The 110484-nt window shown below is 71.5% G+C and carries 118 protein-coding genes and 1 pseudogene (2 of these 119 only partly in view); 67 read left to right on the top strand and 52 right to left on the bottom strand.

Going from position 1 to position 110484, the window contains the following annotated elements:
• Together ACWF7A_RS01410 and ACWF7A_RS01405 are read right to left on the bottom strand one after the other, a co-directional pair.
• Positions 1–248, bottom strand: partial view of a SpoIIE family protein phosphatase gene (locus tag ACWF7A_RS01410; protein ID WP_452248404.1) — the start only. Its footprint begins 2392 nt before the window's first position; the window shows 248 of its 2640 coding nt (coding positions 1–248); the start codon lies at positions 246–248; the stop codon falls past the left edge of the window.
• A 72-nt stretch (positions 249–320) separates the two neighbouring features.
• A complete protein-coding gene (locus ACWF7A_RS01405; RefSeq protein ID WP_452248403.1) occupies positions 321–1250 on the bottom strand; it encodes a hypothetical protein in 930 nt (309 codons plus the stop codon).
• A 384-nt stretch (positions 1251–1634) separates the two neighbouring features.
• On the opposite strand from ACWF7A_RS01405, the gene ACWF7A_RS01400 reads away from it, so the two are divergent.
• Positions 1635–2225, top strand: a complete 591-nt coding sequence (locus tag ACWF7A_RS01400; protein ID WP_452248402.1) for a transglycosylase family protein — start codon at positions 1635–1637, stop codon at positions 2223–2225.
• Between the two features lie 38 nt (positions 2226–2263).
• Here the strand turns inward: ACWF7A_RS01400 and ACWF7A_RS01395 are convergent, their stop codons facing one another.
• The 4 genes from ACWF7A_RS01395 to ACWF7A_RS01380 are packed head-to-tail and all read right to left on the bottom strand — an operon-like array spanning position 2264 to position 5564.
• Positions 2264–3655, bottom strand: coding sequence for a sodium:proton exchanger (locus ACWF7A_RS01395; protein WP_452248401.1), 1392 nt, complete (start codon positions 3653–3655; stop codon positions 2264–2266).
• Between the two features lie 25 nt (positions 3656–3680).
• Positions 3681–3932, bottom strand: coding sequence for a DUF2795 domain-containing protein (locus ACWF7A_RS01390; protein WP_452248400.1), 252 nt, complete (start codon positions 3930–3932; stop codon positions 3681–3683).
• The gene (locus ACWF7A_RS01385; RefSeq protein WP_452248399.1) at positions 3914–4600 is read right to left on the bottom strand and encodes an ankyrin repeat domain-containing protein; all 687 of its coding nucleotides are present in this window, start codon (positions 4598–4600) and stop codon (positions 3914–3916) included. Before ACWF7A_RS01385 ends, ACWF7A_RS01390 begins: the two co-directional genes overlap by 19 nt.
• Before the next feature lie 4 nt (positions 4601–4604).
• Positions 4605–5564, bottom strand: coding sequence for a threonine ammonia-lyase (locus tag ACWF7A_RS01380; protein ID WP_452248398.1), 960 nt, complete (start codon positions 5562–5564; stop codon positions 4605–4607).
• 257 nt (positions 5565–5821) lie between these two features.
• Between ACWF7A_RS01380 and ACWF7A_RS01375 the strand changes: the two genes are divergently transcribed.
• The 8 genes from ACWF7A_RS01375 (at position 5822) to ACWF7A_RS01340 (ending at position 13085) form a co-directional block, all read left to right on the top strand.
• The gene (locus ACWF7A_RS01375) at positions 5822–5953 is read left to right on the top strand and encodes a hypothetical protein (protein ID WP_452248397.1); all 132 of its coding nucleotides are present in this window, start codon (positions 5822–5824) and stop codon (positions 5951–5953) included.
• Entirely contained in the window at positions 5953–7041 is a 1089-nt protein-coding gene (locus tag ACWF7A_RS01370; protein WP_452248396.1) for a YeiH family protein, read from the top strand. The genes ACWF7A_RS01375 and ACWF7A_RS01370 overlap by 1 nt, the downstream gene beginning before the upstream one ends.
• Before the next feature lie 76 nt (positions 7042–7117).
• The gene (locus ACWF7A_RS01365) at positions 7118–7747 is read left to right on the top strand and encodes a hypothetical protein (protein WP_452248395.1); all 630 of its coding nucleotides are present in this window, start codon (positions 7118–7120) and stop codon (positions 7745–7747) included.
• Positions 7744–8910 (top strand): PrsW family intramembrane metalloprotease, encoded by a 1167-nt coding sequence (locus ACWF7A_RS01360; protein ID WP_452248394.1) that lies wholly within the window; start codon positions 7744–7746, stop codon positions 8908–8910. Before ACWF7A_RS01365 ends, ACWF7A_RS01360 begins: the two co-directional genes overlap by 4 nt.
• A 16-nt stretch (positions 8911–8926) precedes the next feature.
• Positions 8927–9703: an HD domain-containing protein gene (locus ACWF7A_RS01355; protein WP_452248393.1), complete on the top strand. Its 777-nt coding sequence runs from the start codon at positions 8927–8929 to the stop codon at positions 9701–9703.
• A gap of 22 nt (positions 9704–9725) precedes the next feature.
• Positions 9726–11024 (top strand): phenylacetate--CoA ligase PaaK, encoded by a 1299-nt coding sequence (gene paaK, locus ACWF7A_RS01350; protein ID WP_452248392.1) that lies wholly within the window; start codon positions 9726–9728, stop codon positions 11022–11024.
• Between the two features lie 104 nt (positions 11025–11128).
• The gene (locus tag ACWF7A_RS01345) at positions 11129–12151 is read left to right on the top strand and encodes an LLM class flavin-dependent oxidoreductase (protein WP_452248391.1); all 1023 of its coding nucleotides are present in this window, start codon (positions 11129–11131) and stop codon (positions 12149–12151) included.
• 25 nt (positions 12152–12176) lie between these two features.
• Complete coding sequence (locus ACWF7A_RS01340; protein ID WP_452248390.1) at positions 12177–13085, top strand: hypothetical protein; 909 nt, start codon at positions 12177–12179, stop codon at positions 13083–13085.
• Between the two features lie 34 nt (positions 13086–13119).
• On the opposite strand, the gene ACWF7A_RS01335 is transcribed toward ACWF7A_RS01340, so the two are convergent.
• Positions 13120–13881, bottom strand: a complete 762-nt coding sequence (locus tag ACWF7A_RS01335; RefSeq protein ID WP_452248389.1) for an NYN domain-containing protein — start codon at positions 13879–13881, stop codon at positions 13120–13122.
• A 13-nt stretch (positions 13882–13894) separates the two neighbouring features.
• On the bottom strand, positions 13895–14449 hold the full coding sequence (locus tag ACWF7A_RS01330; RefSeq protein WP_452248388.1) for a TetR/AcrR family transcriptional regulator: 555 nt from the start codon (positions 14447–14449) through the stop codon (positions 13895–13897).
• A 97-nt stretch (positions 14450–14546) separates the two neighbouring features.
• Between ACWF7A_RS01330 and ACWF7A_RS01325 the strand changes: the two genes are divergently transcribed.
• From ACWF7A_RS01325 to ACWF7A_RS01290, 8 genes are all read left to right on the top strand, one after another.
• Positions 14547–15431 carry a DMT family transporter gene (locus ACWF7A_RS01325; RefSeq protein ID WP_452248387.1) on the top strand — a complete coding sequence of 295 codons (885 nt, stop codon included), beginning with the start codon at positions 14547–14549 and terminating at the stop codon, positions 15429–15431.
• Positions 15432–15523: 92 nt separating this feature from the next.
• On the top strand, positions 15524–15916 hold the full coding sequence (locus ACWF7A_RS01320; RefSeq protein ID WP_452248386.1) for a hypothetical protein: 393 nt from the start codon (positions 15524–15526) through the stop codon (positions 15914–15916).
• Positions 15917–15920: 4 nt separating this feature from the next.
• Positions 15921–16775 (top strand): hypothetical protein, encoded by an 855-nt coding sequence (locus ACWF7A_RS01315; RefSeq protein WP_452248385.1) that lies wholly within the window; start codon positions 15921–15923, stop codon positions 16773–16775.
• Positions 16776–16835: 60 nt separating this feature from the next.
• Positions 16836–18218, top strand: coding sequence for a flavin monoamine oxidase family protein (locus tag ACWF7A_RS01310; protein ID WP_452248384.1), 1383 nt, complete (start codon positions 16836–16838; stop codon positions 18216–18218).
• 28 nt (positions 18219–18246) lie between these two features.
• Positions 18247–18381: a hypothetical protein gene (locus ACWF7A_RS01305; RefSeq protein ID WP_452248383.1), complete on the top strand. Its 135-nt coding sequence runs from the start codon at positions 18247–18249 to the stop codon at positions 18379–18381.
• A 36-nt stretch (positions 18382–18417) separates the two neighbouring features.
• A complete protein-coding gene (locus tag ACWF7A_RS01300; RefSeq protein ID WP_452248382.1) occupies positions 18418–18624 on the top strand; it encodes a TetR family transcriptional regulator C-terminal domain-containing protein in 207 nt (68 codons plus the stop codon).
• A gap of 264 nt (positions 18625–18888) precedes the next feature.
• Positions 18889–21216 (top strand): cellulose binding domain-containing protein, encoded by a 2328-nt coding sequence (locus tag ACWF7A_RS01295; RefSeq protein ID WP_452248381.1) that lies wholly within the window; start codon positions 18889–18891, stop codon positions 21214–21216.
• Positions 21216–22886 carry a cellulose binding domain-containing protein gene (locus ACWF7A_RS01290; protein ID WP_452248380.1) on the top strand — a complete coding sequence of 557 codons (1671 nt, stop codon included), beginning with the start codon at positions 21216–21218 and terminating at the stop codon, positions 22884–22886. Before ACWF7A_RS01295 ends, ACWF7A_RS01290 begins: the two co-directional genes overlap by 1 nt.
• Before the next feature lie 40 nt (positions 22887–22926).
• On the opposite strand, the gene ACWF7A_RS01285 is transcribed toward ACWF7A_RS01290, so the two are convergent.
• From ACWF7A_RS01285 to ACWF7A_RS01270, 4 genes are all read right to left on the bottom strand, one after another.
• Positions 22927–23385: a DNA topology modulation protein FlaR gene (locus ACWF7A_RS01285; RefSeq protein ID WP_452248379.1), complete on the bottom strand. Its 459-nt coding sequence runs from the start codon at positions 23383–23385 to the stop codon at positions 22927–22929.
• A gap of 57 nt (positions 23386–23442) precedes the next feature.
• The gene (locus tag ACWF7A_RS01280) at positions 23443–24609 is read right to left on the bottom strand and encodes a hypothetical protein (RefSeq protein ID WP_452248378.1); all 1167 of its coding nucleotides are present in this window, start codon (positions 24607–24609) and stop codon (positions 23443–23445) included.
• 150 nt (positions 24610–24759) lie between these two features.
• Positions 24760–26169, bottom strand: coding sequence for a sensor histidine kinase (locus ACWF7A_RS01275; RefSeq protein ID WP_452248377.1), 1410 nt, complete (start codon positions 26167–26169; stop codon positions 24760–24762).
• Positions 26166–26837 (bottom strand): response regulator, encoded by a 672-nt coding sequence (locus ACWF7A_RS01270; RefSeq protein WP_452248376.1) that lies wholly within the window; start codon positions 26835–26837, stop codon positions 26166–26168. The genes ACWF7A_RS01275 and ACWF7A_RS01270 overlap by 4 nt, the downstream gene beginning before the upstream one ends.
• Positions 26838–27115: 278 nt before the next feature.
• On the opposite strand from ACWF7A_RS01270, the gene ACWF7A_RS01265 reads away from it, so the two are divergent.
• From ACWF7A_RS01265 to ACWF7A_RS01250, 4 genes are all read left to right on the top strand, one after another.
• Positions 27116–28024, top strand: a complete 909-nt coding sequence (locus tag ACWF7A_RS01265; protein WP_452248375.1) for a DUF4082 domain-containing protein — start codon at positions 27116–27118, stop codon at positions 28022–28024.
• An 87-nt stretch (positions 28025–28111) separates the two neighbouring features.
• Complete coding sequence (locus ACWF7A_RS01260) at positions 28112–28666, top strand: RICIN domain-containing protein (RefSeq protein WP_452248374.1); 555 nt, start codon at positions 28112–28114, stop codon at positions 28664–28666.
• 222 nt (positions 28667–28888) lie between these two features.
• Positions 28889–29215, top strand: a complete 327-nt coding sequence (locus tag ACWF7A_RS01255) for a hypothetical protein (RefSeq protein WP_452248373.1) — start codon at positions 28889–28891, stop codon at positions 29213–29215.
• Positions 29212–29571 (top strand): hypothetical protein, encoded by a 360-nt coding sequence (locus ACWF7A_RS01250; protein ID WP_452248372.1) that lies wholly within the window; start codon positions 29212–29214, stop codon positions 29569–29571. The genes ACWF7A_RS01255 and ACWF7A_RS01250 overlap by 4 nt, the downstream gene beginning before the upstream one ends.
• 4 nt (positions 29572–29575) lie before the next feature.
• On the opposite strand, the gene ACWF7A_RS01245 is transcribed toward ACWF7A_RS01250, so the two are convergent.
• A complete protein-coding gene (locus ACWF7A_RS01245; RefSeq protein WP_452248371.1) occupies positions 29576–30364 on the bottom strand; it encodes a DUF1353 domain-containing protein in 789 nt (262 codons plus the stop codon).
• Between the two features lie 90 nt (positions 30365–30454).
• On the bottom strand, positions 30455–31411 hold the full coding sequence (locus ACWF7A_RS01240) for an EamA family transporter (protein ID WP_452248370.1): 957 nt from the start codon (positions 31409–31411) through the stop codon (positions 30455–30457).
• A gap of 54 nt (positions 31412–31465) precedes the next feature.
• Between ACWF7A_RS01240 and ACWF7A_RS01235 the strand changes: the two genes are divergently transcribed.
• The 4 genes from ACWF7A_RS01235 to ACWF7A_RS01220 all read left to right on the top strand — a co-directional run bounded on the left by ACWF7A_RS01235 (position 31466) and on the right by ACWF7A_RS01220 (position 35022).
• Complete coding sequence (locus ACWF7A_RS01235) at positions 31466–32020, top strand: CGNR zinc finger domain-containing protein (RefSeq protein ID WP_452248369.1); 555 nt, start codon at positions 31466–31468, stop codon at positions 32018–32020.
• Between the two features lie 122 nt (positions 32021–32142).
• Positions 32143–33054, top strand: a complete 912-nt coding sequence (locus ACWF7A_RS01230) for a TauD/TfdA dioxygenase family protein (protein WP_452248368.1) — start codon at positions 32143–32145, stop codon at positions 33052–33054.
• A gap of 37 nt (positions 33055–33091) precedes the next feature.
• Entirely contained in the window at positions 33092–34024 is a 933-nt protein-coding gene (locus ACWF7A_RS01225) for a LysR family transcriptional regulator (RefSeq protein ID WP_452248367.1), read from the top strand.
• A 47-nt stretch (positions 34025–34071) separates the two neighbouring features.
• On the top strand, positions 34072–35022 hold the full coding sequence (locus tag ACWF7A_RS01220) for a TIGR03564 family F420-dependent LLM class oxidoreductase (RefSeq protein ID WP_452248366.1): 951 nt from the start codon (positions 34072–34074) through the stop codon (positions 35020–35022).
• On the opposite strand, the gene ACWF7A_RS01215 is transcribed toward ACWF7A_RS01220, so the two are convergent.
• Together ACWF7A_RS01215 and ACWF7A_RS01210 are read right to left on the bottom strand one after the other, a co-directional pair.
• On the bottom strand, positions 35006–35698 hold the full coding sequence (locus tag ACWF7A_RS01215) for a hypothetical protein (protein WP_452248365.1): 693 nt from the start codon (positions 35696–35698) through the stop codon (positions 35006–35008). The two genes, ACWF7A_RS01220 and ACWF7A_RS01215, sit on opposite strands and share 17 nt — an antisense overlap.
• A gap of 45 nt (positions 35699–35743) precedes the next feature.
• On the bottom strand, positions 35744–37162 hold the full coding sequence (locus ACWF7A_RS01210) for an aldehyde dehydrogenase family protein (protein WP_452248364.1): 1419 nt from the start codon (positions 37160–37162) through the stop codon (positions 35744–35746).
• 85 nt (positions 37163–37247) lie between these two features.
• On the opposite strand from ACWF7A_RS01210, the gene ACWF7A_RS01205 reads away from it, so the two are divergent.
• The gene (locus ACWF7A_RS01205) at positions 37248–38255 is read left to right on the top strand and encodes a hypothetical protein (RefSeq protein WP_452248363.1); all 1008 of its coding nucleotides are present in this window, start codon (positions 37248–37250) and stop codon (positions 38253–38255) included.
• Here the strand turns inward: ACWF7A_RS01205 and ACWF7A_RS01200 are convergent.
• From ACWF7A_RS01200 to ACWF7A_RS01180, 5 genes are read right to left on the bottom strand one after another with little or no spacing between them, the layout of a single operon-like run.
• Positions 38252–38413, bottom strand: a complete 162-nt coding sequence (locus ACWF7A_RS01200) for a hypothetical protein (protein WP_452248362.1) — start codon at positions 38411–38413, stop codon at positions 38252–38254. The two genes, ACWF7A_RS01205 and ACWF7A_RS01200, sit on opposite strands and share 4 nt — an antisense overlap.
• A gap of 31 nt (positions 38414–38444) precedes the next feature.
• The gene (locus ACWF7A_RS01195) at positions 38445–39080 is read right to left on the bottom strand and encodes a CoA transferase subunit B (RefSeq protein ID WP_452248361.1); all 636 of its coding nucleotides are present in this window, start codon (positions 39078–39080) and stop codon (positions 38445–38447) included.
• 1 nt (position 39081) lies between these two features.
• Positions 39082–39858, bottom strand: a complete 777-nt coding sequence (locus tag ACWF7A_RS01190; protein WP_452248360.1) for a CoA transferase subunit A — start codon at positions 39856–39858, stop codon at positions 39082–39084.
• The gene (gene pcaD, locus ACWF7A_RS01185; RefSeq protein ID WP_452248359.1) at positions 39855–40619 is read right to left on the bottom strand and encodes a 3-oxoadipate enol-lactonase; all 765 of its coding nucleotides are present in this window, start codon (positions 40617–40619) and stop codon (positions 39855–39857) included. Before pcaD ends, ACWF7A_RS01190 begins: the two co-directional genes overlap by 4 nt.
• Positions 40616–41833 (bottom strand): acetyl-CoA C-acetyltransferase, encoded by a 1218-nt coding sequence (locus ACWF7A_RS01180; protein ID WP_452248358.1) that lies wholly within the window; start codon positions 41831–41833, stop codon positions 40616–40618. The genes pcaD and ACWF7A_RS01180 overlap by 4 nt, the downstream gene beginning before the upstream one ends.
• Before the next feature lie 78 nt (positions 41834–41911).
• On the opposite strand from ACWF7A_RS01180, the gene ACWF7A_RS01175 reads away from it, so the two are divergent.
• The 3 genes from ACWF7A_RS01175 (at position 41912) to ACWF7A_RS01165 (ending at position 44242) form a co-directional block, all read left to right on the top strand.
• Entirely contained in the window at positions 41912–42790 is an 879-nt protein-coding gene (locus tag ACWF7A_RS01175; protein ID WP_452248357.1) for a LysR substrate-binding domain-containing protein, read from the top strand.
• 127 nt (positions 42791–42917) lie between these two features.
• A complete protein-coding gene (locus ACWF7A_RS01170; protein ID WP_452248356.1) occupies positions 42918–43163 on the top strand; it encodes a DUF4342 domain-containing protein in 246 nt (81 codons plus the stop codon).
• A 56-nt stretch (positions 43164–43219) separates the two neighbouring features.
• A complete protein-coding gene (locus ACWF7A_RS01165; RefSeq protein WP_452248355.1) occupies positions 43220–44242 on the top strand; it encodes a hypothetical protein in 1023 nt (340 codons plus the stop codon).
• Between the two features lie 7 nt (positions 44243–44249).
• Here the strand turns inward: ACWF7A_RS01165 and ACWF7A_RS01160 are convergent, their stop codons facing one another.
• Positions 44250–45194, bottom strand: coding sequence for an acyltransferase domain-containing protein (locus ACWF7A_RS01160; protein ID WP_452248354.1), 945 nt, complete (start codon positions 45192–45194; stop codon positions 44250–44252).
• Between the two features lie 31 nt (positions 45195–45225).
• Here ACWF7A_RS01160 and ACWF7A_RS01155 point away from each other — a divergent pair, with 31 nt between their 5' ends.
• Together ACWF7A_RS01155 and ACWF7A_RS01150 are read left to right on the top strand one after the other, a co-directional pair.
• Complete coding sequence (locus ACWF7A_RS01155) at positions 45226–45390, top strand: hypothetical protein (protein ID WP_452248353.1); 165 nt, start codon at positions 45226–45228, stop codon at positions 45388–45390.
• Between the two features lie 10 nt (positions 45391–45400).
• Entirely contained in the window at positions 45401–46297 is an 897-nt protein-coding gene (locus ACWF7A_RS01150; protein WP_452248352.1) for an oxidoreductase, read from the top strand.
• Positions 46298–46505: 208 nt separating this feature from the next.
• Here the strand turns inward: ACWF7A_RS01150 and ACWF7A_RS01145 are convergent, their stop codons facing one another.
• Positions 46506–46967: a hypothetical protein gene (locus ACWF7A_RS01145; protein WP_452248351.1), complete on the bottom strand. Its 462-nt coding sequence runs from the start codon at positions 46965–46967 to the stop codon at positions 46506–46508.
• A gap of 306 nt (positions 46968–47273) precedes the next feature.
• On the opposite strand from ACWF7A_RS01145, the pseudogene ACWF7A_RS01140 reads away from it, so the two are divergent.
• The 7 genes and pseudogenes from ACWF7A_RS01140 to ACWF7A_RS01110 form a co-directional block, all read left to right on the top strand.
• A pseudogene (locus tag ACWF7A_RS01140) lies at positions 47274–47624 on the top strand (ATP-binding cassette domain-containing protein); the annotation flags it as partial.
• 71 nt (positions 47625–47695) lie between these two features.
• Entirely contained in the window at positions 47696–47893 is a 198-nt protein-coding gene (locus ACWF7A_RS01135) for a hypothetical protein (RefSeq protein ID WP_452248350.1), read from the top strand.
• Between the two features lie 72 nt (positions 47894–47965).
• Complete coding sequence (locus ACWF7A_RS01130) at positions 47966–48802, top strand: alpha/beta fold hydrolase (protein WP_452248349.1); 837 nt, start codon at positions 47966–47968, stop codon at positions 48800–48802.
• A 263-nt stretch (positions 48803–49065) separates the two neighbouring features.
• Complete coding sequence (locus ACWF7A_RS01125) at positions 49066–49644, top strand: TetR/AcrR family transcriptional regulator (RefSeq protein WP_452248348.1); 579 nt, start codon at positions 49066–49068, stop codon at positions 49642–49644.
• A gap of 61 nt (positions 49645–49705) precedes the next feature.
• The gene (locus ACWF7A_RS01120) at positions 49706–50521 is read left to right on the top strand and encodes a carotenoid biosynthesis protein (protein WP_452248897.1); all 816 of its coding nucleotides are present in this window, start codon (positions 49706–49708) and stop codon (positions 50519–50521) included.
• Positions 50518–51636, top strand: a complete 1119-nt coding sequence (locus ACWF7A_RS01115; protein WP_452248347.1) for a glycosyltransferase — start codon at positions 50518–50520, stop codon at positions 51634–51636. Before ACWF7A_RS01120 ends, ACWF7A_RS01115 begins: the two co-directional genes overlap by 4 nt.
• A gap of 1 nt (position 51637) precedes the next feature.
• Complete coding sequence (locus ACWF7A_RS01110) at positions 51638–53110, top strand: phytoene desaturase family protein (RefSeq protein ID WP_452248346.1); 1473 nt, start codon at positions 51638–51640, stop codon at positions 53108–53110.
• Here ACWF7A_RS01110 and ACWF7A_RS01105 read toward each other — a convergent pair.
• Positions 53038–53790, bottom strand: a complete 753-nt coding sequence (locus ACWF7A_RS01105; RefSeq protein ID WP_452248345.1) for a CDP-alcohol phosphatidyltransferase family protein — start codon at positions 53788–53790, stop codon at positions 53038–53040. The genes ACWF7A_RS01110 and ACWF7A_RS01105 overlap by 73 nt on opposite strands.
• Before the next feature lie 72 nt (positions 53791–53862).
• On the opposite strand from ACWF7A_RS01105, the gene ACWF7A_RS01100 reads away from it, so the two are divergent.
• The 3 genes from ACWF7A_RS01100 (at position 53863) to ACWF7A_RS01090 (ending at position 56994) form a co-directional block, all read left to right on the top strand.
• The gene (locus ACWF7A_RS01100) at positions 53863–54657 is read left to right on the top strand and encodes a YhjD/YihY/BrkB family envelope integrity protein (protein ID WP_452248344.1); all 795 of its coding nucleotides are present in this window, start codon (positions 53863–53865) and stop codon (positions 54655–54657) included.
• 109 nt (positions 54658–54766) lie between these two features.
• Positions 54767–55459, top strand: coding sequence for a class I SAM-dependent methyltransferase (locus tag ACWF7A_RS01095; protein ID WP_452248343.1), 693 nt, complete (start codon positions 54767–54769; stop codon positions 55457–55459).
• On the top strand, positions 55456–56994 hold the full coding sequence (locus tag ACWF7A_RS01090; RefSeq protein ID WP_452248342.1) for an FAD-dependent oxidoreductase: 1539 nt from the start codon (positions 55456–55458) through the stop codon (positions 56992–56994). The genes ACWF7A_RS01095 and ACWF7A_RS01090 overlap by 4 nt, the downstream gene beginning before the upstream one ends.
• Positions 56995–57000: 6 nt before the next feature.
• Here the strand turns inward: ACWF7A_RS01090 and ACWF7A_RS01085 are convergent, their stop codons facing one another.
• A complete protein-coding gene (locus ACWF7A_RS01085; protein WP_452248341.1) occupies positions 57001–57963 on the bottom strand; it encodes a DUF5914 domain-containing protein in 963 nt (320 codons plus the stop codon).
• Positions 57964–57976: 13 nt separating this feature from the next.
• Positions 57977–58903 carry a phytoene/squalene synthase family protein gene (locus ACWF7A_RS01080; RefSeq protein ID WP_452248340.1) on the bottom strand — a complete coding sequence of 309 codons (927 nt, stop codon included), beginning with the start codon at positions 58901–58903 and terminating at the stop codon, positions 57977–57979.
• A 143-nt stretch (positions 58904–59046) separates the two neighbouring features.
• On the opposite strand from ACWF7A_RS01080, the gene ACWF7A_RS01075 reads away from it, so the two are divergent.
• Both ACWF7A_RS01075 and crtI read left to right on the top strand, forming a co-directional pair.
• Complete coding sequence (locus ACWF7A_RS01075; protein ID WP_452248339.1) at positions 59047–60123, top strand: polyprenyl synthetase family protein; 1077 nt, start codon at positions 59047–59049, stop codon at positions 60121–60123.
• The gene (gene crtI, locus ACWF7A_RS01070) at positions 60123–61586 is read left to right on the top strand and encodes a phytoene desaturase family protein (RefSeq protein WP_452248338.1); all 1464 of its coding nucleotides are present in this window, start codon (positions 60123–60125) and stop codon (positions 61584–61586) included. Before ACWF7A_RS01075 ends, crtI begins: the two co-directional genes overlap by 1 nt.
• Before the next feature lie 6 nt (positions 61587–61592).
• Here crtI and ACWF7A_RS01065 read toward each other — a convergent pair whose 3' ends face one another.
• Complete coding sequence (locus ACWF7A_RS01065) at positions 61593–62756, bottom strand: FAD-dependent monooxygenase (RefSeq protein ID WP_452248337.1); 1164 nt, start codon at positions 62754–62756, stop codon at positions 61593–61595.
• Between the two features lie 58 nt (positions 62757–62814).
• On the opposite strand from ACWF7A_RS01065, the gene ACWF7A_RS01060 reads away from it, so the two are divergent.
• From ACWF7A_RS01060 to ACWF7A_RS01045, 4 genes are all read left to right on the top strand, one after another.
• Positions 62815–63387 (top strand): MarR family winged helix-turn-helix transcriptional regulator, encoded by a 573-nt coding sequence (locus ACWF7A_RS01060; protein ID WP_452248336.1) that lies wholly within the window; start codon positions 62815–62817, stop codon positions 63385–63387.
• Between the two features lie 11 nt (positions 63388–63398).
• Complete coding sequence (locus ACWF7A_RS01055; protein WP_452248335.1) at positions 63399–63569, top strand: CsbD family protein; 171 nt, start codon at positions 63399–63401, stop codon at positions 63567–63569.
• 334 nt (positions 63570–63903) lie between these two features.
• Entirely contained in the window at positions 63904–65442 is a 1539-nt protein-coding gene (locus ACWF7A_RS01050) for an HD domain-containing phosphohydrolase (RefSeq protein WP_452248334.1), read from the top strand.
• A gap of 72 nt (positions 65443–65514) precedes the next feature.
• The gene (locus ACWF7A_RS01045) at positions 65515–65880 is read left to right on the top strand and encodes a peroxiredoxin (protein WP_452248333.1); all 366 of its coding nucleotides are present in this window, start codon (positions 65515–65517) and stop codon (positions 65878–65880) included.
• Position 65881: 1 nt separating this feature from the next.
• Here the strand turns inward: ACWF7A_RS01045 and ACWF7A_RS01040 are convergent, their stop codons facing one another.
• A complete protein-coding gene (locus ACWF7A_RS01040) occupies positions 65882–67138 on the bottom strand; it encodes an acyltransferase family protein (RefSeq protein WP_452248332.1) in 1257 nt (418 codons plus the stop codon).
• Between the two features lie 143 nt (positions 67139–67281).
• On the bottom strand, positions 67282–67647 hold the full coding sequence (locus ACWF7A_RS01035) for a hypothetical protein (protein WP_452248331.1): 366 nt from the start codon (positions 67645–67647) through the stop codon (positions 67282–67284).
• A gap of 309 nt (positions 67648–67956) precedes the next feature.
• On the opposite strand from ACWF7A_RS01035, the gene ACWF7A_RS01030 reads away from it, so the two are divergent.
• Both ACWF7A_RS01030 and ACWF7A_RS01025 read left to right on the top strand, forming a co-directional pair.
• The gene (locus tag ACWF7A_RS01030) at positions 67957–69885 is read left to right on the top strand and encodes a DUF1996 domain-containing protein (RefSeq protein WP_452248330.1); all 1929 of its coding nucleotides are present in this window, start codon (positions 67957–67959) and stop codon (positions 69883–69885) included.
• A gap of 174 nt (positions 69886–70059) precedes the next feature.
• Positions 70060–70842, top strand: a complete 783-nt coding sequence (locus ACWF7A_RS01025) for a glycoside hydrolase family 16 protein (RefSeq protein ID WP_452248329.1) — start codon at positions 70060–70062, stop codon at positions 70840–70842.
• A 6-nt stretch (positions 70843–70848) separates the two neighbouring features.
• On the opposite strand, the gene ACWF7A_RS01020 is transcribed toward ACWF7A_RS01025, so the two are convergent.
• Complete coding sequence (locus ACWF7A_RS01020) at positions 70849–71682, bottom strand: alpha/beta fold hydrolase (RefSeq protein ID WP_452248328.1); 834 nt, start codon at positions 71680–71682, stop codon at positions 70849–70851.
• A gap of 84 nt (positions 71683–71766) precedes the next feature.
• Entirely contained in the window at positions 71767–72966 is a 1200-nt protein-coding gene (locus tag ACWF7A_RS01015; protein ID WP_452248327.1) for a PucR family transcriptional regulator, read from the bottom strand.
• A 91-nt stretch (positions 72967–73057) separates the two neighbouring features.
• On the opposite strand from ACWF7A_RS01015, the gene ACWF7A_RS01010 reads away from it, so the two are divergent.
• On the top strand, positions 73058–73834 hold the full coding sequence (locus ACWF7A_RS01010; protein WP_452248326.1) for an SDR family NAD(P)-dependent oxidoreductase: 777 nt from the start codon (positions 73058–73060) through the stop codon (positions 73832–73834).
• Between the two features lie 4 nt (positions 73835–73838).
• Here ACWF7A_RS01010 and ACWF7A_RS01005 read toward each other — a convergent pair whose 3' ends face one another.
• The 4 genes from ACWF7A_RS01005 to ACWF7A_RS00990 form a co-directional block, all read right to left on the bottom strand.
• The gene (locus tag ACWF7A_RS01005; protein WP_452248325.1) at positions 73839–74768 is read right to left on the bottom strand and encodes a PDR/VanB family oxidoreductase; all 930 of its coding nucleotides are present in this window, start codon (positions 74766–74768) and stop codon (positions 73839–73841) included.
• Positions 74765–74923, bottom strand: a complete 159-nt coding sequence (locus ACWF7A_RS01000) for a hypothetical protein (protein WP_452248324.1) — start codon at positions 74921–74923, stop codon at positions 74765–74767. Before ACWF7A_RS01000 ends, ACWF7A_RS01005 begins: the two co-directional genes overlap by 4 nt.
• Positions 74911–75942 carry a Rieske 2Fe-2S domain-containing protein gene (locus ACWF7A_RS00995; protein WP_452248323.1) on the bottom strand — a complete coding sequence of 344 codons (1032 nt, stop codon included), beginning with the start codon at positions 75940–75942 and terminating at the stop codon, positions 74911–74913. Before ACWF7A_RS00995 ends, ACWF7A_RS01000 begins: the two co-directional genes overlap by 13 nt.
• A gap of 91 nt (positions 75943–76033) precedes the next feature.
• The gene (locus ACWF7A_RS00990; protein ID WP_452248322.1) at positions 76034–76801 is read right to left on the bottom strand and encodes an IclR family transcriptional regulator; all 768 of its coding nucleotides are present in this window, start codon (positions 76799–76801) and stop codon (positions 76034–76036) included.
• A gap of 124 nt (positions 76802–76925) precedes the next feature.
• Here ACWF7A_RS00990 and ACWF7A_RS00985 point away from each other — a divergent pair, with 124 nt between their 5' ends.
• Positions 76926–78047: a GH12 family glycosyl hydrolase domain-containing protein gene (locus tag ACWF7A_RS00985; RefSeq protein WP_452248321.1), complete on the top strand. Its 1122-nt coding sequence runs from the start codon at positions 76926–76928 to the stop codon at positions 78045–78047.
• A 5-nt stretch (positions 78048–78052) separates the two neighbouring features.
• On the opposite strand, the gene ACWF7A_RS00980 is transcribed toward ACWF7A_RS00985, so the two are convergent.
• Positions 78053–80365, bottom strand: a complete 2313-nt coding sequence (locus tag ACWF7A_RS00980; RefSeq protein ID WP_452248320.1) for a beta-L-arabinofuranosidase domain-containing protein — start codon at positions 80363–80365, stop codon at positions 78053–78055.
• Positions 80366–80695: 330 nt separating this feature from the next.
• Between ACWF7A_RS00980 and ACWF7A_RS00975 the strand changes: the two genes are divergently transcribed.
• Entirely contained in the window at positions 80696–81175 is a 480-nt protein-coding gene (locus ACWF7A_RS00975) for a hypothetical protein (RefSeq protein ID WP_452248319.1), read from the top strand.
• A 7-nt stretch (positions 81176–81182) separates the two neighbouring features.
• On the opposite strand, the gene ACWF7A_RS00970 is transcribed toward ACWF7A_RS00975, so the two are convergent.
• The 5 genes from ACWF7A_RS00970 to ACWF7A_RS00950 all read right to left on the bottom strand — a co-directional run bounded on the left by ACWF7A_RS00970 (position 81183) and on the right by ACWF7A_RS00950 (position 86800).
• The gene (locus tag ACWF7A_RS00970) at positions 81183–81674 is read right to left on the bottom strand and encodes an SRPBCC family protein (protein ID WP_452248318.1); all 492 of its coding nucleotides are present in this window, start codon (positions 81672–81674) and stop codon (positions 81183–81185) included.
• A 56-nt stretch (positions 81675–81730) separates the two neighbouring features.
• A complete protein-coding gene (locus tag ACWF7A_RS00965; RefSeq protein ID WP_452248317.1) occupies positions 81731–84367 on the bottom strand; it encodes an ATP-binding protein in 2637 nt (878 codons plus the stop codon).
• A 16-nt stretch (positions 84368–84383) separates the two neighbouring features.
• Positions 84384–85073 (bottom strand): DUF2306 domain-containing protein, encoded by a 690-nt coding sequence (locus tag ACWF7A_RS00960; protein WP_452248316.1) that lies wholly within the window; start codon positions 85071–85073, stop codon positions 84384–84386.
• Positions 85074–85170: 97 nt separating this feature from the next.
• Positions 85171–85890: an ABC transporter permease gene (locus ACWF7A_RS00955; RefSeq protein WP_452248315.1), complete on the bottom strand. Its 720-nt coding sequence runs from the start codon at positions 85888–85890 to the stop codon at positions 85171–85173.
• Between the two features lie 25 nt (positions 85891–85915).
• A complete protein-coding gene (locus tag ACWF7A_RS00950) occupies positions 85916–86800 on the bottom strand; it encodes an ABC transporter ATP-binding protein (protein ID WP_452248314.1) in 885 nt (294 codons plus the stop codon).
• 181 nt (positions 86801–86981) lie between these two features.
• Between ACWF7A_RS00950 and ACWF7A_RS00945 the strand changes: the two genes are divergently transcribed.
• From ACWF7A_RS00945 to ACWF7A_RS00935, 3 genes are read left to right on the top strand one after another with little or no spacing between them, the layout of a single operon-like run.
• Entirely contained in the window at positions 86982–88061 is a 1080-nt protein-coding gene (locus ACWF7A_RS00945) for a sensor histidine kinase (RefSeq protein WP_452248896.1), read from the top strand.
• Positions 88058–88660, top strand: coding sequence for a response regulator transcription factor (locus ACWF7A_RS00940; RefSeq protein WP_452248313.1), 603 nt, complete (start codon positions 88058–88060; stop codon positions 88658–88660). The genes ACWF7A_RS00945 and ACWF7A_RS00940 overlap by 4 nt, the downstream gene beginning before the upstream one ends.
• A gap of 11 nt (positions 88661–88671) precedes the next feature.
• Positions 88672–89325, top strand: coding sequence for a GOLPH3/VPS74 family protein (locus ACWF7A_RS00935; RefSeq protein WP_452248312.1), 654 nt, complete (start codon positions 88672–88674; stop codon positions 89323–89325).
• Positions 89326–89331: 6 nt separating this feature from the next.
• Here the strand turns inward: ACWF7A_RS00935 and ACWF7A_RS00930 are convergent, their stop codons facing one another.
• Together ACWF7A_RS00930 and ACWF7A_RS00925 are read right to left on the bottom strand one after the other, a co-directional pair.
• A complete protein-coding gene (locus tag ACWF7A_RS00930) occupies positions 89332–89541 on the bottom strand; it encodes a DUF2795 domain-containing protein (protein WP_452248311.1) in 210 nt (69 codons plus the stop codon).
• A gap of 58 nt (positions 89542–89599) precedes the next feature.
• Positions 89600–90511, bottom strand: coding sequence for a LysR family transcriptional regulator (locus ACWF7A_RS00925; RefSeq protein WP_452248310.1), 912 nt, complete (start codon positions 90509–90511; stop codon positions 89600–89602).
• 81 nt (positions 90512–90592) lie between these two features.
• On the opposite strand from ACWF7A_RS00925, the gene ACWF7A_RS00920 reads away from it, so the two are divergent.
• Entirely contained in the window at positions 90593–91408 is an 816-nt protein-coding gene (locus ACWF7A_RS00920) for an SDR family NAD(P)-dependent oxidoreductase (protein ID WP_452248309.1), read from the top strand.
• A gap of 111 nt (positions 91409–91519) precedes the next feature.
• On the opposite strand, the gene ACWF7A_RS00915 is transcribed toward ACWF7A_RS00920, so the two are convergent.
• A complete protein-coding gene (locus ACWF7A_RS00915) occupies positions 91520–92455 on the bottom strand; it encodes an alpha/beta fold hydrolase (RefSeq protein WP_452248308.1) in 936 nt (311 codons plus the stop codon).
• Between the two features lie 62 nt (positions 92456–92517).
• Between ACWF7A_RS00915 and ACWF7A_RS00910 the strand changes: the two genes are divergently transcribed.
• Positions 92518–93465 (top strand): helix-turn-helix transcriptional regulator, encoded by a 948-nt coding sequence (locus tag ACWF7A_RS00910; RefSeq protein WP_452248307.1) that lies wholly within the window; start codon positions 92518–92520, stop codon positions 93463–93465.
• Here the strand turns inward: ACWF7A_RS00910 and ACWF7A_RS00905 are convergent.
• The 3 genes from ACWF7A_RS00905 to ACWF7A_RS00895 all read right to left on the bottom strand — a co-directional run bounded on the left by ACWF7A_RS00905 (position 93456) and on the right by ACWF7A_RS00895 (position 97029).
• Complete coding sequence (locus tag ACWF7A_RS00905) at positions 93456–94271, bottom strand: SDR family oxidoreductase (protein WP_452248306.1); 816 nt, start codon at positions 94269–94271, stop codon at positions 93456–93458. The two genes, ACWF7A_RS00910 and ACWF7A_RS00905, sit on opposite strands and share 10 nt — an antisense overlap.
• Before the next feature lie 44 nt (positions 94272–94315).
• Complete coding sequence (locus ACWF7A_RS00900) at positions 94316–96571, bottom strand: rhamnogalacturonan lyase (RefSeq protein WP_452248895.1); 2256 nt, start codon at positions 96569–96571, stop codon at positions 94316–94318.
• 254 nt (positions 96572–96825) lie between these two features.
• Positions 96826–97029, bottom strand: a complete 204-nt coding sequence (locus ACWF7A_RS00895) for a cold-shock protein (RefSeq protein ID WP_189154936.1) — start codon at positions 97027–97029, stop codon at positions 96826–96828.
• Between the two features lie 346 nt (positions 97030–97375).
• On the opposite strand from ACWF7A_RS00895, the gene ACWF7A_RS00890 reads away from it, so the two are divergent.
• The gene (locus ACWF7A_RS00890) at positions 97376–99391 is read left to right on the top strand and encodes an MGH1-like glycoside hydrolase domain-containing protein (RefSeq protein WP_452248305.1); all 2016 of its coding nucleotides are present in this window, start codon (positions 97376–97378) and stop codon (positions 99389–99391) included.
• Here ACWF7A_RS00890 and ACWF7A_RS00885 read toward each other — a convergent pair.
• The 3 genes from ACWF7A_RS00885 to ACWF7A_RS00875 are packed head-to-tail and all read right to left on the bottom strand — an operon-like array spanning position 99378 to position 101962.
• Entirely contained in the window at positions 99378–100538 is a 1161-nt protein-coding gene (locus ACWF7A_RS00885) for an NAD(P)/FAD-dependent oxidoreductase (RefSeq protein ID WP_452248304.1), read from the bottom strand. The genes ACWF7A_RS00890 and ACWF7A_RS00885 overlap by 14 nt on opposite strands.
• Positions 100539–100733, bottom strand: a complete 195-nt coding sequence (locus ACWF7A_RS00880) for a ferredoxin (RefSeq protein ID WP_452248303.1) — start codon at positions 100731–100733, stop codon at positions 100539–100541. It abuts the gene before it with no gap.
• Positions 100730–101962: a cytochrome P450 gene (locus ACWF7A_RS00875; protein WP_452248302.1), complete on the bottom strand. Its 1233-nt coding sequence runs from the start codon at positions 101960–101962 to the stop codon at positions 100730–100732. The genes ACWF7A_RS00880 and ACWF7A_RS00875 overlap by 4 nt, the downstream gene beginning before the upstream one ends.
• Before the next feature lie 157 nt (positions 101963–102119).
• On the opposite strand from ACWF7A_RS00875, the gene ACWF7A_RS00870 reads away from it, so the two are divergent.
• Entirely contained in the window at positions 102120–102731 is a 612-nt protein-coding gene (locus tag ACWF7A_RS00870; protein WP_452248301.1) for a TetR/AcrR family transcriptional regulator, read from the top strand.
• 12 nt (positions 102732–102743) lie between these two features.
• Here ACWF7A_RS00870 and ACWF7A_RS00865 read toward each other — a convergent pair whose 3' ends face one another.
• Positions 102744–103055, bottom strand: a complete 312-nt coding sequence (locus ACWF7A_RS00865) for a hypothetical protein (RefSeq protein ID WP_452248300.1) — start codon at positions 103053–103055, stop codon at positions 102744–102746.
• Between the two features lie 166 nt (positions 103056–103221).
• On the opposite strand from ACWF7A_RS00865, the gene ACWF7A_RS00860 reads away from it, so the two are divergent.
• From ACWF7A_RS00860 to ACWF7A_RS00845, 4 genes are all read left to right on the top strand, one after another.
• Positions 103222–104529: a globin domain-containing protein gene (locus ACWF7A_RS00860; protein WP_452248299.1), complete on the top strand. Its 1308-nt coding sequence runs from the start codon at positions 103222–103224 to the stop codon at positions 104527–104529.
• 87 nt (positions 104530–104616) lie between these two features.
• Positions 104617–105093: an RrF2 family transcriptional regulator gene (locus ACWF7A_RS00855; RefSeq protein WP_452248894.1), complete on the top strand. Its 477-nt coding sequence runs from the start codon at positions 104617–104619 to the stop codon at positions 105091–105093.
• Between the two features lie 124 nt (positions 105094–105217).
• Positions 105218–105892, top strand: coding sequence for a DJ-1/PfpI family protein (locus ACWF7A_RS00850; RefSeq protein WP_452248298.1), 675 nt, complete (start codon positions 105218–105220; stop codon positions 105890–105892).
• A 119-nt stretch (positions 105893–106011) separates the two neighbouring features.
• Positions 106012–106284, top strand: coding sequence for a HEAT repeat domain-containing protein (locus tag ACWF7A_RS00845; protein ID WP_452248297.1), 273 nt, complete (start codon positions 106012–106014; stop codon positions 106282–106284).
• A gap of 132 nt (positions 106285–106416) precedes the next feature.
• On the opposite strand, the gene ACWF7A_RS00840 is transcribed toward ACWF7A_RS00845, so the two are convergent.
• The gene (locus tag ACWF7A_RS00840) at positions 106417–106902 is read right to left on the bottom strand and encodes a molybdopterin-binding protein (protein ID WP_452248296.1); all 486 of its coding nucleotides are present in this window, start codon (positions 106900–106902) and stop codon (positions 106417–106419) included.
• Positions 106903–107160: 258 nt separating this feature from the next.
• On the opposite strand from ACWF7A_RS00840, the gene modA reads away from it, so the two are divergent.
• From modA to ACWF7A_RS00820, 4 genes are all read left to right on the top strand, one after another.
• Positions 107161–107952: a molybdate ABC transporter substrate-binding protein gene (gene modA / locus ACWF7A_RS00835; RefSeq protein ID WP_452248295.1), complete on the top strand. Its 792-nt coding sequence runs from the start codon at positions 107161–107163 to the stop codon at positions 107950–107952.
• Complete coding sequence (gene modB, locus ACWF7A_RS00830) at positions 107949–108749, top strand: molybdate ABC transporter permease subunit (protein WP_452248294.1); 801 nt, start codon at positions 107949–107951, stop codon at positions 108747–108749. Before modA ends, modB begins: the two co-directional genes overlap by 4 nt.
• Positions 108746–109792 (top strand): ABC transporter ATP-binding protein, encoded by a 1047-nt coding sequence (locus ACWF7A_RS00825; RefSeq protein WP_452248293.1) that lies wholly within the window; start codon positions 108746–108748, stop codon positions 109790–109792. Before modB ends, ACWF7A_RS00825 begins: the two co-directional genes overlap by 4 nt.
• A gap of 109 nt (positions 109793–109901) precedes the next feature.
• Positions 109902–110484: the 5' portion of an NAD-dependent formate dehydrogenase gene (locus ACWF7A_RS00820; RefSeq protein WP_452248292.1), read on the top strand. It continues 578 nt past the right edge of the window; the window shows 583 of its 1161 coding nt (coding positions 1–583); its start codon is at positions 109902–109904; the stop codon falls past the right edge of the window.

Below are 110484 nucleotides of genomic sequence, written 5' to 3'. Positions count from 1 at the left end.
GTGCGGACCCGGTAGACGGTCTCGTAGTCCGACTCCGAGCCCCAGCGCAGCCGCTCGCTCTCGTCGCGGTCGTCGGGGTGGGTGATGTCGCGCCAGAAACCGGGATCGTCGAGCCAGCGCCGGGCGGGGTGGCCGAGCACCTTCTCGACCGCGCCCGACAGGAACGTGACGGCGCCCGACTCGCCACGCCAGACCACCAGCGGCAGGGCGTCGACGAGCGCGGCGAGCCCGGGGCCGGGGTCACCCATCGCGCTCAGCCATACCGCGGTTCTCCTTCGCGGGGCGAGGTGGAGTCCACGGCGCCGGCTGCTTGACGCACGTCAGCCGCATCTTACGTCGCTCGATCGTCCGTCATCGGGATCCGTCGGGATCGAGGTGAGGTGCAGGCGTGCACGCGCACGCGGCTGTTCCCCGCCGATCACCGCGATCGCCGCCGCCCGCACCGGTTCGAGCACGGGGGTGGCCTGCGCCCACGACCGCAGCAGGCGCCGGCCGAGCCGTGCCTCCAGCACGATCGCGGCGGCCGCGCCGTGCAGGAGTTCCTGGGTCCGGCCGGGGTTCTCGGCGAGGTGCGCGCGGCACGCGTCGAGCGACCGTTCCCAGCTCTGCCCCGGGATCTCCGGTGCGGGCCGGAGCCCCGCCCGCCGCAGGCCCCTGTTCAGCCTGTCGCCGGACAGCCAGGACCTCGCGGCGGAGGCGGCCCGGTGACCGAGGGCGGCGGCGGGTGCCGTGTGATCCAGCACTCGGGCCGCGTTGTGCGCCGCGATCGCCACCGCGGGCACCCGGTCGAGGAGGGTGTGGCGGTCGGGCGCGGGGTCGGACAGCGACCTCGTGGCGAGCAGCTCGCGCAGCTGCGCGGCGGTCGCCCTGTTCTCGGCGAACGAGTGCAGGCCGGTGTGGCCGCCCCTGATCAGGCTGATCAGGTGGTCGCCGATCAGCGAGGGCGACGCCGTGTCGCCGCCGGCCTCGCGCACGACGGGTGCCGTCATCTCCCGCAGGGCCCCGGCCCACCGCTCGCTCAGCCACGTGCGCCAGGCGGCGACGTCCGGGTGCTCGGCGCGTTCGGGCGCGATGCCCTCGAAGCCACCGCCGAGCGTCTCGAGAGCGATCCACAGCGCCAGCTGGAAGTCGGCGTTCCCGGCGAGCTCCTCCGGATCGTGCGTCGTCGTGGGCGGCCGGACCGAACCGGCCGCGAGCAGAACGGTGACGACACCGGCGCTCAACGGTCCGCGGGCGGTGGGCAACAACATCAGTGCCTCCGTCAGGAGTGATCCACAATCCGGAGATCACTTACCCGCTCCGGACCTCGCCAAACGCGTCCGCGGCGCGCCGTTCGGGTGAACACCTGACGCCGGAACGGTGTTGTGGCCGGACCGGTCGCACGACCACGTCCCTAGGGGCTCCGGCACGACCGATTCCAAGATCGTGACCTATCGGGTGATCTTGCCCGCCTCCGGTCGTGCGGAACCGGCCGGGCGTTCTTACGGTCCTGCCCAGCGGTCGCGAGACCGCCGCACCACCAGGGCCCGCCGTGCGCTCACCTGTCCAGCGGCGAGCCCTGTCCATGTCGTGGACGAAGCCCTCGTCGGACAGGCGCCCTCACGGGCGAGAGCGGGACGAGGTGCCAAAGGGACATGCGTCATCTTCGTGGCAACTTCACCGGTCGTGCCGTGCTCGTCGCCTTCTCCGCGACGGCCCTGGTCACTCTCGGCGGCACGGCCGCCTCGGCCTCCGCGCCGGTCGACTGGGACCGGATCGCGCAGTGCGAGAGCGGGGGCAACTGGTCCACCAACACCGGTAACGGCTACCAGGGCGGGTTGCAGTTCAGCCCGTCGACCTGGCAGGCCAACGGAGGCTCGGGCCAGGCCCACCAGGCGTCCCGCGAGGAGCAGATCCGCGTCGCGGAGAGCGTTCTGCGGACCCAGGGGATCGGAGCGTGGGGCGCGTGCGGGCGACGGGCGGCCGCCGGCGGCCAGCACCCCGTCCGGCACGGGAACCCTCCGGCCGGGCGCAAGGCCGCGTCCCGCGTGGCGCCGGTCGTCGCCGCCGCACCGTCGACGAGCAACCCGGACGGTGACTACACCGTGAAGACCGGGGACACGCTCAGCAGCATCGCGACGGAGCTGCGCGTCGAGGGCGGCTGGCAGGCGCTGGTGGCGAAGAACGTCCGCCACCTGACCAACCCGGACCTCATCCGGCCCGGGGACAAGATCGTCACGAAGTGACACCGGGCGCGGGACCTGTGCTCACAGGTCCCGCGCCGTCACCGGGACTTCTCGGCGAGCCGGGGAAGCGGCGTCAGCACGCCGTCGCGCGCGGTGCGGACACCGATCCGCCCGCGCCGCACCAGTTGTCCGGCCGCCAGCACGACGTAGAGCCCGGACAGCACGAGGATCACGACGCGGTTCGCCGCGTCGGGAAGCGTGACGCTCGCGGTGAACTGGGCCGCGAACAGCACGAACAGGGTCGTCGCGCCCAGGGTCGTCAGCCCGAGGTCCGCGAGGATGCTCACCGCGAACAACGACTGGGCGGCCGTGACGAGCAGCTCCAGGCGCTGGTGGTCGTCGAGCGGCAGGCCGTGGGTGCCGCCGCTGGAGATCGCGAACATGATCGGGATGGTGCCGACCAGCAGCGTCCACTGGTTCACCTTGCTGGACAACAACGTGCCCAGCGAGTGCGAGGCCATCAGCCGGGCCGCGTAGAGGCACGCGACGATGAGCTCGGGCGACTCGCTCGCCAGCGGCGCCACCCACTGCACGAGCACGAACTCGTCCACGCCGAGGCTCGACCCGGTGTCGACGAGGTTCTGCGCGAAGTGTTCCGCCGTGGCGAGGATGACGATCCCGGCGAACGCGAACAGGCCGATCACCCACCGGCGCCGCGGCCGGCGTTCCTGACGGCCGATCCACTCGGACACCCCGAGCAGGTTCGGTTCCTCGACGGGCGCCTTGGACAACCGCCACGCGTACCCGGCGAAGATCGCGAGGAAGACCGCGGCGTCGACCATCGTGAGCGACGTGCGCAGCGGCAGGCTCAGCGAGTACAGGGTCGCGATGCCGAGGAACACGACCTCGACCGACATGACGGGCGCGAGCACGACCCGTCCCTCGTGAGTCGACTTGCTCTCCCGGTGCGCGCGCCGCACCGCGATGGCGCCCACGAGGACGACCAGGGGCCAGCCGAACCCGACGAGCACCCGGTTGGCTCCGGTCATGTTCGCGAGCGCGAGCGAACACGGGTCCGCCTCACCGGGAGGCGGCACGCAGGTGCCTTCCCGCGCGAACTCCTGGCCCGCCTCGAACGTGAACACCAGGTCCACCGCGTACTCGGGCAGCACGGCCACGAGCGCGAGAACCGCGATGGCCAGCCCGGCGCTGACGTCCACCTGCGCGGCCTCGGCGGCCCACGCGAGCACGAACGCCGCTCCCACGATGGCGATGCCGAACACGAGGGCCGCCCACGGCGCCGCGACGTCGGGATGCGGCCAGCCGAGGTAGTCCGCGGCACCGAGGTAGGTGCCGGGGAGCGTGGTGAGCGCGGCCAGGGGGAGTCGTGCGGGGAAACGACGCCGGTCGTCGGACACGAAGCGCACCTCCAGGTCGCGGCGAGCGTCGCCACGTCCGGCCCGCCGGTTACCCGTCCCGGCCGCTCCCATGCCGCCTCGTCGCCCGCCGGGCGGTTCACGGCAGCGCGTCGACCACGTCCGAGGCGGAGGCGTACCGGCGGTCGGGGAGGCGGTGCAGCCGACGGCGGACGTCGACGTCCAGGGCGTGCACCTCGGTGCAGCTCACGATGCGCACCTTGTCGGCCGGATAGGACAGTTCGTCCAGCACCAGCAGGAGTTCGGTCTCCTCGTCCTTCGCGGTGATCTCCATGGTCGCCAGGTACCCAACGGTGAGCAGCGGAAACCGTCTCAGCGACCGCGCAGCCACGCCGCGACGTCCTCGAAACCGTTGCGCACGGCGGCTTCCAGCGGCGTGACCGGTTCCCAGGGCGGCAGCCAGTCCACATCGGCACCCAGCGCCAGCAGCGTCTCCGCACACTCCCGCTGCCCGCCGTGGCACGCGCCCCAGAACGCGGCGTTCACGTCCTCCGGTGTGGCATCGGCGAGAAGAGCGTCGAGCCGGTCGGTCAGCCCGAGGGTCGCGGCGTCGGTCAGCGTGACCGCCGCGCCGCGTTCCACGAGTCGGTGGGCCGCCCGCCACTGCGCGAAGGCCCGTGCGTCGGCCAGGGGAGTACCGCCACCGACGACCGCTCCGTCGGCGTCGATGTCCGCGCCCGCGTCCAGTAGCGCGTCGATCGCCTCGACGTCGTCGGCGCTCGCTGCCCAGTGCAGTGGTGTCTCGCCGTGCGAACCCTGGAACCGTGCGTTGACGTCGGCGCCTGCTTCGACCAGCACCGCCACGGACTGTGCGCTTCCGGGACAGCGGGCAGGCCAGTCGGTCAGCACGTGCAGCAGGGTTCGCCCATTGCCGTGCTCGTCGACGAGCCGTGCGCCGGCCAGTCCGGCGTTCTCGGTCAGCAGGCGCCGCAACGTGGTGACGTCGCCGTCGTGGAGTGCGGCGGTCACCGCCAGCGCGAGCGGTTCGTCGTGCCTCATCGCTCTAGCTCCCCTCGGACCAGCGGGCGACGTCGGCGAACGTGACGTTGCCGCCGCACAGCACGAGGCCCAGCCGAGCGTCCGGCCCGACCCGCTCCAGCACCGTCCGCGCCGCCGGGACCAGGCACCCGGCGGCGGGTTCGGCCCACACCTTCTGCGTCTCGGCCAGGGTGACCACGCCCCGCACGGCGTCCGCGTCGGACACCACCAGCACGTCCTCGACGAGCGCGACGGTGTGGTCGTACGTCAGCTGCGACACGTGCGGCGCCGACAACGTCGAGACGATCGACGTGGGCGCTATCTCCACCGGGCCACCGGCGTCGAGCGCGCGACGCATGGCGTCGGCCCCCTCCGTCTCGACTCCCCACACCCGCACACCGGGCACGAGCGCGCGGAACGCCGTCGCCACACCCGAGATGAACCCTCCGCCGCCGACGCTCACCAGCACGTCGGTGACGTCCGGCGCGTCGGTCGCGAACTCCAGGCCCACCGTGCCCTGCGCGGCGACGACGGTCGGGTCGTCATAGGGGTGCACGAGCGTCGCGCCCGCCTCGACCAGCTCGTGCAGCAGCGCGAACGCCGCCGCCAGCCCGTCGGTGAGCCGCACGTCCGCACCGGAGGCCCGCGCGAGCTCGACCGACCGGGCCGGTGCCGTCGAGGGCATGACGACGGTCGCGGCCACGCCGAGCTCGTGCGCGGCGGCGGCCAGCGCGATGCCGTGGTTGCCGCCGCTGACGCCGACCACACCCGCCGCCCGAGCCTCGCCGGACAACGAGAGGATCTTCGCGACCGCGCCGCGCGTCTTGAACGAACCGCTGCGCTGCAACAGTTCCAGCTTCACCGTCGTCGGAACGCCCAGCAGCGTGGACAGTCCCGGCGACGGCACCGTCGGCGTGCGCAGCACCCGTCCGTCGAGCACCTCGGCCGCGGCCCGGACGTCGTCGATGCTCAGCAGCTCCGCCATGCCGGACAGCCTATGCCGCGTGCCGCGGTCGCAGGCGCTGCGCATAGGGGCGCCGCACCGCCGGTTCGAACCACTCGCCCTGCAACACGACGGGGTCTGCCAACGGCACGGGGAACTCGGGCAGGACCGGCGTCGCCGTGCAGCGTCGCGCTCACACTAGTGGGGCGGTCACAGGCCGTTCCACATCGCGGGAGCCCTTGCCGTTGCTCACCTCCCGCTCCGACCATGACCGCCACCGGACGAACGGAGGGGTGGCGATGAGCGCGGAGGAAGGTGTCGGCCGCGAGCGCAGGCTCGCGCTGAACGAGGACTGGGCGGCGACGGTCGCGGGACTGGTGCTGCTGGTCCTGGTGCTGGCGGGGCTCCTGCCCGGCTGGCTGGTGCCGTGATGGCGGAAGTCGAGACACAGCAACGGTCCCAGGTCCTCTGGGCGGTCGGAGGTGTCGCGGTCGTCGTGGTGCTGGGCGCGCTGACGCGGTACCTGGAGCAGTACGTGCCGGTGTTCACCAAGGGCACCTGGCTCGGCGGCATCGCGAAGAGCGTCGAGTACCCGGTCTACGCGATCCTGTTGGGGCTGCTGGGAAACGCGGTGCTGACCGGGGTCGGGTTCCGCGACCGGCTCGCCGCGGGGTTCCGCACGGAGTTCTTCATCAAGACCGGTCTGGTGCTGCTGGGCGCGTCGATCAACTTCGCGGTCATCGTCAAGGCGGCCGGGCCGGCGATCGCGCAGGCGTTCCTGCTGATCACACTGGTGTTCGGCTTCACGTGGTGGCTGGGTGGCAAGCTCGGCATCGACCAGAAGCTGCGGGCGCTGCTGTCGTCCGCGGTGTCGATCTGCGGGGTGAGCGCGGCGATCGCGGCGGCCGGTGCCGTGCAGGCGAGGCGGGAACAGCTGGCGTACACGGCGAGCCTCGTCATCATCTTCGCGCTGCCCTCCATCTTCCTGCTGCCACTGGCCGTGGACGCGCTGGGACTGTCGCCGACGGTGGCGGGCGCGTGGATCGGCGGCAACATCGACACGACCGCGGCGGTGAGCGCGGCCGGTGCCCTGGTCGGTGAGGAGGCGCTGCAGATCGCCACCATCGTGAAGACGACGCAGAACGCGTTGCTCGGCGTCGTCGCGGTCGCGCTGACGGCCTACTTCGCTTTCAAGGTGGAGCGGACCGGCGAGGCGAAGGTCAGCGGACGCGCGTTGTGGGAGCGCTTCCCCAAGTTCGTGCTCGGGTTCCTGGCGGCGTCGATCGTGGCGACGGTGTTCCTGGAGTCCGGCGGCGACAAGTCCGCGATCACGACCGTCAACGACCTGCGCACGCTGTTCCTGATCCTGGCGTTCGTCTCGATCGGACTGGAGTTCCGGGTCGCGCCGCTGCGGGAGGCGGGGTGGAAGCCGATCGGGGTGTTCGCCAGTGCCACGGTGTTCAACCTCCTGGTGGGCCTCGGGCTGGCGAGCGTGCTGTTCGCGAACTTCAACGGGTAGGCCCTGTCCCGGCTCGCCCTGCCGGATCCCGCCGATCGTGGTCAAGTGGTGCGGGCCGCTCGAGGAGGGACGACGGATGACGGACACCGCACCACCGGGATGGGTGCCGGTCGAGCACCGGTTCCTCGGACTCGACCGGCGCACCTTCGCGCCCGCTCTCGGCGTCCTCGCCGTCGCGCTGCTGCTCCTCGCCGGGCTGCCCGCGGTGAACGCGCTCGTCCCGTGGCACAACGAGATCCCCGCCGGTGCCGTCCTCGACCTCGGGGACGGCGCGACCGCCGTGCCGCCCGCGGGCTGGCAGCTGGAGGCCGGCATGCTGACCGGCACCGGACCGGTGTCGCCGGCGAGCCTGCAGGCCCAGCTCACGACCGGCGGCGCGGCGATCTCCCTGCGCGGCACGGCGTTCACCGGCACCGCGGACGCGTTCCTCGACCAGGTGCGCCGCTCCGAGGGCGACGCGCCGGGCGTCGACGGGTCGCGCGGCACGGTGACGACCGAGGCCGGCCTGGTCGGCGTCGCGCAGGCCAGCACCTCGCCGAACGGGGACGGGCTCGACGTCGCGTTCAAGATGGCGAGCACGTCCGCGGACGCCGCGAGCGCACCGGCGTTGCTGGTCAGGGTCCGCACGGCGCCGGGACAGTTCGAACGGCTGAAGGACACCGTCGGGACCTTCCTGCGCAGCATCACCCCGGGAGCGGCCCGATGACGACCGACGCGAAGACCATGCAGCTCGCGGCGATCGAGCAGTCGGGCTGGGGCCGGCCGTTCCGCCTGGTGCAGCCCCGCAACCTGGCGTTCTGGGTGTACCTGCTGGGCGTGGGCGGCGGCGTGCTGGCCGTCCTGCGCTACTTCGGACCCGGTGTCCACTTCTACGGCCCGGCGCTGACCGGCGGCGTGCTGCTGTTCGCCCTCTACCTGGTGCCGTGGCTGCTGCTCCTGCGCCACCAGAACCGCTACACCGCGCAGCCCGGCACCCTCCTCGCGGCCGCGTTCGCCTGGGGCGGCCTCGCCGCGCCGTTCTGGATCGCCCTGCCCGCCAACACCGCGCTGCTGGAGATCTGGACGAAGGTGGGCGGCACGGCGTTCGCCGCCGACTGGGCCGCCGGGCTCACCGCGCCGGTCACCGAGGAGTTCTCCAAGGCGCTCGGCCTGGTCCTGCTGATCGGCCTCGCCCCGAGGGTGGTGCGCAGCGCCTACGACGGGTTCATCATCGGTGCGTTCCTCGGCCTGGGCTTCCAGGTCTTCGAGGACGTGCTGTACGTCTACAACGGCGCGGCGCAGACCTTCGGAACGGACCAGCTGACGACGTCGTTCCAGGTCTTCCTGGCCCGCGGTGCCGCGGGCATCGTGTCGCACGCGTTGTTCAGCGCGATCTTCTGCGCCGGCCTGATGTGGGTCCTCGGCCGCACGCCCGGCGAGCGCGACGTGCCGCGGGGCGTCCTGACCATGCTGGCCGCCATGGTGTTCCACTTCGCGTGGGACGACATGGGCGGCCTGAGCGGCGGCATCGGCGCTCTCGCCGTCCTGCTGCCGTTCGTGATCGCGGTGGTCGAGCTGGTCACGTTGTTCTACGTCCTGCGGCACGCGGCCAGGCAAGAGCGGATCTGGATCCGTCAGCTGCTGCAGCCGGAGGCGGACGCGGGTGTGGTCGATCCCGCGCTGCTCGATGCCGTCAGCGGCCTGCGCAAGGACCGCAAGGCGTTCCGGAAGCTCGTGCGCGGCCGGAGCAGAGCGCGGCACCTGCTGGACGCGGCGAGCGACCTGGCGCGCGAGCTCGCGCTGGCCCGGGGGAGCGACACGGGCGAGGTCGCTCACGCCCGAGCCGAACTGCTTCGCCTGCGAGGCGTGGTGGCCGAGCCCGTTCGCTAGCGCTTACGGTGGTCGGGTGACGACCACGGCGGAGGTTGTGAGCCGGGCCGACGAGAAGATCCGTCGCCTGGAGTCCCAGCTGGTGCGGGAGTACGGCGACGTGCCGCCGAGCCTCGTGCACGAGTGGATCGAACGCGCGCGGGCGCGGTTCGGGACAGCGCGACTGCAGGACTACGTGCCGCTGTTCGTGGCCCGCGAGGTGCGGGCGTCGGCGCGAGCGTTCCCCGTCGAGCCGACCGAGGGCACGTTCCTGTCGAGCTGGGCGCGCAACACCGCCCGTCGTCTGCTGGCAGCCGAGCTCCCACGCCGTTGGGCGCACACGGCCGGTGTCGCGCGTCGCGCTGAACGCGTCGCACGGGTCCTGCCCGAAGAAGAACGCGAGCTGCTCGTGGCCGCCGCCTGGGTGCACGACATCGGCTACGCCACCGAGCTCGAGGACACCGGTCTGCACTCGCTCGACGGCGCGCGTTACCTGCGCCGGGCGGGCGTCGCGGACCGGATCTGCGGTCTGGTCGCCCACCACTCGGGAGCCGCCGCGGTCGCCGGCCTGGTCGGGCTCGCCGAGGGCCTGGAGGAGTTCACCGACCAGCGCGGACGCCTGCGGGACGCCCTCTGGTACTGCGACATGAGCACCGGCCCGGACGGCCAGCCCACGACGGTGCAGGGCAGGCTCGCCGAGATCCGGCAGCGCCGCGGCCCCGACGACCCGGTGGTCCGCGCGCTCGCGATCAACGGCGACGAACGCCTCGCCGCGGTCCGTCGCACGCACCGGCTGCTCCGCCGCGCCGCCTGATCCGGTCGTCTACCGTGGCGGAATGCTGGACCTGAGCCCGCGGCCGGGCGACCTGGAGCCCGTCGAGACCGTCTCGACCGACGAACTGCGGGCGTTGCAGCTCGATCGGCTGCGCTGGTCGGTCCGCCACGCGTACGAGAACGTGCCGCACTACCGCGCGTCCCTCGACGCGCACGGCGTGCACCCCGACGACGTGAGGTCGCTGGAGGACCTGGCGAAGCTGCCCTTCACGTCCAAAGCGGACCTGCGGGACAACTACCCGTTCGGCATGTTCGCCGTGCCGCGCGAGGAGGTCTCCCGCGTGCACGCCTCGTCGGGCACGACCGGCAAGCCGACCGTCGTCGGCTACACGAAGGCCGACCTGGACACATGGGCGACCGTCGTGGCCCGCAGCATCCGCGCGGCCGGCGGGCGCCGTGGCCACGTCCTGCACAACGCGTACGGCTACGGCCTGTTCACCGGCGGGCTGGGCGCCCACGCGGGCGCGGAGCTGCTGGGCTGCACGGTGGTCCCGGTGTCCGGCGGCATGACCGAACGCCAGGTGCAGCTGATCCGCGACTTCGAGCCGGACGTCATCATGGTCACGCCGTCCTACATGCTCTCGATCATCGACGAGATGGAACGGCAGGGCGTCGACCCGCGCTCGACGTCGTTGAAGGTCGGCATCTTCGGCGCCGAGCCGTGGACGAACGACATGCGCGCCGAGATGGAGCGCCGCCTGGACATGCACGCGGTGGACATCTACGGCCTGTCCGAGGTGATCGGGCCCGGCGTCGCGAGCGAGTGCGTGGAGACCAAGGACGGCCTGCACGTCTGGGAGGACCACTTCTACCCGGAGATCATCGACCCGGTCACCGGCGAGGTGCTGCCCGACGGCGAGGAGGGCGAGCTCGTCTTCACCTCGCTCACCAAGCAGGCGATGCCGGTCCTGCGCTACCGCACCCGCGACCTGACCCGCCTGCTGCCGGGCACCGCGCGGTCGATGCGGCGGATCGAGAAGATCACCGGCCGCACCGACGACATGATCATCCTGCGTGGCGTGAACCTGTTCCCGACCCAGATCGAGGAGCTGATCCTCAAGGTTCCCGCGCTGTCTCCGCACTTCCAGTGCGTGCTGAACCGCACGGGCAACCTCGACGACCTGACCGTGCTGGTGGAGCACCGCGAGGACGCCTCGGCCGGCGAGGCGGGGGAGGACCTCAAACGGCTGGTGAAGAACTCGATCGGCGTCACGGTGGCGGTGGACGTCGTCGCGCCCGGCGGGATCGAGCGGTCCGTCGGCAAGATGAAGCGGATCGTGGACCGCCGGCCGAAGCGCTGACCCAGGAGCCACCTCGGGCGCGACTCGTCGAAGCAGACTTCGTCACAGGCCCAGGACGCACGAGTCACGAGCATTTACTTGAAACTTGAACTATCTTGGACGGCATGAAGAAGATCGGTTTTCTGTCGTTCGGGCACTGGACGGACAGCCCGCACTCGCAGACGAGGTCGGCGGCCGACACGTTGCTGCAGTCGATCGACCTCGCCGTGGCGGCCGAGGAGCTGGGAGCGGACGGCGCGTACTTCCGCGTGCACCACTTCGCCCGGCAGCTCGCGTCGCCGTTCCCGCTGCTCTCGGCGATCGGCGCGAAGACCGACCGCATCGAGATCGGCACCGGCGTGATCGACATGCGCTACGAGAACCCGATGTACATGGCCGAGGACGCGGGCGCCGCCGACCTCATCGCCGGCGGCAGGCTGCAGCTCGGCATCTCCCGGGGATCGCCCGAGCAGGTCATCGACGGCTGGCGGCACTTCGGCTACGGCCCCTCCGAGGGGCAGACCGAGGCCGACATGGCCCGGATGCACTCGGAGCTGTTCCTCAAGGTCATCGAGGGCGGTGGCTTCGCGGAGCCGCACCCGCGCCCGATGTTCCCGAACCCGCCCGGCCTGCTGCGCATCGAGCCGCACTCGCCCGGTCTGCGCGACCGGATCTGGTGGGGCGCGGCCACCAACGGCACCGCCGAGTGGGCGGCGAAGCTGGGCATGAACCTGATGAGCTCGACGCTGAAGTTCGACGAGGGCGGCGCGCCGTTCCACGTCCAGCAGGCCGACCAGATCAGGGCGTTCCGCAAGGCCTGGACCGAGGCCGGCTGGAAGCACGAGCCGCGGGTCTCGGTGTCGCGCAGCATCTTCGCGCTCACCACCGACCTCGACCGCATGTACTTCGGCGGCGACGGCACCAGCAAGGACTCGATCGGGTTCATCGACGGACCGAAGCAGGCGATCTTCGGCCGGTCCTACGCGGCCGAGCCCGACGTGCTGGTCGAGCAGCTCGCGGAGGACGAGGCGATCGCGGAGGCGGACACGGTGCTGCTGACGGTGCCGAACCAGCTCGGCGTCGACTTCAACGTGCACGTCCTGGAGAACATCCTGACGCACGTGGCACCGGGACTCGGCTGGCGCTGACGCACCGGGAACTACTGTCGTCGCCATGGACGTCTACTCGCGGCAGGCACAACGGTTGTGGCGGTGGGTGGACGCGCCGCAGGACGTGGAGGTCGCCGGTTTCGTCGCCCTCCAGTCCGTTCTGGACGGCGACGAGCGGGCGCGGCTGCGGGCGGACCTGAGCGACTCCGACCAGCACACCCTGATCACCTTCGCCCGCCGGATCGCGCTGGCGACGCTGCGCACCGGTGACCCGGCGGCGCTGGTCGCGGCGGTGGAGTCCCTCGCGGCGATCGACGGGGAACGGGTGGACGAGCGCGATCTCGCGGAGGCGGCCGCGCTCGTGGTCCACGCCGCGCAACGGGCCGGTGCGGAGCTGTCCGCCGCGGGCGCCGACCCCGCGGTCGCCGAGATCCTGCTCGACCTGGCCGCCGGGGAGGTCGACCTCCCCGGCGACTGGGGGTTGCGCGAGGTCACCACGCCCGACGGGGTCGTGCTGCTCCAGGACGACGGCGAGGACTACCCGCCGGAGTCCGACCTGGCGGGGCGGGCGCTGCGCGCCGCCGCGCTGCTGGAGGCCGAGGGGTATCCGCACGCCGAGGTCACCGTCGGAACCGAGCTGCCCGCGGTGTGGCTCGGCGAGGAGCACGAGGAGCTGCTCCGGTCGCTGGGGCCGGTCGCGAGCGTGCAGGCCGAACCGGAACCCGCTGCGGACGGCCGGACTGTCCACTTCGCCCTGGTGTTCCTGGCCGAGGCCGCCACCGCCGGGGACGCGGCGGCGATCGCGTCGGCGGCGGGCGAGGTGACCGGCGGGAGCACCGCCCGGCTCGGCGTCGCCGCCGGCCACCGGTGCGCGGTGCTCGTCGCCCGCCCTTCGCTCGAGGGCGCCACGCCGGTGGAGACCGCGGCCTCGCTGGAGCGGTTCCGGCCGGGGCTCACCGACCTGCTGCGCTAGTTGCCTCTATTGCTTCAGTGTTGACCGAAAGAAATCAGCGGCGGCGGTCCCGGACGTAGATCGACGACTGCTTGCCCTCGCCCGGAGTGCGGCGGTCGACCTCGAACAACGTCGTCGCGGTGATCAGGTCGCTGAGCTTCGAGTAGCCGTACGTGCGGGAGTCGAACTCGGGACGCTGCTTGGTGATGATGCTGCCGACGGCGGCGAGGGTGGCCCAGCCGTCGTCGTCCGAGGCCGCCTCGACTGCGTTGCGCAGCAGGTTGACGAGGGCGGTGTCGCCCTTGAGCTGGGCGACCGAGGTCGTCCGCTTGCGCGCCAGAGGGGTTTCGGCCGGGGCTTCGCTCTCCGGGTCGACGAGGTTCTCGACGTAGATGAACTTGTCGCAGGCCGCGACGAACGGCTTGGGCGTCTTGCGCTCGCCGAAGCCGTAGACGGTGAGGCCGGACTCGCGCAGCCGGGCGGCGAGGCGGGTGAAGTCGGAGTCGCTCGAGACGATGCAGAAGCCGTCGAAGCGGTCGGAGTAGAGCAGGTCCATCGCGTCGATGACCATCGCCGCATCGGTCGCGTTCTTGCCCGTCGTGTACGCGAACTGCTGGATCGGCTGGATCGACTGGGCCAGCAGGTGGTCCTTCCAGCCCTTGAGGTTGGTGCCGGTCCAGTCGCCGTAGGCGCGCTTGACGTGGGCGGTGCCGTACTTCGCGATCTCGGCCAGCAGCGCCTCGGTGATCGAGGGCTGGGCGTTGTCCGCGTCGATCAGCACCGCGAGTTTGACGGCACTTTCGTTGCCAGTGGCCAAGGTCGGTCGCCTTTCAGGTGTGCAGCAGCCGGCTGAGCCACGTCAGCGAGGCCGTGATCTGGTGCGGGGACAGGCCGCGCCGCCGTTGTTCCTGGTAGATCTCGGGGGCCAGCGGTGCGAGCAGGACCTCGGCCAGTCCGTCCGGGTCCGGTACCGCCGCGGCGCGCAGCAGCGTCAGCACGTGGGCCCGCCAGAAACCGTAGGCGCCCGTGGCGAACCGGGCATCGCCGGTCTCCGCTCCGAGCACCAGGTGCAGGTGTCGTTCGAGCAGGCCCGCCATGGCCGTGTAGAAGGCCGCGAGCCGTTCGGCCGGGGGAGCCCCTGGTCCGAGAGGTGGGGGACCGCCCATCAGCTGCTGTTGCAGGACGCGTTCGTGCTCGTCGAGCAGGGCCGCGGCGACGGAGGACGGGTCGGGGTAGCGGCGGTAGAGGGTGGCGCGGCCGACGCCGGCGGCACGGGCGATCTCGTCCATCGTGACCTGGCGGGCGTCCTTGGCCGCGAACAGCTCCTCGGCGGCGGCCAGGACTCGCGCCCGGTTGCGCGCGGCGTCGGCGCGTTCCTTCGCCATGGGCGGATCGTACTCGATCACCAAACAAGTGGACAGTGCGTCCAGTTCGTGTCTAGCCTGATTTAGCGGACACAGTGTCCACTTATTGGGGGTTGTCGTGCACTTCGTGCTTCTGGGGTCGGCGCTGCTGGCCGGGTGCCTGCTCGCCGTGCAGGCGTCGGCCAACCTGCAGCTGACCAGGGCGGTCGGCACGCCGTACAGGGCGTCCACGCTGCAACTCGGGCTCGCGGCCGCGGTGCTGGCACTGCTCGCGGTGGCGACCGGCACGATCGGGGCGGTCGCGCGGATACCGGACGTCGAGCCGTGGCACCTCGCCGGCGGCCTGGCCAGTCCGCTCTACATCACCAGCGGCATCCTGCTGTTCCCGAGGCTCGGCGCCCTCGCCGCCGTCGGGCTCTTCGTGACCGGCCAGATGTTCGCGTCACTCGCGCTGGACCTGTTCGGGTTGCTCGGCGTGCCGCAGAAGCCGCTCACGGCGGGGATCGTGGCCGGGGCGGTGGCGGTGCTAGCGGGCATGACGGTGCTCTCCCGGCCGGTGCGGGCGAGCGGCTGGATCGTGCTCGGCCTCGTGGCGGGAGCGGCGCTGCCGGTGCAGGGGGCGATCAACGCGAAGCTCCGCGCCGGCCTGCACGCGCCGCTCGCCGTCGCGCTGGTCAGCTTCGTCGTGGCGACCCTGGCGATCTCGGTGGTGCTGGCGTTCCAGCGCACGCCCGCACCCGAACCGATCGCGCTGAAGGGCATGCCGTGGTGGGGCTGGCTCGGCGCCGGGTGTGCGGCCGCCTACGTGACCGCGACGTTCCTGCTGATCCCGAAGATCGGCGCGGCGGCGACGGTCGCGCTCACCGTCACCGGGCAGCAGGTCGCGTCGGCCGTGATCGACCACTGTGGACTGTTCCGGATGGCGCGCAGGCCGCTCACGCCCGTCCGGGCCACCGGGCTCGCGCTGCTGGTGGTGGGGTCGCTGCTCGTCCAGTTCGCTTAGCGGACCTCCGACACATCCGCCAAAGCAACACGAACGCCCTGTTCCCGCATTACGGTGGTGAAAGAACAGGCGTGAGAGAGGCGGAACCGGGCGTGACGTCCTGGGTTGAAGTGATCAACTATGTCCGGCTGCGGTACGAGGTGCTGGAGGAGACGGACGACTGGCTGCGCTTCAGGCTCGACACTGAGGGCGAGCGGACGCAACAGGTCTCCGTGCACCACCTGCCGGACCTCGGCGGTGCCGCGTGGGTGGAGATCTCCTCCCCGGTCGGCCGTGCCGCGGACGTCGACCTGCGCCGTTTCCTCGAGCTCGCGGGCGAGTCCCAGGTGGGCGGGGCGGCCGTCGTGGACGGTCTCGCGCTGCTCAAGCACGTGGTGCCGCTGGAGGACCTGAGCGTGCGGGAGGAGTTCGAACGCCCGCTGCTGTTGCTGGTCGGCCGCGCGGACGTGATGGAGCACGCGCTGACGAGCGGCGACGCCTTCTAGCCCGGTGGCGGACGCCGCGGCCTGGGCCGAGCAGCAGGTGGCGGCGGTGCGCGACGACCCCGCCGGGCGCCTCGCGTTGATGGAACGCTGCTACCTCGGCCCGTTCGGCCAGGCGCCCCGGCACCTGCCGTTCCGGCGGGCGGCGAGGTCGTTCATGCGCTGGCAGCTGCGGCGGGGCGTGCTGAGGCCGGCGGCCGGCGCGCGTCCCGGCAGTCCGTGGTGGCGGGCGGTGAACGAGCGCATCCTCCGCGACGGCTGCGAGGCGGTGCGCCTGAGCGGAGGGCTCGGCGGGTCGCCGTCGTCGCACACGGCCGCGGCCTGGCTCGCGTTCGCGCGCGATCCCACGGCCCAGGCCTGGTACCGCGCCCACAACGGGAGCGTGGTCGCCGCCTACCTGGAGCACCGCGAGCAGGCGGGCTCCGAGAACGAGCCCGAGCGGTTCTTCATGAACGTCATCCTGTGCCGGGTGCTCTACACGCACGCGCTGGTTGCCGCGCCTCGCCTCTCGTTGAGCTGGTTGCGCGTGCTCGCGCCGTTGCTCGGCGACCCGAGGCTCGGCATGACCGGGATCTTCCTGCAGCTCTCCCGCGTGCTGCCGGACGAGTACCCGTTGCGCGACGACGTTCCGCACTACCTGGCGCAGGAGCACGGGTTCGCGCGGCTCGTGGACTTCGGGATGATCGTGCCGCGGTTGCGGCGGCTCTACGAGTGGTCGGCGGCCGAGCTGTCGGCGCCCGGCCTGCTCGACTGCGTCCGCGACGGCGCGCTGACGTACGCGTGGCGTTTCGAGGACCGGCACGTCTGGGACCCGCCGCGGTCGGTGCTGATCCCGATGATCCACCGGGTGCTGCCCGGATAGCGGATCGCACTTCCTCCGGGCGTCTTGACTGGTGAGTCGGCGTTGCCCATCGTGTGTGCCGTGACTGGACTGGAGCAGCGTTCCACCGACGTCGTGATCGTCGGTGCCGGCTACGCGGGACTGGCCGCCGCGTCCCGCCTGACGGCCGCCGGGCTCGGTGTCGAGGTCCTGGAGGCCGCGGACCGCGTGGGCGGCCGGGTGGTCAGCGAGGTGCTGCCGTCCGGGGTGCGCGTGGACCACGGTGGACAGTGGATCGGCCCGTCGCAGAAGCGGTTCCACGAGCTCGCGGCGCGGTTCGGCTGCGCGACGTTCCCGGTGCGGGGGACCGGCGCGCACGTCGAGGTCTGGCACGACGGCACCCGCGCCGACTACTCCGGTGACCTGCCGGGGTCCGGTCCCGGCGTCGCCGAGTTCGGGCGCGTCACCGCGCTGCTCGACGAGCTCGCGTCGTCCGTCGACCGGGAACAGCCGTGGCGCACACCGAACTTCGAGGTGCTCGACGAGATGTCCGCCGAGGAGTTCTTCCTCGCGCAGACCGGGGACGAGGACGCGCAGCGCAGGCTGGCGTTCTTCGTGCAGGGCGTGTGGTGCTGCGAGCCGCGGGAGATCTCGTTCTTCCACGTGCTGTTCACCCTCGCCTCGGCGGGCGGGTACGCCCCGCTGGTGGAGATCTCCGGGGGTGCGCGGGACTCCCGGTTCGCCGACGGAGGGGACGCGCCGGCGCTCGCGATGGCCGCGTCGCTGACCGTGCGGCTCGGCGACCCGGTGCGGACGGTCCGGCACGGCGAGGACGGCGTCGAGGTGGTGACCGGGGATGCGGTGGTGCGGGCGCGCCGGGTGATCGTCACCGTGCCCCCGGCGGCGCTGGGACGGATCGCGTTCGAGCCCGCGTTGCCACCCGCGCGGCGCGGCTGGGCCGGGCACACGCCGATGGGGCGGATCGCGAAGGTCCACGCGGTGTACGAGGAACCGTTCTGGCGCAGGAAGGACCGCTCCGGCATCGCCACCTTCCACGGCCGCGGCCCGGTGGGCGTGGTGTTCGACAACTCGCCGCAGGACGCGTCCCGGGGCGTGCTCGTCGCGTTCGTGCACGCCGACCGCGTCGACCGCTGGGCCGCCGCGCCCGACGACGTCCGCAGGGCCGACGTCCTCGCCGCGCTGGCCGAGGTGGCCGGCCCGCGGGCGCGCATGCCGATCGACTACGCCGAGACGGCCTGGTCCGAGGACGGCTGGACCATCGGCGGGCAGGCGTGCTTCGTGTACCCCGGCGGCTGGACGCAGTACGGCGAGCACGGCTGGCGGGCCGCGACCGGTGGGCTGCACTGGGCGGGTGCCGAGACCGCGTCCGTCTGGAACGGTCACATCGACGGCGCCATCACCTCGGGGGAGCGCGCCGCCGACGAGGTGATGGCCGCGCTGGAGATCGCCGGACCACCGGCGTGACACCGTCGCCGTTGCGACACTGGTCGCGATGACCGGTGCGGACGGGGCGGCCACGCGCGTGCGGACGGCGTTGCGGGCGGCCGCGCTGTCCCAGCGCGAGCCCCAGACGTTCCGCGTGCGGGCGGAACGCGCGTTCGGCGAGGCCACCTCGGCGCGGGACTAGCTCCGCAGACTGATCGACGTCCAGTTCCCGCTGACCGTGGACGAGTGGTCGGCCCTGCTGCACGAGTGTCGCGCGGAAGGCCTGTGCGCCGGTGCCGACGTCGAGGAACTCGCCGACCGCTTCACCGCGATCACCGACGGGCCGGCCGTCCAGATGCTCACGTCGTCGACCGGTATGAGGCCGAACCGCATGCGTTCGTTGCTGCCGCGGGCGTTCGAGCCCGAGCTCGTCCTCACCGTCTGAAGCGCCGTCTCCTCTCGCGTGAATTCCCATTTCAGGCGCTTTTAAAGGCGTGCAATGGGGTTTTGCAAACGTTGCCTGTTTCCTAATTCACGTACCTGATGTTCACATGCTCGAACATTGTTGCGGAATTCGAGATAATTGTTGACGGGGACTTGGCGGGTTATTCACAATTCGACTCCGCGGTGTGAGCCGCCCCACAACCCGCGGCCCGAACAGTTCCTGGAGGCATGCGTGTCCCGAAGTCAAGGCCTACGCCGAGCAGCAGTGCTCGGCATCGTGGGCGCAGTCGCCGCGGCGGGCATCGCCGTGCTAGTGAACGCGGCCGAACCGGCCGGTGCGGCCCCTGGCGCGGGCGCGCTCACCGGCTTGGACACCTCGGCGGGAAATCGCCGGGCACCGGTCAGCGGGTTGTACGACTGGAGCAGGGCCGGTTATCGCGGGGGCCAGAACCTGCCCGGCGCTAGCGACATCAACCCCGCTGGGGCGTGCCAGATCACCGCGGCCGAACTGGCGAGCCAGTTCACCGTGAAGCCGGACGACGGGCAGGACGACTCGGCGGGCCTGCAGGCCGCCATCGACTCGATCAGGACGACGTGTTCGCCGTCGGCGAGCTACACCAGGCTCAGCCTGATCACGTTGCCCGCCGGTGAGCTCGCGGTGTCGAGGGAGCTGCACGTCGACGCGGACTACCTGATCGTCCGCGGGGCCGGCCGGGACGCCACGAAGATCACCTTCCGGCCGGACGCGAACACCCTCTACGACGCCCTGACGCCGGACGGTTCGGACTGGGACGAGGACGGGATGACGTCCGGGCAGGGCAAGGGCGGCTGGCTGTGGCCCGGCCGCGGCCTGTTCCGCGTGCAGTCGCGCGGCGTCGACCCGGCCTACGCGAGCGACCACGCGGCGGCGCCGGAGAACCGCAAGGACATCTTCGAGGGCACGGTGAACGTGCACTGGAAGGTCGGCGCGAAGCTGCGCGCCAAGCCGGGTGACGCGGTGAACTCCGCCAAGCAGGGCGACCGCGTGGTCCACCTCGCGACCAACGCGACCATGGCGAACATGACCGTCGGGTCGTTCATCAACATCCGCGCGGCGAACTCGGTGAAGTTCTACGAGCAGCAGAAGGCCACCGACACCGAGTTCCCGATGCTGAACATGCACATGCGGGCGCAGATCTTCACGATCGCGGCCGTCGACACGGCGAACAGGACCGTGACGCTCGACAAGCCGCTGGAGTACGACGTGCCGGTGACGTCCACTTCGGACGGTTCCGCGCCGATCGCGGGCGCCGCCTACGACTCCAAGGCGTCCCCGCTGGTGGACCCGGTCGTCGGCGTCGGGTTCGAGGACTTCGGCTTCACGCAGGCGATGCCGGGCCTCAGTCAGGCCGACTCGGTCAACAACTACGGCAACATGGCTCCGGCCGCCGAGATGCACGGCATCGTGTTCAAGTGGGCGGCGAACTCGTGGGTGAAGGGCGTCCGCGCGGAGATGACCGGGTCGCACCCGATCGTCACCGAGGAGGCCAAGAACCTGCAGATCGTGAACAACGAGCTGGACGGGTCGTGGAACAAGGGCAAGGGCGGCAACGGTTACTTCCGCGGTTCGCGGGTGTGGGACTCGCTCTACGCCGGCAACACCTCGCGCAACCTGCGGCACTTCACGTTCCAGTGGTCGGCCTCCGGCAACGTGTTGGTGGGCAACGACTTCGACTCCGACCTGAACCTGCACGGCGGCTGGGAGCGCAACAACCTCTTCGAGCTCAACACCGTCCGGGTGCCCTACGCGCACCGCTCGGCCAACTGCCGCGCGAACTGCGGTGAGGAGGGCGGCGGCGGTCCGGACGACTCGAACTGGTTCCCGATCTGGTGGGGCGCGGGCAAGAAGGCCGTCAAGTGGTCCGGCGCGTCCGGTCCCCGGAACGTCTTCTTCAACAACACCATGACGAAGCAGACCGCGACCGGCGGCCCGTTCACCGACTACTACGCCGACCGCTCGCGGATCTACCAGTTCGGCTGGAGCGGCACCGCCTACCAGCACCTCGACATCGGCGGCACGCCGATCACCGACTGGGCGCGGAACGAGCAGCGCGACTTCACCGGCGGCCACGGCGTGGACGCGACCAGGACCGACTCCGCGGCGTCGCTGTTCCTCCAGTCCGTCAACGGAACCCCGCCGACCAGCAGCACCACGACCACCACGACCACGACCACCACGACCACGACCACCACGAGCACGACGACCACCACCACCACCACGACCACCACGCCGCCCTCGGGCTCCTGCCTCACCGCCAAGGTCACCCAGACCTCGGTGTGGAGCGGCGGCTACGGCGCCGACGTGACCCTGACCAACGGCTGTGCGACCGCGACGACGTCCTGGACGGTCGAGTTCGACCTGCCGTCCGGCACCAGGGTCAGCAGCTCGTGGAGCTCGGTGCGCACCAACACCGGTCAGCACTACAAGTTCACGAACGCGGGCTTCAACGGCGCGATCAAACCCGGCGCCACCACGAAGTTCGGCTTCAACGCCGCGGGCGCGGGCCTCCCGGCCGGCTGCACCGTGAACGGCAACCCCTGCGGAGGCAACTGATGGGCACCCGAGCACTGGCGCTCGCCGGCGTCGCCGCGACCGTCGCGGCCCTGCTGAACGGCACGTCCGCACAGGCCGCCGCACCCGTGCTGAAGGCGGCCGTGACGCAGACATCCGTGTGGAACGGCGGCTACGGCGCGGACGTGACGATCACCAACTCCGGTGACGCCGCGAGCACGTCGTGGACGGTCGAGTTCGACCTGCCGTCCGGCACCACGATCACCAGCTCGTGGAGCTCGGTCCGCACCTCGACCGGCCAGCACCACAAGTTCACCAACGCGGGCTTCAACGGCGCGATCAAACCGGGCGCGTCCACGAAGTTCGGCTTCAACGCCTCGGGCGGCAGCCTGCCGGTGAACTGCACGATCAACGGCGTCTCGTGCGGTGGCGGCACCACCCCGCCCACCGACACACAGGCCCCCACCGTGCCGGCAGGCCTGCGCTCCACGGGCGTGACGTCGAGCTCGGTGTCGCTGGCGTGGACCGCGTCAACCGACAACGTCGGCGTCACGGGCTACGAAGTGTTGCTGGGCAACACGGTCAGCACCACCACGACCGGTACCTCGGCCACCGTCAGTGGCCTGTCCCCGGCCACCGCGTACGCGTTCTCCGTGCGCGCCAAGGACGCGGCGGGCAACACGTCGGCGGCCTCGGCCGCCGTGAGCGCGACCACGAGCCCGGACAGCGGCGGCGGCAGCACCGTCGAGGTCGCCACCACGGCACAGCTCCAGTCCGCACTGGCCGCGGCCACCCCGGGCCAGACGATCAAGATGGCAGCAGGAACCTACCGAGGCTCGTTCGTCGCCAACGGCCGCGCCGGCACCGCGTCCCAGCGCATCACCCTGAGCGGCCCGCGCGACGCCGTGATCATCAACGACGGCCCCAGCGGCGAGGCCCCGTCCTGCCCCGCGCCCACCGCGGGCTGGGACTCCGGCTACGGCCTGTGGCTCTTCGGTTCCCCGTACTGGAACCTCACCGGCTTCACCGTGCAGGAGTCGAAGAAGGGAATCGTCCTCGACAACTCCCACCACACCACCATCGACGCGGTCTCGGTGCACCACCTCGACGAAGAAGCGGTCCACTTCCGCCGCTCCTCGGCCGACGGCATCATCCGCAACTCCACCATCACCGACACCGGCCTCGTCCAGCCCGGCTACGGCGAAGGCGTCTACCTCGGTTCCGCCAACTCCAACTGGGCCTGCCACGGCAACACCGGCGGCATCGACCGCAGCGACCGCGTCCAGGTCCTGGGCAACAAGATCGGCCCGAACGTCGCCGCCGAGGCCATCGACGTCAAGGAGGGCACCTACGACGGCGTCATCCGCGGCAACACGTTCGACGGCCAGGGCATCACGGGCCAGAACTCGGCCGACTCGTGGGTCGACGTCAAGGGCATCGGCTACGTGATCGAGGACAACACCGGCACGTTCCGCAGCCCCGGCACCTTCGCCAACGGCTACGAGACGCACAACACCAGCACCACCCCCGCGTTGCCCAACGGCTGCGGCAACACCTGGCGCAACAACCGTTCGGACCTCGGCGGCGTCGGCCAGTACGCCATCAACGTCAGCTCGGTGTCGAAGTGCGCGGCGATGCCGAACGTCGTCCACGCCTCGAACACCGTGACAGGGGCGGTGAAGGGCCTGACCAACGCACCCGTCACCCCGTGACACCCACGTGCCCGGCGTCCTCTGTGGACGCCGGGCACGTTCAGGCCCGAGCCAGGAACCGTTTCGTGGCCCGCGGCCCCCGGAACACGTGCAGGCTCGCGTCCCCGGCGTGCGCCGCGACCGCGTCGAGCAGGCCAGGCCGCGACTTCCGCCGCCACGACCACACCCAGCGCCAGAACTCCGCCTTCTCCCGCGACCGCAGCAACGCCCGCCAGGCGCAGCGCGGGAAGGAGTAGTCGAGCAGCAGCACCGTGTCGGCCCGGGCGAGCCGGACCTCGAGCACGTCGTGGGGCCCCAGGTCACCGTCCATGATCCACCGGTCGCCGGTGGCGAGCTCACCCTGGACGATGGCCCAGAGGTCGTGAGGGGTCGGCTCCAGGTCCGGGCTCCAGAAGTGCTGGTCGAGCTCGATGACCGGGAGTCCGGTCGCGGTGCCGAGGGCGGTCGCGAGGGTGGACTTCCCTGCGCCGCCACGGCCGAGGATGACGACGCGTTTCATGACCGTGATCGTGCCAGAGGGGCTTCCGGGGCTTCGATCGCCCACTGGCTGTCGACATCACGCCATGTCGATCGCCTCGTGCTTGGTCTGATGAGCGATGGCGAGATCGAGAACGTCGAGCACCGTCGCGATCGTCGAGTCCGACTCACCCAGCGCCGCGAGTTCGATCGCGGGATATTTCTGCACGACAACGTCATCGTCGTACAAGAGAGCGGCATCCAGCGTTGGCTGCGTGCGCAGTTTGGCGACCATGAGGTGTGCCAGATGCGGGTCTTTGGACCAGATGGAGTTGAGGTTCACCGTGATCACGGGACGTTCCGCCGTCACGTACAGGGACCACAGCGACCGGCGTTTGCCCTGCAACCAGTAGTACAGACCTGCCGCAGGTTCGGTACTGACACCGCCTTTGAAAAGCGCGTTGTTGGCATCGGCGTGACCGAGCAACTTCTCGGCCGCGACACGAGCCGGGGTGGAGCTGGTCGCCTCGATGGCGTCGTTCACGTCCTGCCTGCTCCACCTCGCCTTCGTTTTCTGCTTCGCTTCCTCGTTCGCGGCGGTGGGTGCCGTGAAGGACGGAGGCGGGCCGATGACCGCGAAGATCGCCCCGGCCATCGTTTCCAGCCAGTCGATGGTGTCGGTCACCTCCTTGTCCGCGATCGGTGTCCGGACGCCGCCGGCCTCGTGGTCTCGATCTGTCTCGTGCGCGATTCGGTTGCGCCGCTTGACGATGGCGTTCAACTGGTCCTGGACGGACTTGGGTGTGTGGCCTGGGCCGAGCTGCGCCGCCACACCGGGCCACAGGGACACGTCGCTGACGAACGAAAAGGCGTACTTGATCTTGTCGGGATTCTGGAACGAGAGATACCCGTACTGCGCTCGCAGATGGGTTCGGAAGACGTCCTCCATCACCGCGGTGCCGTGCAGCACTGCCTCGAGCAGGCTCATCGGCACTTCGATCCGCAAGAACTTCGCCGGCCGATTCGCTGAGAAAGACGACGCGAACGCCGATGCCCGGTCGTAGAGCTCGCGGTGCACCCAGTGATCCAGTGCGGACACCGCCTGAACCCAGGCCGCTCGATAGAGGTCTGCCACGTCGAACGCTCCGACCTGGAGGCGCTCGAGGTGGCGTCCACCGCGGACCAGGTCACGCGCGTAGTCGAGGTTCCGTCGCAGTTCGGCGAACGCTGCAGTCGTCTCGGTCTCGGCTTCCGGTTGCTCAGGCACGGCCCTGGAGTATGCCCCGCTGGCTGATGCTTTCGGTATGCCGTACGCCCGTCTGGCCTATGGCAGCTACTGATCGCTGCGCAGCGAAGAGCGGTGTCGGAAGTACGGTGGCACAAAACGACTTCGCGTTCTCTGCGTTGTACTTCCGGGCTACGCGTGCACCGGCTGGTGCTCGCCGAAGATCACCCCCCAGTCCAGCTCCTGCTCCACCACCGGCCGGGGCTCGGGAATGTGCCCGTGCGCGGGCACGATCGAGCCGTTCAGGAACTGCCACACCTCGTCACCCACGCGCTGCTGCGCCACCGCGGTGGCCTGCCGGGGCTGCGGGATCCCGGTCGGGATCGTCGCCACGAACCGGATGCCGCGGAACCCCTCCGCGTCCGTCGCCTCCAACGTGCCCTGGTGCCGGGTCGCGATCCGGCGGGCGATCGCCAGGCCGAGGCCGGCGCCTCCCGCGGCGCGGGTGCGCGCCTCGTCGAGGCGGGTGAACCGGTCGAAGACGCGCTCGCGGTCCGCCTCGGGGATGCCGGGGCCGTCGTCGATGACCTCCAGGGTCGCGCTGGTGCCTCCTCGCAGGCGCACGATCACCTCGGTGCCCGCGTGCCGTTCGGCGTTGTCGAGGAGGTTGCCGAGCAGTCGGGAGAGTTGGGCGCGGCGGCCTGGGACGAGCACCTCGTCGTCGGCTTCCAGGGTGACCATGGCGCGGCGGGCGACCTCGCGCCGGACCACCGCGGTGAGGTCGATGGTGTCCTGTTTGTCCAGTGCGTCGGCGTCGAGTCTGGCCAGCAGCAACAGGTCCGTGGTGAGTTCCTGCAGGCGTTCGGCGTCTTCCAGTGCCGCCTTGACGACGGTGGGCCAGTCCGCCATGCCGGGATGGGACAGGGCGATCTCCAGCTCGGCGCGAAGTGCCGCCAGCGGGCTGCGCAGCTCGTGCGACGCGTCCGCGACGAACCTGCGGGTGTCCTCGACGCTGCGGTGCACGCGGTCGAGCGTCTCGTTCAGCGTGGCGCCCAGGCGGGCGATCTCGTTGTCGGACGACGGGACCGGGACCCGGCGGGTGAGGTTGTGCTCGTTGATCTCGGCGAGCTCGGTGCGCATCGCCTCCACCGGCCGCAGCACCCGGCTGGTCGCGGCCAGCACCGTGACCGACACCAGCGCGGTGATCGAGACGAGCACGCCCAGCAACGACAGCGAGGCGCGGTTCAGCTGCCGTTGTGCCTCGGAGGCGATCGAGCGCGCCGCGTCGTCGAGGCGCTGGGGCCCGTCGCCGGACTGCTCGAAACGGGTCCGGGTGACGTCGGCGAACGGCCACAGCGACAGGACGGGCCGCACCTCGTTGCTCGCGTACCGGACCGACATGGCCGGCGTGCCCATCGGCGCGTGGCGGAGCAGCTCGACGCAGCTCTGGGTGGAGCACATGTAGTGCACGCGCGAGTTGTCCGCGGTCTGGAGGGCGATCTCCTGCCGCTGTGACACCAGCATCAGCATCCCGGCGAGGCCGATCAGCACGCCGGAGAACACCGTGGCCAGCGCGGTCACCCTGAACTGGAGGGACTTCACCGGTCCGCCAGCCGGTAGCCGACGCCGCGCACGGTCGTGATGCTGCGCCGGTCGAACGGGGTGTCGATCTTGCGGCGCAGCGCGCTGATGTAGACCTCGACGAGGTTCGGGTCGGGGTCCTGGGCCGCGTCCCACACGCCGTCGATGATCTCCGTCTTGGTGACGACCTCGCCCACGTGCCGCAGCAGGAAGTTCAGCACTGAGAACTCCTTCGCCTTCAGGTCGATCCGCGTGGTGCCGCGGTGGCACTCGCGGCTGACCGGGTCGAGCACCAGGTCGCCCGCCCGCAGCAGCACCGGCTGGGCGGTGCGCGACCGCCGGCCCAGCGCCCGGAGCCGGGCCACCAGCACCACGTAGGAGAACGGCTTGGTCAGGTAGTCGTCCGCGCCGGTGTCGAGGCCCTCCGCCTCGTCGAACTCGCCGTCCTTCGCGGTGAGCATGAGGATCGGCGTCCACACGCCCGCGTCGCGGAGCTCCTGGCAGACGCGGTAGCCGTTGAGGCCCGGCAGCATGATGTCGAGGACGATCACGTCGTACGGGTGCTCGCGCGCCCGCCACAGCCCGTCCGTGCCGGTGCGCTCCACGTCGACCGCGAACCCCTCGGCGGTGAGGCCGCGGGTGAGCAGGTCGGCGAGGCGGGGGTCGTCTTCCACCACGAGCACGCGCATGGGAGCAGCCTGCCGCATCGATCATGATCCCGTCCTGAAATCCGGTTCAGGTTCGTTCAGCGTCCTTTCAGGTTCACCCTGGCAGTCTCTGCGTCGTGGACGAGGGGATCCACGACAGGGGGAGAAGGTGGCGGCGCCGCTGGGGGCGGTGCTGCCACCTTCTGGTCCGTCCGCACGCCGCCGCTGCGCCGGTCGCCGCGCCGTGTAGCGGGCCGATCACTTCGCGCGATCCAGCTCAGGGAACCGTCCCCGCGCACGCGAATCGCGAGGAGAAACGCATGTCCTGGCAGGTCGTGATCGTTCCACCCCCACCGGCCCGCGTCAGACCGGTGCGGCGCAAGGTTCTGGCCGTCGCCGCGGCGGCCCTGCTGGTGTTCTCCGGCACGGCCCACGCGGCGGTCCCGCTCCCGCAGTCACACCTCTACACGCCCTCCACCAACGGTCACGTCGAGGTCGGCGAGTCCGTGCTGATCTCGGGTGGCGGCTACGAGCAGACGGGGCCGGACGCGCTGCAGGAGTACCAGGTGTCGGTGGACGGCGGAGCCACCTGGAGCAACGGGTACCGCACGGGCACCATCCCGCTCGGCGGGGAGACCGGGATCTCGCAGGCGTTGTGGGAGTACGTGTTCACGCCGCAGGAGGCCGGCGTCTACACGATCGTCGGCCGCGTCAACACCGACACCGCGTACGGCCAGGTCTCCGCACCGCGCACGCTGTACGTCGGCGTGCCCGGACCGACTCCGGCCGGCTGCTACCAGTGCGGCTTCTACACGTACAACCCGATCAAGGACGAGGCCGAGGGAGTGGTCCTGGAACTGGGGCTGCGGTTCCGCGTGGACCGGCCGGGCACCATCACCAGGGTCATCACCTCGTGGAACTCCAACGAGGCCAGCAGGGTCCGTCTGTGGCGCGGTGACGGGACGTTGCTGGCCGACCGGCAGGTGTCCACGCCGTACGCGGAGCCGTTCGCCACGCCCGTGCCGGTGGTGCCGGGGGAGGAGTACGTCGCGTCGTTCACGTCGTGGCGCGGGAAGTACCGGACGAGCGAGAACACGTTCCCGGCGACGGTGATCCAGTCGCCGTTCGTCCTTCCCGCGCACGCCGGGGTCTACAGCTACGACGGCGGGTTCCCGACCCAGACCTGGAACGACAGCCACTACTGGGTCAGCCCGGAGTTCCACTCCTGACCAGCGAACTCAAGCGCTGCCAACGAACTGCTCCCTCACCGGCCGCGAGGCTGGGCGCGTCACACAGCCTCGCGTCTTGGAGGACGGATGAGCATCGGGTTGCGGAAGGTGCTGGCGCTCGCGATGACCGCGGCGGCGGCGCTGTTCCTGACACCGGCGGCGGCTGTCGCGGTGGAGCGACAGCAACCGGCGGCACAGGGCATCACCCCGGGCACCTACCAGAATCTGATCAACAACTACCACCGCAAGTGCCTGGCGGTGAACTCGGCGGACAACCGCAACGGCAAGCCGCTGATCCACTACGACTGCTACACCTCGTACACCGACCAGTACTGGCGCTTCGAGCCGATCGCGGAGGCACCGGGGTACTACCGGCTCCGCAACCAGCGCACCGACCGGTGCCTGGCGGCGGCGAACCCCAACAACGGCGCGAAAGTCGTGCAGTACGACTGCGTCGACGGCTACTACGACCAGTGGTGGCTCCCGGAGCTCATGCCGGACAACGTGCACCACCGGCTGCGCAACTACAAGAGCGGCCGCTGCCTCGCCGTTCCGTCCGACCAGGGGCAGAACGGCGCGAACGCGGTGAGCTACAACTGCATCCTCGGCTACAACGACCAGTGGTGGCAGATCTGGCCATGACATGACTTCCTCCCCGCGTCCCCGGTGCGTGCCGGGGACGCGGGGAGGGCACGTCGGCTGCCGACATTCCCCGTCGCCGGAAATTCTTTCTTCGGTATTTCTCAGGAACGTCACCACCGGCTTCTATTTGGCGCCCCTATCGTTGGGTAACTCTTTCGGATGAACTGATCGTGACGTGCTCTGTGGCATAGTCGATCAGGGATTCAGGAGGGGAAGAGAACGATGTCCGGGGTCTTGTTCGCTGAGTTCTTCGTCGCTTTTCTCATCGCCGCGTGCTGGGCCTTGATGATTGCCGCCAGCGTCAAACTCCACCGCTTCCGCAGGGCGACCGGCGAGCGCGAGGGCTGGTACTGGGAGCGGCCGGCCGTGGTCTGGGCAAGGGTCGGCAACATCTCTTTCGGTGCGGCGGCGGTGTTGATTTCGCCGTTGCCGATCATCGGCGCGGTGTCCACGGCGATAGTGGCGTTGGCCGGCTGTCTCGTGCTGATGTTCGTCTTCACGCAGGTCGCCGGCAGGGCGGCCGGCGAGTCCGAAGGAGCGGGTCCATGACTGCTTCTTCGGCGGCGTTCACCGCGGCCTTCGCCCTGGGGGCGCCTCTGCAGTGCGTGGCGATCGTGAAGCTGTTCGCACTTCGTGCTCGGTGGGCGCATCTGCCGAACCTCGAACGTCGCCCGCCCGTGCGCCGTTGGGCGTCGGTGTGCCGCGCGGTGATGTGGGCGACGGTGTTGCTGTCCGTACCGGCCATGGTCACCGCCGAGGACAAGGACGACGCCCTGATCGTCGTCACGATCAGCGTGTTCACGGTGGTCCTGCTGCTGATCGTCGCCTCCACCATCGCGTCGAACGACACCGGCGGCGGTGACGGCGACTCCGGCGGCTGTGGCGGTGGTGGCGGTGACGGCTGATCTCCTAGCTCGTGACCGCCGCCCTGGTCTTGTCCCTGCGTGCCAACGCCTTCCAGATCCGCCGGATCGTCGCGGGAGCCTTCTCGGCCCCGTCCGTGATGAAGATGATCGACGTCACGACGTAGGTGACGACGATGAGCGAGACCAGGAGCGGCCCGATGAGGATCGCGGTGAAGGGAAGGCTCCAGTCCCGCCACCACGCGGCCGAGGCGAGCAGGGAGAGCGCCAGCACGAGGGCGAAGTCGCGTCGCTCCAGGCCCAGCCAGCCGTGTCCGGCCAGCGAGAGCACGAGCCCGACCTGCGCGGCGATGCCGATGCCGACGTGCGGCGCGAGCAGCAGAAGACCCCGGAGCCGGCCGTAGGCGAGGTACTTCCCGAACGCCACGCCCGCCCAGAACACCCGCCGCCGCACGCGACCGACGCCGGACTCGGCGAGTGCCTTGCGGAACTCGTAGTCCGCCTTGCCCCGCAGCAGGAACAGGTCGCCCTCGCCGGCCTCCTTCGCGAGCCGGACGTCCTCGCAGCGCTGGTCGTGCAGCAGGGCCGGCATCAGGTGCGGGCCGTAGCTGGCGAGCACTCCCCACAGGAACGAGGGCACCGAGGCGAGGTCGGTCGTCGCCTTGCCCTGGTGGGCGCGCACCTCGATCAACGGGCTGTCGGGGAGGTACTTCTTCGTGAAGCCGGCGGGGATCCGGTACCAGAACGCCGACGTGATCTGGAACGTCTTGTCGCCGACGGCCTTCAGGACGACCTGGGCGGGCTCGGTGCACTGCCTGCTGCTGAAGAAGGGCATGGTGAAGTCCCCTTTCGGGTTCAGCCCCACCGTGCGGCGGCACGGGGTAGTCCGTAGTCGCGACCGGCCCCGCCCGCGTTACTCCGAGTGCTACGCGAGCGCGACGACCGGTTCCACCTTCTGCTTCTCCGCCCGCACCGACGCGATGCCGCCGACGATCAGCAGTCCGCCCAGCAGCTGCAACGGCGAGAGCCCCTCTCCAAGCAGCAGCCACGCGAACAGTGAGGCCGACACGACCTCCAGCAGCGCGATGAACGACGCGACCCGCGAGCCGAGGATGCCCGAGGCCGTGATGCCGCTCGCGTACGCCAGGGCCGTGCCGATCACCGCGACCACGAGCAGCGGCACCCACCACGCCGTGGGCGTGCCGAACAGCGGCACGTCGCCGAACGTCGCGGTGAACGGCAGCAGGCCGGTGGCGCCGACCAGGGCCAGCACGGGGGCGGCGAGCAGCAGGCCCGCGCCCGCCAGCGCGACCGGCGGCAGGCCGTTGTTGGGGCGGGCGGCGATCACGAAGTACACGGAGCAGCCGATGGCGGCACCGAAGGCCGCCGCCAGGCCGATGGGGTCCACGGCCTGGATGGCGCCGGGGCCGATCACCAGGACGAGACCGCCCACCGCCAGCACCGAGCCGACCAGGACCACGGGCGCGGGTGTCTTCCTGCTGACCGCCCAGGTGAAGCCGACGAGCAGGAGCGGCGCCAGGAACTCGATGAGCAGCGCCGTCGCCACCGGGATCCGCGCGATGGCCGCGAAGTAGAGGACCTGGGTGACCGCGACGCCGACGAGGCCCATGCCCAGCACCGGCCAGCGGGCCTGCCGCAGCAGCGTCCAGCGGCCGCGCATCAGGACGACGACGAACGGGAGCAGCACGAGGCCCGCGGTGAGGGCTCTGGCCGTGACGGCCGCCGCGGGGGACCAGCCTGCCTCGAGCAGCGGTTTGACGAACGCGCCCGAGGTGCCGAACGAGATGAACGAGATCGTCGCGGCGATCAAGCCCGTGGACTTCGACATGGTCGCGTGCCTCCCGGTTCCGGACTGCGTCATGGCCTAACCTGGCTGACGCCCCTGACGCTAGGCCGGTCTCGGTAAGGAGTCAATTTGCGTTTTGCCCCTGACACGGAGGAGTCGCTGGCGTTCGTCGTGGCGCTGTGCAACACGGACCCGTCGGCGTCGCGCGGCGGTGACGACGAGCTGGCCACCGTCGGGCAGCTCGCGAGCCTGCTCGGCCGGTACCACTACACCGGGCGCATCGACGGCGACGAGGCCGAGCTGCGGGACGTCCACCGCACGCGGGCGCTGCTGCGGCGCGTGTGGTCGCTCGGCCGCGACGACGCCGTCGAGGCCGTGAACAAGATGCTGCGCGACGCGAAGGCCCTGCCGCACCTCGTCCGCCACGACGACCTCGACTGGCACATGCACGCCACCGAGCCCACCTCGCCGCTGGCCGAACGGATGCGCGTCGAGGCGGCGCTCGCCCTCATCGACGTGATCCGGATGAACGAGACGGACCGGCTGCGGGTCTGCGCGGCCGACGACTGCGAAGGACTCCTGCTCGACCTGTCCCGCAACGGGTTGAAGCGGTTCTGCACGGTGCGGTGCGGCAACCGGATGAACATGATCGCGTTCCGCGAGCGCCGCGCGGACGGCAAGTGACGGGTCCGCAATCCCTTCCAGCAGTTGAGAAGACTTAATTTCGTCGCGCGCAAACTTGTCCGCGCCACCGGGGCATCAGCATCGTGGAGAGCGGAAACGCTTTCTGCGAAAGGAAGTGCGCGATGACCGCACAGCTCTCCGTCACCGTCCGCAAGCTGGGTGCGGGCATCGGCGCGCGGATCGACGGCGTCCGGCTCGGCGGCGACCTGCCCGAGGAGGTCGTGGCCGAGGTCCGGGCGGCCTTGCTGGCGAACAAGGTGGTGTTCTTCTCCGGCCAGGAGCACCTCGACGACGCGGGACAGCTCGCGTTCGCCCGGTTGCTGGGCGAACCGACGCTCGCACACCCCACGGTGAAGGGCGAGGAGCACGCGAACGTCCTGGCGATCGACTCCGAGCACGGCAAGGCGAACAGCTGGCACACCGACGTCACGTTCGTCGACCGCGTGCCCGCGATCAGCATCCTGCGTGCGATCGAGCTCCCTCCCTACGGCGGCAGCACGGTGTGGGCGAACACGGCACGGGCGTACACCGAGCTGCCCGAGGCGTTGAAGGCGCTCGTGGACCGGCTGTGGGCGGTGCACACCAACGTCTACGACTACGCGGGCTACATCGACTCCACGCGCATCGGGGGAGTGGACGTGAAGGAGGAGGCCTACCGCGAGGAGTTCGTGTCGCAGCGGTACGAGACCGAACACCCGCTCGTGCGCGTGCACCCCGAGACCGGCGAACGCGCGTTGTTGCTGGGGCACTTCGTGAAGCGGATCGTCGGGGTGAGCCCGGCGGAGTCGAAGGCGATCTTCGACCTGCTGCAGAACCGGGTGACGCGGCTGGAGAACACCGTGCGGTGGCAGTGGTCCGACGGCGACGTGGCGGTGTGGGACAACAGGGCGACGCAGCACTACGGCGTCGCCGACTACGACGACCTGCGGCGCCGGCTGCACCGGATCACGATCGCCGGTGACGTACCGGTCAGCGTCGAGGGCGTGGCCAGCACGACGATCGTCGGCGACGCCGCGCACTTCTCCGCGCTCTGATGCCCGCCGGGCATCGGAGGGTGGTTGGCTGTCCGGTGTGGAACTGAGGCAACTCCGGTACGTGGTGTCGGTGGCCGAGCACGGCAACTTCCGCCGTGCGGCCCAGGCGCTCGGCATGACCCAGCCCTCCCTGTCGCGGCAGGTCGGGGCGGTCGAGCAGGAGCTGGGCACCCGGCTGTTCGAACGGACCGCGCGCGGGGTCGTGGCGACGGCGGCGGGCGCGGTCTACGTCGGGCACGCCCGGCGGGTCCTGGAGCAGGTCGAGGCCGGGGCGACCGAGGCACGGCGGGCGGCTCGCGGGCAGGCGGGCTCGCTGCGGCTGGGCTTCGTCGGGGAGGCGCTGATCGAGCTGCTGCCGTCGTTGCTGGCGCGGTTCCGGTCGGCGCACCCCGGCGTGGTCCTGGAGTGCCGTGAGCTGTCGACCGCCCAGAGCGGCGCCGCTCTGCTCGCGGGTGACATCGACCTCGCCGTCAGCCGGGGCGCACCGGCGGGGGAGGGCGCCGAACACCTGACCGCGGTGCCGGTCGCCGCCGACCACCTCATCGCCGTGTGCCATCGAGGGCATCCCTTCGCGGGCCAGCCGGCGATCACGCCCGGCCAGCTGCGCGGTCAGCCGCTGATCGCCGCGCCCGCCGCCGACGAACCGGCCGCGACGCGCGCGCTGGCGCCGGTGATCGAGTCCGCGAGCGGCGTCACGCACGCCCGCGACGTGCACACCGTCATCGGCCTGGCGGCCTGCGGCATGGGCGTCGGGCTGGTGCCGTCGAGCGTGCGGCGGCTGGCGCGGGCGGAGACCGTCATGGTGGAGGTCGACCCGCCGCTGCGCCTGCCCGATCTCACTATGTCCTTCCGCACCAACGACATCTCACCACCGCTGGGCGCCTTCCTGGACGTCACGAGGGCGCACTGCCCCGGCACCGGACAGCGCCTGGCCCGGCTGATGCCCCGCAAGCATCAGAAGCGGGGTTGACGGGCATCACGGACACGCGCGCGCCCGGCAGCGGGTGACATGGGGGCATGTCGATCACTTCGCGAGCCGTGCGGTACGGCGTCACCCTGGCCGGCACGGCGGGGGACAACCTGGTCGAGGCCGTCGTGGAGGAGGCCGCCGAGGCCGCCGCCCACGGCGTCGCCTCGGTGTGGACGGGACAGCGGCTGGACTACGACGCGATCGGACTGGCCGGGCTCGTCGGGTCACGGGTCCCCGGCATCGAGGTGGGTGTGTCGGCGGTCCCGATCTTCGCCCGGCACCCGCTGCTGGTCGCGAGCCAGGCCCAGACCACGCAGGCGGCCCTCGGAGGCCGGTTCCACATCGCCGTTGCACTGGGCGCGCCCCCGATCGTGGAGAAGGCGTTCGGGCTGCCCTGGGAACGGCCGGTGGCCCGCCTGCGCGAGTTCCTCACCGTGCTGGGGCCGCTGCTGCGGGGCGAGCCCGTCGAGCACGAGGGCGAGCTCCTGACCGCGCGGTCGATGCTGCCGACCCACGTGCCCGGAGCCTCGAACACCCCCTTGCTCGTCGCGGCCATGGCCCCGAAGGCACTGCGCGTCGCCGGAGAGCTCGCCGACGGCACCGTTCCGTACCTGGCCGGTCCGCGGGTGCTCGAGGAGCACATCGTCCCCGCCATCACGGCCGCCGCGGCGGGACGGCCCGCTCCCCGGATCGTCGCGCTCGTGCCGGCGGCGGTCACGACGGACCCGGACGCCCGTCGCACGATGGCCGACGGCCTCGCCTTCTACACCCGGTTCGAGTCCTACCGGCGCGTCCTCGCGCTCAACGGCACGGAGAACCCAGGAGACCTCGCGCTGGTCGGTGACGAGGACACCGTCGCCGCCGGGCTGCGGGCCTACGCCGACGCCGGTGCCACGGAGATCGTCCTGACCGCCCACCACGACCTCGACGCGGCCACCCAGAGCAGGACGCGCCGGCTGGCCGGCGCGCTCGCGAGGCAGGTCAGCTCTCGAACGTGAACCCGGTGCGGACGCGCATCTCCGTCGTGGCGCAGCCGCCGCCCGCCTGCTGCGCGACGAAGGTGTACTCGCCGTCGCTCGTCATGGGGAACTCGACGTTCACCAGGACGTCGCGCGACACGGCCTCGGCGACCTTCCGGCCGTCGACGGTGACGTGCCACCGCACCTCGGACTCGCAGCCGGGCAGCTCGACCGACAGCCCGCCCCGGCCCTTTCCCGGCGGCGATCGGTCGACGCCCCCGAACCGCGTCTCGACCTTCGTCCCGGCTGCCAGCTCGTAGACGTGCACCGGGGCGCAGACGACGGTGTCCGGGGTGCTGGCGCACTCCCGCACGGTCCGGGGAGCGTCCCCGCCCACGACCTCGGTGCTCACGTGGTCCGGCAGGGTGGAGATCATGAAGGCGGCGAGAGCGATGGCGCCCAAGGAGAGGACCGTCGTCGACACCGAGACCACCACGGCACGCACCCGGCGCCGCACGGCCTCGGCCCGCGCGCGTGTCTCCAGTTCGAGCTTCTCGAGCAGTTCCGGCTTCTCCAGCGCCGCCGCGACGAGCATCGTGAGCTCGCGGGTCGCGAGCTTGGCCGAGCGGGCCGCCATCAGCGACGTGATCAGCGCGATCAGGACGCTGACGATCCCCGCGACCCACGACACCCGTTCGAGCCAGTTCCAGAACACCGCGCAATCCAAGCAGACCAGCGAAGTCCGGTCTGCCGAGTTCCGCTAACCGCGTCGCGTCAGGCGTTGCGCGAGCCGCGTCCCCAGCCCGCCGAACGGGGGCTGGGCCAGGCGCAGCGTGTCGAGCGCGAGCGGCTTGCGCAGCACGGGCTTGAGGTGGGAGAAGGCACTCCACGAGAACGGGCCGTGGTAGGCGCCGATCCCGCTGGCGCCGACACCGCCGAACGGCAGCCCGCTCGCCGCGACGTGGATCAGCCCCGCGTCGTGGACCACGGCGCCGGACGACGTCCGCTGCTCGAAAAGCCTGCGGGTGCGGGAGCTCGATGTGAACACGTACAGCGCGAGAGGCTTGTCCCAGGCGTTGACCACGTCCACTGCCTGCTCCGCCGAGTCGACCGCGACGACGGGCAGGACCGGGCCGAAGATCTCCTCCCGCAGCACCGGATGCGACGCGTCCGGGCCGACGGACGACCGGTCGCCGCTCAGCGTCACGACCGTGGGCGCCAGGTACCGCTCCGCCCGGTCGTGCTCACCGCCGACCACCACGTTCGTGCCGTCCAGCAGCGACACGAGCCGGTCGAACTGCCGCTCGTTCACGATGCGGCCGTAGTCCGCGCTCGCCCGCGGGTCGGCGCCCCACAGGTCCGCGATCGCCTTCCCGAGCGCCTGCACGAGGGCGGGAACGCGGTCCGGGGTGGTCATCACGTAGTCGGGGGCGACGCACGTCTGGCCCGCGTTGGTGAACTTCGCCCACACCAGGCGCCGTGCGGCCTGCTCCAGGTGGGCGTCGTCGTCGAACCAGGCGGGGGACTTGCCGCCGAGCTCCAGCGTCACCGGCGTGAGGTGCTCGGCCGCGGCCCTCATCACGACCCGGCCGACCGCGCCGCCGCCGGTGAACACGATGTGGTCGAACCGCTGGGCCAGCAGCTCGGTGGTCTCCGGGACACCACCCTCGACCACGCGCACCGTGCCGTCGGGGAAGTAGGCGGGCACGAGCCTCGCGATCAGCGCGGACGTCGCGGGCGCGAGCTCGCTCGGCTTGAGCACGGCGGTGTTCCCCGCGGCCAGCACACCCACCAGCGGGTCGAGGAGCAGCTGCATCGGGTAGTTCCAGGGCGCGATCACCAGCACCACGCCGAGCGGTTCGGGCACCAGGCGGGCACGTGCCGGCCACAACGCCATCGGCACCGGCGCGCGCCTCGGCCGCGACCACCGCCGCAGGTGGCGCAGCGTGTGGGCGATCTCCGCCAGCACCACGCCGATCTCGGTCAGCTGCGCCTCGCCCGCGCTCTTGCGCAGGTCGCTCCACAGTGCCGCCTCGAACGCCGCCTCGTTCTCCGTGAGCATCGCGCGCAACGCCCGCAGGCCGGCGGCACGGGCGGCCACGGGACGGGTGGCGCCGGCGTCGAACACCTGGCGCGCACCGGACACGGCCGCGGGGATGTCAGCTGTCGTCGTGGGCATGGTCCTCACCCTACCGCAATGCGAAACAGATCCTTTTCGTTTCTTCGGTCGAGGTTCGCCTGGACGAGCGTGGGAGAGTGAGGAGGTGGACACGACCGAGTTCCTGGGGGCGGTGGCGCATCCGGGCGGCCTGCTCGTGCGCCGGCCGGAGCTGACCGTCGGTGTGGTGCGCGCGGTGTCCCGGCCCTCGGGCCTGGAGATCGAGCTCCTGGCCCGCCGTCCGCTGGACCGCCGCAGCGCGACCGAACGGCAGCGGGACATCCGTGAAGGGCTCGCCCCGCCGCCCGTCGCGCCCCGCCGGTTGCTGCCGGCCTGGGACGAGGGCGAGGACCTGAGGGTCGGCCGCGTCGGCCCGGACGGCCGTGCGCACTGGGAGTTCGCCGTGTCCGGCTCGGCCAGCGGTGGTGACTACTTCCTCGGCGAGGACGGTCCCTCCTCCCGCGCCGCGTTCCGGTTCCCGGCGACCTTCGACGAGATGTCCCTCGTGCTCGCCTGGCCGGAGATCGGCTTCCCGGAGACCGTCGTCACCCTGCCGCTGCCCGGCCGCGCCACCGTCGAGCAGGCCACCACCTCGATCTGGCAGGCACCGCTGGACGTCGGGACCGTGCCGGACGACCTCACCCACCACGCCGACCCCGGCCGGCACTCTCTCGCTCTCGAAGCGGCGACGAGCGTCGCGCCACCGCGGGTGCTGCACCGCCTCGACGACCGTGTGGCCGTCGTGCTCACGCGGCTGAGCGTCACGGACTCGGTGCTGTCCATGGAGTTGTTCAGCGTCGCCAGGGGCGAGCGGGCGGACGTGATCAACGTCCGCGCCTTCTCCCCGTCGAGGCGGGAACCGCCCGTCTGGGACGACCCCGCCCAGATCCGGGCGGCGGGACCCGGTCCCTCCCTGGCGGTCATCCGGGGACACGAGGCCTTCTGGCTCCGGTCGGGTGAGGGCGCCTCCTCCGGAGGCGACCAGTCCTTCTCCTGCCACCGGGAGTTCACGCTCACCCGCCCGCAGGCCGACGTGCTCGACCTCGTCGTCGCCTGGCCTCTCGCCGGGCTCCAGGACGTGCGGGTGCGCGTGCCCCTCGGTCCGGCCCGCTAGCCGACCTCGTCGACGTAGAAGACTCCCGCGGCGGCGTGCGGGCCGAAGCGCTCCCGTTCCCCGCACAGCCGCAGGTGACCCTCCATTGTGTACTCCAGCGTGTTCACCGTGTGCCCGCAGACGACGTCACCGTTCGTCAGCATCACCGCGTATCCCATGTGGAGGGTGCTCGTCCCGGCGATCTGACCGTCAGCGCGCGGCCAGGACCGGTGCTCCCGTCCTGGCCGTGACGTCCTCGACGGTGCTGCCGGGCGCGAGCTCGACCAGCCGGAAACCGCCGTCCTCGACGTCGAGCACGGCGAGGTCGGTGATCACGCGGGAGACGACCCCGCGGCCGGTGAGCGGCAACGTGCAGGTGTCGACGAGCTTGGCGTCGCCGTTGCGGGCGTTGTGCTCCATCAGGACGATCACGCGCCGGGCACCGCTGACGAGGTCCATCGCGCCGCCCATGCCCTTGACCATCGCGCCGGGCACCATCCAGTTCGCGAGGTCTCCGCGCGCGGAGACCTGCATGCCGCCGAGGACCGCCGTGTCGATGTGCCCGCCGCGGATCATGGCGAAGCTGGTGGGGGAGTCGAAGAACGACGCCCCCGGCAGGACGCTGACGGTCTGCTTGCCCGCGTTGATCAGGTCGGGGTCGACCTCGTCGTCGTAGGGGAACGGGCCGACGCCGAGGATGCCGTTCTCCGCGTGCAGCGTGACCGTGGAGTCCGCGGGCAGGTGGTCGGGGATCAGCGTGGGCAGGCCGATGCCGAGGTTGACGTACTCGCCGTCGCGCAGCTCGAGCGCGGCGCGGGCGGCCATCTCGTCGCGGGTCCAGGCCATGTCAGTTCGCCTCCTGGCGGGCGCGGGTGGTGCGCTTCTCGATGTCCTTGCGGGCGGCCTGGTCGGGGGTGAGAGCGACGACGCTCTGCACGAACACACCGGGCAGGTGCACGTGGTCGGGGTGGATCTCGCCGACGTCGACGACCCGTTCCGCCTCGACGACGGTGTACCGGCCGGACATCGCGGCGGCCGGGTTGAAGTTGCGGGCGGCGGCGTGGAAGACGCAGTTGCCCGCCCGGTCGGCGATCGCGGCGCGGATGAGGGCGACGTCGGTGACGATCGACTCCTCCAGCACCATCTCCTTGCCGTGGAAGGTGCGCACCTCCTTGGGCGGGGACGCGAGGGCGACGGTGCCGTCCGCGTTGTACCGCCACGGGAGGCCGCCCTCGGAGACGAGCGTGCCGACGCCGGTGGGGGTGTAGAAGGCGCCCACGCCCGACCCGCCGGCCCGCAGCCGTTCCGCGAGCGTCCCTTGTGGAGTGAGCTCGACCGTCAGCTCACCCGCCAGGTACTGCCGGGCGAACTCCTTGTTCTCGCCGACGTACGACGCGACGACCCTGCTGATGCGGCGGGCTTCGAGCAGCAGGCCGAGGCCCGCGCCGTCGACACCGCAGTTGTTGGACACGATCGTCAGGTCGTCCGCGCCCTGTTCCAGCAACGCCTCGATGAGGAACCACGGGATGCCCGCGAGCCCGAACCCGCCGACCGCGACGCTCGCGCCCGGACGGATGCCCGCCACGGCCTCGGCCGCTCCGCCGACCACCTTGTCGAGGCTCATGAGTGGCTCTCCTTCGTGAGGTGGTCGACGAGCGCCGGCGTGACGACGTCCGGCCGTTCGGCGTTGGCGAGGTGGGCGGCGCCGGGCACGACGAGGAGCCGGCCGTCGCGGACGGACGTGGCGATGTGCTCGAGGTGCGGCGGCGGGGTGGCCGGGTCGTCGGCACCCGCGATCGCGAGGGTGGGCGCGGTGATCCGGTGCAGGTCGGCGCGCTGGTCCATGGCCGCGATGGCCTCGCAGCAGGCCGCGTAGCCCTCCGCGGGAGTCGCGGCCACCATGGCCTCCCAGCGTTCTCGATCGCGGTAGGCCGGGGTGAACCAGCGCTGGACCACTGCTTCGGCGACCGCGACCGTCCCTCGCGCACGGACGAGGGCCGCGCGGCCCGTCCAGTTCGATGCCGGTCCGAGGTGCGCGCTCGTGCACAGCACGGCGAGCCGGTCGACGCGGCCGGGGTCGCGGGCGGCGACGCGCAACGCCGTCATGCCACCGAGCGACAGACCGACCAGGTGGGCCTTCTCCACTCCCAGGCGGTCGAGCAGCGCGACGAGGTCGTCGGCGAGGGCGTCAAGGGTGGCCGGGCCGGGCAGGACGGGGGAACGGCCGTGGCCGCGGGTGTCGTAGCGGACGACGCGGAAGTGCTCCTCGAGCGCGGGGACGGTGGCGTCCCACATCTCCAGCGTCGAGCCGAGCGAGTTGGACAGCACGACGACCGGCCCGTCCGGCCTGCCGCCGACGACGTGGTGGACCTCGGCGACGCTCATCGGCGCACCGCCTCGAACACCGCGGCGAGACCCTGCCCGCCGCCGATGCACATCGTCTCCAGGCCGTACCGGCTGTCGCGGCGGCGCATCTCGTGCGCGAGCGTCGTGAGGATCCGGGCGCCGGTCGCGCCCACCGGGTGCCCGAGCGAGATGCCCGAACCGTTGGGGTTGAGCCGTTCGTCGGCGGGGTCGAGCTTCCACTCGCTCAGGCAGGCGAGGACCTGGGCCGCGAACGCCTCGTTGAGCTCGATCACGTCCATGTCGTCGAGGGTGAGCCCGGCGCGGGCCAGCGCGGCCGCCGAGGCGGACACGGGCCCGATGCCCATCACCTCCGGCCCGACACCGGTGACCGCCCACGACCTGAGCGCGAGCACGGGCCGCAGCCCTCGTTTCGCGGCCTCGTCCCGGGTGGTGACGACGCACAGCGCCGCGCCGTCGTTCTGGCCGCTGGCGTTGCCCGCCGTGACCGTGGACTCGGCGTCGAGCTTCAACCTCACCGGCCGCAGCGCGGCCAGGTCGTCGAGGGTCGTGTCCGGGCGAGGGTGCTCGTCGCGGCCGACGACGACGTCGGGCTTGCCGCGCCGTCCGGGCACGGTGACCGGCACGAGCTCGTCGGCGAACCGTCCTGCCTGGTCGGCGGCGCCCCAGCGCTGCTGGGACCGCACCGCCAGCTCGTCCTGGTCGGCGCGGGAGATGCCGTACTCGCGGCGCAGGTTCTCGGCCGTCTCCAGCATGCCGCCGGGCACCGGGTGGAACCGGCCGCCCGCCGTCTCCCTGGCCCGGTCGAGGCGGTCGAGCAGCTGCACGCCACCGCTGCGGACTCCCGTGCGCAGCCCGAGTGCGTAGTGCTCGACCTGCGACATCGACTCCGCGCCACCGGCGACGACGACGCTCGCCGCGCCGGTCGCGACCTGCCCCGCCGCGTAGAGCACGGCCTGCAGCCCGGAGCCGCAGCGCCGGTCGATCTGGAGACCGGGAACCCCGGTGCCGAGGCCCGCGTCGAGCGCCGCGACCCGGCCGATCGCCGGTGACTCGCCGTTCGGGTAGCTCTGGCCGAGCACGACGTCGTCGACATCGCCCTCCCGCAACCCCGTGCGGCGCACCAGCTCCGTGAGCACGGCGGTGGCGAGGTCGGCGGCGCTCAGCGAGGAGAGGGCCCCGCCGAACCGCCCGACCGGTGTCCGGAGGGGCTCGCAGATCACGACGTCGGTCATGTCCTCGACCCTAGGGCCGATCGGTCATATGCAGAAATACACATTTCGCGGTCAATGAGACTCTGCGAGTATCAATCGGTGGAGCTCCGTCATCTGCGCTACTTCGTCGCGGTCGCCGAGGAACGGCACTTCGGCCGCGCCGCCGAACGCCTGCACATGGCACAACCGCCCCTGTCGCAGCAGATCCAGCAGCTGGAGGCGGAGCTCGGCGTGATGTTGCTGCGCCGCACGACCCGCAAGGTCGAGCTCACCGACGCCGGAGCGGCCTACCTCGACCGCGCGCGAGCCGTGCTGGCCGCCGTGGACGACGCCGGTGCCGAGGCGAGGCGCGTGGCCGACGGACTGCAGGGCCGCCTGGTCGTCGGCTGCGTCGGCTCGGCCACCTACAGCCTGCTGCCCGCGTTCGCGCGGGCCCTGCGCGACGAACTGCCGGCCGTCGACTTCGTGTTCCGCGGCGAGATGCTGGCACCGGACCAGCTGGAGTCGCTGCTCGCCCGCCGCATCGACCTCGCGTTGTTGCGCCCACCGGTCGAGCACCCGGCGGTGCAGGTGCGGACGGTGCGCCACGACCGGTTCATCGTGGCCCTGCCCGAGGACCACCGGCTGGCACGACGACGCCGGTTGAAGATCGGCGACCTGCGCGACGAAGACCTGATCGTGCACGCCGCACGAGGCCGTTCCGTCATGCACGGCATCGTCACGGACCTGTGCCGCTCGGCCGGGTTCGAGCCCCGCATCCGTCACGAGGTCGAGGAGACCTCCACGCTCGTCACGTTCGTCGCATCCGGACTCGGCGTGGCCGTGGTGCCGCAACCGGTGGCGGAGCTGGGTGTGCCGGGCACGGTCTACCGGCCGCTGGCGGGAGAGCAGGGCGTCGACCTCATGGCCGCGGTGCGCGCGGACGACGAGTCGGCGGTTCTGGCCAGGGCACTCGGGCTGCTGGCGCGGGTGCGGTGAGCCGTCCGCGTCCCTGACCGCCCCAGGGGGCGAATCAGGCGGAGGTCAGGGGAGAACCCTGATGGAACCGGGTGCGATCGCGGGCAATCTGGATCTCGTCAGGGAAATCCGCAGATCGAGGAGAGACATGAGCGAATCCGGGCCCGAGTCCACCCGCACTGCCACCGATTCGGTGGTCGACGCCGTTCGCGGACTGGTCAGCGAGGGCTTCCGCCGTCACGTGGTCGTGCGTGACAGCAAGGACGAGGTGGTGCTGGAGGTGCCGATGGCTCTCGGGGTGGTCGCGGCGCTGGCCGCTCCGGTGGTCACCACGATCGGTGCCGGCGTCGCGCTGGCGGGCAGGTACGAGATCAAGCTGGAGGACCGCGGGTAAGCGGTACGGGGGAAATGCGGCGGCGCCCGGCGCCGCCGCCGTGATCGAATGCGCCGGTGAACGAGGACTGGGAGCAGCGGAACGAGGCACGGCGTGCCGAGGTGCTGGCACTGCCGGCCGTCGAGACCCGGCAGCACGCGCGGCTCCTGCCGCCGCTGCCCGGCGACGTGCTGGTGTCGGCGTCAGTGGGCCCGGCGGACGACGTCGTGGCGTTGTGGGCGTCGCCCGCGGACGTGGAGTCGCTGACGTCGGTGACGACGCAGCGGGGTGGGGCCACGTTCCCCGATCCCCAGGCGGCTCGGCCGGTTGCGGCGCGGGTGACGGTGCACATCGCGGACAGCGTCGTCACCACCCACCTCTCCGGCCTGCCGGTGGCTTTCCCCTCCGTGCAGTCGTTGCCCGAGGGCCGGGTCCTGGTCGTGGGCGCGCGTTGCCGGTGGCGGCCGAAGGGGCCGGACCGCAACGCGATCGTGTTCGACCACGAGGGCGTGGTCCTGGGCGAGCACACCTTCGGCGACGGCATCGAGCACGTCCAGGCGACCCGCCGCGGTGAGGTCTGGGTGGGGTACTTCGACGAGGGCGTCTACGGCAACTACGGCTGGGGCGAGGCCGGCAGCCCGTCTCCGCTGGGGGAGTCCGGGCTGACGCGGTTCTCCACCGCGTTCTCCCCGGACTGGAACTTCCCGGGCCTCGACGGGACGTGGGACGCGATCAGCGACTGCTACGCGCTCAACGTCGCCGACGACGAGACGACGTGGGCCTGCTACTACACCGACTTCCCGCTGGTGCGGATCCACAACGGCACCGTCACCGGTTGGCACAACGACGTCCAGGGAGCCAAGGCGATCGCCGCCGACGGTTCCCGTGTCGCGCTGTTCGGCGGCTACGGGCCCGATCGCGACCGGCTGGTCGTGGGGGAGCTGGGCGACGACCGGGTCCACGTGACCGGCGAGTACCGGCTCGTCGGGCCGGACGGGCAGCCGCTGCCGCGGTCGGCGCAGGTGGTCGGCCGCGGCGCCGACCTGCACGTGCTGGTGGACGGCGGCTGGTCGCGGATCGCCCTGGAGGACATGGCCTGAGCGGTGCTCAGAGCGGGAAGCGACCGGTGCGCCAGTGCCAGTGGCGGCCCGCTCGCAGGTGGTCGACGACCGCGCGCTGCAGCGCCGTGCGCCGCGGCAGCCGGTCGAGCGGCGTGGTGAGGGTGCGGAAGACGAACCGCAGCACCTCCACGTCGCCGTCGGGCACGTCCTGCTCCACGTGGGGCTCGAGCTCGAACCGCTGCTGGAACCGGGCGATGTTGGAGTCCGCGGGCAGGTGCTCCAGCAGTTGCGGGTCGAGCAGCCACGAGCCGCAGGAGAACGCCGTGTACCGCTCGCCGGGGAAGTGCCGCGGGAAGAACGCGCGGGCCTCGTCGAGCGACACGTCGACGGCCGCCGGTGCCAGCGGCCCCGCGTCGGCGACGTGCAGGGCGATGGTGCCCTCACCGCGCTGGTGCTGCAGGCGGCCGAGCTCGTAGACACCTCCCCGCGCGTGCAACGTCAGCCAGCTCTGCATGACCGGCCAGCCCTCCCCGCGCATCCGCCGGTCGACCGCGAGGTTGCGGCCCAGGTCCGCGAGGGTCGCCCGCGACACGGCCTCGGAGATGCCGTGCTCACCGTGGTACCTCGTGACCACCCCGACCAACGCCAGGTACGCGTACACGTAGAGATGCCGCCAGGCGGGACCCCGTTCGCGTGGCAGCTCGGGACCGGGCGAGAGCCACTCGAAGCCACCGAGGTCCGCGGCCACCAGGGCGATCGAGCGGTCCAGCAACCACCGCAGCTCCGGAGTCCACAGCGCGGAACCGGCGTCGGGCCAGCCCGCCATGATCTCGGCGGCGTCGTCCGGCGGCACCGCGAGCCGGTCGAGCAGCGCTGGTGCGTCCGTCCTGGCGGGCAGGGGAGCGGACGGCAGGGCACCGGCGAGCCGGTGCACGCGTTCGATCTCCTCGGCGGGAACTCCGAGCCGGGCCGCGGTGTCCTCCAGGTCCACGCACACGACCCTACAGCGGCAGGTGCCGGAAGTGACCAGGGCGATCGGCCGGTTCTCGACCACTCCATCCACTGTGGACGGACGCGGGAACCGCCGGTCGGCCGCGCGGTGGCAGACCGTGCCGGTGGACTCGCCGTGGACGACGATCGGCGGTCGTCCAGCGGCTGCGACGTGCGCCGCGGACACGGGCGCCTAAGCTGGCGATCATGACTGAGCACCGGTGGGGCGCCGACGACCTTCCTGACCTGACCGGTCGTACCGTCGTGGTCACCGGTGCGGCGAGCGGGGTGGGCCGGGGAACGGCGACCGCCTTCGCCGCCGCCGGGGCGCGCACGGTGCTCGCGGTGCGCGACGTCGCCGCCGGTGAGCGGGCCGCGGCCGCCATGCCCGGCCAGACCGAGGTCCGCGAGCTGGACCTGGCGAACCTGGCGTCGGTGCGCGCGTTCGCCGAGGCCTGGCAGGGCGGGATCGACGTCCTCGTCAACAACGCCGGGGTGGCGATGACCCCGCACGGCCACACGGCGGACGGGTTCGAGCTGCAGTTCGGCACCAACCACCTCGGCCATTTCGCGCTGACCAACCTGCTGCTGCCGTCGATCACCGACCGCGTGGTGACGGTCGCGTCCGGCGCGCACAAGGCGGGTGTGCTCGATCTCGACGACCTCGACTTCGCCCGTTCCGGCTACACCGCGGTGAAGGCCTACGGCCGGTCGAAGCTCGCGAACCTGTTGTTCACCCTCGAACTGGAGCGGCGCTGCCGCGAGGCCGGGTCGCCGGTGCGGGCGCTGTCGTCGCACCCCGGCTACACGGCGTCGAACCTGGGGACCAAGGGACGCAACAAGCATCTGGTCAAGCTCGTGCACGTGGCAGGGCGCTATCTCGCGCAGACCGAACTGCAGGGCGCGCTGCCGTCGTTGTACGCGGCGACCCAGGACCTGCCGGGCGCCAGCTACGTCGGTCCGGACGGGCGGTTCGAGCTGCACGGCCACCCGGCGCTGGTCGGCCGGTCGGCGGCGGCCAGCGACCCGGTGATGGCGCGGCGGTTGTGGGAGGCGTCGGAGCGGCTGACCGGGGTGAGCTTCCCTCTGGCCGCCCAGCCCTGATCCCGCGCGGTCACGGAGTCCACTTTGGACTTGAACCTCGGTGAGCGTGTCGTCCCACGACGTGCCGCGCGAGAGCCGTTCTGGCCGAATACCCCGATGCGGAACGCCGGAGCCGGACCTCTCGGAGGCCAGGCTCTCGCACGCCGGATGTCGTCGCGTGGTCGTCGAAGCGGTGCGGCGACTGGTCGCACCCTGATCCGGGTGCCCGTCACCTGCGGTGGCGGATCCCGGCGTAGGCGAGCGTGAGACCACCGAACGCGAGGGAGAGGCCGGCCCACCCGCGCTGGTTGACGGCCACCACCGAGTCGTACTGCTCCCGCGTGAGCTCGCGGACGACGCCGTTCCTCGTCTCCTGGTACTTGCCGTCCCGCTCCTCGAAGTCGCCCGCGGTGCTGTTGGTCACCAGCGGGTAGGCGAAGAGGAAGACGCCACCGAAGAACGCGATCACCGCCACCGCGATCGACCACGCCGGCAGTGTCGGTTTCTCGAAGTTGAACCCGCCCCTCATCAGCGCCAGCACCGCGAACATCAGGGCCACGGAGATCACCGTCAGCACGAGGTTCGCCGATCTGGGCAACAGCGCGCTGCCGGTGACGAGTCCGGAGAGGATGACGATGGTATCGAGGGCGATCACGACGAGTGAGGCCCACTGCAGCGGTACCAGTCTCATGCACGAGGACAGTAGGGCCGGCAGAACGGTTCGAGGGGCGGTCGCGGCGATCTTGGTGCGAATGCCCGTGATGTTGCTCTGAGCGCGCCGCTCGCCGGGGCACGACGGGATTCCCTTGGCAGTCCGCGAAATGCGTTCTGGCAAATCGCCGATTTACCAGTGTGCAACGGTTTCACGCGTTCCAAACGTGATCTTCGTGCCTATACCGCGGCCGGGGAATGCAGAAGCCTGCGCGAGTAGGACGATCCTCGGGGCCTGAGTGGCGAATCTGTGGGGGACACAGGCGATCCACTTCGGGAGAGAGCGATGATCGAGGTCGTGGACCTCACCAAGCGGCACGGTCCGAAGGTTGCGGTGGAAGCGCTCTCCTTCAGCATCGCACCGGGCACCGTCACCGGGTTCCTCGGTCCGAACGGCGCGGGCAAGACCACGACCACGCGGATGCTCGTCGGTCTCGCCTCGCCGACGTCGGGCCTCACGAGGGTCAACGGCAAGCCCTACCGCGCCCCGCTGCGGGAGATCGGGGTGCTGCTCGAAGCCTGTGCGGTCCACCCCGTCCGCTCCGCCCGTGACCACCTGCTCGCCCTCGGCGCCACGCACGGCATTTCCGCCAGGCGGGTCGGCGAGGTGCTGGAGGTCGTGGGACTCGCGGAGGTGGTCTGCCTGGTCACCGCGTCCTGCTCGGCCTGGCGACGAAGTGGGGACTCTTCCACTACCGGTGGGTCGCCGTGAAGCTGGTCCTCAACGTCGTGGCGTGCGCGTTGCTGCTGGCGTTCCTCGGCCCGATCCGCGAGCTGTCCTCGGGTGAACAACCGTTGCAGGACATGTGGTTCGTCGCGTTCCTCGCCATCAGCGCCCTGGTGCTGCTGAGCTTCGCGATGGTGCTCTCGGTCTTCAAGCCGTGGGGTCGCGTCCGCGGGCAGTGAGGCGGCGTTGACAGGCTTGGCTAATCCGGTTAGCTTTTAGCTAATCGGATTAGCTTTGCTTCGGAGGACGGCATGACGGAGTACCTGACGATCGCCGGGAACACCCTGGCCTACGACGTGACCGGCGAAGGTCCCCTCGTCGTGCTGGCCCACGGCATCGGTGACAGCCGCCACTCGTACCGCTTCCTCGCCCCGGCGCTGGCGGCGCAGGGCTACCGGGTGGCGAACGTCGACATCCGCGGCTGCGGTGACTCCAGCACCGGCTGGGACGGCTACAGCCGCACGGACATCGCCGGGGACCTGGTGGCCGTGATCCGCCACCTCGGCGGCCCGGCCGTGATCATCGGACAGTCGATCAGCGGTGGCGCGGCGACCATCGCGGCCGCCACCGCGCCCGACGTGGTCGCGGGCGTCATCGAGCTCGCGCCGTTCACCCGCGCGCAGTCGTTCGACATCGGCGGGCTGATGCGCGTGGCCCGGTTCCGCGCCGGCTACACCCAGCTCGCGAAGGTGATGATCGGGGGAAGCCTGCCGAGCTGGAAGAAGTACCTCGACATCGCGATGCCGACGAAGCCCGCGGACTGGGACGCGGAGCTCGCGCGCATCGAGTCGAAGCTGACCGAGCCCGGCCGGATGAAGGTCCTGCAGGCCATGTGCAAGACCAGCCCCGCCGACGCCGGCGCGCACCTGCCCGACGTCACCTGCCCGGTCCTGGTCGTCGTCGGCACCGCCGACCCCGACTGGGCCGACCCGCGTGCCGAGGGGGAGAGGGTCCTCGCCGACCTGCCTCCGGGACGCGGTGAGCTCGCGGTCGTCGAAGGTGCCGGGCACTACCCGCACACGCAGACCCCCGACGAGGTCCTCGCACTCGCGCTGCCGTTCCTGGCCAGGACCCTGACGCGTGCCTAGTGGTGTGACTCGGAACGTCGGCGAGGTGATCCACGCTCAGCAGGGCACCTCGCGGCACCACCCCCACGCCCCCGTACAACCAGCACGAAGACGTGGGGCCGACACCACGATGCACCCGTCTGACCGCGAATTCCCCCGGCAACGTTCCGAGCCACACCACTGGCGAGCGGCGGCCAGGAGGCCTGAGATGATCGAACCCGCACGTCCCCCGGTACCCGGCGAAGTGGTGTTCCTGATGCTGACCTCCCGCAACGGCGGCCACCGTGCCTAGGGCGGGTCTCGTTCCGGCCACCGTCATCGCGGCCGGCGCGGAGCTCGCCGACGAGGTCGGCTTCGCGGCGCTGACCATGGGCCTGCTCGCCGAGCGGCTCGACGTGCGGCCCCCGTCGCTCTACCGGCACGTCGAGTCCCTGGACGCGCTGCGCCGGGGCATCGCCCTGCAGGCCAAGCGCGAACTGGGCGGCACGGCGGCCCGGGCGGCCGTCGGCAAGGCGGGCGCGGCCGCGATCCACGCGTTCGCCGACGCGTACCGCCGCTGGGTCCTCGACCACCCCGGCCGCTACGTGGCGTCCCTGCGCGCACCTGCGCCCGACGACGAGGAGGACCGACGAGTCAGCGACGAGTCGTTGCGCGCCCTTCTCGACATCCTCGCCGGTCTCGGGTTCCACGACGACGAAGCGATCGACGCGGCTCGTGCGCTGCGCTCGGCGGTGCACGGTTTCGCGAGCCTCGAGAGCGCGGGCGGGTTCGGCCTGCCCCGCGACGTCGACCGCAGCTACCGCGTGCTCGTCGAGTCCGTCATCGCGGGCCTGCTGCACACCCGGTCGAACGCCGCGACCTGACCTGGGGCGTTCGCGCTGTCGTGCAGCGGCCTCCGGCGCCGGTTAGCGTGATCCGGTGCCCATGACGTCGGCTTCGCGGTCAGCGGTTCGCAGGCCGATCAAGGTCTTACCCGGTTTCGCCTGGGCCTGCGGCCTCGTCGTCGTGGTCGCCCAGATCGTCTACTCGATGACCGACCCGGACGCGCGGCTGCCGACGACGCTGCTGTCCGTGGCCGCCTTCGCGGTGGCGTCGGTGTGCGACGCGGCGGTCCGGTTCGGCGGGGCGGCCGCGGGCGCGCTCGTCGTGGTCGCCGGGGGAGGCGGGCTGCTCGCCGAGACGGTCGGCGTCCACACGGGGTTCCCGTTCGGCCAGTACGACTACGCGGGCACGCTGGGGCCCTCGCTGTGGACCGTGCCGCTGGTGGTGCCCCTGGCCTGGGTGATGATGTGCTGGCCCGCGCTGCTCGTCGGCCGCGCCCTCACCCGGCGGTGGCGCGACGGCGGCCCGGCCTGGCTCGTCGTCGGGTTCGGCGCGTGGGCCCTGGTGAGCTGGGACGTGTTCCTGGACCCGCAGATGGTCGACGCCGGTCACTGGGTGTGGGCGCATCCCGAGCCCGCGTTGCCCGGCGTTCCCGGCGTGCCGCTGACCAACTTCGCCGGGTGGATCCTCGTCGCCACGCTGATGGTGGCCGCACTGCACCGGCTGGTGGGACGTTCGGAGCGTGAGCTGGACCTGCGCCTGGGACCCGCTCCGGTGCTCTACCTGTGGACCTTCGGCTCGTCGGTGTGGGCGCACGCCGCGTTCTTCGGACGCCCGTCCGGCGCGCTCGTCGGCGGTCTGCTGATGGGAGTCGTCGCCGTGCCGTTCGCGGTCGAGGTCTGGCGGGCTCATCGGTGAAGCCGTGGGTCACGGCCGCCGTGCGCGGTGCCGCAGTCGGTTCCGTCGTCTCGATGCTGCACGTGCTGGTCAACGCGCGGTTGATGAGAGTCCCGCCGGCTGATCCGCCGGAGTGCGGCGAACCGGTGTCGGTGCTGGTCCCCGCACGGGACGAGGCGCACCGCATCGCCCCGACCATCCGGTCCCTGCTCGACCAGCGGGGAGTGCCCGGCCTGGAGATCATCGTCCTCGACGACGGGTCGACGGACGGCACCGCCGACGAGGTCCTCTCGGTCGCCGCTGGGGACGTCCGGCTCCGCGTCGTCACCGGAGAACCGCCACCACCGGACCTTCCCGGCAAGCCGCACGCGTGCGCACAGCTGGCCTCCTTGGCTCGGGGCCGGGTTCTCGTGTTCGTCGACGCCGACGTGGTGCTCGAACCTCATGCCGTGGCCGCCGCGATCGCCCTGCTGCGCGACACCCGGCTCGACGCCGTGTCGCCGTTTCCCCGCCAGCTCGCGGACGACGCGGCAACCCGCCTGGTCCAGCCGTTGCTGCAGTGGTCGTGGCTCACCTTCCTGCCGCTGCGCCTCGCCGAGCGTTCGCCGCGACCGTCGTTGTCCGCGGCCAACGGCCAGTTCCTCGTCGTGGACACCGACGCCTACCATCGGTGCGGAGGCTTCGAGGGGGTGGCCACGGCGGTGCTCGACGACCTCGCGCTGATGCGGGCGATCAAGCGCGGCGGCGGTCGCGGTGTCGTGGCCGACGGCAGCTCGGTCGCGGCCTGCCGGATGTACGACGGGTGGGCGGAGCTGCGGGACGGCTACGAGAAGTCCTTGTGGTCCGCGACGGGCGGTCCCGTTCCGGCGGTCGCGTTGGCGGGCGTGCTCGGCTGGCTGTTCGTGCTGCCACCTCTGGCGGCACTGGCGGGCTCGCGGGCAGGAGCCGTCGGTTACCTCGCCGGTGTCCTCGGTCGTGCGGTGGCAGCGCGGCGCACGGGTGGCCGGGTGTGGCCGGACGCGCTGGCCCATCCGATCTCGGTGGTGGCCCTGGTGACCCTGATCGCGCGGTCGTGGTGGTCGCGGTGGAAGGGCCGTCTGCACTGGAAGGGACGATCGTTGCGGGGAAGCAGCTGACGTGGCACGAGTGGCAGTGATCGGTGCGGGCATGGGCGGGCTGGCCGTCACCGCGCGGCTGGCGGCGGCCGGGCACACCGTGACCGTGTACGAACAGGCCGCGCAGCACGGCGGCAAGCTCGGCGTGCTGCGGCGGGACGGGTTCACCTTCGACACGGGCCCGTCGTTGCTGACGCTGCCGCAGGTCTACCGCGACCTCTTCGCCGAGACCGGCGCGCCGCTCGACGACGTCGTGGACGTCGTGCCGGTCGACCCCGTGTGCCGGTACCGGTTTCCCGACGGTTCGGCGCTCGACCTGCCGCACGCCGAACGCGACGTCGACGCCGCCATCGCCGCGGCGATGGGGCCGGGGGCCGCGCGTGACTGGCGTGCCGTCATGACCGACGCGGAACGGTTGTGGGACCTCGTCGGCGAATCCGTGCTGCAGAACCCGCTGGGTGGCGTGCGCGATCTGGTGCGCCGTTCGGCGAGCGTCCGCGACCTGATGGCGATCGCGCCGTGGCGCACCCTGCGCGCGGTCGGCGAACGTCGTTTGACGGACCCGCGTCTGCGCATGCTGCTCGACCGCTACGCCACCTACAGCGGCTCGGACCCCCGCCGCACCCCGGCGTTGATGACGGTGGTCCCGTTCATCGAGCAGCGGTTCGGCGGCTGGTACGTGCGGGGCGGGCTGCGCATGCTGGGCGAGGCGTTGTTCGAACGGTGTGTGCTGCTGGGAGCCGGGTTCCGGTTCGACACGAGGGTCGATGCGATCGAGACCCGCGCCGGTGGGGCGTCCGGCCTGGTGCTGCGGGACGGCGAACGGGTGGAGGCGGACGTCGTCGTGTCGGACGCCGACGCGGCCCAGCTCTACGGTGCGCTGCTGCCCGATCGCCGGGCGGGGCGGGCACGCAGGGCGTTGCGCAAGGTCGAGCCCTCGCTGTCCGGCTTCGTCCTGCTGCTGGCGTTGCGCGGCAGGACTCCGGACCCGGCGCACCACCGGGTGCTGTTCCCGGACGACTACGACGCCGAGTTCGACTCGATCTTCGGCGCGGACCCGCGCCCGGTGCCCGACCCCACCGTCTACGTCTGCCACCCCGCCGACCCCTCGGTGGCACCGGACGGCTCCGAGGCCTGGTTCGTGCTGGTGAACGCCCCGAGGCAGGGCCAGGTGGACTGGACGGCCCCCGGGCTCGCCGCGCGGTACGCCGACCAGGTCCTCGAAGTGATGGCGAAACGGGGCCTCGACGTGCGGGACCGCGTGCTGTGGCGGGAGATCCGCACACCGGCGGACTGGGAGCGCGACACCGGGTCCGTCGGGGGCGCGATCTACGGCACCTCGTCCAACGGGCCGCGCGCGGCACTCCTGCGGCCCGCCAACCGGTCACCCGTCCCCGGCCTCTTCCTGGTCGGGGGATCGGCTCATCCCGGTGGGGGACTGCCGCTGGTGGGGATGTCGGCGGCGATCGTCTCCCGGCTCGTCGGACCGGCCTGATCCCCGCCCGGCAGCGCCTGGCCGTGGAGTTCGTGCCGGATCCCCAGCACGAGCTGGCCGAACCCGGCCACCGCGCACACCGCCCACACGAGCGCGGAGACCGTGCCCCAGTCCCACCCGGTCCCCGGAGTGCCGCCGGGCGCCAGTCCCGCACCGGCGCAGGCGACGGCGGCGGCGATCATCCTGGTCGGACGTTCCGCGACGGTGATCGCGCCGGCCGACGTCATGCCCACGCTTTGCGCCTTGGCCCTGGCGTACTCGTGGAGCAGCAGCGCCACGCCGAGACCGGCGCACCACCACGCGGGGGCGTGCAGCGCGAACAGCACCAGCACGAGACACAGGTCGGAGAGCCGGTCGGCGACGGCGTCGATCACGGCACCCAGCGGCCGGGCCCGGCCCGTGCGCAGGGCGACCGCGCCGTCCAGCCCGTCGAGCACCCCGCAGCCGACGACCAGCACGAGTGCCAGCAACGGCCACCGTCCACCCGCGAACGCCGCGGCCACGGCGCCACCGGCGGCGACCACTCCGGCAACGGACAGCAGATCGGGGTGCACGCGGTCGAAGGGCCGCGCGATCGAGTGGATGAACCGCAACCAGCCGACGACCATCGGGCTGCCGGAGACGTCCGCGCCGTGCAGGCGCGACCAAGAGGCAACGGGGTCCACCTCGTCACCTGTCACGTCACCACCGTATGCGGATGGGTGGCATCACGCAGATCTGGGTAACTGGTGATCATGGGTGTGCTCCGAGCCGTGAGAGCGGACGTGGGAAGTTCGTTGCACGGCCGGGACCTCGTGCTGTGGGCCGCCGGGCTGACGTTCTACGCGGGACTCGGCCTGGTGCCGATGCTGCTGCTCGCGCTGCGCGGGGCGGCACTGCTGTTCGGACCGGAGTTCGTGCTCGACAGCGCCCGGCTCCTCGGCGGGTCGATGCCCGCGGCGCACGATCCCACCGCGGCGCTGGTGCGGCTGGCCGAGGCCGCGGTGCACTCCTCCTGGCTGGTGCTCGCCGCCGCGCTGATCCCCGCGACCCTGTACGGCGAGGGGCTGCGGCGCGGACTCGGCCAGGTGGCCGGCCGGCCCGTGTCGAAGTGGACGGGGCAGGCCGGACGCGTCGGGTTCCTGCCCGTGCTGGTCGTGTCACCGCTGCTGCTCGCGCTGCCGCTGCGGTTCACCACGGAGGTGGCGCCGCTGTACGAGGCCGGGGGCTGGTCCGCCGTGCTGGGGGTCGTGCTGTCGTTCCACCTCGACCTGGTCCCGGTGTGCGTTGCCATCGCCCTCGTGTTCGCGTTCGCGGGCCCGGTCGCGTTGTCGTTCAAGGCCGCGGTGCTGTCGGGGTTCGCCGTCGGCGCCGTGCTCACGGGCTTCCTGCACGGTTTCCTGCTGTTCCTCGCCATCCCGCTGGACTGGTCCGTCCCCTTCGGAGGCCTGCCGGCGGTCGGCACGGTCGCCGCGCTCGGGTTGTGGCTGTTCGGCCTGCACATCGTCCTGCTGCTCGGCTACCGCACGACGCTGAGCGTGTGTGACGTTCTAGCCGCCTCCGCATGAGAAACGCCTGCCGTTGTGCAGGCTCGCCGCGTCCCACCTACGGTCGGTTCAGGAAGTCCGCGACGGCCACCACGGTGTTGTCGCTGTGGGGATCAGGAGGGGCTGGCACGTGGACAAACTCCAGGTACCGGGGAAGTTCGACCGGGCCGCGCACGGGTACGACCTGCTCGTCGGTCTCAACCCCGGATACCACCAGGCGTTGCGCCGTTCCGCGCGGGCGCTCGGACTGCGGCCCGGCATGCGGGTGCTCGACCTCGGCTGCGGCACGGGTGCGTCCACCGCGGCGCTGGTCGTGGCCGCGCCGGGCGTCGAGATCGTCGCCGTGGACGCCTCGGCCGGGATGCTCGACCGCGCCCGGAGCAAGCGCTGGCCGGACCGGGTGCGGTTCGTGCACAGCCGCGCCGAGGACGTCGACGAGGGCCGGTTCGACGCCGTGTTCGCGGCCTACCTCGTGCGCAACGTGCCGGAACCGGATCCGTTGCTGCGCAAGCTGACGGACATGCTCACGCCGGGCGGACGGCTGGTGCTGCACGAGTACTCGGTCCGCGATTCGATGATCAGTACCGCGGTGTGGACGGCGTTGTGCGGAGTGATCGTGCCCGCCGGATGGCTCGCCACCGGCGACCGCTCGCTCTTCACCTACCTCTGGCGCAGCGTGCTGCGCTTCGACGGGGCCTCCGCGTTGCGCGACCGGTTGCGCCGCAACGGGTTCGTCGGCGTCAGCAGCTCACCGGCCCGCGGCCTGCAGCTCGGGGTCGTGCACACCTTCCTCGGCCACGCACCGGAACAGGAGCAACGGTGAAGGATCGCAAGGCGGTGCGGATCGCCGCGCCGGCAGGACGTGAGCGCTTCGGCGCCGACACCCCGCAGGTCGTCGTCGTGGGGGGCGGGATCGCCGGTCTGGCCGCGGCGACGCTGCTGTCCGAACGCGGCGCGCGGGTGGTGCTCTGCGAACGGGAGAACTACCTCGGCGGACGCGTGGGCGGCTGGCCGACGCGGCTCGCCGACGGCAGCGAGGTCACGATGACCCGCGGCTTCCACGCGTTCTTCCGCCAGTACTACAACCTGCGGTCGTTGCTGCGCCGGGTCGATCCGGGCGGACGCGCGCTGACCGGGCTGCCGGACTACCCGTTGCAGCAGGCGTCCGGTCACCGCGACTCGTTCGCGGGACTGCCGACGACGGCACCGTGGAACGCGCTCGCGTTCCTGCGCAACAGCCCGACGTTCCGGTGGCGTGACCTCCCGCAGGTCGACGGCCGCACGGCCATGTCGTTGTTCGACGTGTCCGTGCCGCGCGTCTACGAGGCCCTCGACGGCATCGACGCGGCGTCCTACCTGGAGCGCATCCGCTTTCCGCAGGCGGCGCACGCCCTCGCGTTCGAGGTGTTCTCCCGCAGCTTCTTCGCGCACCCCAGCGAGATGTCGGCCGCGGAGCTCGCGGTGATGTTCCACATCTACTTCCTCGGGTCCAACGAAGGCCTGCTGTTCGACGTGGCCGCGGACCCGTTCCCGCACGGTCTGTGGGGACCGCTCGGGCAGCACCTCGCCTCCCTGGGCGCGACGGTCTGCACGGGCACCTCGGTCGGATCCATCCGAGCCGGACAGGAGAAGCGCTTCTCGGTGGAGCTCGGCGGAGGCGCGATCGAGGCCGACGCGGTGGTGCTCGCCGCCGACGTCCGCGGTCTGCGCTCGCTCGTCGACGCTTCACCGTCACTCGGGGACGCCCAGTGGCGGGACCGCGTAGGTGAACTGCGCAACGCACCGCCGTTCCTGGTGTCGCGGTACTGGCTCGACCGGCCGGTGGACGCGGACAGGCCGGGCTTCCTGGGCACGAGCGGGCACGACCTGCTCGACAACATCAGCGTGCTCGACCACTACGAGCACGAGGCACGGGCGTGGGCCGCGCGCACCGGGGGCTCGGTGGTCGAGCTGCACGGCTACGCGCTGCCGTCCGATGTGGACGAACACGACGCGCGGGCGCGGTTGTGGCACCAGCTCACCGAGGTCTACCCGGAGACGAAACGGGCCGAGATCGTCGATGAGCGGCACGAGCTGCGCGACGACTGCCCGCTGTTCCCGGCAGGCGGGTACTCGCGGCGGCCGGGCGTGGGCACACCCGACGAGTTCCTCGTGCTCGCCGGGGACCACGTGCGCGTCGACCTGCCCGTCGCGTTGATGGAACGCGCCGCCACCACCGGGTTCACCGCGGCGAACCGCCTGCTGCGCCGGTGGGGCGTGGCCGGGACCGAGCTGTGGACCGTGCCGACCGAGGGGCGTGTGCCGTTGCTGCGCGCCGCCGCCCGCCGGGTGAGCAAGCCGGTCGGGCGGGCGTCCTGACCCAGCTCAGCCGGGGAAGCGGCCGCTCGACCTGAGGGCGTAGCGGCGTTCGGCGTAGGCGAGGTCGTCGCGCCACAACCGGACGGCCGCCCGGCGCATGAGCGGCCGCAGTGCGCCGGCGGCCCGCCTCGCGAACGCGAACCCCTCGCGGTCCGAGTGCGCGATGGTGGCCTCGACCACGACGGTGCGGCCGGGGCCGATCGGCGTCGCGTGGGTCTCGACGACGCTGCCGGTGCCCTCGCCCTCGACGATGTGCATCGCGACGGTGCGCGGCTCCGGGCAGGTGAACGCGGCGACCACCGGCACACCGACGCGGCCGGCCAGCCGGAACGTGACCTCGACCAGGAAGACGTCGTTCTCCTCGGTCGGGGTCTCCAGCACCTTCAGGTTGGCGAACGAGTAGGGGTGGAACCACGCGCCGTGCCACGGGTCGAGCCGGTTCGCGACGACGTCCTCGGGATCGCAGCGCCCCGCGAGCGCCACCACCGCGTCGATCGAGCCCGCCGGAGGGCGTTGCGGCAGCACGGGAGCGTCCAGCGGCTCCTCGCCGCCCGCCTCGTCGAGCCGCACCCAGACGAGCACGCCGTCGTCGTGCGCGGGGAAGGGCGTCCACGCGCCGAACCGCGTGCCGTCGAGCGCGAGCCCGTGCCAGCGGCAGATCAGCTTTCCCTCCGCCACCGCGCCGTCGCACAGCGGTGCTCCGAGGTGCGGGCACGACCCGGACCCCGCGAGCACCCGGCCCTGGGGCCCGCGCCAGAGCACGATCTCCCGTCCCGCGATGGTCCGTCCGCACACCTTGCCGCGCACGACGTCCGTGCTCGCGCCCGCGACGAACCAGTTGCCGGACGGCCGCGCCTCCGCGCGCTTGAGCGCCGCCGCGATCAACGCCGGTTTGGCGTCCTGCCACGTGGGCCGCTGCTCCTTCCACGGCGGGCTCGAGTACACCTTCAGCGGAATGTCGTCCCGCATCGTGTTCCCCTCGTCAGGCGGCACGGGCGAGCACCGCCCTGGCCAGCGCGGGCAGGGCGACGGCGAGCCGCCTGCCGTTGGACACGACGAGACGGCGTGAGAACACGTCGTAGTCCGCCTCCTCGATGAGGTCCAGAATCCTTCCGTAGAGCCGGTACGCGGTCATCACGCACGGCCGCGACCGCGGTGCGAGCATCGCGATGCCCGGCAACGCGCGGGTGTACACGTCACGCGCCCTGCCGACCTGATCGCGCAGAGCGGCCCGCACCTGCGGGTCGGTCCTGCTCGTCGCACGCGCGTGCAGGAGCTTCTCGCGGTCGACACCGAACGCGGCGAGCTCGTCGGCGGGCAGGTACACCCGTCCCCGGTCGATGTCCTCGCCGACGTCCCGGATGAAGTTGGTGAGCTGGAAGGCGACACCGAGAGCCGCGGCGGCGGGTTCCGCCTCCTCGCGCGGCACGCTCGTGCCGAGCACCGGCAGGACCTGCAACCCGATCACGGCGGCGGATCCGTGCACGTACCGTTCGAGATCGGCGAAGGTGGGGTACTCGGCGACGGTGAGATCCATCCGCATCGACGCCATGAAGTCGTGAAAGTGCCGGGCCGGGATGTCGTAGCGGCCCACGGTGTCGAGCAACGCGGTCAGGACCTGGTCGTCCGACGTGCCCTTCTCCAAGGCGTCGCGCAGCCTCAGCTCGACGGCGGACAGCTCGGCGTTCTTCTCGTCGAGTCCACTGTGGAGGTCGTCCACGATGTCGTCCACCCAGCGCGCGAACCCGTACAGGGCGTGCACGGCCGGGCGTTGCTCCGGGCTGAGCAGCCTCGTCGCCAGGAAGTAGGTGCGGCCGTGCTGCGCGTTGAGCTCGCGGCAGCGTCTGTACGCGTCGCGCAACGCCGGCGTGGTCACACCGGCTGCGTCCAGTTCGCGCTCTGCCGACATCAGGCGGTCCTCTCGGGGAAGTGTGCCTCCCACGCTAAGACTGCGCGTTGTCCTCCGCACAACGACCGCGTTCATCATGCAGATCCGATGCGTCCGTGTTCAGCTCGAAACGCCGAACTTATCCTGACACCGAGGGGGCGACGATGTCGCTGTTGACCAGCGTGGACGCTCGCGCGTTGCCTTTGGACGACTTCGGCCTGCTGCTGGACGACGCGCTGCGGGAGTTCCTGGCCGCGAAGCAGGGTGCCGAGGGGGAGCTCGGAGACGAGCTGCGCAGGCTGACGCTGGCCGGGGGCAAGAGGATCAGACCCACGTTCGCGTGGTGGGGCTGGCGGGCGGCGGGGGGTGCGCCGCGCGCGGACGCCGTCGTACGCGCACTGGTCGCGTTCGAACTGCTGCAGACCTGTGCGCTGACGCACGACGACGTGATGGACCGCTCGCCCACGCGGCGGGGCAAGCCCTCCGTGCACGAGGCGCTCGCGGCACGGCACCGGCGTGAACGCTGGGCGGGCAGCGCCCGCCAGTACGGTGACTCGGCGGCGATCCTGGTCGGCGACCTCGCGCTGGCCTGGGCCGACGACGCCCTGGTGACGGCCGGGCTGCCCGCGGACGCGCTGCAACGGGCCTGGCGGCCGTGGCAGGAGGTGCGCACGGAGATGATCGCCGGTCAGCACCTCGACCTGCAGGCCGTCGCCCGGCGCGAGGAGTCGCTGGAGCACGCCGTGCGGGTCGCCGCGCTGAAGACCGCCGCGTACACCGTGGAGCGTCCCCTGCACCTCGGTGCCGCCCTCGCCGGAGCGGACGACGACGTCGTGGCGTGCCTGCGCGAGTACGGCCACTCCGTCGGCATCGCGTTCCAGCTGCGGGACGACCTGATCGGGGTGTTCGGGGACCCGTCGGTCTGCGGGAAGCCGGTGGGCGAGGACCTGAGGGAGGGCAAGCGGACACCGCTCATGTCCATCGCGCTGTCCCGGGCCCAGGGAAGCCCTGGCGCGCAACGGCTCCTGCGCCGGTGCCTCACCGGCAGCGCGGTGAGCGACCGGACCGTCGACGACGTGCGCGCGTTGCTGGTCGACCTCGGCGCGGTCGCCGCGGTCGAGGAGCACATCGAGGTGCTCGCGGCCAAGGGGCTGGCGGCACTGGACCGAGTGGACCTCGACGAGCAGGCCCACGCCGAACTGGTCCGCCTCGCGGGCCGCGCCGTGACGAGGACGACCTGATGACGCGCACGGTGCGAGGCAGGACCGACCGGGTGGTCGTGGTCGGAGCCGGGCTCTCGGGGTTGTCGGCCGCGCTGCACCTGCGCGGCGCCGGCCACGAGGTGACGGTGCTCGAACGGCAGCCGCACCCCGGTGGGCTCGCGGGCAGGCTCGACGTGGCGGGCCACCGCATCGACACGGGACCGACCGTGCTCACCATGCCGGAGCTGCTCGACGAGGCCTTCGCGGCGGTGGGGGAGCGACGGGAGGACCACCTGGAGCTCCTGCCGCTGCACCCGGCCTACCGCGCGTCGTTCGCCGACGGGACCGCCCTCGACGTGCACACCGACGGCGAGCGGATGGAGCAGGCCGTCCGCGAGTTCGCGGGCGGCGAGGAGGCCCGCGGCTACCGCGACCTGCGGACGTGGCTCGGCAAGCTCTACGAGGTGGAGCGGGACAGGTTCATCGGCGCGAGCTTCGACTCCCCGCTCGACCTGGTGGGCCCCGACCTGGTGGCGCTGACCCGGCTCGGGGGCTTCGGTTCGCTCGACCGTGCCGTGGGGCGGTTCCTGCGGGACGAACGGCTGCGCCGGGTGTTCACGTTCCAGGCGCTGTACGCCGGTGTGGCGCCGCGAGACGCGTTGGCCGCCTACGCCGTCATCGCCTACATGGACACCGTGGCGGGCGTGTGGTTCCCGCGTGGCGGAATGCGTGCCGTGCCCCAGGCATTGGCCGATGCCGCGGCGCGCGCCGGTGTGCAGTTCGCCTACGGCGTGGAGGTCGACGACCTCGAACGCACGGGGAACCGGGTGACCGCTGTGCGGTCGACCGAGGCCCGTTTTCCTTGTGACGCGGTGGTTCTGGCCACCGGTCCCGCCCAGAGCTCCCGGCTCCTGCGAGGGAGACCGCGCCGGGTGAGGCCGTTGCGCTGGTCGCCGTCGGCCGTCGTCGTGCACCTCAGCGCCCGCCGTGTGGTGGACGACCTCGCCCACCACACGATCTCCTTCGGCGGGCAGTGGAACGGCACCTTCGACGAGATCATCCGGCGTGGACGTCTGATGAGCGACCCGTCGCTGCTGCTGACCACGCCGACGCTCACCGACCCCGCCCTCGCCCCCGAGGACCGTCACCTGCAGTACCTCCTGGCGCCCTGCCCGAACCTCGACGTCGCCCCGATCCGCTGGGACGTCGAGGCCGAGCGCTACGCGGAGGAGCTCATCGCGGAGATGACGGCGCGCAAGCTCGTCGTGGACGCCGAGCCGCTCGCCGTCGTGACCCCGGACGACTGGGCGCGCGACGGCCAGGCTGCGGGCACCCCGTTCTCGGCCGCGCACACCTTCGCCCAGACGGGCCCGTTCCGCCCGAGCAACCTGCCGTTCCGCGACGGCAACGTCGTGCTGGCGGGCAGCGGCACGACACCCGGCGTCGGGATCCCCCCGGTGCTGATCTCGGGAAGGCTGGCCGCGCAACGGCTCCGGCGGTGACCGGCGTCAGGTCCGGGACACCGCCTGGGGAGGCAGGGGGCGCTCGCTGGCGGCGACCTGGGTGATCTTGGCCGTCAGCGGCGTCAGCAGCCGTGACGTGAACACCTTGTCCACCAGGCGGCGCAGGCGCAGCCCGAGCCGCGTCTGCGGGTAGGCGAACGGCACGACCCAGCCCGGGAAGCCCTGCACGTCGTCCACGAGGGGCCGCATCCACTCCTCGTAGGCGGCGAGCCCGGCACCGTCCATCGAGGACGCCAGCACGTACCCGCTGATGAGTGCCAGCGACGCGCCGCCCCCGCCCATCGGGGTGACGCACCACGCGGCGTCCCCGGCGAGGCACACCCGTCCGCGGTGCCACGTGGGCATCCGGATCTGGGTGAGCTGGTCGACGTAGACGTCGTCGGACCGCTCGAGCCCGTCGAGGACGCGGTCGGTCTCCCAGCCCGCGCCGGCGAACCGGTCGCGGAAGCGGCTCAACGCCTCTCCGCGGTCGGCGACGTCCCCGGTGCAGGCGAGCATGGCGCGGGTCGTGCCGTGGTTGTCGGGCCGCAGGTGGACCTGCCGTCCTCCGGTCGTGGTGTACCAGCGCCACCGCGTGTCGTCGTCCGGCGTGCGGGGGATCGTGCCGAACGCCATGGCGATGCCGAGGTCACGCCGTCCGACGAGGTCGCCGAAGACCAGGTCGCGCGTGGCGGAGCGAACCCCTTCGGCGACGACCAGCAGGTCGGCGTTCCACGTCCGTCCGGACGCCGTGGTCACCGTGACGGCGTCGGCACCGTCCTCGACGCCGGAAATGGTGTCGCCGTAGAGGACTTCGACGCCCTCGGGCAGGTTCCGCAGGATCGTGCGGGCGAAGTCGCCGCGCAGGACCTCCAGTTCGGCCGTCGCCCCGTCCGGACCCGCCGAGGGAAGCTCCGCGAGCACCCGGCCGTCCGAGTCGACGAACACCGTGCCGGTCTCCGTGGTGTTCTGCTCCTTGACCGCCTCGAACAGCCCCATCCTGGTGAGCACTTCGCGCGCCGTGCCGCGCACGTCGACGTTCTGCCCGCCGTCGCGGAACGACGCCGCCCGCTCCAGCACGGTCACCTCCCAACCGGCCCGCCGCAGCCAGAACGCGGCCGAGAGCCCGGCGATGCTCGCACCGGAGATCACCGCGTGCCGTGTCGTCATGTGCAACCCCTCGCTTGGTAGCTTTGCAGCAAAGCTACTTCGGTGCGAAGGGGGTTGCATGACAGACGCGGACCCGCTGGTGGAGGCGTGGTCGTCCGCCCAGGTCGAGGTGATGCACGGCCTGCGCGACTGGGTCGTCGGGTTCACCGCGCTCACCCAGCACCTGGCCACCTGGATGCGGCTGCCCGCCTCCGACGCCAACGCGCTCGGCCAGATCATCTGGGCGGCCGAAGCCGACACGCCCCTCTCACCCGCCCGGCTCGCCCGCCAGATGGGCATGACGACCGGCGCCACCACGATCCTGCTCAACCGCCTGGAGACCGCCGGTCACCTGGTCCGCAGCCGCGAGAGCACGGACCGCCGCCGCGTGACCCTGCGCCCCACCCCGGCCTCGCGCGACCGGGCCCGCCGCTATCTCGCCGCCGCCGGCACCGAGATCGCCGGCGTCCTCCGCACAACGCCACCCGCCGAGCTCCGCACCGTCGCGGCGTTCCTGGGCAGGATCACCGCCGCCGCGACCGACGCCGACCGGAGGCTGTCCACAGTGGAGCAGAAAGTTGTGACGAGGGAGACGGTTGACACCCGTCCGCGCGGGGCATCCGGCGTTCGTAGCACCGGAAGCAGTCGTTGAGGGAGGACCACATGGGCACCGACGACAAGATCGACGCCAAGGCCGACCAGCTCAAGGGCAAGGTCAAGGAGGGCGTCGGCTCGGCGACCGACGACGAGCGTCTCGAGGCCGAGGGCAAGGGCGACCAGTCGAAGGGTCACCTGAAGGAAGCGGTCGAGAAGGTCAAGGACGCCTTCAAGTAGGACCGCCCCACAGACCTCACGCGATGAGCGTGCATCTCCGGATGCGCGCTCATCGCGTTTGTCGAACTCCCAGCACGACCGCCCGTGACCGATCACGGGCCGCACAGAAAGCCGGGACCTTGCAGATCCAGCACGTCGCGTCGCCTACGACCGCATTGCCAGAGCACGGGCTCTTCAGTCACCCGGACGAGGGATTCGCCGGGACCCAGCGTGCCTTCTCGGCCGCGGAGGTGGCGCAGTACCGCACGAACCTGTTCCACGAACCCGCTGTGGCGCCTCAGGGCGGCGGCGGTTTCGCCTGATCCGGTAGCCGCCGCGGAGTTACCCTGCGCGGGTGGAGCTCGCCGATCGGGATTCCGGGATCGACCTGACCGAGCTGCTGGCGGCGTTCTCGCTGACCACGGACCTCGGCCTGGGACAGCCGATGGAGCACGTCCTCCGGTCGTGGCGGATCGCGGACCGGCTCGCCGAGCGCACCGGCCTGCCCGAGGCCGAGCGGCGATCGCTGTTCTACGTCTCGATGCTCGCCTGGGTCGGCTGCATAGCGGACTCACCGGAGGTGGCCGCGTCGTTCGGGGACGACATCGCCTTCCGCGCGGACAGCTACGAGACCGACCTCGCCGGCCTGGCCGGGTTCGGGTTCTTCCTGCGCCGCACCGGTCGTGGCAGGCCCGCGTGGCACCGGCTCAAGGCGGCGGCGACGCTCGTGACGAGCGGCGGGCAGAACGTCCTGCAGGGCATGCAGTCCCATTGCGTGACGACCTCGGCGCTCGCGGAGCGGCTCGGGCTCGGCCAGGACGTGGTGGCGGCACTGCGCCAGTTCTTCACCCGGTGGGACGGCCGCGGTGTGCCGCGGGGCGTGGGGGGCACGGACGTCGTGCCGATCGTCCGGCTGTTGCACCTGGCCGACGTCGTCGAGGTGCGGCACCGCGTCGGTGGTGTAGACGGTGCGCTCGAGGTCGCGCGAGCACGGCGAGGCCGCCAGTTCGCGCCTGACGTGGTCGACGCGTTCGTCGCGCACGCCCCCGAAGTCCTGGACGACGCCGGTCCGGCGTCCCCGCGGTGGCGCCGTCCGCTGACCGAGGGCGAGCTGGACGCGGCGCTGGAGGCGCTGGCCGACTTCATCGACCTGCGGTGCGCGTCGCGGGCCGGGCACTCCCGTGGTGTCGCGGAGCTCGCGGGTGCGGCGGCCCGGTCGATGGGCCTGCCCCTGAACGACGTCATCGCCACCCGGCGCGCGGGACTGCTGCACGACATCGGCCTGCACGGCGTACCGGTGACAGTTCTGGACCATCCGGGACCGCTGTCGGCCACCGACTGGGAACGGGTCCGGCTGAGCTCGTACTACACCGAGCGCGTGCTCGCCCGTCCCGCCGCGCTCGCCCGGTTGGGCGCGATCGCGGCCACGGCCCACGAACGCATGGACGGCGGCGGCTACCACCGCGGGCTGTCCGGTGCCTCCGTGCCGATGACCGGGCGTGTGCTGGCCGCGGCGTGCGCGTACCGGGCGATGCTCGAACCCAGGGCGCACCGGGCGGCGTTGACGGACAAGCAGGCCGTGGGCGCGGTCCGGGACGCGATCCGGACCGGTGCGCTCGACGGGGACGCGGCCGAGGCCGTCCTCGCCGCGGCGGGCAACGGGGGCCGGCGGCGGGTGACGGGGCCGGCCGGGCTCACCCCGCGCGAGGTCGAGGTGCTGGTCCTGATCTCCCGGGGCGCGCAGACCGGTGAGGTCGCCGAGCGGCTCGGCATCTCCCGCAAGACGGCGGGCACGCACATCGAGCGGATCTACACCAAGACGGGGGCGTCGTCCCGGTCGACCGCGACGTTGTTCGCGCTGCGCAACGGCCTGCTCGACCCGCTCGATCTGTAGGGAGAACGCCCGACGACACGGCACGTTCCCGCTCCTAACGTCCTGTCTCCCGACGAACTCAAGGAGCGGACCATGCCGAACAAAGCCGTCGTCAGCCTGTCCACCGGACTCGAGGACCCGGAGAAGGTGACCGTCGCGTTCCTCGTCGCGGTGGGCGCCGCCGAGACCGGGCGCGAGACGCTCATGTTCCTGTCCAAGGAGGCCGTGCGGCTGTCGCTGACCGGCACCGCCGCAGGTGTCGCGTGCGACGGCTGCCCGCCGATCGCGGACCTGCTCAAGCGCTACGAGGCGGCGGGTGGCCGGTACTTCGTGTGCCCGCTCTGCTTCAACGCCAAGCAACTCGACGCAGACGCCCTCGTCCCCGGTGCGGAGCTGAACGGCACGGTCCCGATGTGGAACTGGATCGGCGACGAGCCCGCGACGACGTTCAGCTACTGACTCACGGCCGAAAAGCGTCGTCGCGCAGATCTCCGCTGTAGCGGCGGCGCTGGCCCGCCTGCTCGGTGCGCGGTCTCACGAACTGCGGCTGACGCGCGGGCTGGGGGCTCCGCGCGCCGGGCACGAACGGGGCGGGCGGGCGCGGCGGTTCCGGTGCGGGTCTGGCCGGCGGTCTCAGGTACCGCCGCAGCTCCTGCGTCGGCTTCTCGACCAACCGCCACGACAGCAGCCCGAACGCGTACGCGGCCGGCACCGCCAAGGCCATCAGCAGCCACGGGTCGCGCACCCCCGCCAGCACGAACAGCTGCTGCACCGGCATGCCCCAGATGTACATGCCGTAGCTGCCGTAGACCCACTCGTCGTACCCGGCGAGCCTGCGTGGCCAGTGATGCGCCCAGGTGACGGCGCCATAGCCCGCGGCCAGCGGCAGCAGGTAGCGCGCGGCGGGTTCCAGCGGCGGGGTGAAGTTCGTGATCAGGTACAGCGCGAACAGGCCGTACGCGACCAGCGGGAGGAACCGGATCCGGTCGCGGTAGGCGAAGAAGATCATGCCCAGCACGAACGGCACCATGTAGGTGACGAGCGGTGCCAGAGGCAGGCTGAGCAGGCCGCCGAAGACGCCGTTGTAGCCGACGCGCGCCTGGCCGAAACCGTCCAGCACGAGGAACACCGCCAGCAGCGGGAAGAGCGCGAGCCGGCCCTTGCCCAGGACGCCGACGAGTCCGGCGGCCAGCACGATCAGGTAGCCGGTGGTCTCCATCGGCAACGTCCAGATGGAACCGTTGACCGACCAGGAGTACGGGTTGTCCGCGAAGACGCCCGGCAGCGTGTGCTGCAGCGTGTACAGGCCCGCGTTGTTGACGACGTAGCCCCACGTCTCGTGGTCGCTCCAGTACTCGGCAGGGCTCAGCACCGTCACGAGAGGGCCGATCACGAACGCGCTGATCATCACGACCACGAGCAGCGGCGGCCAGATGCGCAGCGCCCGCTTGAGCAGGTAGCGCCACCACGAGGCGTCGCGGTGCCAGCTGTCCGCGATCTGGTAGCCGCTCATGGCGAAGAACGCCATCAGCGCGAAGTAGCCCGGCGAGAGGTTCCAGCTCTTCGGGAACATCCCGATCTCCGCCGGGTGGACCAGCGGGAAGCTGTGCTCGACGACGACCAGGGTGGCCCCGATCAGACGCAGCCAGGCGAAACCCGTCTCGATCTTCGCAAAGCGCTTCCCCTCGCCGAGCGGGCTTTCCGCCCGCCTCAACACCCCGCCCACGGAACTGCCCCGACCGGTGCCATAGGCCTAGAAGAGTATCGCGAGCGGCAATCGGTTCAGTGCCGGATCGGCCTTTCGTTTGAACCGACTGTTGTGGCAAGGCCCCGGACGGACGGCCCAGGGCCCTGCGCCGTTCAGCCGCCGTTCAGCGGGGAGACGGTGAAGGAGTAGTACGCCTTCGTCGACTCCGAGCGGTTCCCCGGCTCGGGCGGGAAGATCGCGTCGATGAACAGCCCGCCTCCGCAGTCCGGCTCGGAGAACATGTTCAGCACCGAGTTCTTCGTCCTGTTGGCCAGGTGGTCGGCCTTCTCCCCGAGCAGGCCGTGCACGTTGTAACACTTGCGCGGTTGCAGGTCGTGGATGGTCACGGGCACCGGCACGGTCGGTGCGGACCACGGGGCGCGATCAGCGGGCGGACAGTCGGCCGCCGCCACGCCGGACGTCGCCAGTACGAGTGCGATGGACGCGCCGAACACACCGGCGCCGGACAGGATCTTCATCAGCGAAACCCCCAAAAGTTCTGCCGACCTCCTTTCGGATGCTGTCAGAACGCCCGTTGCCGTGTGGTCCGAATGGCCGAAATTACGAACGGATAACTCCAACGTGATCGGACAGAATCCAACACAACCACTCGCCAAAGTGGTCAAATATGACCGAGGGTGACGAGTCGCTCACCCTCTAGTCATGCAGGGAGGTCCCTCGAACGGACGCCGCGGCGTTCGGTTCTGTTCGACGACAACAATTCGGTTGAGCCGATGAACCGCCCCGTACGTATCCCCGTTCATGCGCCGCACGAATGAGGAGAACGAATGACGCACCGCGTGACGGACAGACGGAAGTTCCGCCTGATCGCTTCGTTGTCGGCGGTCGCCGTGGTCGCCGCGGGCACCGCCACGGTAGCCCTCGCCGCCAAGAACGGTGAGCCCGCTCCGCTGAGCGCGTTCGTGCCCATCGAGCAGGTGGCCAAGAACGTCGTGGAGCCGAAGGTCGGCAAGAACGGCGCCGGCGGTGTGTTCACGGTCGACTGCGGCACGAACGAAGAGGGCAAGTTCAGCGCCGACAACCCGGTCGCCCAGCCGGGTCTGAAGCACGGTGCCCAGCACGTCCACGACTTCGTGGGCAACCTGTCGATCAGCGCGGAGTCCACGGACGAGAGCCTGCTCGACTCGGAGACGACCTGCCGCAACGGCGACAAGTCGTCCTACTTCTGGCCTGTGGTGCGGATCAACCCCCAGGCCAACCCCCAGTCCGTCGGGTCCAACCCTGACAAGATCAAGGAGAACGGCCCGGGAGAGGTCGCGTGCCCCGGCGTCGCGAACCGGCTGCCGGCCGTGTCGCAGCGGGTGCGCGACGAGATCATCCGGAACCTCCAGCAGCTCGCCCAGCAGCTCAGGGAGGCGAGCGACAAGGTCGCGCGCGCCCAGAACCCGGCTGACCCGAACTTCGTCAACAACACGATCCTGGGTCCGTTGCGCGGTCAGCGCGCCGCCACGCTCGACCGCATCGCGACCGCGCTGAGCCGGTCCGGCCGCAAGCCGAACCTGACCCCGCTCGCCGAGTGCGACGTGCGGTGGGGCCACGGCAACCACGGCGGCGGAGGCCACAACGGCCACGGCACGCAGAAGCCCCGCAAGTTCGCCGGCGAGGGCATCTTCCAGCAGGCCGAGCAGAACGACAACGAGCAGGAAGCGGCCCGTCAGCCCGGCGCCGACCAGGACGCCGCGACGCCGACGATCAAGTGCCCGTCGGTCCGTGAGGCGCTGCCGGGCGTGCCGGACCAGGCTCTCGACGAGGTGGACGACAACCTCAACCAGCTCGACAAGCAGATCGCCGAAGCCAACCAGCGCCTGGTGAAGACCAAGGGGCAGGGCGGGGCGAACTTCATCGACAACGCCATCCTCGGGCCGTTGAAGGACAAGCGGACCGCGACCCTCGACCGGATCGCGATCGCGATCGGCCGCAACGCCGAGAAGCCGCAGGGGCTGGAGCGCCTCGCGAAGTGCGGCCTCAACGAGGACGAGGGCGGCAACAACGGCAACGAGAACAACAACGGCGGCAACAACAACGGGAACAACGGGAACGGCAACAACAACGGTGGCAACAACAACGGCGGTGCCACGACCACCACGGCGCCGCCTGCGACCACCACCGTCGCCCCGCCGCCCCTCGCCGCCCCCACCGGCAAGAACCTGGAGCTCGTCGGCAACAACGGCAAGATCGTCCGCCCGGCCCAGGTGAAGATCGAGTACCGCGGCAACGCGACCAGCAAGGTCACGGGCATGCCGCAGTTCCTGAAGATGGTCACCGGTGACGCCAAGCCGACCAGCCGCGGCCCCGCCAACGCCCGCGCGACGTGGACCTGCAGCGGGTTCGAGGACCGCCTCTCGGACAAGTACGTGATCTGCCCGAACGGCAGCAAGGTCATGCGGGTGCACGACTTCCCGGGCTGCTGGGACGGCAAGAACGCCGACAGCGCGAACCACCGCGACCACGTCCGGTTCAACGACAAGCAGACCGGTGGGTGCCCGCAGGGCTTCAAGGCGATCCCGCAGCTGCGGATCAGCATCTCCTACAACATCGCCCGCGACACGCAGCAGAAGGGGCAGTACCAGCTCGACGCCTTCCCGGAGGAGGAGCACAACCCGTTCTCCGACCACAACGACTTCGCCAACGTCAACTCCGACCAGACGATGGCCAAGATCGTGAAGTGCGTGAACGACGGGCGGAAGTGCTCCTGACCGTCGCCTGATCCAATCCCTGGGTGGGGCCCTGCCGGAACGACTCCGGCGGGGCCTCACCTCTTCGCGTCGAGGGAGTCCTCCCGTGACGTGTCCGCCGGATTCGGGTCGAAGCTTTCGTCGATTCGACGAAACCGTTGCACCGCATCGACTTCCTGCTCCACAGTGCGAACCATGAGAATCGCGGCCACCGCGCTGGTCCTCGTCCTCACGGCCGGTCTTCCGAGTCCCGCTCAGGCGGCCGCGTGGGAGGACGTGATCACGCCGGGGTCCTTCGGCGGCTACGGCGCGCTGGAGTCGGAGTGGAACTACCGCTACCCGTGGGGCTCCGACCACAACGGCACCGCCCGCATGTACGCGAGCGCGACCGACCACAACCACGTGTCGCTGTCGGGCGGTGTGCTCACGGTGAAGGCGACGCGGATCTCCTGGGACGAGGGCAACAGCGGCGCCGACCCGCACCTGCCCATCCGCTACCACTCCGGCGCGATCCACGCGAAGGAGCACGTCGTGGTCACCGACCAGTTCCCCAACTGGGAGGTCAAGGGCGAGTTCCAGGCACCCTCCGCGCGGGGCACCTGGCCCGCCTTCTGGCTCACCGGCGTCACCAGCTGGCCGCCGGAGAGCGACATCCTCGAGTTCAAGGGGGACAACCGGAACTGGTTCAACACCTTCCGGACGTCCAGCGACGTGTCCAGCTCGATCGTCGGCGTGTCCTCGCCCGGTTCGTGGCACACCTACCGGGCGTGGATCACCAAGGTCAACGGCACGGACGTCGACATCCACTACTACCTCGACGGCAGGTGGATCGCGAAGCACACCGGCAGGAACTTCGCCGGCAAGCCGTTGTGGCTGATCCTCAACCTGCAGATGGAGGGCTCGTCGGGCAGCCCGGGGCCCACGGCCGAGACGGTCTACCGCGCCCGCAACGTCTACATCGGACGGACGCGGACGTAGCGCCCGTCAGCTGAGGAACTTGTCGAGGACCGCGTTGAACGCCGCCGGGTTCTCCAGGAACACGAAGTGCGAGCTGGCCTCGGTGGTGGGGAAGACGTGCAGCTCGGCGTCGGGAATCCGGTCGGCGATGTAGCGCTGCGAGTCAGGGCTGACGTGGCTGCCGTCGCAGCCCAGGACCAGGGCCGGGACGTCGATGCGGGGCAGCACGTCGCGCCAGTCCTGGGCGCAGTGGTCGAACAGCAGCGGCACCGCGGCGTACGCGGGAGTGGCGGTGATCTCCCGCGCGACGAACTCCCACACCTCGGGGGCGGTCTCGCCGGAGAACATCGACCGGACGAACGTCTCGCGGACCGTCGCGCCGTCCGGTCCGTGGAGGTCACCGTTGAGCGCGAGCAGCCCGCCCACGTCGAAGATCGCGCCCGACTCGGTCTGCTCGGCGGCCGACATCCACGGCACGGCGGCGACCGCGGCGGGCTGGTCGACGATCACCAGGCGCCGCAGCCGGGTGGTGCCGTGGGTGTCGATGTGGCTCCACAGCACGGAAGCGCCCATCGACCAGCCCAGCGCGTCGACCCGGTCGAGGCTCAGGTGGTCGAGCAGCCCGACGAAGTCCTGGGCCAGGCGGGCGATGCGGTACCCGTGGTGCGGCTTGTCCGACAGACCGTGCCCGCGCTGGTCGAGGGTGATCACCCGCCGGTCGCCGAGAGCGCCGAGCTGGTGGCGGAACATCGCCTGCGTCTGGCCCCAGCCGTGCAGCATCACCAGCGGGACCCCGCCGTCCGGGCCGCCGGAGTCCTGGTAGGTCAGCGTGACGCCGTCATTGGTGCGGAACGTGGGCATCGCGATCTCCTCGTCGAGTCGGCCCGGCTGCCGAGCAGTCTCGGACCGGCGCCGCCCGGACCACCACCGCCGGGCGACGAGAGTTCACCTCCCGGCGTGCTCCGATTGTCGAACCACATCGGCCAGGGTGAGCCCGACGTGCAGCACGAGCCGCGTCTGCCCGTCGGCCACCACGTCGAGGCCGGTCAGGTCCCGGAGCCTGCCGAGCCGGTAGTAGAGCGTCGTCCGGTGCACGTGCAGCCGCTCGGCGGCGAGCGGACCGTTGCCCGCCGCGTCGAGGTAGGCACGCACGGTCTCGGTGAGCTGGCCGTCGGCGTCGGCCGCGCGCAGCCGGTGGACCTCGTCGGGCAGCACCGCCTCGGTCAGCGCGGCATCCGGGATGGACAGCAGCGGCCCGAGAACGCCCAGGTCGCGCCACGCCACGACCGGTCCGCGCACGCCCAGCGCCGCCGCCCGCCGCGCGAGAACGGCCTGCCGCAACGACGTGCCGGCGTGGTGCAGGCCCGGCCCGGTGCCGCCGATGCCCGCGACACAGTGGAAGTGGCCGAGGGCGAACTCGTGGACGCGGTCGAGCACGCCGCTGATCCGCGACGTCGGAGGCTCGGCCGGCTCCGGCGAGCCCAGCAGCAGCACGGCGCCGTCACCGGTCACCGAGACCAGCTGATCGGCCGCCTGCCCGGACACCGCGTGCCGCAGCGCGACCTCGATGTGCGAGGTCGTCGTGGTGCGGGCACCGGCGACCGCGATCTCGACCGCCGTGACCAGCGCGAACCGGCCGGCACGCCCGCTCGAGTGCAGCGTCCGCGCGGCGGCCCGCCGGGCGGACGGGTCGGTGCCGACGAGGTCCAGCACGAGCTGGTCGGTCCCGGTCGACTCCGCCCGGCCGGCCTCGGTGTGCAGCACCAGCGCCAGTTCCCGGGCGACCTCGTTGACCCGCCCGAGCTCCGCCGTGGTCATGGACTGGTCGGCGTCCATCACCATCAGCAGGCCGAGCAGCGCGCCCTCCCAGCGGACCGGCACGCAGACCCTGGCGTGCATGCCGATCGCGTCGTTGGCGGGGATCAGCCCCGCTCTCGTCCAGGCCGACACCCCTTGCGCGAGAACGTGCCCGCGGGCGGCGGGCTCGGCGACGTGGTCGAGCACGGCCCGGATGCGCACCGGGTCCGCGTCGCCGTAGTGCGGGCTCGCGTAGAGCATCTGCATGGTGGGGTCGTTCACCACGACCGACCGCGACAGCTCGGTGGCGAGCCCGTCGATCGGCGCGGACACGGCCGTGCTGGTCATGCCCCGGATTCTACAATCGGAGCACTCGGGGAGGGCCTTTCTCGTCGGCGGACGGTGGGCCGCGGGCACGGGCCGGCGTCATCGTGGGCCGATGAGCGAACAGGAGCTGGACGGCCGTGTGGTCCTCGTCTTCGGAGCGGGCTCCAGCGGCCCGGGCCTGAGCAACGGCGAGGCCGCCGCCCTGGCCTACGCCCGTGCGGGCGCGCGGGTCGCCACCGTGGACCGCGATCCCGCCGAGGCCGCCCGCGTCGCGAAGGAGATCACCGCCGCCGGGGGCACCGCGCTCGCCGTCACCGCCGACGTCACGGTGGAGGCCGACGTCGCCGCCGCCGTCGAGCGGGTGGTGACGGCCATGGGGCCACCGCACGTGCTGCACAACAACGTCGGCGCGTCGATTCTCGGCGACCTCACCACCGTCGACCTCGCCACCTGGAACCACGGCATCGCGGTCAACCTGACCAGCGCCTACCTCACCTGCCGGTACACGGTCCCGCACATGCTCGGGGCCGGCCGGGGCGCCATCGTCAACGTGTCGTCGCTGGCCGCGATCCGCGACACCGGCTACGTCTACCCGGTGTACAGCGCGGCCAAGGCGGGCCTGAACCAGCTGACCGTCTCGCTCGCGCTGGCCCACGCCCGCGACGGCCTCCGCGCCAACGCCGTGCTGCCCGGCCTGATCGACACCCCGATGGCTGCGGGCCAGGTCACCACCGACGCGGCCGCCCGCCACGCGGCGAGCCCGACCGGCCGGATGGGCTCGCCGCACGACGTCGCGAACGCCGCGGTGTTCCTGGCCTCCGACCGCGCCGCCTACGTCAACGGCGTCTGCCTCCCCGTCGACGGCGGCCTCTTCGCCAGGTCCACGTGACAGCTCAGAGATCGAGCACGAGACGCTCCGAGCGCGACCGCGACACGCAGATCATCATCACGTCACCGCACTCCTGTTCCTCCGCTGTGAGAACGGAGTCGCGGTGGTCGGGGACGCCGTCCAGCACGATCGCCTCGCAGGTGCCGCACGTGCCCTCCCGGCAGGACGACAGCACGGACACGCGCTGTTCCTCGAGCACGTCCAGCACGGACTTCTCCGCCGGCACGCGCACGACGACGCCCGTGCGCGCCAGCTCGACGTCGAACTCCGCCGGGACGTCCTGCGACACAACGGCTTTCGGTGAGAACCGTTCGACGCGCAGTGTGCCGGGAGGCCACGCCGCGCAGTGCTGTTCGACCGCGAGCAGCAGGGTCTCCGGTCCGCAGCAGTACACCGCGGTCTCCGGTGAGGGCCTGCCCAGCAACGCCTCCAGGTCCAGCTGCCCGTACTCGTCCTGAGGGCGGATCTCCACGTTGCCCCGCCGCTCCAGTTCCGCGCGGAAGGCCATGGAGGACCGCGTCCTGCCGCCGTAGGCGAGGCGCCACTCGTGTCCCGCCGCCTCCACCTGCGCGACCATCGGCAGGATCGGGGTGATCCCGATGCCGCCCGCGATGAACAGGTAGCGCTTCGCCTCGACGAGCTCGAAGTGGTTGCGCGGCGCGCTCACCTCGACGAGGTCCCCGGCGGTCAGCACGTCGTGCAGGTGCCGCGATCCGCCGCGTCCCCCCGGTTCGCGCAGCACCGCCACCTGGAACGCCGAGGTGTCGGCCGGATTCCCGCACAGCGAGTACTGGCGGACGAGACCCCCGCCCAGTTCCAGGTCCACGTGCGCGCCGGGCGTCCACGCGGGCAGCGAACCACCGTCCGGGTCCTTGAACGTGAGCAGCACGACGCCGTCGGCGACCGGTTCCTTCCTGTCCAGCAGCAGTTTCACGGCGCGTGCCCCTCCGGGTGGCCGAGCAGCCACTCCCACAGCTCGACGGGGTCCTCGAACTCGCGCTCCGCGGCGCAGTGGCACGTCGCGTGGAGCCGGTCGGTGCCCGGCACCCAGTGGATGCGGAACACCCGGCCGGTGGTCACTTCTCGCACAGCCGGGCCAGCACGCGACGGGCCGCGAGCCCACCGGTGTCGATGTTGATGGACAGCTCCTGGTAGCCCTCGGGTTCGTTCGCGATGACCTGTTCGAGAACGTTCAACGCCACGACGTCCTGCATGACGACCGTGCGGTTGCTGTCCGCGAGGAACATCGAGACCTCCTCGTCGCCGAGCGCGAAGTCCCTTGCCACGGCCCAGAAGTCGTGCGTCGTGGTCTCGGTCTCCGGCGTGATCGCGTAGACGACCTCGACGTGGAACGCGTCGGGGTCGGTCCCGTCGGCGCGGGGCACCGACCCGACCGGCGCGATGCGGCTGTGCAGCGTGTACAGGCACGGCGGCGTGTACTCGATGTCCTGCCAGCGCGCGATCCTGCCCTGCAGGCCGGTCGACTTGGCGTAGAACGGCGGGCACTCCGCGTCGTCCATGCGGCGGGACACGGAGATGATCCCGGCGTCCTCGTCGACCTCGGTGTTGATCGGGGTCGACGCGACCTCCGGCGTCCCGATGTACCCGCCGTGCAGGTAGGTCTCGTGCGAGAGGTCCAGCAGGTTGTCGACGAGCAGGCCGTACCTGGCGTTCAACGGTTCCATGCCGCAGACGGTCGTGTAGCCGGGGTCGACGAGCCACGGCGCGCGGGGGATCCGTGCGGCGTCGGCGTTCGCCGGGTCGCCGATGAACACCCAGACGAACGAGTCCTGCTCCACGACCGGAAACGGCGTCAACCGCGCTGTGCGGGGGATGCGGGCTTGTCCCGGCACGGCGACGCACTTGCCGCCGGCGTCGTAGGTGAAGCCGTGGTAGCCGCAGACCACCTGGTCGTCGACGAGCCGGGAAGGGGGCTGCGACAGCGGGAACCGGCGGTGGACGCAGCGGTCGGGCATGGCCGTCACCGAGCCGTCGCGGGTGCGCCAGAACAGGATCGGCTCGCCGCAGACGGTGCGGGTGAACAGGTCGTGCGCGATCTCGGAGCCGTAGGCGGCGACGTACCACTGGTCACGCGGGAACCAGGACATCGGCACTCCTTTTCGTGGTGGGAGGCCACAGAGTGGAGGAGATCACCGCCCGAGCCGAAGCACGGTTTCCGGAAAATGGAAGGCTGGCCGGTCAGACAGCCAGTGCGCGGGAGATCGCCTGCGCGCACGTGCGCACCAGACCCGCGAGCCCGTGCGGGGTGGTGCTGCCGTGCCGCACGACCAGGGACACCGCCGCGACGACCTCGCCGGTGCCGCGGCGGATCGGCGCCCCGACGGACAGCGCGTCCATCGTGACCTGGCGGTCGCTGACCGAGTAGCCGTTCGACCGCACGGCGGCGAGCATCCTGCGCAGCTGCACGGGATCGGTGACGGTCTTCGCGGTGTGCGGTTCGATCGGCCCGCGGAGGACGTCCTCCTGCACCTCGGGTGACGCGTGCGCGAGCAGGACCAGGCCGACACCGGTGGAGGTCAGGGCCCAGCGGCCGCCGACGCGGGTGTGCACCGGCACCGACCCGAACCCGGCGATCCGTTCGACGAAGACGACCTCCGTGCCCTCCCTGACCGCGAGCTGCACGTTCTCCCTGGTGACCTGGCAGAGGTCCTCCAGGTAGGGCAGCGCGGTCTCGCGCAGGCCGGGCCCGCGCGGCGCGAGCGAACCGAGCTCCCACAACCGCAGGCCGACCTGGTAGAGGCCGTCGCGGTCGCGTTCGACCGCGCCCCACGCGACCAGTTCCTGCAGCAGCCGGTGGGCGGTCGACAGCGGTATCCCCGCGCGGCGGGCCAGGTCGCTCAGCGTCAGCGCGCGGTGCTCGGCGTCGAACGCGTCGAGCAACCGCAGCGCGCGGCCGATCACGGGTCCGGTGGGCCCTTTCGCCCGGCCCGTTCTCCGGTCGCTCATCGTGTCATCTTCCACTGTGGACCACCTCGCTGACCAGGCTGGACGCTCCGGTTCGCAGGCTCTGGTGAACTGCTCGGGCGGCGGGGGCGTATCCCTGGACAGGGAAACCGACCGAGGAGCACGGATGAACCCCGCCGCTCAGATCGCCTTCCGCGTCGCCGTCGCGTTCGTGGCGCTCGGACTGGGAGGTGCCTCGGTCGCCGCGCTCGTCGGCCTGGTGCTGTCCCACGTCGGTCCGGCGGGAGGGGCGAGCGTCTCGCTCTGCGCGAGAGACGCGGTCGTTCCGGCCGGTGGCAGGGACTACCTGGCGCAGAACAACGTCTGGGGTGCCGAGACGGCGCAGTGCGTCACCGTCGGGGACCAGTCGTTGCGGATCGAGAGCGCCGAGCACGACGTTCCGCCGCAGGGCGCGCCCGCCGCCAGCCCGTCGCTGGTCAGGGGATGCCACTGGCACGAGTGCACGGACGTCGGAGACCTGCCGGTCCAGGTGTCGGCGATGCCGCGCGTCACGAGCGACTGGGTCAGCAGCCAGGTCGACGCCGGGGTGTTCAACGCCGCCTACGTCGTGTGGTTCCACAGCGGGCCCGTCGCCGAGCGCACCCCGGACGGCGCCGAGCTGGTGATCTGGCTGCGCAGCCGGGGCGACGTCCGGCCCGGCGGGGTGCAGCTCGCGCGCGAGGTGCCGATCTCGGACGCGCGGTGGAACGTGTGGCTGGCACGGGACCAGGACCGGGTGCGGATCACCTACGAACGCGTCGGTGAGGTCACGGCCGTCAAGGGCCTCGACATCAGTGCGTTCACCGAGGACTCCGTCGGCCGCGGCCAGGTCTCGCGCGACTGGTACCTGGTCGCCGTCGAGGCCGGGTTCAACCTGTGGCGCGGGGGAGCGGGCAACGCCATCGAGGACTTCTCCGTCACGGTGGACGGGCAGAAGCCCCGCAAGGCGATCGGAGCTCCTGCCCCCGCGGCGTGTTTCGCGGCGCTGACCGTCGACGAGAGCTGGGACGGGGGGTTCCGCGCGGTCGTGGAGGTCGCCAACGTGGGGACCTCGCCGGTCGGGGGCTGGGTGCTCGACTGGACGTTCCCGGACGGTCAGCGGGTCGAGGAGACGGCCGCCGTGACCCAGTCCGGGTCCTCGGTCCGCGTGACCGGGGGCGCGCTCGACCCGGGCGGGTCCACCACGTTCGACCTCGTCGGCAGCGGAGTTCCGCCCGGCATCGTGCCGATCACCTGCACGCCTGCCTGAGCGCGTCAGTTGGCGACCAGCCGCCACCGGTTGTCCGCGCTGCCGTTGTCGGGGTCCTGCACGACCTGCGCTCCCGCGGTGCCGGAACCGTTGAGGACGCCGAGGAGCTTGCCGCTGTGGGCGTTGCGGACCTTGTGCGTGCCGTCCCCGTTGGCGATCAGCGTCCACCTGTGGTCGGCCGTGCCGTTGTCCGACCACTGCAGGACCCGCGCGTTGTCCGCGGTCGACATGTTCTCGACGCCCAGCACCTTGCCGCTGTGGACGTTGCGCAGCCGCACGTCGGACCCGTCGGGGATCAGCTGCCAGTTGTGGTCGGCGGTCCCGCTGTCGTGCCACTGCACGGCCAGTCCACCGTCCGATGTGGACATGTTCTGGACACCCAGCACCATGCCGGTGCCGGCGTTCAACAGGCGGTAGCTCGCCGCGGCGGCGCCGGTGTTCCAGTAGACGGTGTAGTTGAAGCCGTGCGCGTCGTGGAACGGTCCGAGGTTCACCTGCGTTCCGTTGGCCCGCGCCGTGAACGCCAGCGATGACGAACTGGTGCGCGTGACGGAGCTGACGTCGAGAGAGGGCAACGCCGACAGGCTCGTGTTGCCGTAGTTGCCCGCGAGCACGGCAGGGCCGTAGGTGAGTGCGACGACGTTCGCGTTGTCGTTGGAGGGCTGGACGACCAGGCGCATCGGCAGCTTCAGCGACACCACGTCGCCGGAGGTCCACGACCTGGTCAGGGAGGCGTAGGTGCCGGGCGTGGTGGCGATGTCCTGGGCGACGCCGTTGACGCTGACGGTCGCGTTCGTGGTCCAGGCCGGGATGCGCAGCCGCATGGTCCACGACCCGCTCGCGTTGCCCGTGACGGCCAGCGTCGTCGTGTCGCTCGCCGGGTAGCTCGTGCTCTGCGTGACCGTGATGCCGCGAGAGGACCACGTCAGCACCGACGGCACGTAGAGGTTGACCGTGAGCGTTGTGCCGCTGTGGAAGTAGAGCGAGTCGGCGAGCTTGGTGTTGGTCTCGATCCCCGTGCCCTGGCAGCACCAGAACGTGCCGTAGTCGGTGCTCCAGTTCCCGCCGCCCCAGGCCGGTCCCGTGTTGCCGCGCCGGTGGCCGGGGTTCAGGCCGGTGAAGTAGCAGATGTGGCCGTGGGGGTCCGCCGGGTTCTGCTGGCCGATCAGGTGGTTGAGCAGCGCGCGCTCGTAGTAGTCGAAGTAGGCCGCACGACCGGGATCGGTGAGCCACAGCTCGCGGGTCAGTTCGAGCATGTTGTAGGTGTTGCACGCCTCGCACGTGTCGGTGTTGAGGTAGGAGGCGATGGCGTTGGGGGCGCGGAAGTGCTCGGCCTGGCTGTTGCCGCCGATCACGTAGGTGTGCGCGCCGACGGTGATGTTCCAGGCGTTGACGGCGATGTCGCGGTACCGCGTCGTCCCGGTCGCCTTGTACTCCCGCGCCGCGCCGATCCACTTGGGCACCTGGGTGTTGGCGTGCAGGCCGTTCAGCCGGTCCTGGCCGGCGGCGAGCGGGTCGAACACGGCGGCGTGGTCGAACCGTTGTGCCGTGGTCAGCCAGCGCGCGTCGCCCGTCTGCTGGTACAGGTCGGTGAGCACGGCGTTCATCCCGCCGAACTCGGTGCCCAGGACGCTCTGCATCCTGCTGTAGGACAACCGGGCCGTGCGCCAGTCCACCCACGCGGCGAGCCGCAGCAGCACGTCGCGTGCCTGCGTGTTGCCGACCAGGCGCCAGACGTCCAGCAGCCCGGCGAGCGTCTTGTGCAGCGAGTAGTACGAGACGGACTTGGGGGACCCGGCCTCCATCGCGTCGAAGTCCGACTCCGGGAAGCCCGACAGGTACCCGGTGTTGAACCCGGCCGCCGAGTTGTTGGCCTGGCACCTGGCCAGCTCGGCCACCATCCGGTTCGCCTTGTCCCGGCACGTCGTGTCACCCGGCACCGCCCACGCCTGCGCCCAGGCCGTGAGGAAGTGTCCTTGGCTGTGCGTGCGGAACGGGAAGTCCGGCGCCTCCCACCCGCCCAGCGCCGCGGCGCCGTTGGTGGAGAGCCGGTGGTTGGCGCGGAAGTTGTAGAGCAGCCGCTCGGTGTCGACGAACCGCAGGTAGGACAACGTCCGGTTCTGGTTGTCCAGCCACCGTCCCGCCGTCAGCCGCACCTCGGAGAGGTCGAAGGCGGAGGCCGACACCCCGACGTCACCGCGGACGGGCGGTATCGCGGCGGCCTGCGCTGTTCCCGGCACCAGTGACGGCACGGTGGTCGCGACGACGGCCACTCCGGCGGCGTTGAGGAAACCGCGTCGGCTCAGCGAAGGGGACATGGGGCGCTCCAGTTGCTCGGCTGACGGCACCGGTGACGGACGGCCTGCGAGCGAACCTAGCCACGACGTGGTCTCGCGGTCAACGACTCTTGTTAGCGTTAACTCCCAACTGTCGAACATTCGACGATCGCGAACCCTTGACGGTGTCAGGGCTTGTCGGTTCTGGGATCGCTAGAGGGGATATGGCCTGTTAGCGTTCACACGCGAGGGTGGGGATCTTCGGCGTTCGGTGGTCCGCTCGACTGCCCGCCCGGCACCGAATGGCCGATTGCGCGGCGCGGGACCGGAACTACGGTAGTAAAACTTTCAACTACCGTCGGGGAGTGGTTCGTGGCACGCAGGTGCGTCACCGTGCTCGTGGCTCTGCTCATCACCGCGTGCGCCGCTCCGGCCCCCGAACCGCCGCCCGTCCCCACACGGTCTTCACCGCCGTCCCCCGAGCCCGCCTCGCTCCTGCTGGCCGCGGTGATCGACGGCCGCACCGTCCAGTTCTCGAACGGCGCACGACTCCGCATCTCGCTGCTGGCGCCCCCGGCGGCCTGCTGGGCGGCGGAAGCCCGTGCCTTCGCGGAGGCGACACTGCTGAACACACCGGTGCGGTTCACCAGCGTCACGCCCGGCGAGGTCAACCTGGAACTCCCGGACGGCACGGACTACGCGTTGCTGGCGGTCCGCGAGGGAGTGCTGCGTGCCGAGGGCGCCTCGGGTCCGTTCGTCGACGCGGAACTGGAGGCGGCACTGGCGAAACGAGGCCTGTGGGGCGCCCCCTGCAACGGCGTGGGCGCCCCGTCCGCGAACACCGGAGGCTGACCGGTGCTCAGTCCCCGGCTTCGCGGACGTCCTGCCCGTGCTCGGCGTACGCCTTGAAGTCCTGCATGTGCTGGAGCGACTGCTTGCGGAACGTGCCGGGCATCAACAGCCCCACCAACCGCATCATCACACCGCTGAACCGGTACTCGTTCTCGCTCTCCCAGAGCGTCGTCCCCGGTCCGGTCTCGGTCAGCCGCTCCCGCGCCGCGTTCCACATGCCCTTGCCGACGATCTCACGTTCGAAGCGGACGACCTGGTCCTTCGGAATCCCTTGCAGCTCCACCGGTTCCCGGCGCGTGACGGTCTCGGTGGCCTCGAACTCCTGCTGTCCCATCCGCAGCACCACCCGCGACTCGGTGCCGACGTGCCCGTGCGCGCCGTTCAGCGGCTCGTGCACCACCAGGCCCCGCAACCACATCGGCAGGTGTCCGGGGTCGGCGAGCAGCTGGGCCACCCTCTCCCGCGGCTGGGCGATCTCCAGCGAGACGGTGTACTTCATGGCGCAGCGCTCCCGTTCTCCAGTGGACGGAGGCACGCTAACAGCTCCACGTCCCGTCAGCCCTCGCCCCGCAGGCCGGGATGGTCCTTGAGCTGCCGCCGCGACGTCACCCCGAGCCGCTGGAAGATCGTGCGCAGGTGCGCGTCCACCGTCCGCTTGCTGATGAACAGCTGGGCGGCGACCTCCTTCGAGGTCGCACCACCGGCGACGAGCCGGGCGACGGCCACCTGGTGCGTCGTGAGCTGCTCGTGGACCGGGGACGACAGGCGCTCCACCCGGTGCCCGGCGGTGCGGAGCCCGGCGGCGGCACGTGCGGCGAACGCCTCCGCCCCGGCCGCTGAGAGCACCTCGTGCGCGGTGCGCAGTTCCCGCAGTGCGTCCTTCCGCCTTCCCTTGCGCCGCAACCACTCCCCGTAGTGCAGGTGCGCCCGGCCCCGGTACGGGCGTAGCGGGCTGTCCGCGAGGTGCTCGACGGCCTCCCGGTAGTCGTCCTCGGCGCCGGTCACGAGGCCGCGCGAGTACGCCGCCACGCCCCGGCCGAGCGCGGTGCCCGCCGCCTCCGTGCGTTCGGTCAACGCCTCCAGCGCTTCCCTTGCCGCAGTGGGTTCCTGGCAGCGGACGGCGGCCTCGACGAGCTCCGGAAGCGCCGCCCCGGTGAGGAACAGGTCGCCGTGCCCGGTGGCCGCGCGGGCCGCGGCCAGGGCGGCGGGGTGGTCGCCGCGACCGTTGTGCAGCAAGGATTCCGACCAGTGCAGGCTCGCCACCTGGCCCGTGCCGCGCGGGATCTCGCGGAGCAGGCCCAGGGTCTCCTCGCGGCGGCCGCGCATCGCCGCCAGCAGCAGGCGGTGGTGCCGCAACGGGGGTTCGCCGGTCGCGTCGGCGACGGCCTCCTCCTCGGCGGTCGCGGTGAGCGCCTGGCCGATGTCGCCGGCGAGCACCGCGCACAAGGCCTTCTGGGCGTGGGCGAGCCGCAACGTCGACGGCGAACCCGACTCCCTGCCCGCCTTCAGCAACCAGTCGGCGATGGCGAAGTGGGTGTCGAGGTCCCACAGCTCGGTGCTGATCATCGACGCCAGCGCGGGACGGCGGCTCCACAGCGGTCCGCCCTCGGCGTGCACGGCATGGCGCAGCAGCGGAAGGGCGGCACGATAGCCGTCCTCGGCGAGGATGAGCAGCGCTTCGAGGAGGTCGGGGGAGTCGGGTGGCGGCGCCTCTGCCCGTGCGGCGGTGAGGACCTCGTCGACGACGCCACCCGCGCGCCCGACGACCAGGCTCATCTCCAGGGCGTCGAGAAAGCACTCGCGCGCCCGGCCCGGATCCGGCAGGCGCCGGGCGGCGCTGACCATCCACGACGGACCGCGGTCGTCACCGGGCCGGAGGAACGCGATCCGGCCGCGCAGCAGGTCGGAACGCGCGGACGACTCGACAGTCGTCAGCAGGTCCGCCGCCCGCTCGGTGGCACCCGCCTCGATCGCGGCCTCGACCGCGTCCAGCGTGCGCCGAGCACGGGAACGCGGGTCCAGCGACAGCGCGACGGAGCGCTCCCAGAACGCCGCCGCCGCCGCGACCCCACCCCGCGACCTCGCGCGCGCCGCGCAGCTCTCCAACTCCGCCGCGAGGTCCTCGTCGGGCCCGGCACTCGCCTGGGCGCGGTGCCAGGCCCGGCGGTCCGGCGCCGTGGACGGGTCGGTGGCCTCCGCGAGCGCACCGTGCGCGGCGCGACGGTCCCGGTCGGATGCCGCGCGGTAGACCGCCGACCGCGCGAGCGGGTGGCAGAAGCGGATCCGCGCGCCGAACTCCGCCAGACCGGCGACGTCCGCGACGCCGATCCCCAGCGACTCGGCGGCCGCCCAGAGCAGGCCGGGGTCGCCGGTGGGATCGGCGCTGGCGACGGTCAGGAGCAGTCGTGCGTCTCGCGGCAGCCCGGCGAGCCGGGTCCGGAAGCCCTCCTCGACGCGGGCCGACGCCGACGACGCGGCAGGCAGGCCGAAGCCGCCGGCCAGGGGGAACTCGAGCAGGGCGAGCGGGTTGCCGTTCGCCTCGGCGACGAGCCGGTCGCGGACGCGGTCGTCGAGGGGGAACGGGTTCCGCGCGGCCAGCAGCGCCTTGGCGTCCTGGTCGTTCAACGGACCCACGTCGAGCCGCTCCAGCCCGTCCAGCCCCTCCACGCCGGGCGAGCGGACCGCGAGCACCACGGCGACCGGGTCCGACCCCACGCGCCGGGCGACGAACGCGAGCACCCTCGACGAGGCCTCGTCGAGCCACTGCGCGTCGTCGACCACGCACAACACCGGCCGGTCGTCGCCCACCGCCGTGAGCAGGTCGAGCACCGCGAGCCCGACCTGGAACGGCTGCGGCGCGCCACCGGTCAGCCCGAACGCGATCCGCAGCGCCTCGGACCGCGGCCCGGGCAGCGCGTCGAGGTGGCGCAGGAGCGGCACGCACAGCTGGTGCAACGCGGCGTAGGGGAGCTCCTGCTCGAACTCCGACCCGGTCGCCCGCAGCACCCGGAACCCGGACGCCGCCCGCTCGGCGTGGGCCAGCAACGCGCTCTTGCCGATGCCGGGCTCACCGCCCAGCACGAGCGACCCGCCCCGGCCCGCGCGGGCGGCCTCCACGAGCGCGCCGACACGGCGCCTCTCACCGTGCCGGCCGGTCATCTCGACGTCACCAGGACTGGGCACGACGCTCATTCTCGCGGCAGACACCTCATCCGGCGTGCACGGGCACCCGCTCCTGTGCCGCGGCGGCGGGCGCGACGAGGAAGCGGTGGACGATGAAGTACTCGGCGACCAGCACGTTGCCCAGCAGCGACAACCACGCGCTCACGGTGTAGACCTCCCGGTACTCCAGCCACGTCACCGAGTCCATCAGCACGAGGAGCGGCAGCTGGTACAGGCGCAGGGTGACCGCGGCGAACGTGAGCGCGTAGTTGCGGATCATCCAGATCCGGTGCAGGCGCACCTCGCCGCGCCGGATCGCGCGGTAGGCCTTCGCGGCGGTGTAGAGCCAGGCCGCGATCAGCACGAAGAACGCGACCTGCAGTGCGAAGCCGCTCTTCGTCACGGCCGACGAGTACACGGCGGCGAGCGAGGCGACGACGACCGACACCAGGTAGACCCGGCCCGTCACCCGGTGCAGCCGCGGGTAGCGCGCCCGCAGCTTCGGCACGAACTGCCACGGGCCCGTGACCAGCGCGATGCCTGCGGGCACGGCGTGGATCACGAGGCTCGTGTAGTAGCCCGGTGTGGTGCGGTCCAGGTTCGGCACGGTCGTGCCCCCGGCGAGGTACGGCGGGACGAACACCCCGGCGGTGACGAGCGCGAGCACGGCGAGGAGTCCCCAGAGGAACCACCACCAGCGCCTGCTCGCGCTGCGTGACACGACTGCTGTGGACATGCGGGACTCCCGGTGCGAAGGTCGAAGAAGAGCTTGATCATCGACTCGCCGCGCCCGCCGCCGCATCGGCAAGAGTTGCCTATTCACGGGCCATCGGTCAGCGCCGCGGCTCCCAGCGGAACAGGCGGGAGGCGAGCGCACCGGCCACGACCACCCACGCGAGCGTCGGGGCCAGCAGGACCAGGGAGTCCGCCATCGGGACCCCGCCGGTCCAGGCGTTCACGACGAGCTCCGTCGCGGAGCCACCCGGCAGCAGCCGCTTGAGCAGCGTCAGGTCCTCGGTCCCGCTGATGCCGACCCAGCTCGCGACGGCGACGACTCCGAGGCAGACGGGCAGGGTCGTAACCTGCGCGTGCTCGGGCGAGTTCGTCAGCCCGGCGGTGGCCAGCGCCAGGCCGACCATCATGAGCGCGGTCGTGACGACCGCGAGCGCCAGCAGGGCGACGTTGTCCGGCGCCGTGGTGACGGCGGCGAGCACGGCCATGATCACGGTCACCTGGACCAGCGCGATCACGGTGGCGGGCAGCACGAGTCCGGTGAGGATGCCCGCGTCACCGGCGGCGGTGGACCGCAGCCGCTTGAGGAACAGGTTCTGGCGCCGCGAGGCCAGCGTGGTGACCGAGCTCGCGTAGAGGCCGAACGCGCAGACGGTGAACATGACGATCGCGGCGATGTAGCCCAGGCTGCCGATCTGGGTGAAGAGCTCGTGCTGGTAGAGGAAGAACGCGCTGACGGCGATGGGCATGACGAAGCTCGTGACCAGCACCGACCGGTTGCGGAAGATCTGGGTCAGTTCGCTGAGGAAGATCGGGAGCACGGCGGTGTCCTTTCAGGACGGAGGGTCAGGAGGTGCCGATGGCGCGGAAGACGTCGTCGAGGCGCGTCGGTCCGGCCTCCAGGTCGCGCAGCTCGACGCCGTGGTCCTCGGCCCAGCGCAGCAGCGCGGACATGGCCTTCTGCAGCTCGAAGGTCTCGACGAGGTACCGGCCGTCCGCGTCGCTCGTCGCGTCCAGGGGGAGCGCCGGAGCGGGCGTCGCGAGACCGAAGCGGATCACCGACGGCAACGTCCTGGTCAGCTCGGCGACGGTGCCCTCGCGGTGGAACCGGCCGCGGTGCATGAGCCCGATGCGGTCGGCGTGCTGCTGCGCCTCTTCCAGGTAGTGCGTCGTGAGCACGACGGTGGTGCCGTCCTCGCGCATCCTGTCCACTGTGGACCACAGGTCGTCGCGGGACTGGATGTCGAGGCCGGTCGTGGGTTCGTCGAGGAACACCAGCTCGGGTGTGCCGTACACGGCGGTGGCGAAGTCGAGGCGCCGTTTCTCGCCACCGGACAGCTGGGACACCTTCGTGTCCGCCTTGCGGGTGAGGTCGACGACGTCGAGCACGCGGGCGACCCGGTCCGTGCGCCGCGTGAGCGCCCCGACGAGCCGGACGGACTCCGCGACCGTCAGGTCCGGCGTGAACCCGCTGTCCTGCAACATGATCCCCATCCGGGGACGTACGGCGGCGCGGTCGCCCGGGTCGTGGCCGAAGACCCGCACGGTGCCCGACGTGGCGGTGCGGTGCCCCTCGACGGTCTCCAGCGTGGAGGTCTTGCCCGCGCCGTTCGTGCCCAGCAACGCGTACAGCTCGCCTCGCCGCACGTGGAAGGACAGGTCCTGCACGGCGTGGAAGTCGCCGTACCGGACGTTCAGGCGGTCCACTTCGATGACGGGTGTGGTCGACATGGCGTCCATTCCACCGATCGGGACGATCGGCGGGCAGTGTCACCACGTCACCACCTGACCGTGACATTTGTGCCCCCGAAGGCATGACGTGGCGTCACTGGTGCCGGGGGACCCCCGGCGAAATACTGGGTTCGTGACCAAGCCCCAGCCGCGCAGCTACGCCTCGTCCGCACGGGGGCGGATGAGCAGGCTGAACCTCACCACGCAGCTCACGGTGATCATTCCGGTCGGGACGCTGCTGGTCGTGTTCGACTCCGGCGTGTGGTGGGAGGCGGTCGTCCTCGTCCTCGGCGTCGTCACGGCCATGGTCGCCGTCGTGCGCTGGGCGAAGGACGACATCGACGTTTTCGCCTTGCCCCTGCTGGGAACCAGTGCGGCGGTGTGGGTCTTCGGCGCGTTGGTCAGCGGCAGCAGCACGGCGTTCTACAGCATCACGGTCGTGGGCCCGCTCATCGTGCCCCAGATGCGGAGGCACCGGATCCCCGCCGCGGCGGGGCTCGTCGCATTCGTCACGGCGGCGGGCGCGTCGAGGTTGTTGGTGTCACAGGAGAGCGCGGGCTCGACCGCGTTCCACTTCGTACTCGTCCCCACCGCCGTCATCGTGGTCACGCTCGCGTTCATGTTCGCCAACGACGCCTTCTACCGGGTCCTCGCCGAGCTGGACGAGGCCCGCGAGCACGAGGCGGAGCTCGCCGTCGCGCGGGAACGCATCCGGTTCGCGAGCGAGCTGCACGACATCCAGGGCCACACGCTGCACGTGGTGAAGCTCAAGACCGCGCTCGCCGGCAAGCTGGTGCGCCGCGACGCCGACCGCGCCGAGGAGGAGCTGCGGGAGATCCAGGCCCTGGTCGGCGACACGATCAGGCAGACCAAGGAGCTCGCGTACGCGCAACGGCGGCTCAACCTCGCGGGCGAGCTGGAGAACGCGAAGAACCTGTTCGAGGCCGCGGGAATCCGCGTGCGGATCGTCCGCTCGGCGCCCGTCGACCTCGACGCGGGGGAGCTGCTCGGCCAGGTGCTGCGCGAGACGACCACGAACATCCTCAGGCACGCCCAGGCGGAACAGGTGCGGATCACGCTTGCGGAGTCCGGCATCACGATCGTCAACGACGGCGCGTCCGGAGACGAGGACCCACCGCGGCTGCGCGGCCTGTCCACGTTGAGGGACCGGCTGGCCGGTGCCGGGGGAGAGCTGACGGTGGCGCAGGTCGACGGCGAGTTCACCACGGCCGCGGCGTTCCCGTCGGGGGTGGCGCGATGACCACGGTCGTGCTGGCCGACGACGAGGCCCTGCTGCGCAAGGCGATGGCGGCGCTGCTGCCGATGGAGGGCGACATCACCGTCCTCGCCGAGGCCGAGAACGGCGAGCAGGCCGTCGCGGCGACGCTCGAACACCGCCCGGACGTGCTGGTGATCGACCTGGAGATGCCCGGAATGGACGGTCTGGGCGCGGTGGCGGAGATCCGCCGTGCGGTGCCTGGCCAGGTCGTCCTCATGCTGACCAGGCACGCCCGCCCCGGCGTGCTGCGCAAGGCACTCAAGCTCGGCGTGCAGGGCTTCGTGAGCAAGTCCGCCGACCCCGCCCACATCACGACGGTCATCGCCGCCCTGCACGGCGGCAAGAGGTGGATCGACCCGGACGTCTCCGCGCTCGCCGTGGCCGACGACTGCCCGCTCACCGACCGCGAGATCGACGTCCTGCGCGCCACCACGGAGGGCTACTCGGTCGCCGACATGGCCAAGCAGCTCCACCTCGCCGACGGCACCGTCCGCAACTACCTGTCGAACGCGATGCAGAAGACCCAGACCAAGACCCGGCACGAAGCCGCCCGGTACGCACGAGAACACGACTGGCTCTGAGAGAGGAAGACATGCTGATCGTCGAGGACCTCGCCCTGCTGCTCATGGACGACGAGTCGGGAACCCCGGCCGCCGCCGGCACGCTCTACTACACGATCGGCGGCGCCGTCCTGGTCGAACTGGCCCTGCAGGGCCAGGTCGAGCTGCGGGACAAGAAGGTGTTCACCGCGGGTGACGCGCCGGAGGACCCGCTGCTGAGGGCGGGCTACGACAAGGTGGCCGAGAAGGCCCGGTCCGTCGACTCGGTCCTGGCCAGGATCGGCGCCGACACGTGGTCGAAGGTGGTGGACCGCCTCGTCGAGCGAGGCCTGATCGCCCGCGAGAAGAAGCGGGTGCTGGGCCTGTTCCGCGTGACCACCCTGCCCGCCACCGACACCGCCCACGAGGAGGAGGTCCGGCAACGGATCCGCGCCGTGCTCGTCGACGGCGAGACCCCCGACGCCCGCACCGCCGCGCTGACCGCTTTGCTGTCCGCGAGCGGCGCGCTCCCGGCCCTGCGGCCGAAGCTGGCGTGGTCGGGCGAGGTCAGCCGGCGCGCGAAGGAGCTGGAACGGGGCAACTGGGGTGCGGAGGCGGTCAGCGCCGCGGTGACCAGGACGGCGGCGGCGATCGCGGCGTCGACGGCCGCGGTCACGGTCGCCGTGGTGACGACGACCGTGACCTGAGCCCGCTCAGGACTCCCGGCTGTTGTCGACGGCGATGACACCGAGCACGTCGTCGAACGACTCGTAGCTGCGCTCCGGGACGGAGTGCAGGGCGTGCACGGTGTCCTCGTCGGCGTTGTTGCGCGAGGCGTGGTCGACGAGCTGCCCCTTGTCCGCGGGGTAGCCGACGTCGGCCAGCACCGTGCGCAGCCGGTCCACCGTGGTCGTGGCGCTCATCGCTCTCCTCCTGCTCGGGTTCTCCTGACGCACCCGGCTACCCGGCCTCCGGTGGCGGCTAACGCCCGTCGGCGATCAGCCGCGCCTCCTCGGCCAACGCCGACCGCACGGCCGCACCGGGACCGGTGAGGCGCCCGATCCACGCGAGCCCCATCGACCGCCCCGCCCAGTCCGGGTCGTCGACCTCGACGCACACGACCCCACCCGGCAGGGCGGCGGCGGCGAGACGCGGGATCGTCGTGATCCCGAGTCCGGCGGCGACGAACCCGAACCGCGCCGACCAGTCCCCGAGTTCGGCCACCACACGAGGCTGTGTCACCGTGGGCCAGGCCCCGAACTGCGGCTCCCCGCGGGCACCCCGGCCCACGATCCACCCCTCCCGCGCCACCTCGCCGACGGGCACTCGCCGGGCGCCGGCCAGACGGTGCCGCGCGCCCACCGCGACCAGCAGCGCGCCGGACGGCAGCGGCTCGACCTCGACGCCGGTGAGGTCCCAGCCCGGCAGGTCCTCACCGGAGGCCAGCACGGCGAGGTCGAGCCGTCCGGCCCGCAGCCGCCGGATCTGCACCGGCGTGGACGACTCGAGGAACTCGACCTCGATCGACGGGTGGGCGGCGCGGACGCGGGCGATCGTGCGGGGGACCAGGCGCAGGGCCGTGGTCGGGAAGCCGCCCAGCGCTATGCGGCCGCCGAGGGGTGCGGGCAGGTCCTCGAGCTCGCGCTGGGCGACCTCGTACTGGTCCAGGATCGCCGCCGCGCGCACGGCCAGGCGGGCGCCCGCCGCGGTCGGTTCCACGCCTCGGGGGCCTCGCTCGAACAGGCGCGTGCCGGTCGCGGTCTCCAGTGCGGCGATCTGCTTGGACAACGCCGACTGCGTGAAGCCCAGGCGTTCGGAGGCCGCGGTGAGCGAGCCGGTCTCGACCACGGCCCGCAACGCCCGCAGCAGCTGAGGATGAACGTCCAGGCTCACGGAGCCAGTATGCCAGCCTGGAATACCTGAGCTGATTGATCGTCGCTGGTGGCATGGCTGCTTCCCGCCGAGACTCGGGTCATGAGCAAAGTCTGGTTCGTCACCGGTACGTCCACGGGTTTCGGCCGCCTCTGGGCGGAGGCCGCTGCGGAACGAGGCGACCGCGTGGTCGCCACCGCCCGCGACCGCGGGGCGCTGAAGGACCTCGAAGAACGCTTCCCGGACACCGTGCTGGCGCTGGAGCTCGACGTCACCGACCGCGAAGGGGTCTTCGCTGCAGTCGGCAGGGCGGTCGAGCGGTTCGGGCGCATCGACGTCGTGGTCAACAACGCCGGCTACGGCCACTTCGGCATGGTCGAGGAGCTCGCGGAACGTGAGTTGCGCCAGCAGATGGAGACCAACTTCTTCGGCGCGGTCTGGGTGACGCAGGCGGTCCTGCCCGTGCTGCGGCGCCAGGGCGGCGGGCACCTCCTCCAGGTGACCAGCGAGGGCGGCGTCCGCGCCTACCCCGGCATCGGCGCTTACCACGCCTCCAAGTGGGCGCTCGAAGGGCTTTCCGAGTCGTTGTGGCAGGAGGTCGAGGGCTTCGGCGTCCACGTCACCTGCGTCGAGCCCGGTCCCTACGCGACCGACTGGCTCGATCGCGGATCCCGTCGCAGCGCCGAGTCGCCGGACTACGCGCGGGCCCGCGCCGAGAACGCCGTGGAGTTCGAGATCGGCGAGGCCGCCGCTACGGTGCCCGCCGTTCTCGCCCTCGTCGACGCGGAGAACCCGCCACGACGGCTGCTGCTCGGGCGCCTCTTCCCCGTGATCGAGGAGATCTACCAGGAGCGCCTGCAGACCTGGCGCGACTGGCAGCCCGTGTCGCTCGCGGCGTTCGGCGAACCACGCGACTGACGCCGTCACGCCCGGTGCGGGCGAGCCAAGCCACCGCGGGCGAGGCAGGCCGCCGCGGGCGAGGCAGGCCGCCGCGGGCGCGGCGTCTGGAGCCGCGCCCGCCCGTGGGCCCTATTCGGCGTCCTGCTGCTCCAGCCACTTCAGGATCGCCTGGTTCACCTCGTCCGGCCTCTCCTGCTGGATCCAGTGCCCGCAGTCCAGGCTGACCACCTCCACGCCGGGCACGAACTCCGGCAGGGAGGGGGACTTCTGGACCGAGTCCCGGTCGCCGTAGATCATCAGCGCGGGCCGGCGGACGACGGGGTCCACATCTGCCAGCAGGTGCCAGTTGCGGTCGAGGTTGCGGTACCAGTTCACGCCGGGTGTGAAGCCGGACGACTCGAACGCCGAGACGAACACGGCCAGTTCGTCGTCGCTCATCACGGGCTCGCCGGCGGGTGTCTCCGCGAGGGCGAGATCGATGAACGCCATGCCCGGCCGCGGCTGCGAGGGCGGCAGGTTCTTGCGGAACAGGTTGCGCAGGAACCGGGCGGTGTTCGCGTCGAACACGGCGGCCGCGACGCCGGGCTGCCGGTTGAAGTGCACGAGGTGGGAGTCGCCGCCGAGCAGGTCCTCCAGGAACTCGACCCACGGCCGTTCCCCGCGTTCCTGGTAGGGCACGCTGAGGTTGATCACCTTGTTCACGCGGTCCGGGTGCAGCAGGGCCAGTGCCCAGACGACGGTCGCGCCCCAGTCGTGGCCGATGAAGGTGGCGTCCTCGTACCCGTAGTGGTCGAGGAGCGCGACGAGGTCGCCCGTCAGGTGGGTGATGTCGTAGTCCGTCACCTCGTCCGGGCGCGACGAGCCCCCGTAGCCGCGCTGGTTCGGGACGATGACGTGGTAGCCGGCCGCCACGAGCGCGGGCACCTGGTGGCGCCAGGAGAAGGCGTGCTCGGGCCAGCCGTGGCAGAGCACGACGGGCCTGCCCGTGCCTGCTTCGAACACTTCGAGCTCCACGCCGTTGACCGGGACGAGGGTGGGCTCGGGGAAGTCGGTTCTGTTGCTCACGTGGCCATCCTGCGACCCAAACCGGTCACCTCATGACCGGTTTGTGTGACAGCCTTTCCGGCGTGGGAACCGACCGGTTGGTGGCCGTCCTGCTCCTGCTGCAACGCCGGCAGCAGGTGACGGCGGCGGAGGTGGCCCGGGAGCTGGAGGTCTCCGAGCGCACCGCTCGCCGGGACCTCGACGCCCTGGCTCTCGCCGGTGTGCCCGTCTACTCCACGCAGGGCCGCGGCGGGGGCTGGCGTCTCGTCGGCGGTGCCCGCACCGACCTGTCCGGGCTGACCGCGGGCGAGGCCCGCGCGCTGTTCCTGGTCGCCGGTCAGGCCTCGGCCGCGACGCCCGCCGTGAAGGCGGCACTGCGCAAACTCGTCCACGCCCTGCCGGAGCCGTTTCGGGAGCAGGCGGAGGCAGCGGCGTCGTCGCTGGTCACGGACCCGCGGGGATGGGGGACGAGCCGGGTCGAGTACCCGCCGCCCCGGTTCCTCGGCGAGCTCCAGGACGCGGTGATCCGAGGCGTCCAGGTGCAGCTCGGCTACCTGGACGGGGAAGGCGTCGAGACCGTCAGGACCGTCCATCCGCTCGGCATCGTCGCCAAGGGCCCGTCCTGGTACCTCGTCGCCGGTACCGAGGCCGGACGGCGGACGTTCCGGATCGACCGCGTGTCGTCCGCCGCCCCGACCGGTGATCCCGTGCACCGGCCCGCGGACTTCGACCTCGCCGGGAGCTGGCGCGAGATCGCCGACGAGGTCGACCGCAGGCGGTCGCCCCTCGAGGTCCAGGCGGTGTGCAAGCCTCACGAGCTGAGCCGGCTCCGCAGGGTGGTCGGCGACCGGCTGGAGGTGGGCGGGTCCACACCGGACGGCCGCGTCGAGGTCCTCATCCGGGGGTACAACGAGCACGCGCTCGCCGGTGAGCTGGCCGGGCTCGTCGACTGGATCGAGGTGACCGGCCCGCCGGCCGTGCGCGACCAGCTGGCCGCGATCGGCACCACCCTGGTCGAGCGCTACGGCTGAGACCGGTCCCGCAGCCTGCGCTGGGTCCGGCGGCCCTGCGCCACCATGAACGGGATCGCGCGCAGACCGAAGCGCGGGAACGTGTCGGCGAGCCTCGCCAGCGCTCCACGCCACCTCGGGACGGTGGTGACCGGTCTCGGCCGGTCGAGCACGGCGGCGACGGTGGCGGCGATGTCGGCGGGCCGCAGCAGCGTGCCGGAGAACGACAGCGCGGCCGAGGGGTCGTCGAGCTTGTCGTGGAGCATCGGCGTCCAGATGCCGTCCGGGCAGACGCACGAGATGTCGACGTCCCGGACGCCCGCCTGCCGGAGGTCGGCGAGGGTGCTGAGGCTGAAGCCGATGGCCGCGTGCTTGGACGCGGCGTACACCGCCTCGCCCACGACGGCGGTGATGCCCGCGAGGGACACGATGTTCACGACGTGCCCGCCGCCGTTGCCCCGCATGGCCTGGATCGCGGCGACCGTGCCGTTGATGGTCCCGAGGGTGTTGACCTCGACCATCAGCGTCCGGGTGGCGGCGTCCTGCTCCCACGCGGGCCCGGTCACCAGGACTCCCGCGTTGTTGACCCAGACGTCGAGCCGGCCCGCACGGGCGACGATCTCGTCACGCGCCGCCTGGACGGCCGCGTCGTCGCGCACGTCGAGCACCCGTGCGATCCCGCCGATCTCGGCGGCCGTCGCGGCCGCGGTGGCCTCGTCGACGTCGGTGACCAGCACCGTGTGACCGCGTTCGGCCAGCATCCGCGCGACGAGCTTGCCCACGCCCCGCCCGGCCCCGGTCACGACCGCGCCCGCTTTCGCCGTCATGGCGGCAGTATCCCGTTCCTCGCGCCGTCCCAGAAGAACCGGCTTCAGCGGGAGGGCAGGGGGACGCGGGACCAGTCGACGTCGGACGCCAGGTAGAAGCCGGGGTAGGAGGGCTGGTTGTAGGTGGTCTGCTGGCGGGCCACCTCGACGCGGTACTGGCGGTCGTGCATGAGCGTGTACATCTTGTGGTTCGTGGGTTCGGTGCTGGTGTAGAACCGCAGGGCCGAGCTGTCCTGGGTGCGCACCACGAGCTCTTCCCGCCAGTCGCCGAACACGTCGGCCACGAGCGACGGCGTGCCCTTGGTGCCGTTGTTGGTCCGGGTCCCGGTGGCGGTGAGCAGCGTGCCGCGCCGCCAGTCGTCGATGGTCGGCGTCACGTCCTGCGCGCCGTTCACGATCTGCGTGGTCAGGTCGCCGGCCCAGCGGATGCTCATGTTCGTGCCGGGTGAACGGGTCTCGAGCAGCCGCCCGTCCGCGCTCCGGATCCCGGCCGAGTCCGACCCGCTCGGCATCGACGCCCACGTCTCCACGCCGGGCACGTCGGGACGCACGTCGCCGATCATGCCGCGACCGGTGTCCATGCCGGAGTACGCGCCGTGGAGCACCTCGCCGGTCCGCGCGTCGCGCAGCGTGTAGCCGTAGGGGGCACTGCGCGCCCCCTCGTGCACCATGTAGGTCTCGAGGCCGGGACGGTTCGGGTCGACGTCGGTGACGTGCAGGGCGTCACCGTGACCGACCCGGACCGCCGCTCCCGGATCCGCGCTCCCGGGTGGCAGAACGCCGGTGGAGCTGTAGAGCAGCGAGCCGTCGTCGTCGAGCGTCGCACCGCCGTAGACGATCTCTTGCCGGCCGTCACCGTCCACGTCGGCGACGCTGAGCGAGTGCGCGCCCTGCGTCGTCAGCCGGGCGTGGCTCGGGTTCGTGCCGTCGCGGCCGTGCGGGGTGTCGCGGAACGGGTTGGTCATCGGCACCCAGCCGCTGTCGGCGAGCCACCGCTTCGTGAGCCGCCTGCCGTTCCAGTCGTAGGCGGTGACCGTGGACCGGGTGTAGTAGCCGCGGGCGAAGACGGCGGAGGGGCGCTTGCCGTCGAGGTAGGCCACCCCGGCGAGGAAGCGGTCGACCCGGTTGCCCGGCTCGATGCGGCTCATCGCGTAGTCGCCCCACAGGAGCCCGTCGTCACCGCGGCCCGGTTCGTAGCGCACGGTCTGGAGCTCCCGGCCCGTGGCGCCGTCGAACACCGTCAGGTACTCCGGTCCGCTCACGATGAAGCCGGCGAACTGCCTCAGCCTGTTGTTGGCGCTGCGGCCCGGCGCGTAGACGTCGATGAAGTGGTCGGCCAGGGCCGCGGCGTCCGGTGCGGACAGCGGGTACGCGTACCGCGGCTCGATCCCCAGCGCCTGCTCGATCGTCGCGGGCCAGCGGGCCGCGACGACCTCGGGATGCGCGTGCCAGGAACGGAACGTCCCGATGAGGTGCTCGCGGTAGCCGTCGGCGCTCAGTCGGTAGTCGTCGGAGTGCGAGTACCCCGCCCTGACGTCCTCCCGCGGCATCGTGACGTACCGGTCCCGGCCGTCGCGACCGGTGACCTTCGTGCCCGGCGCGGTCTTCAGCATCAGCTCCGCGCGCCCGTCCCCGTCGAAGTCGTGGACGAGGAACTGGGTGTAGTGCGCGCCCGCGCGGATGTTCACTCCCAGGTCGACGCGGTGCAGCAACGTGCCGTCGAACCGGTAGGTGTCGAGGTACACCGGCCCGGTGTAGCCGACCTGCGAGACGTCCTTGGAGTTGCTGGGGTCCCACTTCACGACGTACTCGTACTGCCCGTCGCCGTCCACGTCGCCCACGCTCACGTCGTTGGCCGAGTAGGTGTAGCTCTCGCCGGCGGGGGTCACGCCGTCCGCGGGCCTGCGCAACGGCAGATCGCGGTACGGGGCCGTCCACGCCGTCACCGCCCTGCTTCGCCCGAACGTCGCACCGCGGACGACGGGCGCCACCTGGTACCGCGCACCGGCGGTGGGGGACGGGTCGAGGTAGGTGGTGCTGTCCGTGACGACCGCCAGGCGCCTGCCGTCGCGGTAGACCGCGAAGTCCGGGCCTCGCAGCCCGGTGGTGCCCGCCCCGGTGGCCTCCCGGCCGAGCAGGCGCCAGCTCAGGTGCACGCCACCGCTCGTGGTGGACGCGACGAGCCCGCGGTCGAGGCGTTCGAGCGGGACGGGGGAAGGCTGCCGCACCTGCCCGGTCGCAGGCGGAGGACTGGTCAGCAGGGCGGTGGCCACCACCGCGAGCAGAACGCTTCGTCGCATCGCCACGCCGGTCACGATGGACCGTCCCACTCGGCGACGCAAGTGCCGATTGTGTTGACCTGGAAAGGGGAAAGCGGTTTCCGGGGTGCCTGTGGTCGAATCGACGAGGGTGTTTGACACCGGCGCGACGGCATCGACGACGCCGCCGGGTTCGACCGGTTCGTCGAACAGCGCAGAGCCCGGCCGGATGGACCATCCGGCCGGGCTCTGATGCAGTCCGCGCGTGCCACCGGAGACCGGCGGCGGCAGAAGGACTAGGCGGGGACGATGTTCTCCGCCTGCGGGCCCTTCTGGCCCTGCGTGATGTCGAAGGAGACCTTCTGGCCCTCCTGGAGCTCACGGAAGCCCTGCGCGACGATGTTCGAGTAGTGGGCGAAGACGTCGGCGCCGCCACCGTCCTGCTCGATGAAGCCGAATCCCTTTTCGGCGTTGAACCACTTGACGGTTCCGGTGGCCATGGTGCACTCCAAGCATGAATTTGGCTCCCGCACTGTGCGGGGGCCGTGGTGATCCGCTGCGGATCGAGACGGCGAACAGCAAAATGCCCGTGACGGTGGTCACGGGCGACCGTGCTTCGAATCCATAGCGGATGGCATCACGCTACACCTCTCGTGCCGCCTCGCGCGCTGCGAGGCCGAATTTCTGATGTTCGCCTGATGAGGGCGGTTGTATGCGATGTCGCGCATGTGTCGGGTTCTGACAGAAGCGGACAGGAAGTTCGGCGGCGCGCGGCGTGGGAGCGCTTTCATGGTGGACTCGTCGTTCGGCTCCGGTCGGGTCCGGGTGCCGGGAGAGGTGCACCGGATGAGTTCCCGGCGGGGGATCGGTCGTGTCCTGGTAGCTCTGTCGACGATGGTCGGCGTGGTCACCGGTGTCCCACCGGCGACAGCGGCCGCCACACCGTCGCTCACGTTCGCGAACCCGCTGAGCCAGGCGCTGTACGGCACCGCCTACACGGCCGCGCTGGACAACCTGCTGCGCGTCAACACCATGGGGTACGACGCCGGCTACGACAAGAGCGGCCTGCTCGACCCGGCCGTCGGCATCGTCCGCGCGGGCGGTGGCTACGCGCAGCCCTGGACGCGCGACGCGTCGATCAACAGCTGGAACGCGACCAGCCTGCTGTCCCCGGCCCTGGCGGAGAACACGCTCTGGGCCGTCGTCGACAAGGACCCCGCCGGCGCCCTGCGGGTGCAGCAGGACGACCAGCAGTGGGACCAGGTCGTCTGGGCCACCGCCGCGTGGCACCACTACCTCGTCACCGGTGACCAGGAGTTCCTCGGCAACGCCTACCGCGCGACCGGCACCACGCTGGCGATCCGGGAACGCGCCACCACGGCCGGCTTCAACCCCTCCTACGGGTTGTTCACCGGCGCGTCGTTCTTCAACGACGGCATCGCCGGGTATCCGGCGCCACCCGCCGACGCGACCGAGTCGGTCAGCACCGGCAGCATGCCGTGGCCGGGCGTCGCCAGCGGGATGTACCTGAGCACCAACGTGCTCTACCACGCCGCCTACGTCAGCGCGGCGAACATGGCCGAGCGCCTCGGGCGGCCGCAGGAGGCCACGACCCACCGGGCGAAGGCCGCCGCGCTCAAGACCGCGGTCAACCGGTACTTCTGGAACCCGGCGACCGGCCTGTACAACTACCAGCTGCTCGCCGACGGCACGCCCGGAGCGCACCAGGAGGGCGCCGGGCTCGCGTTCGCGATCCTCTTCGACGTCGCGAGCCCCGCCCAGGCGCGGTCGATCCTCGCGAACGCCCGCGGGATGACCTGGGGCATGCCCGACACGTTCCCGCACTGGGACCGCTACTCCGAGGCGCAGCCCGGCCGCCACAACGCGATCGTCTGGCCGCTGGTCCAGGGCCTGTGGGCCAAGGCGCTGGCCCGGCAGGGTGACCAGGACCGCTTCGCCGCGGAGGCGTCCCGGCTGGCCAAGCTCGCGACGAACAACAGCGGGTTCTGGGAGATCTACAACGGCACCACCGGCGTGGTCGACGGCGGCTGGCAGCGGTTGGGCGACACGGTGAAGTTCCACTGGGGCTCCGAACCCGACCAGACCTGGTCGGCGACGGCGTTGCTCGACATGGTCCACACCGGACTGTTCGGGATCGGGTACACCGAGCGGGGACTGACGTTCGCGCCGAACCTGCCCGCGGGCTGGGGTGACGTCACGCTGCGGAACGTGCGGTACCGCGGCGCCGACCTGACGATCGCGCTGCGCGGGGCGGGCAGCACGATCCGCTCGGTCACCGTCGACGGCCGTCCGTCCTCTGCCGAGATCCCCGCGACCCTGACCGGCGCGCACACCGTCGAGATCACGCTGACGGGAGCGTCCGGCGGCGACCGCGACGGCGACGGCGTGCCGGACGCGCGGGACCGGTGCGCCGACACCGCGGGCACGGTGTCCGGCTGCCCCGCGCCCGGCCGTCTGGAGGCCGAGGACGCGCGCAACAGCGGCGGCGTCAAGACCAACGTCAACCACACCGGCTACTCGGGTCGCGCCTTCGTCGACGGACTCTGGGCGCAGGGCGCCGCGTCGTCGTTCACGCTGCACCGCGCGTCGGCCGGCCAGGCCACGGGCGCGATCACCCTGCGGTACGCGAACGCCCACTCCGACGCGCGCACGATGACGTTGTTCGTGGACGGCCGTGCCGTGCGTCAGGTGAGCTTCCCGAAGGTCTCCGACAGCTGGGACGCCTGGGGAACGGTGACGTTCGAGGGCGTCCCGCTGAACGGACGCGACCCGGTGGTGACGCTGTCCTACGGGCCGGGTGACACCGGCGCGATCAACCTCGACTGGCTCAGCCTCCGCTGACCAGGCTCCGGTCCCGCAGCAGCTGCTTGGCCATGTTCCAGCCGAGCACGCCGACGACCTCGTCGTTCACGCGGTAGTGCGCGACGAACCTCCGTTCGGCGATGGTGCCGTGCGCGACGACCATCTCGGCGTCGGCCGGGAACACGCCGTGCGCCTGGATCTTCGTGTCGAACTGGTCGGTCCAGAAGTACGGCACCGGAGCGAACGGGGTCTGCGCGCCGAGGAGGTTGCGCGCCACCGCCATGCCCTGCTCGGTGGCGTTCATCCGGTGCTCGACGCGCATCAGCCCGCCGAACCGGGGATGGAACCACCGGGCCACGTCGCCCGCCGCGTACACCTGGTCGGCGGCCCGGCAGGTCGCGTCGCACACCACGCCGTCGTCCACCGGGACCCCGGAGCCGTCGAGCCAGCCGGTGGCGGGCTCCGCGCCGATCGCCACCAGCACGACGTCGGCGCGGAGCACGGTCCCGTCGGTCAGCTCGACCGCTGCCACCGAGACCTCGCCGTGCAGCGCGGCCACGCCCGTCCCGGTGCGCAGCCGCACGCCCTGTTCCTCGTGCAGTTCGGCGACCGCCGCCGCGACCCGGTCGCCGAACTGGCGGACCAGCGGCAGGGGGAGCGGGTCCACCAGCGTGACGTCCAGGCCCCTCTGCCGGGCGACGGCCGCGGCCTCCGAGCCGAGGAACCCCGCGCCGACGACCACGACCGAGGACGACCGCAGCAGCGCGCCGCGCAACGCCAGCGCGTCGTCCAGGGTGCGCAGCACGTGCACCCCGGCCAGGTCGTGGCCGGACGGCAGCTCGCGCGCGGTCGTGCCGGTGGCGATCACCAGGCCGTCGTAGCCGAGCTCGTCGCCGCCCGACAGCGTGACCGTGCGGCGGGTGAGGTCCAGTCCGGTCGCGGGCGTCCCGAGCCTCAGCTCGATGCCGAGATCCGCGTACGCGGAGGCCAGCCGCAGGACCGTCCTCTCCGGATCCCAGGTGCCCGCCAGGACCTGTTTGGACAGCGGCGGACGGTCGTAGGGGAGGACCTTCTCGTCACCGACCAGGGTGAGCGCGCCGGTGTAGCCCTCCCTGCGCAGCGTCTCGGCGGTGGTCGCGCCGGCCGCCGAAGCACCGACGACGACCACCCGTTCGAGGTCTCCCACCTACTTCTCCACGACGATCGCGAGCGCCGGGCACAGCAGGGCGGCGTGCTCGGTGGCCGCCTCCAGGTGGGCGGGCGGGTCCTCGACCAGCAGGACGACCATGCCGTCCTCGTCGCGCTGGTCGAACACGTCCGGTGCCGCGAGCACGCACTGACCGGCTCCGACACAGGCGTCCACGTCGACGCGGACCTTCATCGCTCGTCCCTCCCGTCCCAGGTGACCGGCAGCGCGCGCACGCCGTAGACGAGCGCGTCGTTCTTGAACTCGACGTCCTCGAACGGCACCGCGAGCCGCAGCGTCGGGATGCGCTGGTGCAGGCGGGCGAAGACCTCCTGCAGCTCGACCCTGGCCAGCTGCTGGCCGAGGCACTGGTGGATGCCGTAGCCGAACGCCAGGTGGGCGGTCGCCTCACGCCGGAGGTCGATGCGGTCGGGGTCGGGGAACACCGACTCGTCGCGGTTGCCCGCGGACAACGCGGCCACGAGCCACTCGCCGGCCTTGATCGTCTCGTCGCCGACCGTCACGTCACCGGTGGCCTGCCGCAGCACGCCGAACTGCACGATCGACAGGTACCGCAGCATCTCGTCGACGGCCGTGCCCGCGAGCCCGGGGTCGGCCCGCAACGCGGCCAGCTGGTCGGGCTGACGCAGCAGGGCCAGCGTGCTCAGCCCGATCATGTTCGCCGTGGTCTCGTGCCCGGCGATCAGGAGCGTGATGCCGAGGGTCACCAGTTCTTCGACGGACAGCTCCTGCCCGCTCTCCCGGGCGCGCACGATCAGCCTGCCCAGCAGGTCGTCGCCCGGCGCCGCCACCTTGGACAGCACGAGCTGGGTCATGAACCCGACGACCTCGAGGTTGGCCTGCTCCAGCGCGGCGGGGTCGCTGTTGGTGGCGATCAGCACCGCGGTCTGCTCCTGGAACCGGTCGCGGTCGGCGTAGTCGACCCCCAGCAGCTCGCAGATCACCAGCGACGGGATGGGCAGCGCGAAGTCCCGCACCAGGTCGACCGGCCCGGACCGGGCCAGCATCGCGTCGAGGTGGTCGTCGACCAGGCCCTGGACGTAGGGGCGCATGGCCTGGATCCGCTTGACGGTGAACTCCGGCGTGAGCAGGCGGCGCAGCCGGGCGTGACCGGGGCCGTCCATGTTCAGCAGGCTGCCGGGCGCCACGGGACGGTCGAGCAGCCCGCCCGCCACGACGTGCGTGGACGGCGCCGCGTGCGAGCTGAGGTTGGGATCGGCGAGCACCGCGCGCACATCGGCGTACCGGCTGACGACACGTGCCTCGACGCCGACCGGACAGGCCAGCGAGGCCGTGCCCTCCTGCGCGCGCAGACCGGCGTACTCGGCGGGCGGGTCGAACGGACAGCCGGCGTCGCGCGCGGTGGGGAAGGTGGCCGGCGCGTCGATCGTGGTCTCACTCATCGCCCAGCCCACCCTCGTTCGAAAATGTGGCAGTCGCTGTCATATGACTGAGGCTGTCAGATGACACTGGATGCCGCAACCGGCCGGTGTGTCACATGGCAGTACGTGCCACATGGCGGTGCTACCGTGCGTTTCGCCAGGGGACGGGAGGTGCGCTGTGGGTTTGCGCGAGGCGAAGATGGAACGCACCCGGCGGTTCATCGCCGACACGGCGTTCGACCTGTTCGTCGCCCAGGGCTACGACGACACGACGATCGAGCAGATCGCCGCCGCCGCCGAGGTCGGCACCCGCACCCTGTACCGCTACTACTCGACCAAGGAAGCGCTCGTCGTCAGCTTCGTCGAGAGCGGCCTCGGCGCGGCCATGGACGCCTTCCTGGCCCAGCCCGACGACCTACCGCTGCCCGAGGCGCTCTACGCGGTGGTCGACAGCGTCGAGCGGACGATCGGTGCCAACTCGGCCCGCCTGCTGGCCCTGTACGAGATCTTCGACAAGACCACGGGCCTGCGGGCCGGTCTGGCCGACCTGTGCTGGAGCTGGCGGCAGCGGCTGGCCCAGGAGATCCTGCGGCGGGAGGACCGTCCCGACGATCTGCTGTTCGGGGCGCTGACCGCCGCCGGCACGATGAACGTGATCGAGGTGATCGTGCAGACGTGGACCTCGAACGGGGGTCGCGTCGAGATCGCCGACATCGCGCGCGAGACGTTGGAGTTGTTGCACAGCAAGGCGACTCCCGTTCCGGTGCCGCCGGTGGCCGGCGCGTCCTGAGGTCGCGGGCGCTCAGGCGTCGCGCTCGTCCAGCTCGTCCAGGCCCTTCTGCCACCGCTCCCGCCGCTCGCTCGCCGTCTGCTCCCACCACGGGGTCCCGCGCTCCCCGAGGGCGACCTTCGCGAGCTGGACCCGCGCGCGGGCCTCACGCTCCGCCTCGCCGTCCTCGGCGCGCAGGGCGGCGCCGACGTCCCGGCGAGCCGCCATCAGCCGGCTGCGCAGCCGTGCCGCCTGCTCGGGCGGGATCTCGGGGTCGGTGGCACGCCACCGGCGCCCGTTGATGATCACGAAGTGCCCGTCTGGCGTGTGCTCCGGCTCGGCCATCACATCAGCATCGTCGAGTGCTCCGCTCCCTGCGCGCGGAGTCGTGTGGCGCACCCGATCACCAGGCGTCCCCGTCTGGCACGGCTTCCAGGGGGCCAGGTGCGGTTGTCGTTGGGGCACAACCGATCGGTGATCACGAACACAAATAGGTATTTCAGATGCAAGTTTGTTCTACGGTCACTCCGCGCACCTCGTCCGGAACGGCCCGGAGTCGCGGGGAGCGTTCCGGCGGTTCTCGTTCCAGGAGGTTCCCTTGCTGTCCACCGAGGCTGAGCAGATCGTCCGCGCGACTCTGCCCGCGGTCCGGGAGAACGTCGTCACGATCTCCGGGGTCTTCTACGACACGATGTTCGCCGACCACCCCGAACTGCTCGACCTGTTCAACCGGGGCAGCCAGGCCAACGGTGACCAGCGGCGTGCGCTCGCCGGCGCGGTGATCGCCTACGCGTCGAGCCTCGTGGGGGAGGGCGCCGTGCCCATGGGCCCGGTGCTCGGTCGCATCGCCCACAAGCACGCGTCCCTCGGGATCAGGCCCGACCAGTACCCGCTGGTGGGCCGCTATCTGCTGGCCGCGGTCGCCGCGGTGCTCGGTGACGCGGTGACTCCGGCCGTGGCCGTGGCCTGGGACCAGGTGTACTGGCTGATGGCGGTCAAGCTGATCGAGGCCGAGTCCCGGATGTACCACGAGCGGGAGATCGACCCCGCGAGCCCGTCGCGCAGGTACCGGGTGGTCTCGCGCCAGGAGGAGGCCGAGGACGTCGTCTCGCTGTACCTGGCGCCCGCCTCCGGCGGCGTCGAGGCGCATCGGCCCGGGCAGTACGTCACGGTGTTCGTCGAACGGCCCGAGTTCGGGCGGCAGGGACGGCAGTACACGCTCTCGCACGCCACCGGCTACTCGACGCTGCGCATCACGGTCCGCCGGGTGCGGGGCCGGGACGGCGCGCCGGACGGGATCGTGTCCACCGCCCTGACCACGAACACCGAGGTCGGCGACGAGGTCGACGTCAGCCATCCGTTCGGCGACGCGGTGCTGGCGTCCGGGGACGGCCCGCTGCTGCTGGCCAGCGCTGGCATCGGCATCACGCAGACCGCCGCGCTGCTGGAGCACGTGGCGCGTCATCAGCCCGATCGCCCGGTCACACTGGTGCACGCGGAACGTCATCCGGACCGGCACGCCCTGCTCGACCACGTGACGTACTTCGGTTCGCAGCTGCGGGAGTTCCGGCACCTGCCGTTCTACGACAGCGGCGCACCCGCCGCCGAGGCCAGGGGGCCGCTCGACGCTGGAGGACTGGCGCTGCCGGACGGGGTCACGGCGCATCTCTGCGGCCCGGTCCCGTTCATGCGCGACATCCGTTCGTCGCTGATCGCCCGTGGTGTGCCCGGAGAGCAGGTGCACTTCGAGGTCTTCGGGCCCGACCTCTGGACGACCGGCGCGGACGAGCTGCCCGACGCCGCGGTGCAGAAGGTCTGAACCGAAGACCTCGCAACGCACGCACCTGAACGGCGCCGGCCAATGTTGACGTTCAATGTCCAGGTTGCCTAGCATCGGCCGGTGCGGATGAACCAGGGTGTCGAGTGGGCGATGCACGTGCTGCTCTCCCTGGCGTGGGTCGACGACGACAAGCCCGTCAGCACCGCGGCCCTGGCCGCGAGCTACGACCTTCCCCAGGCGTACCTGCACAAGCAGCTGCAGGCACTCGCCAGGGCGGGGCTCGTCGAGTCGCTTCCGGGCGCGCGCGGGGGATTCCTCCTGGCCCGCCCCGCGGACGAGATCACGCTGATGGAGGTCGTCGCCGCCATCGAGGGCCCGGACCCGGCGTTCACCTGCACGGAGATCCGCCGCAACGGCATGGGGGAGAACGCTCCCCGGAGCGCCTTCCGTCGCACCTGCGCGGTGAACGGCGCGATGCAGCGCGCCGAGCTGCAGTGGCGTCAGGCGCTGGCGGGCCAGACGATCGCCGACATCAAGGCGGAGGCCGAGGCCCACGCGCCCTCGGCCGCCCGCATCGCGAGGCAGGCCTACGGGCGGGTCTGAACCCGGCCCGATCGCTCGTCGCCCCACCGCGCCGAAAAATGCCTTTCCCGGAACCGTTCGGGTGCGCACCCCGACCTGTGGGTGAAGCGCGTCCCGGTGGGACGAACCGAGCTCGGGAGGTCTCGTGGAACGGCGAACATTCCTGCGTGCGTCGGCGTTGTCGGTCGGGGTCGTCGGTGCGGCGGGAGCCCCGGCGTCCGCGGCGAGTCCGTTGCGCGTGCACGTCGTCGTCTTCGACGGCGTGGAGGAGCAGGACTTCATCGCACCGGTCGAAGTGCTGGGCCTGGCGGGGAGGCTGTCCGGCGGCGCCGTCGAGACGACCCTGGTGACGACGGGGGCACCCGGCAGGGTCAAGTGCACGTTCGGCACCGAGGTGGTCGTCCCGAACGGGTGGTCACCCCGTGACGCCGACGTCGTCGTGATGCCCGGTGGCGGTTACGGCCGCTCCGACGGGGTGCGCAAGGTGATCGCCGACAAGGGGTTCCTGCGGCGGCTCGCGGCCTCCGAGGCTCTCCCGGTCGGCATCTGCACCGGCACGATGGTCCTGTCCGCGGCGGGGATCACCAAGGGGCGCAACGCGACCACCCACCACGGGGCGAAGGCGGACCTCGCGGCTCAGGGCGCCACCGTCGTCGACGCCCGCGTGGTCGACGACGGGGACCTGATCACCGGCGGCGGGATCACGTCCGGGCTCGACGTCGCGTTGTGGCTGGTCGAGCGGTTCGTGGGGGTGGGGATCGCGCACCGGGCCGAGACGGTGATGGAGTACGAGCGCCGGGGAACCGTGTGGCGCAGGTGATCTGACGCCCGGTGGTCAGGTGCGGAGAAAGCCGCGGTCGAGTCGGCGCGGGTGCTGGCACTGGCCGACTCCCAGCTCGCCCTCGCGGACCTGGAGCCGTACCTCGCCGATCCGGTCCCGTGCGCAGGGCGGCGGTGGCGACGCTGACCGAGGCGGCACACGACCCGTCCCGGGAGCCGCGGGTGCAGGTGGCGAAGGGGATCACGGACGTGTCCGTCCTCGCCGCGCTGACCGGCGACGATGATCCGCTGGTCCGCGCCGCCGCCCTGGAAGCGGCCGAACGGGTCGGACACCCGGCGTCGTTGAGCGACCTGGCCGCCGGCCTGCTCGGCGGTCCGGCGTGGCAGGTGCGCGTGGGCGTCGCGAAGGCGCTCACCGACCCGGACTCGTGATCGGGCTGGCGGGTGACCCCGACCCGACGTCCGCGAGGCGGCGGTACGGGCGCTGGCCCGGTGGTCCGGGGACCCGTCGGTGGCGCCGGCCCTCGAGCGCGCCACCGAGGACACCGACGCCGACGTGCGTGCCTACGCCAGGCGGGCACTCGCTCCGACGCGGGAGATCTCGATGCGCGCGAGGTCGCGCACGTAACGGCTGGAGCGCCCGTCCTGCGGCGTCACGAGCGTGGGGCGGGTGAGCCGGCGGCCGTTGTAGCGGGTCGCGAGCAGCGCCGAGCAGGAGCCGAACTCCGGGTCCACCTCGGCCCACGAAAGCACCACGCGGAAGCCGTCCTGCGAGGTCGCGACGACGACGAAGCCGAGCTTGTCCATCTTGCTCCCGTCGTCGAGGCGCAGGACGACCCTGCCGAGGATCTCGTGCAGCGGCACGCCCTGCACGCAGTGGACCTCGCGCACACGGGTCGTGCGGTACTGCACGTTGACGGGCTCGCGGGCGTGGGCGTCGAGGTGTGCGGTGGAGAACGTCCAGTCGTCGCTGATGTCCCCGGTGACCAGGACCTGGTCGTCGGGGGCCGGTGTGCGCGGCGTCGGTACTCGGGCGAACGAGAGGTCCACACCCTCCACGGTACGACGCCGGACGGTTTTGCAGAAGGCGAGATCCGTGGATCGCCCCCTTGGGCGTAGATGCGGTGAAAAGACCACTCAGACGACGCGTTATCGGAGTTGGATCACGATTGGATCCGCGAACGCACCCGAGGCTTGATTCCGCAAAAGCGGGACATACGATGTTCTTCGTGCCGAATGTGCGGATCAGCGAGGCCGCCGCGGCCGAGTCCACCCACGTGGTCGTGGAGATCCCGGAGGCCTGAGGTCATGTCCAGAATCGCGCGCGGAGCCGTCGTCGCCGCCACGGCCGCACTGGCGCTCGCGGGCTGCGGCTCCGGCCAGCCCGGCAGTTCGCCCACGGCGGGTTCGGAGGCGCCGAAGGTCACGGGGAACGTCACGGTGTTCGCGGCGGCGTCGCTGACCGAGACGTTCACGCGGCTGGGCGAGGACTTCGAGGCCGCCCACCCCGGCACGAAGGTGAAGTTCAACTTCGGCGGCAGCTCCGCGCTCGCCCAGCAGCTCAACCAGGGCGCCCCCGCCGACGTGTTCGCGAGCGCGGCACCTGCGAACATGAAGCAGGTGACCGACACGAAGACGATCACGGACGCGCCCACGACGTTCGTGAGGAACAAGCTCGCGATCGCGGTGCCGAAGGGCAACCCGGGCAAGATCGCGGGCCTGCCGGACTTCGCCGACGCGGGCAGGAAGATCGCGCTGTGCGCCGAGCAGGTCCCCTGTGGCGCCGCGGCGAAGAAGGTCTTCGAGGCCGCCGGGGTCACGGCGTCCCCGGACACGCTGGAGCAGGACGTCAAGGCCGTGCTCACCAAGGTCTCGCTCGGTGAGGTCGACGGCGCGCTGGTCTACAAGACCGACGTGAAGGCCGCCGGGGACAGGGTCGAGGGCATCGACTTCACCGAGGCGGACCAGGCCGTCAACGACTACCCGATCGCCCCGGTCGCGAAGGCTCCGAACGCGGCCGCGGCCAAGGCGTTCATCGAGTTCGTGCTGTCCGGCAAGGGCAGGTCGGTGCTGAGCGCGGCGGGCTTCGTCAGCCCGTGACACGTCATCGTGCGCGAGGACGGCTTCCGGTCGTCCTCGCCCTGCCCGCGTTCATCGGCCTGGCGTTCCTGCTGGTGCCGCTCGCCGGGCTGCTGGTCAAGGCACCGTGGGGGAGCCTGTCCGGTCAGCTCTTCAGCGCCGAGGTGGGCGAGGCGCTCCGGCTCTCGCTGATCTGCGCCTCACTGGCGACGGTGCTGTGCCTGGTGCTCGGCATCCCGCTCGCCTGGCTGCTCGCCCGCTCCGGCCTGCCGGGGCGCGGGTTCCTGCGCGCGCTCGTCACCGTGCCGCTCGTGCTGCCGCCGGTCGTCGGTGGTGTCGCGTTGCTGCTGGTGCTGGGACGGCGCGGGGTGATCGGGCAGCACCTGGACGCGTGGTTCGGGATCTCGCTGCCCTTCACCACCGCCGGCGTCGTGGTCGCCGAGGCGTTCGTGGCCATGCCGTTCCTGGTGATCTCGGTGGAGGGCGCTCTGCGAGCCGCTGACCCGCGGTTCGAAGAAGCGGCGGCCACGCTCGGTGCGTCCCGCTGGCTCACGTTCCGATGCGTGACGTTGCCGTCCGTACTGCCCGGGGTCGTCGCGGGCGGCGTGCTGTGCTGGGCGCGGGCGCTGGGGGAGTTCGGTGCCACGATCACGTTCGCCGGCAACTTCCCAGGAGAGACCACGACGATGCCGCTGGCGGTGTATCTCGCCCTGGAAACGGATCCGGACGCGGCGATCGTGCTGAGCATCGTGCTGTTGCTGGTGTCCGTCGGAGTGCTGGCCGGTCTGCGCGACCGGTGGATCAGCGGGCCGACATGACCCTGAACGCGGAACTGCGCGTCACGCGCGGGAACTTCGACCTCGCGCTCGACCTCACCATCGCCCCCGGCGAGGTGGTCGCCCTGCTCGGTCCCAACGGCGCCGGCAAGTCCACCGCGTTGCGCGCGCTGGCAGGTCTGTCGCCGCTCACCTCCGGCAGCATCACGCTCGGCGAGTCCACCTGGGACGGTCCGGACGCCTTCCTGCACCCCGAGGACCGCCCGGTCGGCGTCGTGTTCCAGGACTACCTGCTCTTCGCGCACATGTCCGCGCTGGAGAACGTCGCGTTCGGACTGCGCGCCCGCGGCACCCGGCGCGCGGAGGCGAGGGCACGGGCCGCGACCTGGCTCGACCGCGTCGGACTGGCGGAGTACGCCCAGCGCAAGCCTCGCGGGCTGTCCGGTGGCCAGGCCCAGCGCGTGGCACTCGCGCGCGCCCTCGCCACCGGCCCGAGCCTGCTGCTGCTCGACGAACCGCTGGCGGCGCTCGACGCCAGCACCCGCCTGCAGGTCCGCTCCGAGCTCGGCAAGCACCTCGCCGAGTTCGGCGGCCACACCCTCCTCGTGACCCACGACCCGCTCGACGCGATGGTGCTCGCCGACCGCCTGGTGATCCTGGAGCACGGCCGCGCGGTCCAGCAGGGCACGCCGTCCGAGGTCGCCCGCCAACCGCGGACCGACTACGTCGCGAACCTCGTCGGCCTGAACCTCTACCGGGGCAACGCTCACGGCACGACCGTGGACCTCGTGGAAGGCGGCAGCATCACCGTTGCCGAGCCGGTGACCGGCGCTGTGCACGTCGCGTTCCCGCCCAGCGCCGTGAGCCTGCACCCGGAGAAGCCGCAGGGCAGCCCGCGCAACACGTGGCAGGTCACCGTCGCGGCGATGGAACAGCACGCCCACACCACCCGCGTGCGGCTCGACGGCAGCCCGCCCGTGCTCGCCGACATCACCACCGCCACTCTCGCGGACCTGCGGCTGCGGCCCGGTGACACGGTCTGGGCGGCGGTGAAAGCCACCGAGACCCACACCTATCTCGCCTGATAGCCGAGAGCTGTCAAGCGATAGGGACGTTCGTTTGGACAGCGCGGTGATTCCCGGAGGAAGGTCGGAACCGCTCGACCACCACGACGTCCGGCGAGGGAGAACCGCAATGGCGAAGGTCCTGTGCGTGCTCTACGACGACCCGATCGACGGCTACCCCCAGACGTACGCGAGGGACGGTCTGCCGGACCTCGACGCCTATCCCGGCGGGCAGACGCTGCCCACTCCGTCCTCTGTGGACTTCACGCCCGGAGCCCTGCTCGGCAGCGTGTCCGGTGAGCTCGGCCTGCGCCGGTACCTGGAGAACCAGGGCCACACCCTCGTCGTCACCTCGGACAAGGACCGCGAAGGCTCGGTGTTCGACCGCGAGCTGGCGGACGCGGACGTCGTGATCTCCCAGCCGTTCTGGCCCGCGTACCTGACGGCGGAACGGATCGCCCGCGCTCCGAAGCTCAAGCTCGCGCTGACGGCGGGCATCGGCTCGGACCACGTCGACCTCGACGCGGCCATCGCCCACGGCGTCACGGTCGCGGAGGTGACGTACTGCAACTCCATCAGCGTCGCCGAGCACGTGGTGATGTCCATCCTCAACCTGGTGCGCAACTTCGTTCCGTCGCACCAGATCGTGCTCGACGGCGGCTGGAACATCGCCGACGCGGTCGCCCGCTCGTACGACGTCGAGGGCATGCACG

The organism is Lentzea sp. NPDC055074, assembly GCF_053608005.1.
The sequence above is the reverse complement of the archived record's forward strand: the minus strand, read 5'-3'. Positions and strand labels throughout refer to the sequence as shown.

Excerpts from the sequence above, each read along its gene's own strand:
- ACWF7A_RS01405 (WP_452248403.1), bottom strand. The coding sequence starts at position 1,250 with ATGTTGTTGCCCACCGCCCGCGGACCGTTGAGCGCCGGTGTCGTCACC.
- ACWF7A_RS01400 (WP_452248402.1), top strand. The coding sequence starts at position 1,635 with ATGCGTCATCTTCGTGGCAACTTCACCGGTCGTGCCGTGCTCGTCGCC.
- ACWF7A_RS01395 (WP_452248401.1), bottom strand. The coding sequence starts at position 3,655 with ATGGGAGCGGCCGGGACGGGTAACCGGCGGGCCGGACGTGGCGACGCT.
- ACWF7A_RS01385 (WP_452248399.1), bottom strand. The coding sequence starts at position 4,600 with ATGAGGCACGACGAACCGCTCGCGCTGGCGGTGACCGCCGCACTCCAC.
- ACWF7A_RS01380 (WP_452248398.1), bottom strand. The coding sequence starts at position 5,564 with ATGGCGGAGCTGCTGAGCATCGACGACGTCCGGGCCGCGGCCGAGGTG.
- ACWF7A_RS01375 (WP_452248397.1), top strand. The coding sequence starts at position 5,822 with ATGAGCGCGGAGGAAGGTGTCGGCCGCGAGCGCAGGCTCGCGCTGAAC.
- ACWF7A_RS01370 (WP_452248396.1), top strand. The coding sequence starts at position 5,953 with ATGGCGGAAGTCGAGACACAGCAACGGTCCCAGGTCCTCTGGGCGGTC.
- ACWF7A_RS01365 (WP_452248395.1), top strand. The coding sequence starts at position 7,118 with ATGACGGACACCGCACCACCGGGATGGGTGCCGGTCGAGCACCGGTTC.
- ACWF7A_RS01360 (WP_452248394.1), top strand. The coding sequence starts at position 7,744 with ATGACGACCGACGCGAAGACCATGCAGCTCGCGGCGATCGAGCAGTCG.
- paaK (WP_452248392.1), top strand. The coding sequence starts at position 9,726 with ATGCTGGACCTGAGCCCGCGGCCGGGCGACCTGGAGCCCGTCGAGACC.
- ACWF7A_RS01345 (WP_452248391.1), top strand. The coding sequence starts at position 11,129 with ATGAAGAAGATCGGTTTTCTGTCGTTCGGGCACTGGACGGACAGCCCG.
- ACWF7A_RS01340 (WP_452248390.1), top strand. The coding sequence starts at position 12,177 with ATGGACGTCTACTCGCGGCAGGCACAACGGTTGTGGCGGTGGGTGGAC.
- ACWF7A_RS01330 (WP_452248388.1), bottom strand. The coding sequence starts at position 14,449 with ATGGCGAAGGAACGCGCCGACGCCGCGCGCAACCGGGCGCGAGTCCTG.
- ACWF7A_RS01305 (WP_452248383.1), top strand. The coding sequence starts at position 18,247 with ATGACCGGTGCGGACGGGGCGGCCACGCGCGTGCGGACGGCGTTGCGG.
- ACWF7A_RS01290 (WP_452248380.1), top strand. The coding sequence starts at position 21,216 with ATGGGCACCCGAGCACTGGCGCTCGCCGGCGTCGCCGCGACCGTCGCG.
- ACWF7A_RS01285 (WP_452248379.1), bottom strand. The coding sequence starts at position 23,385 with ATGAAACGCGTCGTCATCCTCGGCCGTGGCGGCGCAGGGAAGTCCACC.
- ACWF7A_RS01270 (WP_452248376.1), bottom strand. The coding sequence starts at position 26,837 with ATGCGCGTGCTCGTGGTGGAAGACGACCCCCGCCTCGCCGACCTGCTC.
- ACWF7A_RS01265 (WP_452248375.1), top strand. The coding sequence starts at position 27,116 with ATGTCCTGGCAGGTCGTGATCGTTCCACCCCCACCGGCCCGCGTCAGA.
- ACWF7A_RS01260 (WP_452248374.1), top strand. The coding sequence starts at position 28,112 with ATGAGCATCGGGTTGCGGAAGGTGCTGGCGCTCGCGATGACCGCGGCG.
- ACWF7A_RS01255 (WP_452248373.1), top strand. The coding sequence starts at position 28,889 with ATGTCCGGGGTCTTGTTCGCTGAGTTCTTCGTCGCTTTTCTCATCGCC.
- ACWF7A_RS01250 (WP_452248372.1), top strand. The coding sequence starts at position 29,212 with ATGACTGCTTCTTCGGCGGCGTTCACCGCGGCCTTCGCCCTGGGGGCG.
- ACWF7A_RS01245 (WP_452248371.1), bottom strand. The coding sequence starts at position 30,364 with ATGCCCTTCTTCAGCAGCAGGCAGTGCACCGAGCCCGCCCAGGTCGTC.
- ACWF7A_RS01240 (WP_452248370.1), bottom strand. The coding sequence starts at position 31,411 with ATGACGCAGTCCGGAACCGGGAGGCACGCGACCATGTCGAAGTCCACG.
- ACWF7A_RS01230 (WP_452248368.1), top strand. The coding sequence starts at position 32,143 with ATGACCGCACAGCTCTCCGTCACCGTCCGCAAGCTGGGTGCGGGCATC.
- ACWF7A_RS01220 (WP_452248366.1), top strand. The coding sequence starts at position 34,072 with ATGTCGATCACTTCGCGAGCCGTGCGGTACGGCGTCACCCTGGCCGGC.
- ACWF7A_RS01210 (WP_452248364.1), bottom strand. The coding sequence starts at position 37,162 with ATGCCCACGACGACAGCTGACATCCCCGCGGCCGTGTCCGGTGCGCGC.
- ACWF7A_RS01200 (WP_452248362.1), bottom strand. The coding sequence starts at position 38,413 with ATGGGATACGCGGTGATGCTGACGAACGGTGACGTCGTCTGCGGGCAC.
- ACWF7A_RS01195 (WP_452248361.1), bottom strand. The coding sequence starts at position 39,080 with ATGGCCTGGACCCGCGACGAGATGGCCGCCCGCGCCGCGCTCGAGCTG.
- ACWF7A_RS01190 (WP_452248360.1), bottom strand. The coding sequence starts at position 39,858 with ATGAGCCTCGACAAGGTGGTCGGCGGAGCGGCCGAGGCCGTGGCGGGC.
- pcaD (WP_452248359.1), bottom strand. The coding sequence starts at position 40,619 with ATGAGCGTCGCCGAGGTCCACCACGTCGTCGGCGGCAGGCCGGACGGG.
- ACWF7A_RS01180 (WP_452248358.1), bottom strand. The coding sequence starts at position 41,833 with ATGACCGACGTCGTGATCTGCGAGCCCCTCCGGACACCGGTCGGGCGG.
- ACWF7A_RS01170 (WP_452248356.1), top strand. The coding sequence starts at position 42,918 with ATGAGCGAATCCGGGCCCGAGTCCACCCGCACTGCCACCGATTCGGTG.
- ACWF7A_RS01150 (WP_452248352.1), top strand. The coding sequence starts at position 45,401 with ATGACTGAGCACCGGTGGGGCGCCGACGACCTTCCTGACCTGACCGGT.
- ACWF7A_RS01145 (WP_452248351.1), bottom strand. The coding sequence starts at position 46,967 with ATGAGACTGGTACCGCTGCAGTGGGCCTCACTCGTCGTGATCGCCCTC.
- ACWF7A_RS01130 (WP_452248349.1), top strand. The coding sequence starts at position 47,966 with ATGACGGAGTACCTGACGATCGCCGGGAACACCCTGGCCTACGACGTG.
- ACWF7A_RS01120 (WP_452248897.1), top strand. The coding sequence starts at position 49,706 with ATGACGTCGGCTTCGCGGTCAGCGGTTCGCAGGCCGATCAAGGTCTTA.
- ACWF7A_RS01085 (WP_452248341.1), bottom strand. The coding sequence starts at position 57,963 with ATGCGGGACGACATTCCGCTGAAGGTGTACTCGAGCCCGCCGTGGAAG.
- ACWF7A_RS01080 (WP_452248340.1), bottom strand. The coding sequence starts at position 58,903 with ATGTCGGCAGAGCGCGAACTGGACGCAGCCGGTGTGACCACGCCGGCG.
- ACWF7A_RS01075 (WP_452248339.1), top strand. The coding sequence starts at position 59,047 with ATGTCGCTGTTGACCAGCGTGGACGCTCGCGCGTTGCCTTTGGACGAC.
- crtI (WP_452248338.1), top strand. The coding sequence starts at position 60,123 with ATGACGCGCACGGTGCGAGGCAGGACCGACCGGGTGGTCGTGGTCGGA.
- ACWF7A_RS01065 (WP_452248337.1), bottom strand. The coding sequence starts at position 62,756 with ATGACGACACGGCACGCGGTGATCTCCGGTGCGAGCATCGCCGGGCTC.
- ACWF7A_RS01060 (WP_452248336.1), top strand. The coding sequence starts at position 62,815 with ATGACAGACGCGGACCCGCTGGTGGAGGCGTGGTCGTCCGCCCAGGTC.
- ACWF7A_RS01055 (WP_452248335.1), top strand. The coding sequence starts at position 63,399 with ATGGGCACCGACGACAAGATCGACGCCAAGGCCGACCAGCTCAAGGGC.
- ACWF7A_RS01045 (WP_452248333.1), top strand. The coding sequence starts at position 65,515 with ATGCCGAACAAAGCCGTCGTCAGCCTGTCCACCGGACTCGAGGACCCG.
- ACWF7A_RS01035 (WP_452248331.1), bottom strand. The coding sequence starts at position 67,647 with ATGAAGATCCTGTCCGGCGCCGGTGTGTTCGGCGCGTCCATCGCACTC.
- ACWF7A_RS01030 (WP_452248330.1), top strand. The coding sequence starts at position 67,957 with ATGACGCACCGCGTGACGGACAGACGGAAGTTCCGCCTGATCGCTTCG.
- ACWF7A_RS01025 (WP_452248329.1), top strand. The coding sequence starts at position 70,060 with ATGAGAATCGCGGCCACCGCGCTGGTCCTCGTCCTCACGGCCGGTCTT.
- ACWF7A_RS01020 (WP_452248328.1), bottom strand. The coding sequence starts at position 71,682 with ATGCCCACGTTCCGCACCAATGACGGCGTCACGCTGACCTACCAGGAC.
- ACWF7A_RS01015 (WP_452248327.1), bottom strand. The coding sequence starts at position 72,966 with ATGACCAGCACGGCCGTGTCCGCGCCGATCGACGGGCTCGCCACCGAG.
- ACWF7A_RS01010 (WP_452248326.1), top strand. The coding sequence starts at position 73,058 with ATGAGCGAACAGGAGCTGGACGGCCGTGTGGTCCTCGTCTTCGGAGCG.
- ACWF7A_RS00995 (WP_452248323.1), bottom strand. The coding sequence starts at position 75,942 with ATGTCCTGGTTCCCGCGTGACCAGTGGTACGTCGCCGCCTACGGCTCC.
- ACWF7A_RS00990 (WP_452248322.1), bottom strand. The coding sequence starts at position 76,801 with ATGAGCGACCGGAGAACGGGCCGGGCGAAAGGGCCCACCGGACCCGTG.
- ACWF7A_RS00985 (WP_452248321.1), top strand. The coding sequence starts at position 76,926 with ATGAACCCCGCCGCTCAGATCGCCTTCCGCGTCGCCGTCGCGTTCGTG.
- ACWF7A_RS00980 (WP_452248320.1), bottom strand. The coding sequence starts at position 80,365 with ATGTCCCCTTCGCTGAGCCGACGCGGTTTCCTCAACGCCGCCGGAGTG.
- ACWF7A_RS00970 (WP_452248318.1), bottom strand. The coding sequence starts at position 81,674 with ATGAAGTACACCGTCTCGCTGGAGATCGCCCAGCCGCGGGAGAGGGTG.
- ACWF7A_RS00965 (WP_452248317.1), bottom strand. The coding sequence starts at position 84,367 with ATGAGCGTCGTGCCCAGTCCTGGTGACGTCGAGATGACCGGCCGGCAC.
- ACWF7A_RS00960 (WP_452248316.1), bottom strand. The coding sequence starts at position 85,073 with ATGTCCACAGCAGTCGTGTCACGCAGCGCGAGCAGGCGCTGGTGGTGG.
- ACWF7A_RS00950 (WP_452248314.1), bottom strand. The coding sequence starts at position 86,800 with ATGTCGACCACACCCGTCATCGAAGTGGACCGCCTGAACGTCCGGTAC.
- ACWF7A_RS00945 (WP_452248896.1), top strand. The coding sequence starts at position 86,982 with ATGAGCAGGCTGAACCTCACCACGCAGCTCACGGTGATCATTCCGGTC.
- ACWF7A_RS00940 (WP_452248313.1), top strand. The coding sequence starts at position 88,058 with ATGACCACGGTCGTGCTGGCCGACGACGAGGCCCTGCTGCGCAAGGCG.
- ACWF7A_RS00935 (WP_452248312.1), top strand. The coding sequence starts at position 88,672 with ATGCTGATCGTCGAGGACCTCGCCCTGCTGCTCATGGACGACGAGTCG.
- ACWF7A_RS00930 (WP_452248311.1), bottom strand. The coding sequence starts at position 89,541 with ATGAGCGCCACGACCACGGTGGACCGGCTGCGCACGGTGCTGGCCGAC.
- ACWF7A_RS00920 (WP_452248309.1), top strand. The coding sequence starts at position 90,593 with ATGAGCAAAGTCTGGTTCGTCACCGGTACGTCCACGGGTTTCGGCCGC.
- ACWF7A_RS00905 (WP_452248306.1), bottom strand. The coding sequence starts at position 94,271 with ATGACGGCGAAAGCGGGCGCGGTCGTGACCGGGGCCGGGCGGGGCGTG.
- ACWF7A_RS00900 (WP_452248895.1), bottom strand. The coding sequence starts at position 96,571 with ATGCGACGAAGCGTTCTGCTCGCGGTGGTGGCCACCGCCCTGCTGACC.
- ACWF7A_RS00895 (WP_189154936.1), bottom strand. The coding sequence starts at position 97,029 with ATGGCCACCGGAACCGTCAAGTGGTTCAACGCCGAAAAGGGATTCGGC.
- ACWF7A_RS00890 (WP_452248305.1), top strand. The coding sequence starts at position 97,376 with ATGAGTTCCCGGCGGGGGATCGGTCGTGTCCTGGTAGCTCTGTCGACG.
- ACWF7A_RS00880 (WP_452248303.1), bottom strand. The coding sequence starts at position 100,733 with ATGAAGGTCCGCGTCGACGTGGACGCCTGTGTCGGAGCCGGTCAGTGC.
- ACWF7A_RS00875 (WP_452248302.1), bottom strand. The coding sequence starts at position 101,962 with ATGAGTGAGACCACGATCGACGCGCCGGCCACCTTCCCCACCGCGCGC.
- ACWF7A_RS00865 (WP_452248300.1), bottom strand. The coding sequence starts at position 103,055 with ATGGCCGAGCCGGAGCACACGCCAGACGGGCACTTCGTGATCATCAAC.
- ACWF7A_RS00855 (WP_452248894.1), top strand. The coding sequence starts at position 104,617 with ATGAACCAGGGTGTCGAGTGGGCGATGCACGTGCTGCTCTCCCTGGCG.
- modA (WP_452248295.1), top strand. The coding sequence starts at position 107,161 with ATGTCCAGAATCGCGCGCGGAGCCGTCGTCGCCGCCACGGCCGCACTG.
- ACWF7A_RS00825 (WP_452248293.1), top strand. The coding sequence starts at position 108,746 with ATGACCCTGAACGCGGAACTGCGCGTCACGCGCGGGAACTTCGACCTC.